The sequence below is a fragment of the Pseudoalteromonas sp. C8 genome (assembly GCF_011378685.1).
GTDB lineage: Bacteria > Pseudomonadota > Gammaproteobacteria > Enterobacterales > Alteromonadaceae > Pseudoalteromonas > Pseudoalteromonas arctica.
In genome coordinates this window covers 57,672-173,014 of sequence record NZ_WTKT01000003.1, presented here as the reverse complement: position 1 = coordinate 173,014, position 115,343 = coordinate 57,672, and the positions used below count along the sequence as shown (strand labels likewise).

At 39.0% G+C, this 115,343-nt stretch carries 92 protein-coding genes (2 of these 92 cut by a window edge); 55 read left to right on the top strand and 37 right to left on the bottom strand.

The genetic code is table 11. From position 1 onward, the window contains the following. Window positions 1-326, bottom strand: the beginning of a protein-coding gene (locus GQR39_RS04465) for a GH1 family beta-glucosidase (protein ID WP_165734905.1). The gene continues 1,003 nt to the left of window position 1, outside the view; the window shows 326 of its 1,329 coding nt (coding positions 1-326); it begins with the start codon at window positions 324-326; its stop codon lies off the left edge, out of view. A 258-nt stretch (window positions 327-584) separates the two neighbouring features. Here GQR39_RS04465 and GQR39_RS04460 point away from each other — a divergent pair, with 258 nt between their 5' ends. Together GQR39_RS04460 and GQR39_RS04455 are read left to right on the top strand one after the other, a co-directional pair. Continuing rightward, on the top strand, window positions 585-1,859 hold the full coding sequence (locus GQR39_RS04460) for a sugar MFS transporter (protein ID WP_121955198.1): 1,275 nt from the start codon (window positions 585-587) through the stop codon (window positions 1,857-1,859). Continuing rightward, a complete protein-coding gene (locus GQR39_RS04455; RefSeq protein ID WP_165734904.1) occupies window positions 1,859-4,411 on the top strand; it encodes a glycoside hydrolase family 3 N-terminal domain-containing protein in 2,553 nt (850 codons plus the stop codon). The genes GQR39_RS04460 and GQR39_RS04455 overlap by 1 nt, the downstream gene beginning before the upstream one ends. A 189-nt stretch (window positions 4,412-4,600) precedes the next feature. Here GQR39_RS04455 and GQR39_RS04450 read toward each other — a convergent pair whose 3' ends face one another. Further along, the gene (locus GQR39_RS04450) at window positions 4,601-5,554 is read right to left on the bottom strand and encodes a GGDEF domain-containing protein (RefSeq protein WP_206007763.1); all 954 of its coding nucleotides are present in this window, start codon (window positions 5,552-5,554) and stop codon (window positions 4,601-4,603) included. Window positions 5,555-5,908: 354 nt separating this feature from the next. After that, complete coding sequence (locus tag GQR39_RS04445) at window positions 5,909-6,799, bottom strand: TIGR01777 family oxidoreductase (protein ID WP_165734902.1); 891 nt, start codon at window positions 6,797-6,799, stop codon at window positions 5,909-5,911. Between the two features lie 170 nt (window positions 6,800-6,969). Here GQR39_RS04445 and GQR39_RS04440 point away from each other — a divergent pair, with 170 nt between their 5' ends. Then, entirely contained in the window at window positions 6,970-8,007 is a 1,038-nt protein-coding gene (locus tag GQR39_RS04440; protein ID WP_007585280.1) for an AI-2E family transporter, read from the top strand. Window positions 8,008-8,076: 69 nt separating this feature from the next. Here GQR39_RS04440 and GQR39_RS04435 read toward each other — a convergent pair whose 3' ends face one another. The 6 genes from GQR39_RS04435 to GQR39_RS04410 form a co-directional block, all read right to left on the bottom strand. Next, window positions 8,077-9,156 (bottom strand): FAD-dependent oxidoreductase, encoded by a 1,080-nt coding sequence (locus GQR39_RS04435; RefSeq protein WP_165734901.1) that lies wholly within the window; start codon window positions 9,154-9,156, stop codon window positions 8,077-8,079. Between the two features lie 286 nt (window positions 9,157-9,442). Then, on the bottom strand, window positions 9,443-9,853 hold the full coding sequence (locus tag GQR39_RS04430) for a hypothetical protein (RefSeq protein WP_007585278.1): 411 nt from the start codon (window positions 9,851-9,853) through the stop codon (window positions 9,443-9,445). Beyond that, a complete protein-coding gene (locus tag GQR39_RS04425; RefSeq protein ID WP_010552535.1) occupies window positions 9,840-11,177 on the bottom strand; it encodes an ATP-binding protein in 1,338 nt (445 codons plus the stop codon). Before GQR39_RS04425 ends, GQR39_RS04430 begins: the two co-directional genes overlap by 14 nt. After that, window positions 11,171-11,845 (bottom strand): response regulator transcription factor, encoded by a 675-nt coding sequence (locus tag GQR39_RS04420; RefSeq protein WP_007375447.1) that lies wholly within the window; start codon window positions 11,843-11,845, stop codon window positions 11,171-11,173. Before GQR39_RS04420 ends, GQR39_RS04425 begins: the two co-directional genes overlap by 7 nt. Before the next feature lie 3 nt (window positions 11,846-11,848). Further along, window positions 11,849-12,106 (bottom strand): PepSY domain-containing protein, encoded by a 258-nt coding sequence (locus GQR39_RS04415; RefSeq protein WP_002959808.1) that lies wholly within the window; start codon window positions 12,104-12,106, stop codon window positions 11,849-11,851. A gap of 162 nt (window positions 12,107-12,268) precedes the next feature. Continuing rightward, entirely contained in the window at window positions 12,269-12,571 is a 303-nt protein-coding gene (locus tag GQR39_RS04410) for a YciI family protein (RefSeq protein WP_010552536.1), read from the bottom strand. Window positions 12,572-12,760: 189 nt separating this feature from the next. Between GQR39_RS04410 and GQR39_RS04405 the strand changes: the two genes are divergently transcribed. Together GQR39_RS04405 and GQR39_RS04400 are read left to right on the top strand one after the other, a co-directional pair. Beyond that, complete coding sequence (locus GQR39_RS04405; protein WP_010552537.1) at window positions 12,761-14,185, top strand: sodium-dependent transporter; 1,425 nt, start codon at window positions 12,761-12,763, stop codon at window positions 14,183-14,185. A 275-nt stretch (window positions 14,186-14,460) separates the two neighbouring features. Further along, window positions 14,461-14,913, top strand: coding sequence for a DUF1311 domain-containing protein (locus tag GQR39_RS04400; RefSeq protein WP_165726361.1), 453 nt, complete (start codon window positions 14,461-14,463; stop codon window positions 14,911-14,913). Between the two features lie 53 nt (window positions 14,914-14,966). On the opposite strand, the gene glp is transcribed toward GQR39_RS04400, so the two are convergent. After that, window positions 14,967-16,184, bottom strand: coding sequence for a gephyrin-like molybdotransferase Glp (gene glp, locus GQR39_RS04395; protein ID WP_010552539.1), 1,218 nt, complete (start codon window positions 16,182-16,184; stop codon window positions 14,967-14,969). 45 nt (window positions 16,185-16,229) lie between these two features. On the opposite strand from glp, the gene modA reads away from it, so the two are divergent. The 3 genes from modA to GQR39_RS04380 are packed head-to-tail and all read left to right on the top strand — an operon-like array spanning window position 16,230 to window position 18,676. Continuing rightward, the gene (gene modA / locus GQR39_RS04390; RefSeq protein ID WP_206007762.1) at window positions 16,230-16,982 is read left to right on the top strand and encodes a molybdate ABC transporter substrate-binding protein; all 753 of its coding nucleotides are present in this window, start codon (window positions 16,230-16,232) and stop codon (window positions 16,980-16,982) included. Next, window positions 16,969-17,646, top strand: a complete 678-nt coding sequence (modB, locus tag GQR39_RS04385) for a molybdate ABC transporter permease subunit (protein WP_002959821.1) — start codon at window positions 16,969-16,971, stop codon at window positions 17,644-17,646. The genes modA and modB overlap by 14 nt, the downstream gene beginning before the upstream one ends. A 1-nt stretch (window position 17,647) precedes the next feature. Beyond that, window positions 17,648-18,676 (top strand): ATP-binding cassette domain-containing protein, encoded by a 1,029-nt coding sequence (locus GQR39_RS04380; protein WP_165734900.1) that lies wholly within the window; start codon window positions 17,648-17,650, stop codon window positions 18,674-18,676. Here the strand turns inward: GQR39_RS04380 and moeB are convergent, their stop codons facing one another. Beyond that, the gene (moeB, locus tag GQR39_RS04375; RefSeq protein WP_024607902.1) at window positions 18,677-19,435 is read right to left on the bottom strand and encodes a molybdopterin-synthase adenylyltransferase MoeB; all 759 of its coding nucleotides are present in this window, start codon (window positions 19,433-19,435) and stop codon (window positions 18,677-18,679) included. A gap of 288 nt (window positions 19,436-19,723) precedes the next feature. Between moeB and GQR39_RS04370 the strand changes: the two genes are divergently transcribed. The 12 genes from GQR39_RS04370 to GQR39_RS04315 all read left to right on the top strand — a co-directional run bounded on the left by GQR39_RS04370 (window position 19,724) and on the right by GQR39_RS04315 (window position 33,507). Next, complete coding sequence (locus GQR39_RS04370; protein WP_165734899.1) at window positions 19,724-21,193, top strand: NarK family nitrate/nitrite MFS transporter; 1,470 nt, start codon at window positions 19,724-19,726, stop codon at window positions 21,191-21,193. Window positions 21,194-21,206: 13 nt separating this feature from the next. Further along, on the top strand, window positions 21,207-22,949 hold the full coding sequence (locus GQR39_RS04365; RefSeq protein WP_165734898.1) for a bifunctional protein-serine/threonine kinase/phosphatase: 1,743 nt from the start codon (window positions 21,207-21,209) through the stop codon (window positions 22,947-22,949). A gap of 9 nt (window positions 22,950-22,958) precedes the next feature. Beyond that, complete coding sequence (locus GQR39_RS04360; RefSeq protein ID WP_165734897.1) at window positions 22,959-24,152, top strand: alginate export family protein; 1,194 nt, start codon at window positions 22,959-22,961, stop codon at window positions 24,150-24,152. A 227-nt stretch (window positions 24,153-24,379) separates the two neighbouring features. Next, window positions 24,380-25,903, top strand: a complete 1,524-nt coding sequence (locus tag GQR39_RS04355; RefSeq protein ID WP_165734896.1) for an FAD-dependent oxidoreductase — start codon at window positions 24,380-24,382, stop codon at window positions 25,901-25,903. Window positions 25,904-25,929: 26 nt separating this feature from the next. Beyond that, window positions 25,930-28,623 (top strand): nitrate reductase, encoded by a 2,694-nt coding sequence (locus GQR39_RS04350; RefSeq protein WP_165734895.1) that lies wholly within the window; start codon window positions 25,930-25,932, stop codon window positions 28,621-28,623. Between the two features lie 16 nt (window positions 28,624-28,639). Next, a complete protein-coding gene (gene moaA / locus GQR39_RS04345) occupies window positions 28,640-29,611 on the top strand; it encodes a GTP 3',8-cyclase MoaA (protein WP_024590923.1) in 972 nt (323 codons plus the stop codon). 1 nt (window position 29,612) lies between these two features. Continuing rightward, complete coding sequence (locus tag GQR39_RS04340) at window positions 29,613-30,293, top strand: molybdenum cofactor guanylyltransferase (RefSeq protein WP_024590924.1); 681 nt, start codon at window positions 29,613-29,615, stop codon at window positions 30,291-30,293. Further along, complete coding sequence (moaB, locus tag GQR39_RS04335) at window positions 30,290-30,829, top strand: molybdenum cofactor biosynthesis protein B (RefSeq protein ID WP_007585240.1); 540 nt, start codon at window positions 30,290-30,292, stop codon at window positions 30,827-30,829. The genes GQR39_RS04340 and moaB overlap by 4 nt, the downstream gene beginning before the upstream one ends. Before the next feature lies 1 nt (window position 30,830). Further along, window positions 30,831-31,301, top strand: coding sequence for a cyclic pyranopterin monophosphate synthase MoaC (gene moaC, locus GQR39_RS04330; protein ID WP_007585237.1), 471 nt, complete (start codon window positions 30,831-30,833; stop codon window positions 31,299-31,301). After that, window positions 31,279-31,578, top strand: coding sequence for a MoaD/ThiS family protein (locus tag GQR39_RS04325; RefSeq protein ID WP_007585236.1), 300 nt, complete (start codon window positions 31,279-31,281; stop codon window positions 31,576-31,578). Before moaC ends, GQR39_RS04325 begins: the two co-directional genes overlap by 23 nt. After that, window positions 31,578-32,036, top strand: coding sequence for a molybdopterin synthase catalytic subunit MoaE (gene moaE, locus GQR39_RS04320; RefSeq protein WP_165734894.1), 459 nt, complete (start codon window positions 31,578-31,580; stop codon window positions 32,034-32,036). The genes GQR39_RS04325 and moaE overlap by 1 nt, the downstream gene beginning before the upstream one ends. Before the next feature lie 151 nt (window positions 32,037-32,187). Beyond that, entirely contained in the window at window positions 32,188-33,507 is a 1,320-nt protein-coding gene (locus tag GQR39_RS04315) for a hypothetical protein (RefSeq protein WP_165734893.1), read from the top strand. Window positions 33,508-33,650: 143 nt separating this feature from the next. Here the strand turns inward: GQR39_RS04315 and GQR39_RS04310 are convergent, their stop codons facing one another. After that, a complete protein-coding gene (locus GQR39_RS04310) occupies window positions 33,651-34,820 on the bottom strand; it encodes a putative zinc-binding metallopeptidase (protein ID WP_024593779.1) in 1,170 nt (389 codons plus the stop codon). Between the two features lie 69 nt (window positions 34,821-34,889). Next, window positions 34,890-35,663, bottom strand: coding sequence for an SHOCT domain-containing protein (locus tag GQR39_RS04305; protein ID WP_165734892.1), 774 nt, complete (start codon window positions 35,661-35,663; stop codon window positions 34,890-34,892). Window positions 35,664-36,420: 757 nt separating this feature from the next. Here GQR39_RS04305 and GQR39_RS04300 point away from each other — a divergent pair. The 6 genes from GQR39_RS04300 (at window position 36,421) to GQR39_RS04275 (ending at window position 46,451) form a co-directional block, all read left to right on the top strand. Then, window positions 36,421-39,732 (top strand): transglutaminase family protein, encoded by a 3,312-nt coding sequence (locus GQR39_RS04300; RefSeq protein ID WP_024611322.1) that lies wholly within the window; start codon window positions 36,421-36,423, stop codon window positions 39,730-39,732. A 112-nt stretch (window positions 39,733-39,844) separates the two neighbouring features. After that, complete coding sequence (locus GQR39_RS04295) at window positions 39,845-42,364, top strand: circularly permuted type 2 ATP-grasp protein (RefSeq protein WP_165734891.1); 2,520 nt, start codon at window positions 39,845-39,847, stop codon at window positions 42,362-42,364. Beyond that, the gene (locus tag GQR39_RS04290) at window positions 42,361-43,239 is read left to right on the top strand and encodes a transglutaminase family protein (RefSeq protein ID WP_024590933.1); all 879 of its coding nucleotides are present in this window, start codon (window positions 42,361-42,363) and stop codon (window positions 43,237-43,239) included. Before GQR39_RS04295 ends, GQR39_RS04290 begins: the two co-directional genes overlap by 4 nt. 46 nt (window positions 43,240-43,285) lie before the next feature. Beyond that, the gene (locus GQR39_RS04285; protein WP_007585223.1) at window positions 43,286-44,740 is read left to right on the top strand and encodes a circularly permuted type 2 ATP-grasp protein; all 1,455 of its coding nucleotides are present in this window, start codon (window positions 43,286-43,288) and stop codon (window positions 44,738-44,740) included. Between the two features lies 1 nt (window position 44,741). Next, window positions 44,742-45,674, top strand: a complete 933-nt coding sequence (locus tag GQR39_RS04280) for an alpha-E domain-containing protein (RefSeq protein ID WP_007585221.1) — start codon at window positions 44,742-44,744, stop codon at window positions 45,672-45,674. Window positions 45,675-45,797: 123 nt separating this feature from the next. Further along, the gene (locus GQR39_RS04275) at window positions 45,798-46,451 is read left to right on the top strand and encodes an MOSC domain-containing protein (RefSeq protein WP_101163847.1); all 654 of its coding nucleotides are present in this window, start codon (window positions 45,798-45,800) and stop codon (window positions 46,449-46,451) included. Window positions 46,452-46,457: 6 nt separating this feature from the next. Here the strand turns inward: GQR39_RS04275 and GQR39_RS04270 are convergent, their stop codons facing one another. Continuing rightward, on the bottom strand, window positions 46,458-47,366 hold the full coding sequence (locus GQR39_RS04270) for a LysR family transcriptional regulator (RefSeq protein WP_165734890.1): 909 nt from the start codon (window positions 47,364-47,366) through the stop codon (window positions 46,458-46,460). 129 nt (window positions 47,367-47,495) lie between these two features. Here GQR39_RS04270 and GQR39_RS04265 point away from each other — a divergent pair, with 129 nt between their 5' ends. The 3 genes from GQR39_RS04265 to GQR39_RS04255 all read left to right on the top strand — a co-directional run bounded on the left by GQR39_RS04265 (window position 47,496) and on the right by GQR39_RS04255 (window position 50,124). Beyond that, window positions 47,496-47,933: a PACE efflux transporter gene (locus GQR39_RS04265; RefSeq protein ID WP_206007760.1), complete on the top strand. Its 438-nt coding sequence runs from the start codon at window positions 47,496-47,498 to the stop codon at window positions 47,931-47,933. A gap of 290 nt (window positions 47,934-48,223) precedes the next feature. Then, entirely contained in the window at window positions 48,224-49,678 is a 1,455-nt protein-coding gene (locus GQR39_RS04260) for a HAMP domain-containing sensor histidine kinase (protein WP_165734889.1), read from the top strand. Continuing rightward, window positions 49,675-50,124 (top strand): response regulator, encoded by a 450-nt coding sequence (locus GQR39_RS04255; RefSeq protein ID WP_010552557.1) that lies wholly within the window; start codon window positions 49,675-49,677, stop codon window positions 50,122-50,124. Before GQR39_RS04260 ends, GQR39_RS04255 begins: the two co-directional genes overlap by 4 nt. A 152-nt stretch (window positions 50,125-50,276) precedes the next feature. Here the strand turns inward: GQR39_RS04255 and GQR39_RS04250 are convergent, their stop codons facing one another. From GQR39_RS04250 to nirB, 6 genes are all read right to left on the bottom strand, one after another. Next, window positions 50,277-51,995, bottom strand: a complete 1,719-nt coding sequence (locus GQR39_RS04250) for a GGDEF domain-containing response regulator (RefSeq protein ID WP_165734888.1) — start codon at window positions 51,993-51,995, stop codon at window positions 50,277-50,279. Between the two features lie 58 nt (window positions 51,996-52,053). After that, window positions 52,054-53,247, bottom strand: a complete 1,194-nt coding sequence (locus tag GQR39_RS04245; protein ID WP_165734887.1) for an ATP-binding protein — start codon at window positions 53,245-53,247, stop codon at window positions 52,054-52,056. A 279-nt stretch (window positions 53,248-53,526) separates the two neighbouring features. Then, window positions 53,527-54,789: a nitrate regulatory protein gene (locus tag GQR39_RS04240; protein WP_165734886.1), complete on the bottom strand. Its 1,263-nt coding sequence runs from the start codon at window positions 54,787-54,789 to the stop codon at window positions 53,527-53,529. Between the two features lie 260 nt (window positions 54,790-55,049). Then, window positions 55,050-55,913, bottom strand: coding sequence for a uroporphyrinogen-III C-methyltransferase (gene cobA, locus GQR39_RS04235; RefSeq protein WP_165734885.1), 864 nt, complete (start codon window positions 55,911-55,913; stop codon window positions 55,050-55,052). Window positions 55,914-55,924: 11 nt separating this feature from the next. Beyond that, window positions 55,925-56,278, bottom strand: a complete 354-nt coding sequence (gene nirD, locus GQR39_RS04230; protein WP_002959861.1) for a nitrite reductase small subunit NirD — start codon at window positions 56,276-56,278, stop codon at window positions 55,925-55,927. Continuing rightward, window positions 56,265-58,838 carry a nitrite reductase large subunit NirB gene (nirB, locus tag GQR39_RS04225; RefSeq protein WP_165734884.1) on the bottom strand — a complete coding sequence of 858 codons (2,574 nt, stop codon included), beginning with the start codon at window positions 58,836-58,838 and terminating at the stop codon, window positions 56,265-56,267. Before nirB ends, nirD begins: the two co-directional genes overlap by 14 nt. 394 nt (window positions 58,839-59,232) lie before the next feature. On the opposite strand from nirB, the gene GQR39_RS04220 reads away from it, so the two are divergent. Beyond that, window positions 59,233-61,383, top strand: coding sequence for a pyridoxamine 5'-phosphate oxidase family protein (locus GQR39_RS04220; protein ID WP_165734883.1), 2,151 nt, complete (start codon window positions 59,233-59,235; stop codon window positions 61,381-61,383). A 196-nt stretch (window positions 61,384-61,579) separates the two neighbouring features. On the opposite strand, the gene GQR39_RS04215 is transcribed toward GQR39_RS04220, so the two are convergent. Beyond that, window positions 61,580-61,981: a hypothetical protein gene (locus GQR39_RS04215; RefSeq protein ID WP_010552564.1), complete on the bottom strand. Its 402-nt coding sequence runs from the start codon at window positions 61,979-61,981 to the stop codon at window positions 61,580-61,582. Window positions 61,982-62,356: 375 nt separating this feature from the next. After that, window positions 62,357-62,980 (bottom strand): glutathione S-transferase, encoded by a 624-nt coding sequence (locus GQR39_RS04210; protein WP_165734882.1) that lies wholly within the window; start codon window positions 62,978-62,980, stop codon window positions 62,357-62,359. 117 nt (window positions 62,981-63,097) lie between these two features. Between GQR39_RS04210 and GQR39_RS04205 the strand changes: the two genes are divergently transcribed. Then, a complete protein-coding gene (locus GQR39_RS04205; RefSeq protein WP_165734881.1) occupies window positions 63,098-64,006 on the top strand; it encodes a LysR family transcriptional regulator in 909 nt (302 codons plus the stop codon). 80 nt (window positions 64,007-64,086) lie between these two features. Here the strand turns inward: GQR39_RS04205 and GQR39_RS04200 are convergent, their stop codons facing one another. From GQR39_RS04200 to GQR39_RS04190, 3 genes are all read right to left on the bottom strand, one after another. Then, window positions 64,087-64,938, bottom strand: a complete 852-nt coding sequence (locus GQR39_RS04200; RefSeq protein ID WP_024607376.1) for a universal stress protein — start codon at window positions 64,936-64,938, stop codon at window positions 64,087-64,089. Between the two features lie 10 nt (window positions 64,939-64,948). After that, complete coding sequence (locus GQR39_RS04195; protein WP_165734880.1) at window positions 64,949-66,439, bottom strand: SulP family inorganic anion transporter; 1,491 nt, start codon at window positions 66,437-66,439, stop codon at window positions 64,949-64,951. A gap of 271 nt (window positions 66,440-66,710) precedes the next feature. Further along, window positions 66,711-67,439: an NUDIX domain-containing protein gene (locus tag GQR39_RS04190; RefSeq protein ID WP_165734879.1), complete on the bottom strand. Its 729-nt coding sequence runs from the start codon at window positions 67,437-67,439 to the stop codon at window positions 66,711-66,713. Window positions 67,440-67,803: 364 nt separating this feature from the next. On the opposite strand from GQR39_RS04190, the gene GQR39_RS04185 reads away from it, so the two are divergent. The 9 genes from GQR39_RS04185 to GQR39_RS04145 all read left to right on the top strand — a co-directional run bounded on the left by GQR39_RS04185 (window position 67,804) and on the right by GQR39_RS04145 (window position 80,205). Then, complete coding sequence (locus tag GQR39_RS04185) at window positions 67,804-69,159, top strand: MFS transporter (protein WP_165721810.1); 1,356 nt, start codon at window positions 67,804-67,806, stop codon at window positions 69,157-69,159. 62 nt (window positions 69,160-69,221) lie between these two features. Beyond that, entirely contained in the window at window positions 69,222-70,289 is a 1,068-nt protein-coding gene (locus GQR39_RS04180) for a glycoside hydrolase family 43 protein (protein ID WP_165734878.1), read from the top strand. Window positions 70,290-70,677: 388 nt separating this feature from the next. Then, window positions 70,678-73,707 (top strand): TonB-dependent receptor, encoded by a 3,030-nt coding sequence (locus GQR39_RS04175; RefSeq protein WP_165734877.1) that lies wholly within the window; start codon window positions 70,678-70,680, stop codon window positions 73,705-73,707. Between the two features lie 167 nt (window positions 73,708-73,874). After that, window positions 73,875-74,618 carry a SapC family protein gene (locus tag GQR39_RS04170; RefSeq protein WP_165734876.1) on the top strand — a complete coding sequence of 248 codons (744 nt, stop codon included), beginning with the start codon at window positions 73,875-73,877 and terminating at the stop codon, window positions 74,616-74,618. A gap of 10 nt (window positions 74,619-74,628) precedes the next feature. Then, window positions 74,629-75,639 carry a cupin-like domain-containing protein gene (locus GQR39_RS04165; protein WP_165734875.1) on the top strand — a complete coding sequence of 337 codons (1,011 nt, stop codon included), beginning with the start codon at window positions 74,629-74,631 and terminating at the stop codon, window positions 75,637-75,639. A gap of 22 nt (window positions 75,640-75,661) precedes the next feature. Continuing rightward, the gene (locus GQR39_RS04160) at window positions 75,662-77,146 is read left to right on the top strand and encodes a tryptophan halogenase family protein (protein ID WP_165734874.1); all 1,485 of its coding nucleotides are present in this window, start codon (window positions 75,662-75,664) and stop codon (window positions 77,144-77,146) included. A gap of 5 nt (window positions 77,147-77,151) precedes the next feature. Next, on the top strand, window positions 77,152-77,862 hold the full coding sequence (locus GQR39_RS04155; RefSeq protein ID WP_165734873.1) for a DUF6445 family protein: 711 nt from the start codon (window positions 77,152-77,154) through the stop codon (window positions 77,860-77,862). A gap of 7 nt (window positions 77,863-77,869) precedes the next feature. Further along, window positions 77,870-78,691 carry a ThuA domain-containing protein gene (locus GQR39_RS04150; protein WP_165734872.1) on the top strand — a complete coding sequence of 274 codons (822 nt, stop codon included), beginning with the start codon at window positions 77,870-77,872 and terminating at the stop codon, window positions 78,689-78,691. 233 nt (window positions 78,692-78,924) lie between these two features. Continuing rightward, window positions 78,925-80,205: a glycosyl hydrolase family 8 gene (locus tag GQR39_RS04145; RefSeq protein WP_165734871.1), complete on the top strand. Its 1,281-nt coding sequence runs from the start codon at window positions 78,925-78,927 to the stop codon at window positions 80,203-80,205. A gap of 158 nt (window positions 80,206-80,363) precedes the next feature. Here GQR39_RS04145 and GQR39_RS04140 read toward each other — a convergent pair whose 3' ends face one another. Next, the gene (locus GQR39_RS04140) at window positions 80,364-81,338 is read right to left on the bottom strand and encodes an SMP-30/gluconolactonase/LRE family protein (RefSeq protein ID WP_165734870.1); all 975 of its coding nucleotides are present in this window, start codon (window positions 81,336-81,338) and stop codon (window positions 80,364-80,366) included. Window positions 81,339-81,453: 115 nt separating this feature from the next. Between GQR39_RS04140 and GQR39_RS04135 the strand changes: the two genes are divergently transcribed. Together GQR39_RS04135 and GQR39_RS04130 are read left to right on the top strand one after the other, a co-directional pair. Then, window positions 81,454-82,587, top strand: a complete 1,134-nt coding sequence (locus tag GQR39_RS04135; protein WP_165734869.1) for an endo-1,4-beta-xylanase — start codon at window positions 81,454-81,456, stop codon at window positions 82,585-82,587. A 312-nt stretch (window positions 82,588-82,899) separates the two neighbouring features. After that, window positions 82,900-83,757 carry a nucleotide-binding protein gene (locus tag GQR39_RS04130; RefSeq protein WP_165734868.1) on the top strand — a complete coding sequence of 286 codons (858 nt, stop codon included), beginning with the start codon at window positions 82,900-82,902 and terminating at the stop codon, window positions 83,755-83,757. A 115-nt stretch (window positions 83,758-83,872) separates the two neighbouring features. Here GQR39_RS04130 and GQR39_RS04125 read toward each other — a convergent pair whose 3' ends face one another. Beyond that, the gene (locus GQR39_RS04125; protein WP_165734867.1) at window positions 83,873-84,310 is read right to left on the bottom strand and encodes a cupin domain-containing protein; all 438 of its coding nucleotides are present in this window, start codon (window positions 84,308-84,310) and stop codon (window positions 83,873-83,875) included. A gap of 14 nt (window positions 84,311-84,324) precedes the next feature. Then, complete coding sequence (locus tag GQR39_RS04120) at window positions 84,325-86,172, bottom strand: DUF5060 domain-containing protein (RefSeq protein WP_165734866.1); 1,848 nt, start codon at window positions 86,170-86,172, stop codon at window positions 84,325-84,327. Between the two features lie 157 nt (window positions 86,173-86,329). On the opposite strand from GQR39_RS04120, the gene GQR39_RS04115 reads away from it, so the two are divergent. Further along, the gene (locus GQR39_RS04115) at window positions 86,330-87,469 is read left to right on the top strand and encodes an endo-1,4-beta-xylanase (RefSeq protein ID WP_165725331.1); all 1,140 of its coding nucleotides are present in this window, start codon (window positions 86,330-86,332) and stop codon (window positions 87,467-87,469) included. A gap of 68 nt (window positions 87,470-87,537) precedes the next feature. On the opposite strand, the gene GQR39_RS04110 is transcribed toward GQR39_RS04115, so the two are convergent. The 6 genes from GQR39_RS04110 to xylB all read right to left on the bottom strand — a co-directional run bounded on the left by GQR39_RS04110 (window position 87,538) and on the right by xylB (window position 94,897). Further along, entirely contained in the window at window positions 87,538-88,515 is a 978-nt protein-coding gene (locus tag GQR39_RS04110; RefSeq protein ID WP_165734865.1) for an aldose epimerase family protein, read from the bottom strand. Between the two features lie 13 nt (window positions 88,516-88,528). Beyond that, the gene (locus tag GQR39_RS04105) at window positions 88,529-88,924 is read right to left on the bottom strand and encodes a hypothetical protein (RefSeq protein WP_165734864.1); all 396 of its coding nucleotides are present in this window, start codon (window positions 88,922-88,924) and stop codon (window positions 88,529-88,531) included. A 107-nt stretch (window positions 88,925-89,031) separates the two neighbouring features. Continuing rightward, window positions 89,032-91,053 carry a transketolase gene (tkt, locus tag GQR39_RS04100; protein ID WP_165734863.1) on the bottom strand — a complete coding sequence of 674 codons (2,022 nt, stop codon included), beginning with the start codon at window positions 91,051-91,053 and terminating at the stop codon, window positions 89,032-89,034. Window positions 91,054-91,111: 58 nt separating this feature from the next. After that, a complete protein-coding gene (gene tal, locus GQR39_RS04095) occupies window positions 91,112-92,053 on the bottom strand; it encodes a transaldolase (RefSeq protein ID WP_346774489.1) in 942 nt (313 codons plus the stop codon). 36 nt (window positions 92,054-92,089) lie between these two features. Beyond that, window positions 92,090-93,409, bottom strand: a complete 1,320-nt coding sequence (gene xylA / locus GQR39_RS04090) for a xylose isomerase (protein WP_165734861.1) — start codon at window positions 93,407-93,409, stop codon at window positions 92,090-92,092. Window positions 93,410-93,439: 30 nt separating this feature from the next. Next, window positions 93,440-94,897 (bottom strand): xylulokinase, encoded by a 1,458-nt coding sequence (gene xylB, locus GQR39_RS04085; protein WP_165734860.1) that lies wholly within the window; start codon window positions 94,895-94,897, stop codon window positions 93,440-93,442. A gap of 162 nt (window positions 94,898-95,059) precedes the next feature. Between xylB and GQR39_RS04080 the strand changes: the two genes are divergently transcribed. Next, the gene (locus GQR39_RS04080; RefSeq protein WP_165734859.1) at window positions 95,060-96,016 is read left to right on the top strand and encodes a Gfo/Idh/MocA family oxidoreductase; all 957 of its coding nucleotides are present in this window, start codon (window positions 95,060-95,062) and stop codon (window positions 96,014-96,016) included. A gap of 83 nt (window positions 96,017-96,099) precedes the next feature. On the opposite strand, the gene GQR39_RS04075 is transcribed toward GQR39_RS04080, so the two are convergent. Beyond that, the gene (locus GQR39_RS04075; RefSeq protein WP_165734858.1) at window positions 96,100-97,710 is read right to left on the bottom strand and encodes a glycoside hydrolase family 43 protein; all 1,611 of its coding nucleotides are present in this window, start codon (window positions 97,708-97,710) and stop codon (window positions 96,100-96,102) included. 211 nt (window positions 97,711-97,921) lie between these two features. Here GQR39_RS04075 and GQR39_RS04070 point away from each other — a divergent pair, with 211 nt between their 5' ends. From GQR39_RS04070 to GQR39_RS04015, 11 genes are all read left to right on the top strand, one after another. Then, window positions 97,922-98,962 carry a LacI family DNA-binding transcriptional regulator gene (locus GQR39_RS04070; RefSeq protein ID WP_101163905.1) on the top strand — a complete coding sequence of 347 codons (1,041 nt, stop codon included), beginning with the start codon at window positions 97,922-97,924 and terminating at the stop codon, window positions 98,960-98,962. A 53-nt stretch (window positions 98,963-99,015) separates the two neighbouring features. Then, window positions 99,016-100,425, top strand: coding sequence for a sugar porter family MFS transporter (locus GQR39_RS04065; protein WP_346774488.1), 1,410 nt, complete (start codon window positions 99,016-99,018; stop codon window positions 100,423-100,425). 680 nt (window positions 100,426-101,105) lie between these two features. Continuing rightward, complete coding sequence (locus GQR39_RS20200) at window positions 101,106-101,720, top strand: DUF5677 domain-containing protein (protein ID WP_240918172.1); 615 nt, start codon at window positions 101,106-101,108, stop codon at window positions 101,718-101,720. A 351-nt stretch (window positions 101,721-102,071) separates the two neighbouring features. Next, the gene (locus tag GQR39_RS04050; RefSeq protein ID WP_165734856.1) at window positions 102,072-103,700 is read left to right on the top strand and encodes a hypothetical protein; all 1,629 of its coding nucleotides are present in this window, start codon (window positions 102,072-102,074) and stop codon (window positions 103,698-103,700) included. A gap of 1,049 nt (window positions 103,701-104,749) precedes the next feature. Continuing rightward, on the top strand, window positions 104,750-105,130 hold the full coding sequence (locus tag GQR39_RS04045; protein WP_165734855.1) for a VOC family protein: 381 nt from the start codon (window positions 104,750-104,752) through the stop codon (window positions 105,128-105,130). Window positions 105,131-105,649: 519 nt separating this feature from the next. After that, window positions 105,650-106,798, top strand: coding sequence for a N(5)-(carboxyethyl)ornithine synthase (locus GQR39_RS04040; RefSeq protein WP_024607592.1), 1,149 nt, complete (start codon window positions 105,650-105,652; stop codon window positions 106,796-106,798). A 170-nt stretch (window positions 106,799-106,968) separates the two neighbouring features. Then, entirely contained in the window at window positions 106,969-108,333 is a 1,365-nt protein-coding gene (nhaA, locus tag GQR39_RS04035; protein ID WP_165734854.1) for a Na+/H+ antiporter NhaA, read from the top strand. Between the two features lie 776 nt (window positions 108,334-109,109). Beyond that, on the top strand, window positions 109,110-110,051 hold the full coding sequence (hflK, locus tag GQR39_RS04030) for an FtsH protease activity modulator HflK (protein ID WP_002962612.1): 942 nt from the start codon (window positions 109,110-109,112) through the stop codon (window positions 110,049-110,051). After that, complete coding sequence (hflC, locus tag GQR39_RS04025; protein WP_101217825.1) at window positions 110,048-111,031, top strand: protease modulator HflC; 984 nt, start codon at window positions 110,048-110,050, stop codon at window positions 111,029-111,031. Before hflK ends, hflC begins: the two co-directional genes overlap by 4 nt. A gap of 52 nt (window positions 111,032-111,083) precedes the next feature. Then, on the top strand, window positions 111,084-111,542 hold the full coding sequence (locus GQR39_RS04020; RefSeq protein ID WP_165734853.1) for an ATPase: 459 nt from the start codon (window positions 111,084-111,086) through the stop codon (window positions 111,540-111,542). A gap of 456 nt (window positions 111,543-111,998) precedes the next feature. Then, window positions 111,999-114,557, top strand: coding sequence for a bifunctional diguanylate cyclase/phosphodiesterase (locus GQR39_RS04015; RefSeq protein ID WP_165734852.1), 2,559 nt, complete (start codon window positions 111,999-112,001; stop codon window positions 114,555-114,557). A gap of 76 nt (window positions 114,558-114,633) precedes the next feature. Here the strand turns inward: GQR39_RS04015 and GQR39_RS04010 are convergent, their stop codons facing one another. Beyond that, window positions 114,634-114,837 carry a hypothetical protein gene (locus tag GQR39_RS04010; protein ID WP_010552591.1) on the bottom strand — a complete coding sequence of 68 codons (204 nt, stop codon included), beginning with the start codon at window positions 114,835-114,837 and terminating at the stop codon, window positions 114,634-114,636. Window positions 114,838-115,008: 171 nt separating this feature from the next. Further along, window positions 115,009-115,343, bottom strand: partial view of a bifunctional 2-methylcitrate dehydratase/aconitate hydratase gene (locus tag GQR39_RS04005; protein WP_165734851.1) — the 3' portion only. It continues 1,153 nt past the right edge of the window; the window shows 335 of its 1,488 coding nt (coding positions 1,154-1,488); its start codon lies beyond the right edge, outside the window — the gene reads right to left on this strand; it ends in the stop codon at window positions 115,009-115,011.

Here is a 115,343-nt window from a genome sequence, read left to right as displayed (position 1 = left end):
AAAATATCAGTATAAAACTTAACGCCTACAGGATTTAACTTTCCGTCTTGAGTCATAACGCGAGGCCATGAAATAGAAAGCCTGTAAGCATCAACACCTAGAGACTCTATTAAATCTATGTCTTGTTGCCAATTGTTGTAATGATCGCAGGCAATATGACCATGTGAATTGTCAGCAATTTTACCTGCAGTACTACAAAAGGTATCCCAAATACACGGTAAGCGATGCTCATACCCGCCCTCTATCTGAAATGATGCTGTTGCTACACCATAAACAAAGTCTTTTGTTAATAGAGGTGAATTAAATGGTAATGATATTTTTGTCATTGGTTACAAACCTTTTTGAGAACTTAATTGCACGCTTAGCGCCTATTTTTACTGACTTTCAGCGGGTACAAAACATTATTAAAAATAAAAGTTGTTGAAATATGTAACATGTTCGTATTTAATTAGCCGTGAAAGCGCTTACATTTTTAGATTAATGTTAATTAATCTTCAGGTCAACTCTTTAATACTGCGCCTTAGCGGGGTTTGTATTAATTACTTACTGAAGATCAATTTATAATAATAAATTGCGGAGAGCACATGGCTAGTTCAGCACCACTGACATCACACACACAGTCGCAAAACCACCAAGATAAAAACTATGGTTTTGCACTTACATCTTTAACTTCACTGTTTTTTATGTGGGGTTTTATTACCTGCTTAAATGATATTTTGATTCCGCATTTAAAAGCGGTTTTCGATTTAACTTATGTTCAAGCAATGCTTGTGCAGTTTTGCTTTTTTGGCGCTTACTTTTTAATGTCACTCCCTAGTGGATACATTGTTAAAAAGCTTGGTTATAAAAAAGGAATCGTGGTTGGGCTTTTAATTGCGGCAGTAGGGTGTATCTTATTTTACCCAGCAGCGTCTTTACATAGTTATCCTGTATTTTTATTTGCTTTATTTGTACTTGCAAGTGGCATAACGTTATTACAAGTATCTGCAAATCCTTATGTAAGTTTGTTGGGTTCAGCAAAAACTGCGTCGTCTCGTTTAACACTAACCCAAGCTTTTAACGCGTTGGGTACTACGGTTGCGCCATCATTTGGTGCTCTGTTAATTCTGGACTCAGCGTCAGAAGCCTTTTTAACACCTGCACAAAATGCAGAATCAGTACAACTTCCTTACCTCCTTTTAGCTGCAATGCTTATTTTACTAGCCGGTATTTTTGCATGGCTTAAATTACCAGACATTATGAGCGAGCAAAAAGCAGAAGCCGAAAAATCAGAGGCAATTGAAGGCAGTGCTTGGCAGTATCGCCATCTTGTATTAGGTGCTGTGGGTATATTTATGTATGTAGGCGCCGAAGTGGCAATTGGTAGCTTTTTAGTAAGCTTTTTAGCACAAGAAAATATAGCAGGGCTAAAAGAGCATGCTGCAGCTCATTACATCACTTATTATTTTGGTGGTGCTATGGTTGGGCGTTTTATTGGTGCTGCTGTAATGCAAAAATTACCTGCTGGTAAAGTACTTGGCTTTAACGCAACCATGGCTATTATTTTAGTCGTTATTGCCATGAGCACGTCGGGTCAATTAGCAATGTGGTCAATACTATTGGTTGGTTTATTCAATTCTATTATGTTCCCCACTATTTTTAGTTTAGCGTTAAATGGACTTGGCAAACATACAGCTCAAGGCTCTGGCATTTTGTGTTTGGCGATTGTGGGTGGTGCAATAGTGCCACTTTTACAAGGTGCACTTGCTGATACTGTGGGTGTTCAACTTTCGTATGTTTTACCTATTTTATGTTACATATTTATCGTGTTCTATGGTTTAAGCGGTAGCAAACCAGTTCAAGCGCAGGAGACTCTATAATGAAAACCCCTTTTACACTTAATAAAATAGCCTTAGCAACATTAATTGCATCAGTAGGTACTTTATCGGCTTGTTCAAACGACGCAGTGACATCGGTTGAAACTAATGAAACGTTATCTAAAACAGCGCAAATTTGGCCAAAACTTAATATTGCCGTTAAAAAAGATGCCGATATTGAAGCTAAAATAGTTAACTATTTAAAAGCCATGACACTTGAGCAAAAGGTTGCTCAAATGATTCAGCCAGAAATTCGTGATATTACCGTTGAAGACATGCGTAAATATGGCTTCGGTTCATATCTTAATGGTGGTGGCGCATTCCCTAATGGCGACAAACATGCAACACCTATGGACTGGGTAGCCTTAGCAGAGAGCTTTTATCAAGCTTCTGTCGACGACTCAGTTGATGGCAGTAGTATCCCAACTATGTGGGGCACCGATGCAGTACATGGCCATAATAATGTAATTGGTGCGACGTTATTTCCGCACAACATTGGTTTAGGCGCGGCGAATAATCCTGATTTAATCGAGCAAATAGCATCGATTACTGCAGTAGAGGTAATGGCTACGGGTATTGATTGGGTATTTGCACCCACAGTTGCCGTAGTGCGCGACGATCGCTGGGGAAGAACCTACGAAGGTTACTCAGAAGATCCAAAAATTGTACATGATTACTCAGCAGCCATAGTAAATGGCTTACAAGGTAAAGCCGATGACGATTTTTTAAGTGACAAGCGTGTAATTAGTACCGTTAAGCACTTTATTGGCGACGGTGGCACGGTTGATGGTGATGATCAGGGTAATAATATCGACAGTGAACAATCATTATTTGATATTCACGCACAAGGCTATGTAGGCGGTTTATCAGCAGGTAGCCAATCGGTTATGGCTTCTTTTAATAGCTGGAATGGCGTTAAAAATCACGGCAATAAATACTTACTTACAGATGTATTAAAAACACGTATGGGTTTTGATGGTTTTGTAGTGGGTGATTGGAATGGTCATGGGCAAATTAAAGGCTGTACTAACGAAAGCTGTGCACAAGCCGTTAATGCAGGCCTTGATATATTTATGGTGCCAACAGGTGCCTGGAAGCCACTTTATAACAATACAATTGCGCAAGTTAAGTCAGGCGAAATTAGTATGAGCCGTATTGATGACGCAGTGAGCAGAATATTACGCGTAAAACTTCGCGCTGGTTTATTTGATAAACCAAGCCCGGCTAAGCGTCTTTACTCGGGTAAAACAGAACTTATTGGCGCGCAAGAGCATCGCGAAGTCGCACGCCAAGCTGTGCGCGAATCGCTTGTATTACTTAAAAATAAAAATAACCTATTACCTATCGAAGCTAATCAACGCGTACTTGTTGCAGGTGATGGTGCTGATAATATAGGTAAACAGTCGGGTGGTTGGAGTATTACGTGGCAGGGGACTAATAATAAAAATGCTGATTTCCCTGGAGCAACGTCAATTTACAAAGGGCTTGAAGAACAAATATCTGCAGCAGGTGGAAGTGTTACTTTAAGTGCTGATGGTACGTTTGATCAACGTCCTGATGTTGCTATTGTTGTATTTGGTGAAGAACCTTACGCAGAAGGGCACGGCGATAAAGATAACCTTGAGTTTGAGCGCGGAAATAAAAAGTCATTAGCACTTTTAAGCTCGCTAAAAGAGCAAGGCATTCCTGTTGTATCGGTGTTTATATCAGGTCGACCTATGTGGGTTAACAGCGAACTTAACGCATCTGACGCGTTTGTAGCTGCATGGTTGCCAGGTACAGAAGGCGCAGGTATTGCTGATGTTTTACTAAAAGCGGCAGACGGCACCATTCAAAATAACTTTAAAGGTAAACTATCGTTTTCTTGGCCTAAATCAGCGGTAGAAACTGCGGTTAATAAAGGCGATGAAAATTACGACCCATTACTCCCTTATGGTTTTGGTTTAACGTACGGCGATAAAAACGTATTAGCTGACGACCTTGATGAAGACTCTAAACTTGATAACTCAGGGCTTACGAGTATGGATATACTTGTTGGTGCACCTGTAGCACCATGGCGCTTATTGTTAAAATCGGGCGATGAGCTTTTAGATGTATCGAGTAGTACTCATGAATTTGGTGCAATTAAATACCGAACTGAGGACAAAATAGTACAAGAAGACGCGCGCCAATTTAACTTTAGCGGTGCAGAAAAAGCCAGTGCTGAAATAGTAACAAGCTTTGCAGAAGATACCATTGCCTACGTTGAAGCCGATAGTGTGATTAGCTTTGATATTAAATTAAACGAAGCACTAACGAGCGATATAGCATTTGCTATGACTTGCTCGGGTGAATGTGGTGCAAGCATTGATTTAGCAAACGTAGTGGATAAAAGCATTGAGAATAAATGGCAGTCAGTATCAATCGATTTAGGTTGTTTTGCTGATAAGGGTGTTAATTTTGCAAACCTAACAAGCCCATTTAGCTTACGCAGCAATGGTAAAGCATCAATTTCTGTGGCTAATATTCAGTTTGTGCCAAATAAGGCAGGCGAAGCTACACTGTCTTGTAAGTAGTTTATTAACTCTATTGTGTGTATACCAAAGCCCTTCGAATGAAGGGCTTTTTTTATGTAGAGGATTAATACTAACCTGCATAAATACTTGAGCTAATTGATATAACTAAATAGGAGCAAGTCGCTATAAATACAAAGAGTTACCACGTTCTTATAGGAGGAACCTTTTTTATAATAGCTTGTAAAATAATTAGCACTGCATTAAGAGGTTTTTTTCGTCAAAGCTGACTACTTTATCTCTGCCAGTTTCTTTAGCAAGATAAAGGCGCTTATCAGCCAGCGATAGTAAGTCTTTTACACTCATTTTACCATTTACAGAGTGACTCACTCCCGCGCTCACAGATAGTTTTATATGCGCGTTTTGATAATAAAACGGATGCTTAGAAATATTTTCACGTAAGTGCTCTGCATATTCTTTAGCTGCTCGTAGGGAATAGTCTGGTAGTAATATTGCAAATTCTTCACCGCCTATTCTGGCGCAAATACCTTCATCAAAAAATTGCTCTTTTATGTGCTGCGCAATCCATTTAATTGCTTGATCGCCCGTGTCGTGCCCGTACTTATCGTTTACATGCTTAAAAAAGTCGATATCTAGAATAATTATAGATACATTTATATCATTGTTATTAGGTTGTTTAAGGACTGCTTTGGCGTTATTAAAGAAACCTCTGCGATTAAATAACTGTGTAAGAGAGTCGGTATTGGCAAGGTTCGATAGCGTGTATTCACTATTGGAAAATAACAAAAATGGCAGTATAAGAGCACTCAGTGTGGCTAATAGTAAATGACTAATAAGCACAATTTGCAAAGGGGTTGCTACATCTTGAATACTCGAACTAAGTACCGGTATTGATAGAAATATAGCATTTAAAAACATAACTCCACTGTGCACTAAAAAGCAGGTAATTAACGCCTTTTTCTGGGCTTTAGCAACAAAGCTCATGCTTTTGATTAAATACGCTGTGTAAATAAATAATCCGGCAATTACTAAACTCGTTAGCATTTTTGCTGCACCGAAAGGATAAATTGCCAATAACAATAAGCTAGAAAAACCAAATATGCAGTAAAGAGGCATTAAGCTAATATTTTGTACGTTTTTGTATTTATATAGTCCAACAATAATTAAAAGTGGGCTAGTAATCATTGAAACACTAGCTAAATAGTGGGTTATTAAAGGAAGATCTATGAATAAGCGCAAACATGCTAGTATTTCGGCTAATGCGAATGTGGCACAGGCTAAACCAAATAATAAAAAAGATGTTTGTTTTTTATATTTATAAATTGAGAGAAAAAATAAGCTTATGAATAAGTTAAGGATAAAAGAGAAGAAGATCACAGTAGGCAAATGAAACATGATTTATTCTCTTTATTATAAAATGATGAAATATATATTTAACTAACTGTTGTAATTATTATGTATTAATAAGAAAAGGTCAATTCAGTTAAAAGGATTGCTTTTTCAATTTTCATATTTTACCTCAAGAATTATTAACGCCCGCTAAACCAAACTCTCTAAAGCTGATTTAATATCAGGATGATGAAAACGATAATTATGAACGAGTGCCTTTTTAGGGACTACAAATTGCCCGGTTGTTAGTAAGTCTGACATTTCGCCCATTAAGAGTTTAAGCACTGCCGTTGGCATGGGGATAAATGCAGGTCGCGATAACGCCTCGCCTAAGCTTTCACTAAATTGAGCGTTGCTTACCGGATTTGGTGCAGTTGCGTTAACTGGGCCAGATATTTCTGGATGCTTAATAATAAAGAGTATTAGCTGAATCATATCGTCGATGTGTATCCACGACATTCCTTGCTCGCCATTACCAATTGGGCCGCCTAAACACAATTTAAAAGCGGGTAGCATTTTACTTAATGCTCCACCTTTTTTAGCTAAAACAATACCCGTGCGCAAAAGGCACACTCTGGTGTGTTCTGATTGCGCGAGTAGCGCTGCATTTTCCCAGTCTTTACAAAGCTGGTGGCTAAATTCGTCGTGTGGGTTTTCAAAAGTTTCATCAATAGGGTTACTATTTTGTCGACCATAAAATCCAACGGCGCTTCCAGATATATAAGTATGCGGGGCAGTGCTACAAGCTTTAATAGCTTCACTAATTTGTTGTGTAACACCAATACGGCTGTCGCGTATTATTTGCTTTTGTTTGTCGCTCCAGCGTTTATTTACAATAGGTTCGCCAGCTAGATTAATAACAATATCAACAGTGTTAAAATCTACTGCATTGACATTGCTTACGGCTTTAACTTTATGGCCTAATAATACGTTTGCTTTAGTCGGATTTCGGCTAAGCACAGAAACAGTATTATGATGAAGTAAAAAAGGGCATAAGTGCTTACCAATTAATCCCGTCGCGCCAGTAATAAATATATGCATTATTAATCCTTACAATAAAATAGTAGCAAGTGATTAAAAAACATACTCGCTAGCAAACAGCTTTGCAAATTTATACGTAAAACAGGCTTTTATGATCACTTCGTAATTATTTCATTTAATTACCTTTTGCCTTACACTAAAGCCATATCATTAATAAAAGGGTTAATAAATTGGCAAGTTTAACTGGAGTAAATAAAAGCTTAATAGTTTTTGCTTCCTTAGTGGTCGTACTCGCGGGGATAAAAGCGGCAAGTGTAATTATTATTCCGTTTATTTTGGCGGCGTTTATTGCCATTATTTGTAATCCGCTTATCAAGTTTTTTGCGCGCTACCGAATTCCTAAAGGTATTGCTGTTATGTTGGTAGTGCTTATTATAGTTGGCTTAGGTGTAAGCCTTGGCGGGCTTGTAGGGCAATCAATAAACGATTTTTCGCAGCAACTTCCTGAGTATAAAACACAACTCAAAGAAGAATTTGTATGGCTTGTAGATTTAGCATCTCAATACAACATACTGATTAATAAAGAACAGTTAATCAATATGTTCGACCCAGGTAAAATGGTTGATGTAGCCACTAATATGCTCACCGGTTTAGGTGGCGTAATGGCAAACATGTTTTTAATTATTTTAACCGTTGTTTTTATGTTGTTTGAAGGGCCAATGCTGAGCAAAAAAATACACATGGCACTTGAAGATCCCGATAGCAAAATGAAGCAAATTGACCGCTTTTTAGAGTCTATTAATTCATATCTGGCAATTAAAACACTAGTAAGTTTAGGTACGGGTATTATTGCTGCGTTTTACTTATGGATTTTAGACGTTGACTACTTTGTGCTGTGGGGGGTATTGGCATTTATGTTCAATTACATTCCTAATATTGGGTCAATTATTGCGGCTGTACCGGCTGTATTACTTGCGCTTATTACTCAAGGTCCGTTAATTGCGGGATTGGTTGCTGCAGGTTATTTAACAATAAATACGGTGATGGGCAATATTGTAGAGCCTAAGTTTTTGGGCAAAGGGCTGGGTCTTTCAACGCTAGTGGTATTTTTATCATTAATATTTTGGGGCTGGTTATTAGGTACTGTGGGTATGCTTTTATCTGTGCCCTTAACTATGATTGTAAAAATAGGCTTAGAAGCCAGTGCTGAAGGTAAGTGGGTTGCCACTCTACTAGGCAGTGGCGAAGACGTTGCTAAAAATAACTAACATCTATAACTATCAAGGGCTGTAAAATTAAAGCCCTTGATGGTTAAGTTATCAGTAAATACAGGGCTATTAATTAACAAACAATTTAATAGCGTCATCCACCGCGTTTATTGCGCCTTCTAAATATCCTGCTTCTTGTTTTGCAAACTCACTCGCTACAAAATGAATATTGAGGTTACTTATTTCCTCACCTAAGCCTGAAAAATCAAATTCTGGGTGCTGCGAAGGTTGAGTTTGATCGTCTCTATTAGCTACAAACTTATCGTCTGCCCAGTCTTTGATAAAATACCCCGTTGCCTTTTCAGCATCTTTACCATAAAAGTAGCTAAGCTGCTGGGCACAGGCTTGAATTAATTGCTCTTTAGTTACTTGGTTTCGTGATAAGTAGGGCACACCTATAAAGCCAAATAATGCGGCGTAATTGCCATCTTCAGCACTGGCATCGTGAATTTCGACCATTGGGCCTACGCGACTAAAGCATTGCCCTGATAAGTTTTTATCACGCCAAAGTGCATGTTCAAAAGTAGCTATAAATTTGGCTTGTCCTGCCATCCATGTAGGTACACTACTAAGGCGGTTTATGAGCGTTGGAGTAGCCCATAGTTCAGGTGTTAAGTGTGTTGTAACCATACGAGCAGGAATAGCTGAAATTAGTTTTTCAGTAGTAAAGTGCTTTATATTACCTAAGTGATTAACTGTAATTTGCCAGTTATTATCACCTTTTTTAAGCTCAGTGACATTGTGTTCCAATAACACTGAATCAGGATTAAGTTGCTCGTATAAGGCAGTTATTAAGGTATTCATGCCGTGTTTGAGTCTAAATAGTTGCATATCTCCAGCACCTGCAATTTGTTGAGGCTGTTTGGCGTTAGGTGCTTGATATAACACATCACCTTTGTTGTATTGCTCAAATATACTTAAGTGGAGTGACTTTACTAAAGCTTGGATTTTTGGTTGGTGAGGAAATATCCACGTAGGACCCAAATCAAAACTAACATCGTTATTTATTGGTGATTGCGCAGCAAAAATTCGGCCGCCTAATTGCGATTTAGCTTCCAGTAATAAGTACTCAATATTAAGCAGTTGTAATTTATACGCACTGTATAAGCCGGCCAGTCCGCCACCTATAATTATTACTGGTTTAGTCATTTGTTTACCTATTAGCTATTTAGCAATCTACTAGTAGGTAGTTTGTTTTGATATGAATAAATTGTCAAGTAGGCTAAAGGGAACGAGTAGTGAAACGTAATACCAATCTGCTTATATACGAGGTCTATTTAACGTTAAGAAAATTACGCTAGAACTAGGCAAAAATTTTTGTATCTAGTTGTTCTAAATAAAAAATTTTTAACGACGTTATAGTGCAATTTAATTCGTTAAATTGATCAAAGATTTATGCAGGTTGGTATAACTAGTCTAGTGCGCTTAAGTTACGTTAAAATGGGTGTTTTAGTGATTCTGTAAATTGATTTATAAGCTCAATTTCACAGAGTTTATAGCTAATGGCCGCTGTTGTCGCATTAGGAAGTTTTATTAAGTAACGCCATTGGCAGGCACTCTCAAGGTACTTTTCGTTATTTTTAATGCTGCGCATAAATAACGGCAATACTTGCGTATTGCCTGTGCTTTCTTGTGATTTAGTTAGCTCATATTTGCGCTTTTGTATCCAACTGCCTTGTGCTTGCTTTGCTTTATCGATCTGGCTATCTAGGCATTGAATATACCGCTTAGCTTCATCGGTTGTTGCTTTAGCGGCTAAAGTACATGCTTCATCTGCAAAGCTGTACTGGCTTGTAGTTAATAGCACAATGGCAGTTAGTTTTAATAAATAGTTACTTTTTGTCATTGTAATTAAACTCTAAGATAAATTGAGCGCCGGCTAAGTTATCAGCATCGGTAATGGTAAGCGTCCCGTTATACGACTTAACTAAATCAGATACAATCGCCATGCCTACGCCGTGTCCGCTTTCGTATGTATCGAGGCGAGTACCACGTGTAAGTAAAGATTCACGTTTATCCTCTGGCACACCAGGGCCATCATCGCTAATTCCAATACACAGAGTTTTACTTTGGATTACTTGTATTTCTACTTGCGAGCGACACGCTTTACAGGCGTTATCAATTAAGTTACCGAGTAATTCCATTAAATCTGTTTGGTCACCTAAAAAGTAATCTTTTTCGGTTACGGTGCAGGTAAAAATAATATCTTTATCACGGTATACTTTTGCCATAGCACTGAGTATTGAATCAAGTACTGGCTTAATAGGTGTTTGCTTTTTCCACGTGTCTGATGCACCGGTTGCAGCACGCTTTAATTGGTGCTCGATCATCACATTAATTCGGTCGAGTTGTTCTTGTGCATCGGCATCGTTTGCCAATGGACTTGATTTTAGTACTGCAAGCGGTGTTTTAAGTGCATGAGCAAGGTCGCTTAATGAGGCTCTGTAGCGCTCTTTTTGGCGCTGTTGCGACTCAAGTAGTAAGTTTAGGTCTGCTTTTATTGTTTGCAGCTCTACAGGGTAGAGGCCTTTAATTTCTTGAATATCACCCGATTCAATCGCTTTTATTTCTTTATCGAGTCGTTGGAGTGGGCGAGCGCTCCAAATGAAACCAATAGCCATTAGGCCTGCAATTGCAATCCCCATGATAAACATCCAATCTACAAGGGTTTGCTTAAAGCCATCCATTATACGAAGTAGAGCGTCGTTACGTTTGACTAATATAAAGCGAGCTTGTTCTGATTGATCTATGTTGTTTAAAATTACAGTCAGGCTAAGTTGCCAGTACGCGGTATTATTATACTCCACACGCCTGAAGTCGGCGGCACCTGCTTTGGTTTCTATTTGTTGAGGTACATAGTTTAAATTTACAGCCGATTCTGAGTTCCAAACAGGGTCATCATCGCGGTAAATCATTGCGTAGGTATCTGAATTTAATCTGTTTAACTCAGGCGCTAAAATAGTGCTGGGCATAATAATACCATGCTCAGTAAAGTCGACTTCAGATATTAGCGAGTAGAGCTGCGCCTCGAGGGTTTTTTCTGTCGCATCAACAAGCGAAGCGTAATACGCTTTGCCAATTGAATAAAATAAGATAGGGAGTGCGACTAATAAAACAAAGACAAGGATAAATCCTTGCCTTATTTTTAACGATATTTGCGGTATTACCACTGGCTTTTAAGCCTGTAACCACGCCCACGTAGTGTTTCTACTGGGTTTAGTACGCCTTCAGGGTCAAGCTTTTTACGCAAACGTAGTACAAATACTTCAATTACGTTTGAATCAAGGTCGAAGTCTTGGTCGTAAATATGCTCAGTAAGTTCTGATTTAGAAATTACTTTTTGCGGATTTACCATTAAGTATTCAAGTACTTTATATTCGTAAGCTGTAAGGCTAAGCTCTTTATCATCAACCCATACCTGTTGTGAACGTGTATGAATTTTAATTGGACCCGCAGTCATTTCTGGATTTGCTTTACCAGCACTGCGACGAATTAATGCATTACAACGTGCAATAAGTTCTTCAACATGAAATGGTTTAGTAAGGTAGTCATCTGCACCTGCATCTAAACCTTCTACTTTATCCTGCCAGCGATCGCGCGCTGTTAAGATTAAAATAGGGATAGTAATGCCTTGTGCTCGTGCTTTATTGATTAGCTCAATACCGTCTATTTTAGGTAAACCTAAATCAACTACGGCCATATCAAGCGGGTATTCTGTAATGTGGAAAAGACCTGCTTCACCATCGTGACATAAATCCACGCTGTAACGTTCTTTTTCTAAAGCATTACGTAGGTTATCTGCTAAATGTAAATCGTCTTCAATAACTAAAATTCGCATTTGTTAATCCTTTTTCACTTCGCCGGTTTTTTTATTTATATGTAAATCAACGACGTGGCCGTCAGATTTGAGTATTCGTACGGTATAAAAATCTGTTTTTTCGGTAATTTTTAAGGTCTTACCGCCTATTGTTTTCTTTGCAAGTATTACGGCTTTCTTTTTGTCCACCTCAGCATGAGATGCTTGGGTGGCCGTCGCTGCTTGAGCAAAGTTAGCTAAGCTAACACAAGCAATAAAACCGAGGCTTAATAATACGCGCATAATGGAAAACTCCTAGACCAGACCCACTTAGTTTAATTAACTAAGTTACTAAAATTCAAGTAAAAACGCTAAATTCGCTTTTATCTCAGTAATTTTAATTAAAATCTTGTGAACAAACCCTGAATTACAGTGCAACACACGCTCTTAGGGTTTAATACACTTTTAAGCAGGGAACACTTTTTTGAAAGGTTTAACAATTGTATTTTCATAGATGCCAGCGGCAACGTAAGGGTCAGCTGCTGCCCACTCTCGAGCTGCTTCTATTGACTCAAACTCAGCAACAACTAATGAACCGGTAAAACCTGCTTCTTGAGGATCTTCACTATCGACTGCCGGAAACGGACCCGCAGTTAATAAACGGTTTTGTGAATCAAGCTCACTAAGGCGTGCTAAATGTGCCGGGCGTGCTGCTTTTCTAAGCTCTAAGCTGTTTTCAACGTCTGTTGAGTGAATCATGTACAACATAAGGAATCTCATAAAAATTGTTAAATTTGATTAACGCAATACTACCACAGCGTTGAAAATTGGTGAATTAAAAGCGTATTTACACAGGTTTACACTTCGATTTTATTTTTAAGCTGTAATTGCTTGAAAATCTCTGTGTAACACTGGTAGAGTCGCTGAAATATACAAAATAATAAAAAGGTTTTATGCATGAGCGAAAATAGAGAACGATTTAGTTCCCGTCTCGGATTCATAATGGCAGCGGCAGGTTCGGCTGTTGGTATTGGTAATTTAGTTGGTTTTCCGGTTTCTGCTACCAAAAATGGTGGTGGCGCATTCTTATTAATTTACGCTTTATTTGTCGTATTTATTTGTTTACCAGTCATGATGGCTGAAATGGCAATGGGTCGTAACGCTCAAAAAGATCCACTTGGTTCGTACAAGCTATTATCTAATAACGATAAAAAATGGAAGCTAGCAGGTTTTTTAGCGGTGCTTACACCATTTATGATTGCTGTGTTTTATATGGTAATTACGGTTTGGATTTTTGGTTACTTAACGCAAACAGGCCTCGGTAATTTAGATTTACTTGCAGATCCTGGCCACTTTGGTGTTTTTATTAATAGTTACACTGTGTTTGGTTATATGGCCGTTGTGGTTATTATTGTTAACTTAATTTTATTAGGGGGTGTTAAACAAGGCATAGAAAAAGCCGCTAAATTTTTAATGCCAGCCTTACTTTTCATGCTACTTGCTTTAGTTACTTATGTATTAACGCTTGATAACGCAATGGCCGGTGTTAAATACTACATTATTCCTGATTTTTCTAAGATGAGTGCAAGTGTACTTAATGGCGCATTAAGCCAAGCGTTTTTCTCGCTATCGCTGGGTATGGGTATATTAATGACTTACGCGTCGTATATTTCTAAAAAGGATGACATTGTAAGTAGCGCGAAAATGGTCGCTATTACAGACTCACTCGTTGCGTTTGTAGCGGGCCTAATGGTGTTGCCCGCTATATTTAGCTTTGATCCAAACACAGACCCATCAGCACTTTCTGACTCGTCTGTATCAATGATTTTTGTATACCTACCTAAAATATTATTAGCACTGCAAAATGATATTGGTTATGTAGGTGCGTCTATTGTTGCGTTCTCATTCTTCTTATTAGTATTTTTTGCAGCGATTACTTCACTTGTTTCAATAGTAGAAGTACCGACAGCAACACTAAGTGACCGTAAAGGTATTAGCCGTAAAAAAGCATTGGGCATCCTTACACTTTCAACCGGTGTACTTACTATTTTATGTACAATGTCGTTTGGTATGATTGACAGCCTTACTTCGTTCACCAGTTATGGCGGCGTTAATAAGAGCTTTTTTGATATTATTGTTGATGTATTTTACGACACAATTTTACCGCTTAATGGCTTAATGGTGTGTTTGTTTGTAATGTACCGCTGGAAAAAAGCACGCTTAACACAAGAGCTAAGCTTAGGTTCGCCTAATTATGCGGGAAGCTTGATGGAAAAGTACGTTAACTTTTCACTTTCAACGTTTATTCCTGTCATTCTAGCTGTGATATTTATAAATACAGTGGCGACTAAGTTTTTTGATTTAAAAATATTTGGTTTTTAAATAGACCTCTTTAAAAGCTTATTGAATAATATAATGCCGCTCAGCTAAGCTTAGCGGCATTTTTTATAGGCGTTTTTTACAGGTATCTGGTCTAACTATTATACCAACCTGCATAAATCTTTGATCAATTTAACGAATTAAATTGCACTATAACGTCGTTAAAAATTTTTTATTTAGAACAACTAGATACAAAAATTTTTGCCTAGTTCTAGCGTAATTTTCTTAACGTTAAATAGACCCCATATATAAGCAGATTGGTATTAAAGAGATTTAAAATGAATAAAATTATTATTGGGTTTGCTTTTGCTATTTCATCATTTGGCGCATTTGCACAAAGCGCTGATGGTTGGCCAGAAGGCGGTGCAATGCACACGGGCAATACTTATAATTTAGAGGGCAATAGATACAAAACTAAAATCAGTAAAATGATGGATGAAATCTACCCACAACTAAATGACGATTACCAAGTAGATGCAGTTAAAGCACAAATAAAAGCATGGGAGCAGTATATAGATGCTACATGTAACGTTGTTGGCATAGCAACGGGTGCCGGTGGCTCTTGGCCCTCAACGTATAGTGTTAAATGCGAAAGAAGCCTAAGTTATGATAGATACTTTGCGACTAAAAATGCGCTAAAGTGTGTTAATAGATTAAGCAAAGAAGAGTTTGTAGGACATAGCGAAAAGTTAAATTGTTTAATTCAAACATTAAATATAAAAATATTTTAAGACCTACATAGCGCTACAGCTAAATTATACAGTTAGCTGTAGCATTTTAGGCTTTATAGCAACTCAATACTTACTGTTGCGCCTTTTTCGATATTGCCGCTTTGTGCTGGCACTACAATTAAGCAGTTAGCTTTACTAAGCGACGAAAGTACACCCGAGCCCTGTTTATTAAACGGGGCAACCACCAAGTCACCTTGCTCGTTAATTGTTGCTGTACCGCGCTGAAAATCAGCTCTGCCAGGGCGCTTTTTAATAACGGATGTAGTAACAGCGTTAAAACGCATTTTAGGGTTTACTTCACCAAGACCCGACAGCTTTTGCAGTGCCGGCTCTACTAACTGATTAAACGTAACTGCAGCCGACACAGGGTTACCTGGCAAGCCAAAAAAGTAACTGTTACTTAGTTTACCAAAGGCAAAAGGTTTGCCTGGTTTCATGGCTATTTTCCAAAAGTGAATTTCGCCAATTTCGTTGAGCACTTCTTTAGTAAAGTCGGCTTCACCAACCGATACACCGCCTGAGCTTATTACGGCATCGGCAAGTTCGTTCGCTTTTAAAAATGCATTAGTGATGAGTTCTTTGTCATCAGGAATAATTCCTAAATCAATCACGTCTATATTTTTTTGTTGCAGCGCACTAATAATAACAGCGCGGTTGCTTTCAAAAATAGCGCCTTGCTTAAGCGGCTGACCAGGTTCTATTAGCTCATCGCCGGTAGAAAGCACGGCTATTTTTAAGGTTCTTACCACGTCTATATTGGCAATTCCCAAAGATGCAAGTAACCCCACATCAACGGCTTTTAATTTATCGCCTGCTTTTAAAATAACATCGTCAATTGCAATATCTTCACCAGCAAAACGCACGTTTTCATTTAGCTCAGGTTGCGCAGTAAACGTAATTTTATCGCCATCAACCGAGGCGTTTTCTTGCATTACAACGCCGTTAGCGCCTGGTGCAATGGCGGCGCCGGTCATTATTCTTACGCATTGCCCTGGGGTAAGCGTTTCTTCAAAAACTTGCCCCGCAAACACGCTACCTACTTGTGTATAGGTTAAGCTTTTATCTGAAATACATAGCGCATAGCCATCCATTGCAGAGTTGTTATGAGCTGGTACGTTTATAGTTGATTTAACATCGCTTGCTAAAACGCGATCAACGCTTTGCATTATAGTGATGGTTTCAACGTCTTTAACTGGCGTTATTGAGCCAAGTATATTTTGTATTGCAGTTTCAATTGGCAATAAACCGGGTGCATTGCAAACATCGTTCATATATATTGCTTACTTAAATCATTTTATTTTGAAACAATACTTATAATGTCAAAGCTTTACAATACATGGTTGGGTTATTTTTTGCTTATCGCATGCATGCTTTCGTGCGGCGTAAACGCAAAAGAAACGCTGCAAGTAGCCGTAGCGAGTAATTTTAAAACTGTATTGCAAACCCTACTAAAAAAATCCCCATTACCTAATGTTGAAGTGAAAATATCAGCCGCTTCTAGCGGTGTTTTATATTCGCAAATAGTTCATGGTGCGCCATTTGATGTGTTTTTATCGGCCGACGATTTTCGACCGCAATCACTTATTAAAGAAGGCTATGCCGAGCAAAGCAGCTTAATCACTTACGCGTTAGGCGAACTTGCTTTGTGGCAACCCAAAGCTGAAAAAGTAAATGATAAAGTAGCCATTGCTAATCCGCGTTTTTCACCATACGGGCGTGCCTCAGAGCACTACGCGAATAACCATTTTAAAAAGCCAGTAAATTATGTGTACGGTAATAATATTACGCATGCATTTCAGTTTGTTGAAAGTGGTAATGTAGGAATAGGGCTGGTGGCTGTTTCATCACTAAAGGCAGCTTACAGTAACACGCAAGATCAAAAATATTTAGATTACACCGTGCTGCCTACAAATCAATATCCCGATATAATTCAACAAGGCGTTATTATTAGCTCGACTAAAAAGCGTGCTAGCGCTAAGCAACTCATGCAATTTTTAATGACGCAGGCTACGCAGCAGCAGTTAATTGAATTAGGTTACAGAATAAAGGACAACAATGCTTCAAAGTGATTTAACCGCGCTGTGGTTAACTATAAAACTTGCCTTTATAACCGCAGTGCTCCTTCTTGTTTTTTGTATTCCACTGGCTTACAAGCTCGCTGGCTATAACGGTAAATTTAAACCATTTTTAGAGGCATTAATCGCAATGCCTTTAGTGCTGCCGCCTACGTTATTAGGGTTTTACTTACTTGTTTTGTTTTCGCCTGATCACGCTTTTGGGCAGTTTTGGTTTTGGCTAACGGGTACTCAGCTTGCGTTTAGTTTTCAGGGCGTGGTTATTGGCTCGCTTTTTTATTCGCTGCCTTTTGTAATGCAGCCTCTTGTGGCTGGGTTTAAGCATATTAATCAAACCTATAACGAAGCAGCCATTGCGCTTGGGTTAAGCCCGTTTAAACGCTTTGTGCATTTAATTATTCCGCTTTTAAAACCCAGTATTGGTAGCGCATTTGCTTTAGGCTTTGCGCATACATTGGGTGAGTTTGGTTTGGTATTAATGATTGGCGGTAATATTCAGGGGCAAACACAGGTGGTGTCTATTGCGCTTTATGACCATGTTGAATCGTTAAATTATACGGCGGCGCATCAGCTTTCACTTATTTTACTGGCTATTTCGTTTGCCTGTTTAGTGCTGTTATTTAAGTTTAATAAAAGCATTGTAGGGGTTAAGCAATAACATGATTAAGTTAAGCCTTTTTAAAGCACTCAATAATTTTGATTTAGATATAAACCTTGAGCTTGAGTCGTTTAATGTATTGGGTGTTTACGGACCTTCCGGTTCGGGTAAGTCAACATTACTGCGTTGTATTAGCGGTTTAGAGCCTGCAAAAAGTGTTTATGTAAACAATCAGCCAGTGCATGAGTTGCCAAGCGATAAACGCGGTATTACGCTTCAGTTGCAATCTTGCCCGTTGTTTCCTCATTTAGATGTGGCAGGTAATTTAGCGTTTACACAAAAACACTGCGGGAATAAGCAAACAAGCTTAACGCTAGAATACGTTGTTAAAACACTTGAATTACAAGACTTACTAAACCGTGATGTACAAAGCTTATCGGGTGGCGAACGCCAACGTGTAGTATTTGCGCGCACTTTGCTTGCCGGTCAAAAATTTATAATGCTTGATGAGCCTTTTAGCGCGCTTGATTGGTCATTGCGTTTTAAAACACTCACTAAACTTAGCGAGTTTGCAGTTAAGTTTAATATTAAATTTATAATAGTAAGTCACTCATTAAAAGAGCTGCTATTTTGCTGCGATACCCTTATTCAGCTTGATAAAGGTAAGGTGATAAACCAAGGTGCAAGTGCACACGTTGCAAAGGCTATTTATGCAAACGATAGACAAACACCGCTGAGCTTAATTAATTACGACGTGGTTAAATTTGATGAAGACTACGGGCTATATCAACTACAATTACAGCAAAGTGAGCAGCCGCTTTTTGTGCTTCCTGCACTTGTAGATAGCAGTAATAAGCTAATTATAGAAAGTGAGCAAATGTCGTTTAGTGCGTTAAAGCCTGAGCAAACAACGCATAGCAATGTTTTAGAGTCGGTATTAATTCAGGCTGAGCTTATTAATAATAAGTGGCAGTTAACGCTTAATGTAGATGGGCAAACATTGTATTGTTTGGTATCAAGACGAGTGTGGGACAAAAACGACTTTAAAGTGGGCGATGTGCTTTATACAACAATCAGTAATCTAGAATAACTAAATGCTGCACACCGCACATTGACTGTTTTTAGCTATTTTAAAACGATTAAACTCCATGCTTAAACCATCCACCAGCAATAAGTGCTCGCTTAAACCACTTGGCAAACCAGCAAGCATTTTTAGCGCTTCAGTAGCCTGAATGCTGCCTATTAGCCCCACAATAGGGGAAAGTACGCCGGATTCAGAGCAGCTTTGTGTTTGTTCACTAAAAAATTGCGACAAACAACCATAACAATGGCTGTTTTCATCCATAGTAAAACAGGCGACTTGTCCTTCCATACGTATTGCAGAGCCTGACACCAGTGGAACTTTAGCCTTAAAACAGGCGCTATTAAGTGCATTGCGCGTTGTTAGGTTATCTGAGCAATCAATCACTATATCAATGTTATTAAATAGCTGTTCTGTGGAGGTACTTGCATCAAAAAATGCCTCAATAGTGTTTATGTCTATTTCACTATTAAGCGCGTTAAGCTGTTTTTTAGCAGCACTGCATTTTGAACTACCAATATCACTTTCTTTATACAGTATTTGCCTTTGCAGGTTGGTCACGTCTATTTCATCGTTATCAACTAAGGTAAGGGTCCCAACGCCAGATGCCGCTAAGTATTGACCTACCGCACACCCAAGCCCACCCACACCAATAATTAAAGCATGCGATTGCCATAGTCGCTCTTGTCCGTCTATATCAAGCTGCGGGAGCATAATGTGCCGAGAATAGCGCAGTTGCTGCTGGTAAGTTAGCGGTGGCTTTTGCATTTTTAAAATCTCAACCTTTTTTTGAACAATACCAAGTTGTTAAATCCAAGAGCAAGTAGTAACGCTTTTTATTTGCACTCTAACAACCCAGAGCCCTTCACTCATATAGTGCAACTATAACGTATAAAAACAAGTGTTGCATGTAACCATATGAAATTTATGATTTTTAATTAGTGGCTCAGTAATTGCTATATCGGGTTAACTTAAATTTAACAAACATTGGGCTGCTACTCATATAAAAGGGTGGGGCATTAATAAAACAATAATACGTTTACGAGGAAAATAAACATGCAACCGAGTTCTGGGTTTAACCTAATATCGTTTAGCGGAAAAATGAAAGTATTGCATCTAAGTTGGATGGTCTTTTTTGTGTCATTTTTTGTATGGTTTAACCATGCTCCTTTATTAGGTGCCATAGCGGGTTCACTTGGGATCACCATGGCACAAGTTAAAACATTACTAATTTTAAATGTAGCGTTAACTATTCCAGCGCGTGTTGTGGTGGGTATGCTAACCGATAAATTTGGTCCCCGTATTGTTTATGCGGCACTACTTATTAGCTGTAGTATTCCATGTTTTATGTTTGCTATGGCAACCACATTTGAGCAAGCCGCAATAGCGCGTTTTGCTTTAGGCTTTATTGGTGCTGGCTTTGTTGTGGGCATTCGTATGGTGAGTGAATGGTTTCCTGCTAATGAGTTGGGTATAGCTGAAGGTATTTATGGCGGTTGGGGTAACTTTGGTTCAGCAGCAGCGGCTATGTTATTGCCAATTATTGCACTAATGTTTGGCGGCGAAGATGGCTGGCGTTATGCAGTAGGTTTAACCGGTATATTAAGCGTTATATTTGGTGTTATTTGGTACTTAAATGTAACCGATACGCCAAAAGGCGGTACATACTTTAAACCTAAAAAAGTAGGCGCAATGGAAGTTACCAGTAAAGGCGACTTTGTATTACTGCTTATTATGAAAATTCCTATGTACGGCGCATTAGCATTACTTACTTGGAAGCTTTCGCCAACCGGTGCTAACTTAATTTCGGCTAATTTTGTACTTGCTGTGTATGCTTTTTTAGTCCTACTTTATATTTACGAAGTGTATAAAACCTTTGACGTAAATGGTCATATTTTTAAAGAGCCTGTACCTGAGTCGCATCGTTATGAGTTTAAGCAAGTGGCTGTTTTAAATATTTTATATTTTACAACTTTTGGTTCTGAGCTTGCGGTTGTCTCTATGTTGCCGCTGTTTTTTATGGATGTGTTTGCGCTTGATATGGTGTACGCGGGTATTTTAGCCTCTGCTTACGCATTCATGAACTTAGCATCTCGCCCTGGTGGCGGTTGGATTTCAGATAAATTGGGTCGCCGTATAACACTTATTGTACTTACGATGGGTCTTGCTGTTGGTTATTTTGTAATGGGCTTGGTTGATGCATCGTGGCCTTTATGGCTTGCTGTTGTGGCTGCTATGGCATGTTCGTTCTTTGTGCAAGCCGGTGAAGGCGCCGTATTTGCTGCAGTACCGCTAATTAAGCGTCGTTTAACAGGGCAAATTGCAGGTATGACAGGGGCTTATGGTAATGTTGGTGCAGTAGTTTACTTAACGGCATTGTCACTTGTTGATTATCAAACCTTCTTTTTCATTATTGCGGGTAGTGCATTACTTGGCTTAGGCGCACTATTTTTTATGAAAGAACCTGATGGTCATATTACCGAAGTAAATGAAGACGGCACCGTTGAACTTATTTCAGTGACTTAAGGCATTATTGACTATGTTTGATGAAACACACCACGCTAAAGCGCTTGAAAATGAACTCAATGTTTCATTTGGCGGCCACAGCGCTAAAGGGTTAAAAGCAGAAAACCAAGATGCGTTTGCTGCTCTTAATACCAAAGCGCAAGAAAAAGAGTCTAAAGGCGTCATTGCCTGCTTAGCCGATGGGTGTTCATCAGCAAAAAATGCTAAACAAGCGTCTCAACTTTCGGTTACTCATTTTATAAATGAGTATTTAAATACCCCCGAAAGTTGGGCTGTTAAAAAGTCAGTGTCGAAGGTGCTAGCAAGTTTAAATCAGTGGCTGTATTCGCAATCAGTTAATTACAATCACTTAGGTCAGCGCCAAGCTGATTGGATGACGACTTTTACAGCGCTTATTTTAAAGTCGGCAACGGGTTATATATTTCACTTAGGTGATACGCGTATCACCCGCCTACGCGGGACTAAAATAGAGGCGATAACACGGGATCACAAAGTAAACGATACGCTAACGCGTGCACTTGGCGCACAACTTCATCAAGAAATAGATGTTTACGAAGTTGACCTAAAAGCAGACGATATTTATATATTAACCTGCGATGGCGTACACGATGTGCTCCCAAGTAGTGATATAGCTAAATTAATTAATGAGCACACTAATTTAGAAAATGCAGCTAAAGCAATTACCGAACTTGCATTAGCGCGAGGCAGTGACGACAACGTAAGTTGCTTACTGGTAAAAGTAGAAAACATTGCTGAGCAAAAACTAGATGAGCTTTATCATTCGCTAACACGACGAAAAATTCCACCTGCGCTTAATGTTGGACAAAAAATTGATGACTACACGGTTATTCGTAAATTGCATGCTAGTAGTCGCTCGCATATTTATTTAGTGCAACAAGCGCCCGATATACCGCCAGTGGTTTTAAAAGCACCTTCGGTTAATTTTGAAGACGATGTGCACTACCTTCAAGGCTTTATAAGAGAAGGCTGGGTTGGGCAACGCATAAACCATTTAAACGTGATGAAAGTACTGAGTACGCAATCGCAAAGTCGTTTTTTGTATCATATTTGTGAGTACATGGACGGGCAAACACTCAGTGATTGGAAGCACGACGTGCCGCACCCAGAAATAACCCAAGTACGCAGTATTGTTGAACAAATAGTACATGCACTAAGGGCGTTTCAGCGACTCGATATGGTACATCGTGATTTAAAACTCGATAACGTAATGATAGATGCGCACGGCAAAGTAACGCTCATTGATTACGGCACAGTAAGTGTTGCGGCTATGGACGAGTCGGTTAAACAAATTGCGGATGATTGCCCGCAAGGCACTGCCGACTACACCGCGCCCGAAACACTGATTACTATGCACGCCGATTTTAAAAGTGATTTGTTTTCACTTGGCGTTATTGCATACGAGTTATTGTGCTCAAAACTACCTTATAAACCACTGCCACTTAACCACGTAGCGCCAAAAGATTATAGCCATTGGCACTACACAAGTATTCGTAAATACAGAGCCGATATTCCGTTTTGGTTAGATCAAGCCCTTATGAAGGCGCTTGCCCCTAAACCTGAGCTCAGATACCAAGCTTTTTCTGAGTTTATAAACGATATCAATAAACCTAACCCTTATTTAGAAAGTACCGCCAATAAAAGCTCTATACTAAAACGCGATCCAGTGATGGTCTGGAAATGTATTTCGCTGTGTTTATTTATTGCTTTGGTATGTGTATTAATAATTAAAACTTAGAGAACCAAAATGCTTAACTATAAGAACAACTTACCTATTATTTTTATACTGGGTTGCTTCACTGCGCCTTCAATAAGCCAAGCTTCGCAAACTGCTCTTGATTTTAGACTGCGTTTTGAAAGCGTTGATCAAGACAATGTTTTAAAAGATGCAAGTGGCTTGACACTTAGAACCCGCTTAACGCATCAAACAGATGAGGTGAATGGTTTTTCAGCCCTTATTGAAGTAGAAGACATTCGCAGCCTATTGGGCGTAGATGATTACAACAATACGGTGGGGAAAAATACTAATTACTCTGTTATTGCAGACCCAGAAAACACTGAGATTGACCAAGGCTTTGTTAAATATGTACGCGATGGTTTATCGCTAAAAGTAGGGCGCCAAATAATAGCACTTGATGGGCAGCGTTTTGTTGGGCACGTAGGTTGGCGCCAAGACAGACAAACCTTTGATGCAGCAACCGTTAATTACGCATTTAATAACATAGATTTACAGTACAGTTATTTAAATAAGCGTAACCGCATATTTGCTGACGATAAAGACATTAAATCGTCCGATCATCTAATTAATGCAAGCTTTAAAACAGACTTCGGCAAAGTGGTTTTATACAGTTACTTATTAAGTGACGATGCACTACAAGACGACAGTTTAGACACTTATGGCGTTTCTTTTAACGGTAATAAAACCCTAAACGACATAAAGTTTTATTACAAAGCGGAGTATGCAACGCAGTCTGCCTCAACAAGCGTGAGTGATTTTGATGCCGATTACTATGCACTTGAAGGCGCTGTTGATTTAAATGGTTTGGGCAATAAGACAGTAACATTAAAAGTCGGCATAGAGTCACTTGGCTCTGACAATGGCGATTACGGGTTTGCAACACCACTTGCCACGTTACATAAATTTAATGGTTGGGCAGATACGTTTTTAAATACACCCGCACAAGGCTTGGACGACACTTACATAAGTTTAAATGGTAAAGCGTTTGACGGAAAATGGCTGGTGGCTTATCACAGTTTTGATGCTAATGAGCAATCAAATGGGGTTGACGATTTGGGTACTGAACTAAACGTACAATACGTTAAACCTATTAATAAACAATACGCAGTGGGTGTTAAATATGCTGATTACTCAGCGGGCGATACTGCAGCTAATAAAGTCGATACTCAAAAATTGTGGGTATGGATGAGCGCTAAATTTTAACCCTCACTATCTTCTAATATCCTCTTGTAATTTATAGCGACACAAGATGGTGCAATTGCACCATCTTGTGGGGCTTTATGCTTTTTACTTCTGCACCAATGTAGGCAACTTGCTGATTTTAAATGCTTATATATTTGGCTTACATATTGCTATAACAATCCTATAACAAATCATTCGATTTCAATTTTAGTCAATTACTAAAGTAGATATCATTTTAAGGTGAGTAAATGCTAAGCAAGCAGCGTGTTGTAGTGGTAGGAAACGGAATGGTGGGGCACCATTTTGTGCAGCAGCTGGTTTCTCAAAATCAGGCTGATGAGCAATTTGAAATTACCGTATTGAGCGGTGAAGACCGTTTAGCGTATGACCGCGTGCAACTATCCTCTTTTTTTAAAGGCAAAACCGCAGACGACCTCGCACTTACATGCAATAAAACCTATGACGATTGGCAAGTACGCTTTCATACTCATTCTAAAGTGGTTGACATAAATCGTGATGCGCAAACTGTAACAACCGCTAAAGGGGAGTTGTTTGAATACGACAAGCTTGTGCTTGCTACAGGTTCATTCCCATTTGTACCGCCTATACCGGGTAAAGATCGTGAGCATTGCCTTGTTTATCGCACCATTAACGATTTACACGCAATAAAAAACTCAGCCCACGGCAGCAAAGTAGGCGTGGTAATTGGTGGCGGTTTACTGGGTCTTGAGGCTGCAAACGCATTAAAGCAATTGGGTTTAGAGACCCACGTAATAGAATTTGCACCGCAACTTATGGGTGTACAAGTTGATGCGGGGGGCGGTCGGTTACTAAAAAACAAAATTACAGATTTGGGCGTTACTGTACATACGTCAGTGGCGACTGAGGAAATAGTAGAAGGTGAAAGTTGCCGTTACAAAATGTGTTTTAAAGGCGGCAAAACCCTTGAAACCGACATGATTGTATTTTCGGCGGGTATTCGCCCTTATGATAATTTAGCCCGCGAGTTTAATTTAGAGTTAGGCGAGCGCGGCGGTATTGTAATTAATAACCACTGTCAAACGAGCGACAAAAACATATACGCAATTGGTGAATGTGCACTATGGAATAATTTTATTTTTGGCTTAGTGGCACCCGGTTACGCCATGGCTAAAATTGCAGTTGGGCATATTTTACAACAGACCCAGCAAGGTACTTTGCAAAGTACTGGCTTAGACAATAAAGCCGATGAATTTAGCGGTGCCGATATGAGCACCAAGCTTAAATTAATGGGTGTTGAAGTGGGCTCTATTGGCGATGCGCATGCACGCAGCGAAGGCGCAATAAGCTATTATTTTGAAGACCAAGCCAATGGCATTTATAAAAAAGTAGTCACTAATTCACAAAGTAATAAGCTGATTGGCGCGGTACTTGTTGGCGATACCAGCGATTACGATAATTTACTGCAATATCATTTAAACGACATTGAACTTACCACCGCTCCCGAAGCGCTCATTATGCCCCTTGCTGGCGACATAGCAGAGCTAAGCGCCGACGACTTGCCTGATGACGCTATTATTTGCGCTTGTCATAAAGTAACTAAACACACCATTGAACAAACAGTCGCTAAAGGCTGCATAGATTTGGCAAGTGTGCAGCAAAGCACCAAAGCCAGTACAGGCTGTGGAGGTTGTGAAAAACTCGTTCAAAACGTAATAAGCAGCGCACTCGCTAAAGCAAGTAACACTATTAACGTAGTTACCCTTAATGAGCCTGTAAAACAGCCCGCATAAATTAAAGCACACTAAAAGAGAGCAGTATGGCAACCGCAAACACGTCACCAACTATAAATAAAACGAGTTTAAAACAAACAACATGTGCTTACTGTGGTGTAGGGTGTGGTGTTGATATTTCACTTTTTAATAATGTGCCAACCAAGCTTGAAGGCATGCGAGAGCATCCCGCAAACTTTGGTCGTTTATGTGTAAAAGGCACCCATTTGCTCGACACCACAGGCAGTGATAACCGCTTAACGTCACCCCTTATTAATAATCAAGCTGTTACGTGGGATGAAGCAACCGACCACGTTGCCAATAAATTTAACGACATAATACAAAAGCACGGACCCGATGCTGTGGCTTTTTATGTATCAGGGCAGTTACTTACTGAAGATTACTACATCGCGAATAAATTAATGAAAGGCTACATAGGCTCAGGCAATATTGATACAAATTCGCGCCTGTGTATGTCATCTGCTGTGGCAGGTTATAAACGCGCTTTTGGTGAAGACGTAGTGCCGTGCACCTACGAGGATTTAGAGCAAACTGAGCTGCTTATTTTAATTGGCTCTAATGCAGCATGGACTCACCCGGTTTTGTATCAGCGAATGGAACGTGCAAAGCAGCTTAACCCAAATATGAAAGTGGTGGTTATTGATCCGCGTAAAACTGATACCGCTGAGCTTGCCGACACATTTTTAAATATAAAACCAGGCAGTGACGCCGCGCTTTATAACGGCTTACTTAATTATTTAAATGAGTATAACCACCTCGACACGCAATTTATTGCTCAGCACACAAACGGCTTTGAAAGCGCACTGCAAGAGGCACAAAAGTGGAGCTGTGAGGCAGTTAGCGACTTTTGCGATATAGCAATTGAGCAAGTAACTGAGTTTTATGCGCTATTTGCTAAAAGCCCAAGTGCGATTAGCTTTTATTCAATGGGTATAAATCAGTCAAGCTCGGGTGTAGATAAATGCAACGCCATTATTAATGCACATTTAGCCTCAGGTAAATTACTTAAGCCAGGCAGTGGTCCGTTTTCAATTACTGGGCAACCCAATGCGATGGGCGGGCGCGAAGTAGGTGGTTTGGCTAATCAGTTAGCGGCGCATTTAGATATTGAAAACGAAGCGCATCAATCACTTGTGCAACGTTTTTGGCTCTCGCCAACTATTGCTAAAAAAGCAGGCAGCAATGCCATCGATATGTTTGATGAAATAGCCGCAGGTAAAATAAAAGCAGTGTGGATAATGGCAACAAACCCAATGGTGAGCTTGCCCAATAACGCCGCTATTAAAAAAGCATTAGAGACCTGCGAGCTGGTAGTTGTATCTGACTGTATTGCAAAAAGTGATACGTTAAAATTTGCCGATGTTGCTTTTCCATCAACCGGATGGGGTGAAAAAAACGGCACAGTAACTAACTCAGAGCGCAGAATATCAAGGCAACGCCCGTTAGTAGCGCCTTATTCGGGAGCTAAAAACGATTGGCAAATTATGTGCGATGTTGCTAAAAAAATGGGCTTTGAAGGGTTTGATTTTACAGACCCAAGTGGCATTTTTGAAGAATGGGCGCAATTAACCGACTTTGAAAATAACGGCAGCCGATTATTAAACCTCTCTGGTTTAGTTGGGCTCACACAAAATCAGTATGATAATTTAAAACCCATTATGTGGCCTGTTGTTAAAAACGAGCCTTATAAAAATGGTCAGGTTTTTACAGATAACCAATTTAGCACCGCTGATAAAAAAGCGCGTTTTATACCCATAACGCCGAAATTACCTGTGCAAAAAACATCAAGTGATTACCCGTTTGTAATGAACTCGGGTCGTATACGAGACCAATGGCATACTATGAGCCGCACGGGTAAAAGCACTGCGCTTTCATCGCATATTACACGCCCGTATATTGAAATTAATCCGCTTGATGCCAGTAAATTAGCAATTAAACAAAACGATTTAATTAGTGCGATTGCCCAAACAGGGCAGGTTACCGCGCATGCAAAAGTAACCGATGGCGTGCGAAAAGGCGAATGCTTTATGCCTATTCATTGGAACAAGCAATTTGCATCATCAGCTACAGTAAGTGGGTTGTATCAATCGGTAGTTGACCCTCTATCTGGTCAGGCTGAGTGCAAACACGGCGCTGTTGATATAGTTAAAGCACCGTATGCGCAATATATGCAGCTGTTTGCTAAAAACGAACTTGTTATAAACAGTGATTTTTGGCTAAAGGTTAATGCAAGTAATTGCTTTAATTATCAGTTGGCGCTTAATGAACCACAAAGTGATTTACTGTATTACTGCCAAACCTTAACCGGTTTACAAGGGCAGTGGTCGGCTATGAATACGGCAAAAGCTATGCATGTGCAGTGTATTGAAAACAATCAATTAGCGTTTGTTGCTGTTATTTCTAATGAGCAAAAAGAAATATCACTTGAGTGGATAAACCATTTATTTGCAGAGCCACTCCTAACGTTTACACAGTTACAGTCTTTGCTTTATGCAACCCCCGATGAAGAATTTACCCAAGGCATGCAAGTGTGTAGCTGCTTTAAAGTAAGAGAGCAGCCAATTATAAACGCCATTAAAAACGGTGCAAACACAGTAGAGCAATTGGGGTCTGAACTTAAATGTGGAACGAACTGTGGTTCGTGTAAAACACAATTAAGCCAATTAATAAAACAACATTACTCCCTTAAAAACAGCATTGATGTTGCGGTTGTAATGTAAAGAAAAAAGGAAGCATATGCTTAATGATCAATTTGGTCGGCAGTTTAACTATTTGCGCCTCTCAATAACCGACGTATGTAATTTTAGTTGCAGTTATTGTTTACCAAACGGGTATCAGTGCGATACGCCGCGTAATTTTTTAAATAAAAACGAAATTAGCACGCTTGTAAATGCGTTTGCAGAACTAGGTACTAAAAAAGTGCGTATTACAGGTGGCGAACCATGCTTACGAAACGACGTAACCGATATTATAAAGCTCTGTAAAAATACGCCAGGCATAGAAAAAGTAGCTATTACTACCAACGGGTTTAATTTATTAAATAAAATTGATGAATTTGCAGAAGCAGGGCTTGATGCGCTTAATGTCAGCATTGATAGTTTAAATCCGAGTATGTTTAAACTCATAACAGGGCACGACAAACTTACCCTTATTTTAAAAGGGATTGAGCGCGCGGTAGAGCTGGGCATAAAAGACATAAAAATAAATGCAGTGCTTGCCAAGCAGTTTAATAAAAACCAATTGAAGGATTTTTTAGCGTGGGTAAAACACCACAAAGTTACGGTTCGCTTTATAGAATTAATGGAAACAGGTGACGGCGCAACCTTTTTTGAAGAAAACCACTTAAGTGGGCAAACGGTTAAAGCCCAATTACTCGACCAAGGTTGGTTACAAGTAGTTAGGGGGAAACTAAACGGACCCGCTGAGGAATTTTGTCATCCTGATTACGATGGTCGTATTGGTTTAATAATGCCGTACAGTAAAGATTTTTGTAAAAGCTGTAATCGCTTAAGGGTGTCGGCGCTGGGTAAATTACACTTATGCTTGTTTGCCGAGCAAGGTATAGATTTACGCGAACTACTAAACGAGGACGATACTGCAGCGACCGTAAAGGCAATTCGAGCCGCTATGGGCAATAAAGAAATAAGCCATGAGCTAGATAAACGCTTAACAGGTGCGACAACTCACTTAGCTATGTTGGGCGGCTAATATGGAAGTAAAAGCTAATCGAGATTTTACAGGTGTTGTGCTTGCTGGTGGTAAGTCATCAAGAATGGGCACAGACAAAGCCGATTTAGTTTTAAAAAATAAAACGCTATTGCACAATGCGTGTGATTTATTAAAAGACGCAGGCGCTAAAAACATACTGATAAGCCGCAACGTTACAAATCCAATCAAATCATTGAACCATTATTCACCGAGCGATTATCCTTCAGAAAAGTACGTTAAAGATATATACCCAAACAGTGGGCCCCTTGGCGGAATTTACTCAACATTAATAGCCACTGAGCACGATTTACTTATTACTGCGGTAGATATGCCACTGCTTACGAGTAGTTTGTTAAGCACAATAGTGCTGGCTTCTCAGACAAATAACGTACAAAGTGTGAGCAATCAATTAAATCAGTCACAAATACATGCTTGGCACTTTGAAAATGAACCGCTACCGCTGTATATTCGTAATACAAGCAGTGTAAAAAATCATTTAAAACACATACTCACAAACGCAAACAGTCATAAATCAATAAAACAGTTTACCCAAAGCATTGGTGTGCAAACGCTTTTATGTAATAAAGCGCATGCATTAATAAACACCAATACACCGGCGCAATTTAAAGCTGTAAATGAGCATTTTGACCTAAGCATTAACCAATTGAGAAGAACATTATGAGCCACACAAGCGATACACAAATACCTTTAAACATTGCCGTACTTACAGTAAGCGACACGCGCGATGCGATTACCGATACTTCTGGTCATTACTTAATTAAAGCGCTAACTGAGGCGGGTCATCACTTAGCGGATAAAGAAATTGTAAAAGATGATGTGTACCAAATGCGCGCTATTGCATCGCAGTGGATAGCCGACGACACCATTCACGCTATTTTAGTGACTGGTGGTACAGGATTTACCGAACGTGATTCAACACCTGAGGCATTTGCGCCGCTGTTTGATAAAAGCGTAGACGGCTTTGGTGAGCTATTTAGACATATATCGTACGGTGAAATTGGTAACTCAACTATTCAATCTCGTGCACTTGCGGGACTTGCTAACAACACCGTTATTTTTTGTATGCCAGGCTCTACAGGCGCATGTAAAACAGCGTGGACAGGCATTATAAAAGATCAACTTAACTCAATGCATAAACCGTGTAACTTTGTACCGCATATTACCATTGGTAAAAAGTGTGAATCGCGTGAGCAATAGTATGTTAAGCCACGTTGACGAAAACGGCCAAGCTAATATGGTTGATGTATCGCTCAAAGACGTAACCCTGCGCGATGCCTCAGCTGAAGCATTTATTAGCATGAGCAAGCTTGCCTTTGAACAAGTAATGCTTAATCAAAACAAAAAGGGTGATGTGTTAGGCGTGGCACGTATTGCGGGTATTCAAGGCGCTAAAAAGTGCGCCGATTTAATTCCGCTTTGTCATCCGCTTGCACTTACTAAAGTAGCTGTTGATTTTGAACTTGATGAAGCAAACAGCCAAATTAAAATAACCAGCTACTGCAAACTTGCCGGTAAAACTGGCGTAGAAATGGAAGCGTTAACAGCGGTATCTGTGGCTAGCCTTACTTTGTTTGATATGTGTAAAGCAGCCGACCCACTAATGGAAATTAGCGGCATGCGCGTTACTCAAAAAGCTGGGGGCAAAAATGGCAGTTGGCAGCGAGATTAATCCAAACGATGCTATATCTAGCGCCCAAAAAGTAGAGTTATTGTTTTTTGGGCAACTAAAAGAGCGGTTAAAGTGCAGTAAATTAAGCCTTGAGATTACGCAGCCGCTTACTATTTCAGAGCTTAAATTAAGATTAGTTAGCCAATACCCGCATTGGCAACCGTGGCTGGAGGAGCGTGAGCTACTTGCAGCGCTTAACCAAACTATGTCATCAAGCGACGAAATAGTGAAAGCAGGGGATGAGCTTGCCTTTTTCCCGCCGGTTACAGGTGGTTAATGAGCATACATATTCAAGTACAAACCGATGATTTTAATGTAGGTAACGAGCACAATACGCTTTGTAGTAATAATAAAAGCGATGGTGCTGTTGTCACCTTTACAGGTTTGGTAAGAGAGTTCAGCAGTGGCGATAACGTTATTGCACTTGAGCTTGAACACTACCCTGGTATGACCGAGCAACTTCTTCAATCTATTGCAGAGCAAGCACAAACTCGCTGGCAACTGGCGAGAATATGCATTATTCATCGCGTTGGTTACTTAGCACTTGGCGAGCAAATTGTATTTGTAGGCGTGACCAGCCGCCATCGCCAAGCCGCGTTCGAAGGCGCACAATTTATAATGGATTATTTAAAAAACCACGCCACGTTTTGGAAAAAAGAGCACTTTAAAGACTCATCAAATTGGGTTGAGTTTAAACAAAGTGACAAACAAGCGCTGGGCAAGTGGGAAGAGTGATACAGATATTTAATTATTTACGTTCAGTAAAGGCTTTATAGCTCGATAATAAATAACTTATGTAACTCTCAGTTTGCGTGCGAAGTCTGCGTTTTTCGTGTTATAAATCAGCAATATTAGATTGTTAGCTCGACCCAAGTCTGGAAGACATATGCGCACATCAAAAATGTTATATTTTACAATATTATTACTTGTTCTACTTTCAGCTTTTCTTGCTGTATGGGTATATGATTTAAAAGAAGGTAAAGATTTACTAAGCTTTACCATATCAACAGTAAGCTTTTGTATAGCCGTATTAGCTTTATTTATTACTGTTAGAACATATACATCAATTGATAGTGTAAATAATATTAGCAAAATGGAAGGTAACATTTTAGATAATGAAAATTACGTAACCTCACTTCCAGAGTTGATTAACCAGTTTAAGTCCCAAGATGAAAATACACTAGAGAAAGAAATTTTTGACTCTATTGAGCATAAACTAAAAAAAGAGTCAGAAACCGCCGTTCTTTTTGCCGATACCCTGCAATATATAATTGACCTAATTGTTTTATTTCCAGCTGTTTTTAATGCATCAGAAACTAACAAAGTGCTTTATAAAAAGCGTATGGATACAATTTTGTCAGAAGTTGATAGGCGCTGTGAAATATTGCACTCGGTGAGTAAAGGTAATTCAATTCAAATAACGGAAACGATAAAGCTATTTAAAGCTGTTGTGTCTTACCAAAGTTTTGTAGCTGATGATAATTTTAATATTCATGCAGACTTACTTCATGTGAGAGGTCCAATTCTTCGTAATCCAGTTACAAAAACCATTTACCACAATTACCTAGGTTTGTATTACAACAAAAAAGGCATGCATTTATTACGAGAGTCGCTAAATATGAACTCTGTAGATATTTTGTCGATTGATGGTTTAGAGCTGGCTCAAAAAAACATTAATACCATAGAGCCATCAATACTTGAAGAAGTAAGTATGTATCTTAAATCTGCCGCTGAGCAGTTCGATAAAGCACTTAAAGTATCTAGCGAAGATGTTATGTGGCCTGGTTTTATTAATTACAATAAAGCACGTACGGTATACTTTTTATCTTTACTATCAAATACAAAGCTTAATTGGTTAGATATTCTCGACGAAGCAATAGAGTCTCGCAGCAGGTTAAATCGACTAATTGACGAAATTTTAATGATAGACAGATCAAAAGCAGCCAATATTGTTAGCACACATTTAAGAGAATTTTTTCTATATCAAGAAGAGTTAGCACGTACAGTAAAATTGAATATTTTACTGTCGAATAATCTAACCAAACAAAATAATGCACCTATTATATATAAAGGGATTAATATCTCTGATATATCAAACGAAAAACTAACTGACTTATTTGTTTCAATACAAAATTTTTCTACAGTTAGTATTTACCAAGAAAAAATCATAAGTCGACTTAAGAATAACCTCGCTGTGACATACTAACAAAGCTTCAGCGAGAAAGTAGGGGATATACTATTTTTACGGCTTTTTTCTCATCATAAAAAAGCCACCTACCTATGCATGAAAAGTCATAGCAAGAATAAATGGCTCTTTATTAAAATGTTTTTTGGACTGAGCTTATTTTATTACACTTTTCCAATGCTCACATCAGGCATTAAATTGAGCCTGTTATGGATAGCATGATGGATGAAAGATAACTTAGTTCGCACCGCTTGAGTAAGTACAAATGGGTAGGCATCGGCAAGTCCCATGCTGCGATTTAGTGAATTTAGAATGATCGAAAATTCCATCCAAGTATCTAAAATAGCATCAATCGATGTTTGTGAATTAAAGTAATAAGCACTTTGTGGCAATCGAAGCTCGTCTGCTTCATCTAATTCAAACTCATTACCCGTTGTTGAGCCTGTAATTGAAAAGTTTTTGGCTGTTTCTAAAGTATCGATAATATGCATGTAATGCGCCCATGTTTCTGCCCAGTCTTCATAAGGGTGCATAGTAGCGTATTCACTAATAAAGGTTTCATGCCAGTTAGCTGGCGCACCTTGCTTGTAATGAGTATCGAGCGCTTGCTGGTAATCTAATTCGTCATCACCAAAATATTGCTTACATAAAGTATGTTTTTTTGGTGAATTTGCGATTAGTTGATCAAAATAATAATGACCAAGTTCATGGCGAAAATGACCAAGTAAAGTACGGTAACGCTCGCCCATTGCTATTTTAGCTTGAGAGCGTGCTACATCGTCTGCTTCAGCTAGGTTTATAGTGATATGCCCGCAATCGTGTCCTGTAAATACAACGTCTTGACCTATAATAGGGCTTACAAAGTGATCGCTTACGTTACGGTCTGCTATAAAATCGAAGCTTAATCCGCTTTCAGGTTCTTGAATCGTTGTATTTAAAGGGAGTGATAATGATTTTAATGTATACAAAGCGCGACGTTTTGCTGTCTCCATTTTTTTCCATAATGGAATATGTTCAACAATACTTAAATCGGGCACCGTTTCATTAAAGCGGCACGAAAAACACAGCACTTCGTCTTTATCGGCAACAGGTATAAATGTGTCTAAATTAACCATACCATTGCATACGTGATACTGAGCGTTGTTATCACATTTTTTATAAAAAACTTCAGGCGCTTCTGCTTTGTAAAATAACCCCGATTGCTCATCAATTTCATAGGGTTCAACTTGGTCGAACTCATCATCAATACCCACGGTTCTACCGCAAGCCAAACAATGGCTGCTTTCAAAAAATAAAATAAGTTGATCTGTGCAATTACATTTAAATGTTTTCATATGTTACCGAATAAAAAAGAGACCGTATAAACCACTTTTACTTAGCGCTATGCTATTGGAGGATAGTGGTTAAATCCTTTTTAAAAGTTCAGACTTTTTAATATTAAATTCATCATCACTCAACGCATTAGAGTCGCGAAGTTGTGCTAACTTTTCAATAATTTGAAGTGTTTCGTCTACCGAGTATTGCCCCACAGTATTATTAGCCGGTGCTTCAACTTGGTTTGGTGTTAACGGTACAAAATTTGGTTTGACTACTTGCTGCGTAAAGTCTTTTTGTGGTTCTGGAGGTGTTGGCGTTTGCCCGGAAATTAATGGCAGGGTATTTACATTAATTGTCCCCCACTGACTGTTAAATGTAAGAGAGGTATTATTGCCTTGCTGTTGGCTTACACCACCAATATTATGATCTAACGTGTCGTACACGCTCACTTGTCCATTTAATTCAACGGCTAAGCGATTAGGGAATATAGCGTAGCGAATATTATTTTGCGCACCACTGCTAAATGGGCTGCCTAGATTACCTGGCCACCACTGATTGCTGCCAGGCGATCCTGCAGGAATAACCGGAAATATTTGGTTATTGCTCAATATATTAGCAAGTTCGTTGCACAAGTTATCAACGGTTGATTTTAAGCCGTTGTTAAACATGTCGCCAACCATTGTCATTCCGCCGCGCATCCATTGACCAGAACCACCAAGTTCTGGGCAATTAAACTGTGCCATGGAGCAACCGCCGTTATTAACGCTAACTAACATGTGAATTACTGCATCGTGACTGAGGTTATAACGAGATGCTATACCATTAACTAAGTTTTCACCGACATCTGTTAGCTTTTGCATAAGAAAATATCCTATTAGGTAGATTGGGTTGATTTAAAAAATCTGAAAATACGCCAGGGCTGCATTACCTTTAGCATTGATGATAATGAAAAATTAACAGGTTAGTGAGGTGTGCTGGTTTTTCAAATTGGACGTGTTCTGTTTTGTTTGAAATTAAAACACACCACTGCAAAACTAATCTTTAAAACAAGCATCTTTGTATTAAAAGTTACTTGTTTTATCTCATCGATATTGTTAGTTTTGCTGTAACGTAAGCGGTTAAAAATCGATCTAGTATAGCACCGTTACTTACTTTAACAGCAGCTTTATTGTGAACTATTTCTTACTATTTAATGATTATTTTTAATGATTTTTAAACTCTAAATAAATACTTTTAATTATACCCGTTTAGCGTTATAAATAACGGAGTAAGTATTTTGAAAAATTAATTTTATTTGTTTTATTTCAATATTTTAAATTAATTAGCTTTAATTGTAAGTCATTTTAAAGCACTGTTTTGGTGCATTTTCTGCACCATTAAAAATCTAAAATTGATGGTTTAAATTACACTAAGTTTACTATTTATTGAATTGGTGTGTTTTTCCTATTAATTAGGTCAAAACCTTTATGCATAACGTTGCTTTGTGCAAGAGCCGCGAGTGGATGAACAGTACTACTTAAGCAAGTCTTCTGGTATAAAAATTGCAAAGGTGAATTAGTCCAAATAATATTTTCAGCGTTATATTGTGGCCATACATTATTAAAGGGGAATTAATAGATGACAATTACAGTTGGGATTTCGCACCATACTCAGTATAAATACGATCGGTCAGTTAATATGGGGCCGCATATATTCCGATTACGTCCAGCGCCACATAGCCGTACAAAAATTAAAAGTTATTCTTTAAAAATAGTTCCAGAAGATCATTATATAAATTGGCAACAAGACCCTTTTGGTAATTACCAAGCGAGGGTGGTGTTTAACAAGCCAACTACCGAATTTAGTTTTACAGTTGATTTGGTCGCCGAACTAACGGTTATTAATCCTTTTGATTTCTTTTTAGAAGATTACGCCGAAAACTTCCCGTTTGTTTACGATGCTATTTCAAAGTCAGAACTCACTCCTTATTTAAAAAAACGCAAAGCCAGTCCAAAATTTAAAGAATTAATTGAATCTTTAAACCCTAAAGAGCCGCTCAGAAGCGTTGATTTTTTAGTGGCTGTTAATCAAGCTATTTATGAATTAGTAGGTTATGGCATTCGGCTAGAACCAGGTGTGCAAACGGCAAACGAAACAATAAGTAAAAAAACAGGTTCGTGTCGTGATTCTGCTTGGTTGTTAGTACAACTGTTTCGTCATTTAGGGTTGGCATCTCGATTTGTATCGGGCTATCTAGTACAGCTAACGTCTGATCAAAAATCACTAGATGGTCCAAGCGGTCCTGAAGAAGACTTTACCGATTTGCATGCATGGACCGAGGTGTATATTCCGGGTGCAGGTTGGATAGGGCTTGATCCTACCTCGGGTTTATTTGCTGGTGAAGGTCATATTCCATTGGCGTGTACGCCAGAGCCAAGCTCGGCAGCGCCGGTAACCGGCGGTATAGACGACTGTAAATCTGAGTTTAGCTTTTATAATAAAGTAACGCGTGTACACGAAGACCCACGTGTTACTAAGCCTTATTCTGAGGCGCAGTGGGCGGCAATTAACCGCTTAGGTCAGCACGTTGACAATGTTTACAATGAAGAAAACATACATTTAACTATGGGTGGCGAACCTACGTTTATTTCTATTGACGATATGGAACATCCTCAGTGGAATACTGATGCCGATGGTAAAGAAAAAAGAATATTAGCTCAAAATTTATTTGTAGAAATGAATAAAGTATACACAAAAGGTGGCTTTACTCATTACGGACAAGGTAAATGGTATCCGGGTGAGCCATTACCACGTTGGCAATACGCATGTTATTGGCGCAAAGATGGTGAGCCTTTATGGCAAGATGCTGCACTATTAGCCGATCCTAATAAAGATTATAAATTTGATCATACCGATACTAAAAAGTTTGCTGATAAACTGTGTGACTCACTTGGTCTTGAAACCAAGGCACTTACTACGGCTTATGAAGATATTTTATATCACATGTGGCAAGAAGCCTCATTACCTACCGAAATAAAGCCAGATCAACCAGAACTTCTCCATGCAATGAGCCGAAAAGGCTTTTTAGCCAAAATGGATAAAGGCATAGAAAAGCCTGTTGGCTATGTTCTACCTTTAAAATGGAACGATAGTAAAAACTGTTGGCAGTCGTGTACGTGGGAGTTTAAACGGGGTCATTGTTTTTTATTACCGGGTGAATCACCACTTGGTTATCGCCTACCTTTAGACAGCCTTGAGTGGAGCGGCAATATTATTGACCGCGACCCGTTTGATATTCCAGAAAATTTTACCAAAGCTAAAAAGCTTAAAAAGGGCTTTATTGGTAAAGAAATGGTTAAAACTGCGCTTGTAATGGAAGTGAGAGAGGGGCGTTTATATATATTTATGCCACCAACAAGTCATTTTGAACATTACATGGGTTTAATAAGTAGTATAGAGAGTGTGGCTAAAGAACTTAAAATGCCGCTTGTTATTGAAGGCTATAGCCCACCTAAAGATAGCCGCGTAGAAAAATACGCTGTAACGCCAGATCCAGGTGTTATTGAAGTAAACATTCATCCTTCAACATCGTGGGATCAATTAGTCAGTCGAACTACAACGTTATACGGTTTAGCAAAAGAATGCCGATTAGGTACTGATAAGTTTATGGCAGATGGTCGCCATACTGGTACTGGTGGTGGTAACCACGTAACGCTTGGTGGCGAAACACCTGAGCAAAGCCCATTTTTACGCAGACCTGATATTTTAAGAAGTTTTATTACCTATTGGCAGCATCATCCTGGTTTGTCGTATTTATTTTCGGGGCTTTTTATTGGTCCTACAAGCCAAGCGCCGCGAGTGGATGAAGCCCGTGATGAAGTTTTATACGAGCTAGAAATTGCCTTTTCGCATATGCCCGAAGGTGAGGTGCCTGAACCTTGGTTAGTTGATAGGTTACTGCGTAATTTATTAGTGGATTTAACGGGTAATACACACAGAGCAGAATTTTGTATAGATAAGCTCTATTCACCCGACTCAGCCACAGGTCGTTTAGGGATTGTAGAATTTAGAGGCTTTGAAATGCCTCCACATTCACAAATGAGCTTAGTGCAAATGCTACTGTTGCGTACTTTACTTGCTTGGTTTTGGAAAAAACCTTACCACAAGCCATTAATACGTTGGGGTACAGAGTTACACGACAAGTTTTTATTACCACAATATGTAGAAAACGATTTAGCTGAAGTAAGCCGCGATTTACAACAAGCAGGTTTTCAATTTCAGTTAAGTTGGTTAAATCCATTTTTTGAATTTAGGTTTCCGGTATGTGGAACGCGAGAACTTGATAACGTTACACTTGAGCTTAGAACCGCAATCGAGCCTTGGCATGTACTAGGCGAAGAGGCAAGTGCGTCGGGTACGGCGCGCTATGTAGATTCGTCATTAGAAAGAGTGCAAATAAAAGTACAAGGAACAATGAGCGATCGCTATGTTGTAACGTGTAATGGTCGAAGAGTGCCGCTTAAACCGGTTAAAGGTAAAGCAAAAGATGAAATGGTCGCGGGTATACGATACCGAGCTTGGCAACCACCTACAGCGCTTCACCCAACTATTGGCGTACATGCTCCATTAGTTTTTGATTTAATCGATACGTGGGAAGGTCGTTCAGTTGGAGGCTTTGTATATCATGTGAGCCATGCTGGGGGTCGTAATCCTGAAACGCTACCGGTTAATGCATTTGAAGCCGAAGGGCGCAGGGTTGCAAGATTTTGGGAGCATGGGCATACACCATCGTTACTTGCATCAGCAGAACCAAGCTGGAGCCCATCGGCGGTTACGCATAGTTTTCAATCGGCGCAAAGCGCAAGTGAATACGTGGTACCTGATGAAGAAAGTAGTAATCCTGATTATCCAAATACCTTGGATTTACGCAGGCAGCCTAACTTTAAATAATAATTGATAGTTGTGTCATTCCACTTTGAAATTATTTAAAGTGGAATGACTAAATATTTTTAAAGCATCATTATGAACACGGCTATTTACTATAAATTGGAGCGCTTTCAGCTTGTATATTAACAATAACGCGATGCCGGAATTGCCTGAGTGGTTGTCTTTATACCTTGATAAATCACATGGACATGATGAACTAGCAAACCACAGTGGTTTAAACCCAGACCATTGGGATACTTTATTTAAGCGTTTAGCTAGCCTAACAGCAGATGATGTTAGTAGCCGCGCTACAGAAATTAGCCAATTGCTACAAAATGGCAATATTAAAAATGAAAGCAATAAGCAGTGGCACTTCGACCCGTTGCCATTTATGTTATCTAAAGCCGATTGGGCATTGCTCGAAGAGGGAATAAAACAAAGAACCCTTTTATTAAATAAAATTCAGCAAGATATTTACGGTGACCAAACATTATTAGTTGATGGTCATATTCCTGCAAAGCAGCTTTTTCAAGACCCTAATTACTTACGCGAAGGTTTTAGCTTACCTAGTAACGAATTAACACTTTTTTTTACTGCATTAGATGTTTACCGCACGCCAACAGGCGAATTTAAAGTATTAAGCGATCATTGTCAGTGCCCGCTGGGCTTAGGGCTATTAATTAAAAGCCGTATTATTGCAAGGCGTGTAATGGCTGAAGAATTTGCCGAATGTAATGTTCAGCAAATTAAAGAATTTTTAAATTTATTCCAAGAGGGTATTAACGAATATACCCATTATATGGATGACCCACGAATTGTAATTCTTACCCAAGGAATTGATGACCCTAACTACAACGAGCATGCATTCCTATCTACCTATTTTGGCTATACATTAGTACAAAGCGCCGACTTAACCGTACGTGGTGGTGACGTTTGTTTAAAATCGTTACAAGGCTTGGGTAAAATTAATGTCATTTTACGCTGGGTTTCTGATCGTTGTATTGACTCTTTAGAGCAAACTGAATATTCACTTCATGGTATTCCGGGCTTATTACAATCTGTACGACAAGGGTCGGTTAAGGTTTTAAACCCGTTTGGTAGTGGTGTGCTCTCGTCATCTTCAATAAAATGCAACTTAGAAAAGTTATCGCAGCAAATTTTAAAACAACCGCTGTTGTTAGGTGAGCCAAATTACTTAAGTGTAAAAGAAGCGCAAGCCATTGATTGGAATAACCTCGAACTACTATCTGCTATAGACCCTACACTTAAGTTAGATGGAGTGTTAGACGAGCAAGAAATAAAGCTACTTATTAGCAAAGAACCCGATAATTACTTTTTCCAAGAAAAGCCTTCTTTTAGCAGTGCACCATTTTGGCATGACGGGCAATTAATCTCCAAGCCAGTGGTGTTTAGGTGTTATGCATTAACCACAGAAAATGGCGTAGAAGTACTTCCTTCAGCACTGTGTTTTTCGAACGAAAAAAGTAACAACCCGAGAATATCTGGTTGGATCAAAGATACATGGATAAATACAGCCGATAGAGTTGATTTAGGCGAGCATAATCCACCGGTGCCAATTAGAAAAAGAATGGATGTAACGCTACTTGAAGGGGTTATTTCGAGCCGTACGGCTGAGCACCTTTTTTGGTTGGGTCGATACTTAGAACGCTGCGAAAACACCATACGTATATTGCGCATTTTTATAGACAAGTACACCGAATTTTCTGTTTACCCAGATTCAATACGAAAAAGTATAGTTGCACGGCTTTCTAATGCCATTAGGTCGCAATATATTGTTTATCCCTATATAGAACCTGATTTAAAACTAGATGGCATTGATGTAAATCTGTCTAAAGAAACCGCCTTTCAACTCCTTGCAGACGAGCAATGCGCTGGCAGTATTATTAATACATTAAAGTACATTGCAAATGCGTCGGTGCAAATTCAAGAATTACTATCTCATGATAGTCGCCGAATAATTGATGATATTAATGAGCAAATTAAAGTATTTAAAAATGTAAATATTAATATTCCAACGCGTGCAATGCAAAGCAGCCTAGATAGAGTTATAGGCTCAATTATGGCTTTTAATGGCTCGATTACAGATTGTATGCCAAATAGTAACGGCTGGTTTTTACTCGAAATGGGTAGAAGAGTAGAGCGTAGCTTACAAATTACATCACTAAGTGCGGCTTTATTAACCAAAGAGTTAGACGAGCCCGAAGAGCTTGGCTTACTTGAAGCCGTGCTAAGTTGCCAAGTTAGTTTAGTTACGCATAAGCGCCGATACAGAATGTATCAAACCATTGGTACAGGGCTTGAGTTATTACTTTTAGATGCTGAATACCCACGTTCTTTATTATTTCAGTTAGAGGAAATTAATAAGTTGTGTAAGCATTTACCCACAAAACGCAGACAAGGCGTAATTGCGGCACACGAAAAAGCAATTTTACTATCTAAAACAAGTTGTTATGTAACTGAGAAAGATTACCTACAAAAAAGTGAAAATGGACAACGTAACCAGTTAATCGAATTTAACCATAATACGCGTATGAACTTAGATACATTTTGTGATGTATTATTACTACAGTATTTTTCTCATACCCAAACGGCAAATAAATTGAACTGGACTAATATTGAGCAAGCTCAATCGTGAAATATAAAATAAAGCACTCGACTACATACAACTATTCAGACTTTGTTAGTTTGTGTCAAAACCAAGCGCGATTAACGCCAAAAACGAATCGCGGGCAAATATGCCACAGTAGCCGTGTAGAAATTGAACCTACACCGACTTACTTACAAACATTTACTGATTATTTTAATAATCAGGTAACAGCGTTTGAAATAGCAATACAGCATAAAAAACTTAAAGTAACGATGATCAGCGAGGTAGAACTGTTAGTCGGCGCTAATAGCAATTTAGAGAGTGTTGATATTGCTTGGCGAAAAGTACGTGATTTATTGGTTAAACCAAATACAGCGGAATTATTAAAAACGTCTGAATTTGTACTACCTTCACAACTTATTCCAATAGATAAAGGAATTAAGGAATACGCATTAATTTCGTTTGATGCACACAAAAATATAATTTCTGCATGCAAAGATTTAATGGCACGGATTTTTCATGAATTTCATTATGATCCTGGTTTTACAACAATTAGTACGCCTTTGAGCACTGTTTTTGCACAAAAAAGGGGCGTTTGCCAAGACTTTGCACACTTTGCGCTTGCATGCTTACGCAGCGTAGGGTTAGCAGGTCGATACGTAAGTGGGTACATAGAAACCATGCCGCCAGAAGGCGAAGAAAAGCTCGAAGGTGCAGATGCAACTCATGCATGGTTTGCGGTATTTGTGCCAAACTTTGGTTGGGTTGATTTTGATCCAACAAATAATGTTTTACCACGCGATCAGCATATTACTCTAGCCGTAGGGCGAGACTTTTCTGACGTAACTCCTTTAAAAGGAGTGGTATTTGGTGGCGGTAGTCAATTGCTTGATGTAGCGGTTGATATGATTAGAATGGAATAGCAGTTTAACTACGTCATATATGATGATGGATAAGGTGAAAGAGTGTATGAAAATTGATTGGAAAGCGTACCAAACAAAAGGTTTCTTTGATGAATTAATTGATGCACAAGGAAACGTTAGATCGCATGGAACACAATTAGCACAATTTTTTGCTAATTTATCAGCAGAAGAATTAGTAAAAGCCAGAGCGGTTGCTGATTTAGCAATTAAAGAAATGGGTATTACTTTCACGGTTTACAACGAAGGTAATATGATTGATAGAGCCTGGCCGTTTGATATTATTCCTCGAACTATTGGTAAAAAAGAATGGCAAAGCGTAGAGGTTGGTTTAAAGCAACGTGTTGAAGCGCTTAACCTTTTTATAGATGATTTATACCACGACCAAAAAATAATAAAAGATGGTGTTTTTCCAAAAGGGTTACTAGAAAAATCAGTTAACTTTCGCCAGCAATGCGTGGGAATCAACCCGCCAAATAAAATATGGGCGCATATTTGTGGCTCAGATTTAGTACGCGATGGTAGCGGTACAATGTATGTGCTTGAGGATAACCTGCGTGTTCCTTCTGGTGTATCTTATATGCTTGAAAATCGCTCTGTAATGAAGCGTGTATTCCCTGAATTATTTGAGCAAGTGTCGATTTTACCTGTTGATGATTACCCTTCACAATTATTTGATATGTTAGCGGCAATGTCGCCTCGTCCACAAGATAAACCAGAAGTTGTGGTACTTACTCCTGGAGTGTTTAACTCCGCTTATTTTGAGCATTGTTACCTTGCCCAAGAAATGGGTTGCGAACTGGTAGAAGGGCGCGATTTAGTTGTTGAAAAAGATGACTGTGTATACATGAGAACAATCACAGGGCTACAACGAGTTGATGTTATTTATCGTCGTATAGATGATTTATTTTTAGACCCAGAAGCCTTTTTACCAGAATCCCAACTTGGCGTTCCCGGATTAATGCGTGCTTGGTCTAAAGGTAATGTTGCTTTGGTTAATGCACCAGGCGCAGGCGTTGCTGACGATAAAGTAGTTTACGCCTATGTACCTGAGATGATTAAGTACTACTTAGGCGAGGAAGCTAAACTTGCTAATGTCCCAACGTTCAAATGTTTAGATCCGAAAGAATGCGACCATGTGATTAAAAATATCGATAAGCTTGTTGTTAAACCAGCAAATGAATCTGGCGGATATGGATTATTAATTGGTCCTAAATCGACTAAAAAAGAACAAGAAGCGTGTATTGCTCAAATTAAAGCGGACCCACGAAATTGGGTAGCTCAACCAACATTAGATTTATCAACAGTACCAACATTTGATGGTAATAAACCAGATGGTCGACATACCGATTTAAGACCGTTTATTTTATCATCAGGTAAAGATACGCAAGTTACCACTGGTGGATTAACGCGTGTTGCTATGGTTAAAGGCTCTTTGGTGGTTAATTCATCACAAGGTGGTGGCAGTAAAGATACTTGGATTGTTGACGAAGAGGCTAAATAATATGTTATCAAGAGTAGGCGAAACTTTATATTGGGTATCTCGATACATTGAGCGCGCGGAAAATGTAGCTCGTTTAATCAACGTTAACAATTTACTGATGATGGACTTACCCAAAGGCGTATGTACTGGCTGGGAGCCATTAATTGATATTATTGGTGTGCGTAAAGCGTATTCAGAAAACCATACTGATTTTACTGAACAAAAAGCATTAAGGTATTTACTTGTTGGTAGTGATAACAGCTCGTCAATTTTAAACTCTATTACCTCGGCACGAGAAAGCGCACGTACAATCCGCGATGTAATACCTCGAGATGTATGGGAAGAAATTAACTCTCTTTATTATTATGTAAAAGATAATCAAAAAGAAGGGATAACAAAGCGCGGACGTTTTGATTATTTAAAAAAGATTATAGATTCAGCCCATCAAATATTTGGGGCGTTAGATGCCACAATTAATCATGATCAGGGCTATGTTTTTATCCGCTTTGGTTCGATTATAGAGCGCGCAGATATGACATCGCGAATTTTAGATATTCGCTCTGCTACGTTAATTACTAATGAAGAAGAAGTGAAGCCGTTTGATAATATTCAGTGGATCAGTTTATTGCGTTCGTTAAGTGCTTATCAAATGTATCGCCAAGAAATGGGCGTCAGAGTACAGCGTGCTGATGTAATAGAATTTGTGATGCACAGCAAAGTATTCCCACGATCTATTTTATTTTGTATGAATGAATTAAAAGCATTGGTTTTACCTTTGCCAAACTCAACAGAAATTATTAAATCAATTGATGATGCAATTGTTGAGTTAGAAAATAAAGACGTACGAGTACTTAAAAATGGTCTGTTGCATGACTTTATCGATGAAATACAAATAGACTTAGCTGGAATACATAACGGACTGGCCGAAACGTATTTTTTAAAACAAGCAGAATAATAAAAACTGTATATTTTAAAATGACTGCTTAGCTTTAAGCGGTCATTTTTTTGCTTAAATTTATTTATAATAATTTTAAAACCTGCATAATTAATCTTTACTTCCTCATCCGTTGGTATTGCAATGAAAATCATCTCGACTAATATCTCTAAAATTAAAACTCTTATTCATAATGGTAAAGAGGTGAAAACGGGAATATTCAAAACCCCAACTAACGAACCTGTAGTGATTGAAAAGCTAAACATTATAGGTGACGAGCAAGCTGATTTAGTTAATCACGGCGGGGTAGATAAAGCGGTATATGCTTTTTCGCACAATCATTATGAGTATTGGAAACAAACCCTCGAGAATGATGATTTGGCAGTAGGTGCCTTTGGCGAAAACTTCACGATTTCTGACCTTGATGAAGCGAATATACACATAGGTGACCATATTCGAATTGGTACTGCACTGCTTGAAGTAAGCCAGCCTCGTGTACCCTGTTTTAAACTCGCTATCGCCCTTAATAATAAAAACAGTCTTAAACTGTTTACGCAGCATTACTGCACTGGCGTTTATTTTAGGGTACTAGAGCAAGGCGTTGCAAAAACGGGTGATAGTGTTGTTATCGAGAAGAAAGCCTCGCACGACATATCAGTTAAAAAACTGTTCCAGGCATTTTTTGATAAAAAATACGTAGGTTATGAAGACATACTTTTAGAAGCATTAACTTTGCCAGAGCTTGCTGTAGAGTGGCAAGAAAAGCTAAAGAAGAAGCTTGCTATTAAAAGTGAATAAAGCAGTTTAAAACTGTTTTATTCCCGCGCTATCACTCTTTAAAAAGTGTTGCTGCAACCTATTTATTAAACTTTGAAGAACAGGTCCTGTTGATCGGCTTCTTGAAACAACGCATCCCACAGGAGTAAGCCAACCGCCTTGTTCATGAGTAACGGGTAGCGTTACCACTTCAGCTTGGTTTATATACCTCTTAATAGCAAGCTCGGGTACAAGCGCCCAACCAATACCCTGAACTACTAAGTCGATAAGAGTTTGATGTGTATTTGCGTACCAAATTCTAGAGCTAATTGCGTAGCTAAACCATAACTCTTTTTGGCTAAGGCTGCGATGAACACATTGCCTATGGGCTTTTAAATCATTGCTTGTTACAGCCTTTAGCTTTGCAAGCGGGTGTTCTGGTGATGAAATCGTTAAAAATCGAGCTTGGCCCAATAGAAAAAAATCCATATCAACTTTTAGTTCCCCATCACTATAAATGATACCTAGTTGTGCTTTTCCTATTTTTACTAAGTTTTCTACATCGTCAGTTGTTGTCGATATTATTTCAAAATTAGTAATCGGGAACTGATCAGCAAGTGGGGCAATCACTTTTAAAATATCTTGATTATTTAGGCTTTCATCAATAGCTATAATTACCTCATGCTCATAATTTTTTGCTAATGCATCCACTTTTTGGTCAAAATATTTTTGCTGATGAAGTATAGAGTATGCGACAGGTAACAATGCCTTACCGCTAATCGTTAAGCTGGGTATATTTTTATTACGCGTAAACAATGTTTGATTAATCGCTATTTCAAGATTAGAAATAGCTTGGCTAATTCCCGATTGTGCACGGTTAAGTTTTCGGGCTGTTGCCGAAAAAGATCCTGTTTCTACCACGGTTACAAAAATTTTTAGTTGCTCAAAACTATACATATCATTCAACTTAAAGGTGAGTACTTATTTGCTCATCTTATCACTAAAGGTGATGGTTACTAACTTTGCAAATAATTAAATTATGTCACTATTATTTTCTTTAATTATTTGGCGTAAAAGGGGTTAATTATGGATGCAAAAATGGGGTCGCTAGAGAGGATGTTTCAGGCTGTTTTGTTTGAAGTATTAGCGGTAACGCTGTCGATTATTGGTTTGGCTGTATTTACAGAGCATGCAATATCGGCTTTATCGGGCACTATGATTATAATTGCAACGATTGCGATGTGTTGGAATTTTGTTTTTAATTGTTTTTTTGACAAAGTAGCTATCGGTGCAAAAGAGCAACGTTCTGTATTATTCCGTATTTTTCACGTGATTTTATTTCAAGGCGGGTTACTTGTTTTTACTATTCCCGTAATGGCGAGCATTTTAAACGTAGGCTTATGGGAAGCATTAATAATGGATATCGGCGTAACTTTTTTTATAACCCTTTACGCTTTTACTTTTAACCTAGTGTACGACCACACACGAGCCTATATTTTTCATTCAAAAAATGCTGCATGTTAATACACTTTTTAAATATGGGATGACTTAACAAAGTTTTGTATTTAGCTACTGGTGTATTTGCCAATGCACCAGCACTTTTAGAGGCGTAATATTACCCAAGTTTGCTTTATAGTGGCAAAAAACTAATAAAGGATCTTTTTATTAAAAGTGAATAAAGCTAAATATCAACTGTTATTCATAGAGGAGCTAGTAAAAAAGATAAAATCTGCTATACCTAAGGTTATAAATACTATAATTATTATAGTGTTATTTAAAGATTTTTGGGTTAGTAGCTAAAATAGGTGTCGTATATGAATATCTCAAGAAAACTGATGCTTATTGTAATATTAACTGCAGCAGAGATAAGTATTACTGTCTACTCAGCTTTTGAAATAGCTAAAGGGGCTAAGTTTCATCAACTTAACTTTCTTCATTTAAAGTATACACATCAACTTACCAAGTCAGTTAAAAAAATAGAAAATGATATCCCCATAGATATAAATGCCATTGAGTCGGATATATTGTTAATTAGGCAGCAACCTATTGAATGTATTGAACAAATAAACCCGTTAAATTATACTGTTATGAAAGTTATTAACACAGATCATACATTAACAATCTGTGAAAACGATATTGAAATTGCTGATAAAGCCTTATTGTCAGTTAATCAGTATAAAAAGGGGGAACTTAGTAGAGACGCTTTTTTACTAAATCTTAATACTTCGCTAAGTGGCTTTAATAAAAATACGGAGCTGTTTGAGGAACCAATTAGAAAAACAGTATCGTTTATACTAATGACGTTAATTCCACTTGTTATAATCATATCTTTTTTTAATATTCTTTTTATAAGTTATCTTTCTCGCACAATATCGAGCTCTATTCGAAATCTAACTCTACTTTTATCAAGTAAGCCCGAAAACAATATTAATCTGGACGATGAACTTGATATAAAAACGTCGGGTGAATTAAAAGCACTCGTTATCGCGGCCAGACAGCGAATTAAAAATGATCTTTTAAATATTGAAAACAGTATTGAACTCAAAGAGATTATAAACAGCCAAACAGCTTCCCTGCAGCAAGCAAATGATGAGCTTGCCCAGTTTGCTTATCGGGCTTCCCATGACCTGAAGTCACCGCTGTCAGGGGCTAAATCCTTAGCGCATTTTGTTATCGAAGATATAAAAGCGGGAGACACAGAGGAGGCAAGCCGAAATGCACTGGTTATTTATCAACAAATGGAAAAGTTAGAAACACTTGTTGTTGATATTTTATTGTTAGCCAAAGCTGAAATTGGTAATGAAGATAAAGATGTAATTGACTTTAATCAGTTAATTACTGATATGAAAGAACGACTGTCTTGGCTCATGAAAGATAACCCTTGTACGCTCGAAACAACAATTAATTTATCAGTACCTATAAGGTCAGAAAAAGCGCGTTTTGCTCAAATTATTGAAAACTTAATTTCAAACGGGTTGAAGTATTACGACAGAAATAAAGATTCGCCTTATGTCCGCTGTGATATTTTTAATGAGCAAGAGACGTTTTTTATTACTGTTACAGATAACGGAATGGGAATACCACAAAAGCATCAAAGTGAAGTGTTTGATATGTTTAAGCGATTTCATGCACAGACGAGCACAGGCTCTGGTTTAGGGATGGCGCTGGTTAAAAAACATATTGAGTATTTAAATGGTGAAGTATCACTGCAAAGCTCTGATGAAGGTACGACGTTTAAAATAATAATACCAATGGATAAGCTAACATGACAAAAATTAAACCCCCTATATTAATTGTCGATGACAATGAAGTTGACCGGTATATTCTTAAAAGATTAATTAAAGAGGCTGAATTAGATCTTACAATTTTTGAAAAAAAAGATGGCCAGGAAGCATTAGAATTTCTAGAAAATTATGAAGCTAACAGAAAAGAGTACCCTGATGGATTTCCTCCAATACTCATATTTTTGGACATCAATATGCCAAGAGTCAATGGTATTCAGTTTTTAGAAGAGTTTTCTAAACTGAGGAAGATGATAGAAATCAGCTCGTGTGTGGTTATGATGTTTAGCTCATCAGAAAGAGAAGAAGAAAAAAAGATTATAATGTCACACGATTTTGTTAAAGGTTACCTTGTAAAAGGAAGCTTTCAGGCAGCAGAGTTAAAAGAAAAAGTATTGGCTGTCATCGGTCAGCATTTGGAAAAACACAGCTGATTTGCATGTGTTTTAGGTTTTAACCCGCTAGGCTGTGCCAATTGGAGAACCTTTAGTTTGAGTATGTGGCACAAACCAAAGGTTTTAGCTTAATTTTATACAGATGTTTGATTTAAGCTTCAATTTTACAAAGGCTCAAAATAACCTATTTATTAAAGGTTTATTTTTTTACTATAGTCATCGAGCAGCAAATTAATTTCGTTTACAGGCATAGGCTTTGAAAAGAGAAAACCTTGCAAGTAGTCTATATTTAATTTTTTACACAGCTGATGCTGGGTTTCAGTTTCGATTCCCTCAGCTACCACAGAAAAATCTAGTTTCTTCAGCATTAAAGATAAGCTCTCGATTATTTTTAATCGCTTATTATTTTCTCCACCTAACGATTGCATGCTTTTGTCTAATTTTACTATATCAATAGGGTAGGAAATAAGGTGAGATATGGATGAATAACCCATACCAAAATCGTCCAAAGCAATCCTAAACCCTTTATTAGACAAAGAAGTTAATATCTCAATCACTTCTTTACTGTTTTCCATAAAAGCTGTTTCTGTTATTTCCAGAATAATACTACTGGTTTTTAAATTGTATTTTTCGACCGTCTCTAATAGATACGTTTGTAAAACTTCTCTTTGCAGCTGTATCGGTGAAATATTAATAGATAGAGTTAACGGCGTTTGATAGTCTTTCTGCCACAAAGATAACTGCTTTAAAGCGCTCGCAATTATCCATTTTCCAAGGGGGGCTATTAATCGGCACTCTTCAGCAATAGGAATAAACTCATCAGGGGTATAATTAACGGTTGTATCTGGCCAACGGATCAGGGCTTCGACACCTGTCATTATTTGTGTTTTTGAACAATAAACAGGTTGATAAAATAGCCTAAAGTTTTTTTCCTCTATATGCTCTTTTATACTATTTTGAATATCTACCCGACGACTAAATTCATATTGATATTGCTCTTTGTAAAAGCTTATTCTACTTTTACCACTTTGCTTTGAGCGATACATTGCAATATCAGCACATTTTAGCAGTTCATGAGATTCAGTAGCATCATTTGGGTATATGGCGCTTCCAATGCTAACGCTGCAATTTAAAGTTCTGCCTTCATGCAAAAAGGGTTTAGAAACTTCAGCTAAAATTCTATTTGCTATCATACCTATTTGATTAATATTGCAAATTCCACCTATTATAACTGCAAATTCATCGCCTCCTAAGCGTGCAAATCCTTCATTTTGCCTCAGGCAACTATGAATCCTTTCTACTGTTTGTATTAAAATTTCGTCGCCGACACTATGCCCAAGCGTATCATTAATATTTTTGAAGTTATCTAAATCTAAAGCAAGTAATGCCACGCAGTTTTTAGCACGTTTATTGTTAGCTATCATTACTTTTAGTATTTCTTCAAAATGATATCGATTAGACAAACCAGTAAGCTGATCCCGTTCTGCCATATGCTTTACAGCAAGATAACTGTTGTGCATACGTTGTTCTGCCTCGAAGCGTTTTTTGGCATATATAAGCGCTTTATTTAAACTATCCCTCGTTATATCACCTTTTGGTAAAAAGTCTTGAGCGCCTGCTTCTATACACTCAATAGCTAAAGCTGAGTTCTCTGAGGAGCTAACCATGATAATTGCGGTGTTACCGAGTTTAGGCTTTGCACGCATTTCAATTAGCATTTCAATGCCATCTTCTTTAGGCATATTATAATCGAGCAGTATTATATCAAAGTGCGTGTCTTCAATGGCTTTCAAACCCTCGGATACGCACGTTACCTCGGTAATGTCATGATGATGAGAGCCATCAGAAATAAGCATTTTTTTAATTAATTTGCGATCAACTAAGTCATCATCAACAATTAAAATATTCATAAGTTCCTTCTAAGAGCAGCATCTACATGATGCTCGTTTATAATTGATAATTTCATAGTTAAACTTTGGGCCAATAAATAGTGAATGTACTGCCAAGTTTCCCATCGGAGGCTACTTCAATTTTGCCCCCATAATTAATAATGAGCTTATTGGCAATACAGAGTCCAATGCCGCTCCCTTCAACATCATCTCGAGATTGTAATGTCTGAAATAACTTAAATATGAGTGAAAAATATTTAGGGTTAATTCCAGGGCCATTATCTGTTATCTCAATAATGTAATATTGATTAGAGGGGATAAGTGAAATGTCGATAACCGGGTGCTCTTTATTGTTATGTTTTATTGCATTACTAATAAGATTTTGAAAAACAGTTTTAAAAGGGATCAGCGGTATATCGAGTACTTCGTTATTGGCGTGTATATCAACAGTGACAGTTTGTGAAACTTCTAAAATTTGTTCTACATTTTGGTAAATACTTTCTAAAGATATGTTTGAACGAGTTGGATCACAGCTATTTATTCTCGAGTAGCTTAGTAAATCTTCTAGCAGTACTTGCATTCTATTAGCCCGGCTGAGCACAAGCTGAAAGTTTTCTAGGTGCTCTTGAGGGAGTAAATCTTTGCAATCATCATAAATCCACTCTAATAAACGTTTTATAGCATTTAATGGTGACTTGAGATCGTGTGAAGCAATACTGGTAAATTCATCAAGTTCATCGCTCATTTTTTGTAATTTTTTGATTAGGCGATCTTTTTCAGTTTCGTCTTCTTTGTTTTGCTCGCAAATTGTTGAGTTAAACTTAGAACTGTTTATTTTATCTAATAAGTTTTTACGTTGGACTAACTGATTAACAAAGTTTTTTTGTAAACTATTTAAGATTAATTTTTCTTTTTCGGTAAGTAGTGAATCACTTGCTCGCTCGAATACCAACCATCCAAACTTAAGGTTTGAGGGCAAAATAATAGGTGATACCACTCTAAATATTTTAGGAGCATGCTCGATAATCGATTCATTAAAAACGTCATCAGATAGTTGCTCTTTAGCTACTGTTATTTTTGGACCTGATTTATATAGATCGACAGCACGTTGAGGCAGGTTAGCAACAATAGAGGATGAGCTTGCATCAAAAATGTTTAAAATTAGCTCAGCAAAGCTTTCTAAGCTTGTTTGAATGTCATTATCAAGAGAAGTCGTTAATTGCTGCTCATCTATTAATGATACACCTTCTAAATAACTCTCTACATTGGGCATTCAAACTCCTACAACAATATTAAATAAATATGCCTCATTAAAATGAGATGCAACAAATGATTAACTTATTGTAGTTGATTATTTTGAATGTGTTGAATTATTCACTTTATAAATTAACGCCAAATTAAAGCCTTACCTTATTATAGTCAGTAGCTTATGAATCTATTTTCTAATAAGGTAAAACTAAGTCTGATCGTGAAATTTATGACTGAATAAATAAGTATTATGTAGAGTAGTGTTTTTACTAAAGAGCAACATGCCCTAGTAAAAACAGCATATTTAATCGCTCATTTGTACAATTGTTTGCGCTACGTTAAATAAGGTTTTATGTGTATCCATTGCTTGTTTTTGTAGCTGTTTATGGGCTTGCTCTTCAGTGAGCTTTAACTGCTCAATAAGTATGTACTTGGCTTGGTGAATTACCTTTTGCTCACTAATTACTTTTTTAGCGTCAAGTAACGCTTGGTTTATTTGTTTAATATGCTGGCTTTGCTCGATAATTAAATCGTACATACTTTTATTACTATTGAGCTTATCGGCCGCTATGTTTTGGCTCACTTCTGGCTCTGGTTGCTTAACGGCTAATTGGCCAAAAGTAGGGGCTATGTGTTGCTCTACCATATTGTTAAGTACCTGCTTATTTGTATTTAAGCTACGTTGAGCACAGGCTATTTGCATTGCTGCGGTATCAATTAACTGATCTGCTATATTTTGTTCAATTTTATGCATTATATCTATGCGCGTAGTGGTTACCTCGTACCATACTTCGCTCAGTTGTGAGAGCGGTTGAGCGTTCTCATCATCGAGTTTTTGCAGTAAACTTCTAAGTTGTTCTACCTGATTATTAACCTGATGCGTTGTTAGTGTGGCAAAACATTTTAAAAGGTGCGCATCGGCGTACTCATTAAAAAAGTCAAAGCTGTGGTTTTGCTCTTGTACAAAATGCGCGAGTTGTTGTTTTTGTTCTGTGGTAAATTTACTCGCTGCAAATGCTTGTGCACCACAGGCACGCTCTTGTCCTGCGTATTCTTTACCTTGCATAAAATTAAAAAATGCGACTAATAAGCGCGTTATTTTGGGATCGCTTGCGCCATCGGCTGCCTCTAAAATAATATTGAGTAAACTAGCAATTAACTGAGTGAATGACTGAGTAGCATGCACTGCACTAATATTTTGTTGTGCTATTTGGTTTCGCAAGACGGGTAATGCGTCGAGTGCTTGCAAGCTATACGTAATTAAATTGAATAACCGAGTATGGCCAGTATCGGCGTTGTCGTTTATAAATGTTTGCTTAAGTGAATCATAAAAATCAGTTTGTGCGCTGTTGCTTAAAGGGATCTGCTCTTGTAATTGGCTTTTGAATCGCTCGCGATTTGAGGCCAAAAATATATTACTCATCGCGCGCTCTTTTTGTAACTGGTGTACAAAATCGCCTAATTTAGTAAGCGAGGCACAACTGTTTTGTAATTGCTTTAGGGCATGTATTTCTTGATACTTAGCCGCTAATAAAAACTGTTTTGTGAGAGGATTGCTTGTCGCCATTGGTATTATTCCACACTTTTTTGTTTTTAAAGTGCAACCACTGTTCCAATCATTAATAAATTTCATCATTGAATTTAAAATCAAGCTAATACAGTTAGTTGAAATTGAGTTTTTGTTTTTCACTGTGCTTCTATAATTATAATTACCATTACTTTTAACTTATTTGGTGCATTTAAACATGTTATTGCACACAACTTGAACCCAAATTAAAAACAAAAAAAGCGCCTACCCCTGGGGAGGTAGTAAGCGCGAAAGTCGTATTATGCATTAGCGTTTATATTGTTCAGTAATTCAGGATTAATAGCCATTTTATGATTTATTACTTCGCCAATCATAATTAGGGTAGGGCCTTGAAGGTTTTGTTTAGCCTGCTCATCTACTATTTGCTCAAGCGTACTGGTAATTACCTTTTGCTTAGTGGTAGTGGCATTCTCTATTAGTGCAATGGGTGTATTACTTGGCCAGCCCACTGATTGCAAACCGCTGCTTAGCGTTTGGAGACGCGAAAGCCCCATATAAACCACTAAAGTAGGGTTGTTATTGCCTTGCTCAAATGCGTAATTTTGCCAATGAGGTTGCTTGTTAGGATCGGCAAACTGCGCGGTTAAAAATGTAACACTACGCGCTACGTCTCTTGCAGTAAGCGGAATACCCGTATAAGCGGAAGTAGCGCAAGCCGTTGTAACACCTGGAACAATAGCAAAATTTATATTATGTTTGCTAAGCGCATCGGCTTCTTCGTTAATACGTGCAAATATACTCGGATCGCCGCCTTTTAAACGCACTACGTTTAAGCCTTGTTGTGCGTATTTAACCAGTAGTTCGCAAATGTTAGCTTGGGTCATCGAATGCTTACCAGCACGTTTACCTACAAATACTCGCTGTGCTTTTTTAGGAAGCGTTTTTAATAAATCATCGCTTACTAACCAATCGTATAAAACAACATCGGCGGTATTAATTAATCGCTGCGCTTTTACCGTAATTAGCTCTGCGTCTCCTGGACCCGCACCAATTATATAAACATTGCCGCTTTTAGCACTGCGACTATTTGAGCTCGTTAACTTAGCAACAAGCTTATTTAGCCACACGTTTTCAATACCCGAAAAATAAGACAATACACTCATACTATTTTCCCCTAAGCCACAGCTGTTGTAACTTTTGGTTCAGAGCTTATAAATACACTTCCATCTTCAATTTTTGCATTAAAAACCGGTAAGTGTATTGCTTCTGCTTCTAAACATTCGCCTGTTTCTAGGCAAAAGTGTTGCTTATATAAAGGCGATGCGACAACTAATTTATTGTCGATTGAGCCAATAATGCCACGTGATAATACATTAGCTTTGCCAATTGGGTCGTAGTTGCTAATGGCAAACACAGCCGTTGGATTTTGTGGAATGTAAAAAATAGCCACTTGCTGATTATTAACTAATGCGCATACGCCGCTATTAGCCACTAGGTTGTCGATTGTTCCAATATTATGCCAAGACATCAGCTTGCTCCTCTTCAACTTCCATTACTGGAATACGGTTTTGTGTATTACGTTGCTCACGTTTTTCGGCTTCTGTAGCAGGGCGAATTTGGTTACGCTCTTGCACAAACAAAATGTTGTCGTCGGTTTCGGGGCTATTAACAAACTGGCGGAATCGTTTGGCAGCATCTGGGCTTTCAATCGCTTTTTTCCACTCACACGCATAGGTTTGCGTAATTAATTCCATTTGCGCTTCTAGCTCATCGCAAATGCCTAAGCTGTCGTCAATTACGACACTTTTAAGGTAGTCTAAACCGCCTTCAAGATTTTCCATCCATACCGACGTACGTTGTAATTTGTCAGCTGTTTTAATGTAAAACATAATCACGCGGTCAATGTATTTAATCAGTGTTGGCGTGTCTAAATCGGTTGCAAATAAATCAGCATGGCGAGGGCGCATACCGCCATTACCACACACGTATAAGTTCCAGCCGTTTTCGGTAGCTATAATGCCAATATCTTTACTTTGTGCTTCGGCGCATTCGCGGGTACAGCCCGATACCGCCATTTTAAATTTATGCGGTGCACGAAGTCCTTTGTAGCGGTTTTCTATTTCTATTGCGTGTCCAACGCTGTCTTGCACACCATAACGACACCACGTACTACCCACACACGATTTAACGGTTCTAAGAGACTTACCATAAGCATGACCTGTCTCAAATCCGGCTTCAATAAGTCGCTCCCAAATAACAGGAAGCTCTTCTAAGCGCGCACCAAATAAATCAATACGCTGACCGCCAGTGACTTTGCAGTACAGGTTAAAATCTTTTGCTACTTGTCCAATTACAATGAGTTTGTCGGGCGTTATTTCGCCACCCGCAATACGCGGTACTACAGAGTACGAACCATCTTTTTGCATATTTGCTAGGTACGTATCGTTAGTGTCTTGTAAGCCAACATGAGCGGGTTCTAAAATAAAGTCGTTCCATGTTGAGGCTAAAATAGAGCCAATGGCAGGTTTACATATTTCACAACCATGACCGCTGCCGTGTTTAGTTAGTAAGTCATCAAAGCTTTTAATGCTTTCTACTTTTACCATGTGCAGTAGTTCTTGGCGTGAATACGCAAAGTGCTCACATACATGGTTGTTTACTTCAACTCCACGACTTGCTAATTCGTTATCAACAACCGATTTTAATAACGCAGCACAACCGCCACAGCCGCTAGCTGCTTTAGTGCATGATTTTACCGAGGCTAAATCGCATGAGCCGCCATCAATTGCACCTACAATGTCGCCTTTACTCACATTGTGACACGAACAAATAGTAGCGGTGTCGGGTAGGGCGCTGCCCGATAACGACGGTGCGCCACCGCTGTCTGGTAAAATTAAACACTCAGGGTTTTCTGGTAAGTCCATGTCGTTAAGCATGTACTGTAATAAAGTATCGTAATCGCTGGTATCGCCAACAAGTACAGCGCCCAGTAATTTATCGCCTTTTTCACTTAGTATGATTTTTTTATAACAGCCGCGAATAGCATCTTGATATATAAGTTCTTTACAGTCTGGGGTTTTTGCGTGAGCGTCGCCAATTGAGCCTACTTCTACGCCTAACAACTTAAGTTTTGTGCTCATATCAGCACCTAAAAACTCAAGCTCGCCACCACTTAACTGGCTCGCTGCAACGCGCGCCATGTTGTAACCCGGTGCAACTAAACCAAATAGTTTTTTGTCCCACAGGGCACACTCGCCAATGGCTAAAATATCAGGATCTGACGTTTGGCATTGGTTATTAATAATAATACCGCCGCGTTCACCAAGCTCTAAATCAGCAATTTTGCCGAGTTGGTCATACGGGCGAATACCGGCAGAGAATAAAATTAGGTCTGTTTCTAAAAATGACTCGTCCGAAAAATTTAATCTAAAGCGACTCGTTTCGCCTTTTACTATTTCGCTGGTCGCCTTTGATGTATGTACCGTTACGCCAAGTTTTTCTATTTTATTTTTTAGTAGCGTACCGCCTTGCCCGTCGAGTTGAACAGCCATAAGCTGCGGTGCAAATTCAACTACGTGGGTATCAAGCCCTAGTTGCTTAATGGCGTTTGCGGCTTCAAGCCCCAATAAACCACCGCCAATAACAACACCGCTTTTACTTACAGCAGCACTGGCTTTTATTTGTTCTAAATCTTCTAATGTGCGATACACCAAACAATGGGGTTGGTCGTTACCTTTTATAGGTGGCACAAATGGAAATGAGCCTGTCGCGAGTATCAGTTTGTCGTATGGGTATTGCTCACCCGTTAGCGTGGTCACTATTTTTGCTGATCTATCAATGCCTTCAACCCACTGGCTGGTATACACATTAATATTAAGTTGTTTATAGTTGTCGTGAGTGGTAAGTGCTAAATCGGCGGCTGTTTTGCCATCAAATACACTCGATAAGTACACGCGATCGTATGCAAGATTTGCTTCTCCGCAAAGTACAGTAATGTCTGCGTTGGCATCGCTTTGGCGCATTTGCTCAACAAAGTGGTGTCCGACCATACCATTACCAATAATGAGTATTTTTTGCGAGGTTTGCATAGGGCATTCCTTAAAGTGACGGTTTAAATACAATTAACAAAAAAGCCCGCCACAAATACGCATTATGCATAACTGTGTGCGGGCTTCTTTGCCGATGGTTGCTAATAGCTATTGTGCTCACAACCTAAATTTTTGCCGTAAGTAAAACGGGCTTGTTAATAGAATGTTTGCAAAAACACAGCCAGTTTTTTAAGTTATTGTTTAAATAGTATTTAATGTATTTTTAGAGTGAGGATAAAACCTATTTTGTTATATGTTGGTGCGCGCCTGGCACTAAGAGGGTGCAAGTATTGTCATTGTTTTGTGCATTATCAGTCAATAAAACACCCATTATCATTCATTGTGTATTGAGTTAAATTTAACCCATGAAATACGCACACGAATTACGAGCAAAATGATAAATACAAACTCAATAGATGCTTCACCTTTTCACGAAGGCGAGCTGGCAATACAAGACAAACTCGGTAAACGAGAAATAATGGAAACATTTGGTAAACGTGCCGTGCGCTCATTTATGCCAAAGCAACATCAAGCCTTTTTTGAGCACTTACCATTTGTGGTTGCAGGCAGTGTTGATGAAAACGCTAATCCGTGGGTATCTATTGTTTCAGGACAGTCAGGCTTTTTAAGCGCCCCAACTCCTACGTCGTTATTAATGAAGCACGCGGTTGATAAAAACGACCCCTTACATGACACGTTAAATATTGCCTGTTCGCCAATTGGTTTGTTAGGCATTGAGCTAAGCACACGTAGGCGTAACCGTTTAAATGTGCGCGTAGGTGAGGTAATTAGTAATAATAAAGTGAGTTTTAATGTTGATCAATCCTTTGGAAATTGCCCACAGTATATTCAAACGCGCGACTTAACGTTTAATAGAGATCCTTTAGTTAAAAGTAGTGCGGTACAAAAAGTTGAATTTAATACACTTGATAACGCAGCCAGTACGTTAATTAACACGACCGATACATTTTTTGTTTCAAGCTTTATAACCGCTAAAAACAATCCAAAAATTGAAGGTGTTGATGTTTCTCACCGTGGTGGGTTGCCGGGCTTTGTAAAGCGCGAAGGCAACACATTAACGATTCCTGATTACGCAGGTAACAATTTTTTTAATACCTTGGGTAACTTTTTATTAAACCCAAAAGCAGGTTTGTTATTTCCTGATTTTGACACCGGCAATGTATTAATGCTTACCGGCAGCGTTGAAATTTTATGGGACGGGCATCCAGAGCTTGAAGGCTTTATTGGCGCAGACCGAGGCTGGAAATTTACCCTCACTAAAGGGCTATGGCTTAAAAACTTACTCCCGTTTAGTGCTAAATTTGATGCTTATTCCCCTAACACTAAAATGACGGGCACGTGGCTTGAGGCTGATAAAAACAAACAAGCCGAAAAACTAAAACATACTTGGCAGCCTTTTAAAGTAACTAAAATAATTAAAGAAAGTAATGTAATTACCTCCTTTTATTTAGAAGGGCATAACAATATAACCTTGTTACCGTTTAAAGCAGGGCAGCATTTAACCGTACAAATACCAAGTAAAAGTAGTAGTAATAACAGTAACAGCAAACCTGTTATTAGAACCTACACCGTTTCATCAAGCCCTCATGAACTATTTTATCGGTTATCGATTAAAAAAGAGCTCAGTGGTGAGGTGTCTAACTACTTTCATAATAACGTAAAAGTAGGCGACGTTATTTTAGCTAAATACCCACAAGGGCAGTTTTTTATTGACCCAACCAGTACCAAACCTGCGGTACTCATTGGTGGCGGAATAGGTATTACACCTATGATCTCAATGGCTAAACACATTACCAATGAAGGGTTAAGAACCCGCTATACACGCCCGTTGCATATTTTTCATAGTGCTAAAAATAAACAGCAGCGTGCGTTTTATAATGAGCTAAAAACACTTGCAGACACGAGTGGCGGGGCAATTGATTACTACTCACTTTTATCGCAGCCAGAGCTTGATGAAAAGCAAGGCAATGGCTTTAACGTAAAAGATAAGAGCTTTAACTTAAAAGACGAAAGCTTTAATTTAAAAGGGCGCATAAATGCGGATGTGTTTAGGTATTATTTACCACTTGATGATTACGAGTTCTTTTTATGCGGACCTGCTGCGTTTATGCAACACGTATATAACGAGCTGTTATTGCTCGGTGTGCAGGACAAAAACATATTTGCGGAAGCATTTGGACCCTCCAGTATTAAGCGCAAAGTGCTTAACACAAACGAAGCACCTAATAAAAGCAAAGAGATTAGCACTGAGGAAGCCGACAACACCGTAATTAAATTTAGCAAATCGGGCTTTGAACAGCGCTGGAATAAAGGCGATAACACTATACTTAATGTAGCCGAATCCCATGACTTAGAACCTGAGTTTGGCTGTCGAAACGGCAGCTGCGGCAGTTGCGCTGTAAAAATAAACGCAGGCGCTGTGGTGTATCGCAATAACGTAAGTTACCCAGTAGAGACAGGGCAGGCGCTAATTTGCTGCGCCGTACCCGCCAAAGGCGTTGATGAACTTGATATAGAGCTGTAGCGTTTTGAAACAAAGTATTAAACTTTAATTTAGTGTAAACTGAAAAGCTTGAGAGGCAAAAGTATTGGGGCCGCTTAACGTTATTAAGAGATATGTGTGTAAGCTCACTTAACGGTAGTTAAGCCTGAAATTGTTTTTTATTAATAATAGGCACAAAGGTGGAAGGTAAGTTGCCTTCCAACCTGATATGTAAACTTTACCTGAGGTATTTATTTATTAATATGTGAAACAGCGGCACACCTAATGTAAGTATAAGTCCCATGGACATGCCTGCTATGAGACAAGCTGCACTCCAAAATGACCACTTTTTCTGAACAGCTTGAAAGTGTTCAATATTATCCCATCTTTTATTTTGCCATGCCCATTCTCGTCCTTTAAAACCTAAGACAAATGCCATGATAAAACCAAGATAAGGAACAAGAACAAGTGCGCCAATCCATGTCCGGTTATGTATTGCCCACGCCCAATTAAATAAAAAGGCGCCCCAGCTCCATCCTTTTATACCTTCTGGTAGCTTATGGCCCTTTCCCATGCCTGAAGTGTTGGCATCACTCTTTATGTTTTTACCAGATTTGGCGTTTGAACGTTTTTTACTCACTTACTCTCTCCTTGAATATATACAATAGTCCTGTAAATTAAATAGTTTTTAATTTGTTATTAAAAAATAATAACTTGAATCCTATTTGCATTCAATAGTTTACTGTATTTTATGCAGGAAATGATAAAGAGTTTTTCTTTGTCACTATTACTTATTTACACTGTTTCAAAATCGTATTTATGTGTAATTGCTTTACCAGAAAGTATTTTCCTTGTTTTATATAAAAATGTCTGCACATTTTAAGAAACCATTCGCAGGATATATTTTAACTTATTGTAAAATAAAAATATTATTCACTTTTTGCAGATTCCACTTAATCAAGCACAAAAAAAGAGGCTTAATAGCCTCTTATAAAACAGTATTAAAAACTTAAAACTAAGCTAGTAAACCCGCTTCTGTTTCAGGCATTGCTATATAGCCATCAAGTTTACGAACGTTGCTTAACCATCTTAAAATATTTGGGTATTCACTAAGTGATACGCCGCCCTCTGGTGCGTGCGCTATGTAAGAAAAGTTGGCAATGTCGGCAATAGTTGGCTGAGTGCCTACTAAGTACTCGCGATTTTGTAAATACGCATCCATTGTTTTAAATAATGTGTGGGCAATGTTTATCGCGTTTTGATGATCAAGCTCTGCGCCAAATACAGTAACTAAACGCGCCGAACACGGACCTGAAGCCACAAGCCCTGCAGCAACGCTCAACCAGCGCTGAATATGCGCTTGAACAGTTACATCTTCAGGGTACCAGGTTCTGTTAGCATCAAATTTTTGTGCCAAATACAGCAAAATAGCGTTTGAATCGTTAATAATGTCATCGTTATGTTTAAGTACCGGGACTTGCCCAAAAATATTCATTTTTAGAAAGTCAGCTTGCTTTTGTGCGCCGTTTTGCAATGCAACATCAACCATATTTACATCAAGATTTAAAAGCGATGTAAATAGCTCTGCACGATGTGAATGACCAGATAAAGTAAAACGGTATAGCGTTAGGTTGCTCATGGGTTGTCCTGTTTTTTAATTTTGAATAGTGATTTTTAATAAGGCTATTCTTTCACTATTATCAGTTTTGAAAAACCGAGCTAGTAAGGAATTAATGTCAATGCTATATTGACAATCATGGATACTATTATTGGCATTAAAACAATCATAGCGGTTGTTGAAACAGGCTCTTTTACAGCCGCAGGCGACAGACTAGGGCTTTCAAAGGCACTGGTTAGTAAATACGTGGGCATTGTAGAGCAAGACTTAGGGGTTAGATTATTTAACCGCTCCACGCGCAGAATTTCGATTACCGAGGCGGGACAAAGTTATTACGCAAGCGTAGTGCCTGTAATTGAAAGCTACAGCGAAATGCTCGATAACTTATCGGGTCAAACAGCGCTTGCTAGCGGCAAGCTTAGGGTGAGTGCGCCGGTGTCGTTTGGCGAATCAAACCTTGCGCCGTTAATGCCTGAATTACTGAGCCGATACCCTGATTTAAGTATTGATTTAGTGCTTTCAGACAAAACAATTGATCTACTTGAAGAGGGTGTTGATTTAGCAATTAGAATTGGCAGTGTGTCTGACTCTAATTTAATTGCGCGGCAAATTACCAGTTACCCTTTAATTTTATGTGCATCAGCCGATTATATTCAGCGTTTTGGCGCACCAGCGAGTGTTGATGAGCTTGAACAACACGCCACGGTGATTGATAGCAACTTTAAAATAGGTAGCCATTGGCCTCTAGTTTCACCTAGTGGCGAGGCATTAACGGCAAGCGTAAACTCGCGAGTATCAGTTAATAATCCACAAGCGGTAAAAGAGGTGGTTGTAGCGGGTGGAGGTATTGGCTTAATCCCTGAAATAGTAGTGAGAGACGATATTGCATCGGGTAAGCTTGTGCAGGTTATGGGGGACTATAAAACCTTTGAGTTTGGTTTATTTGCTATTTATCCGCATAGAAAGTTTGTGGCTCAAAAGGTCACGTCGTTTATTCAGTTTTTATTTGAAAAGTTTGAAGCTAAGCCAAAAACAAAAAAAGCCTAAAATCAGTTAAGTGATTTTAGGCTTTTTAAAGTGGGTCATTAAAATGCGATTTAAAACAGTTGCTTACTTAAAACAACCACTTACTTTAATATAATAACTGGCACATCGTTGTTTTCGAGCATTTTAATGGTATTACTGCCCACAAAAAACTGCCTTAACTTAGAGTGCCCAAAAGCCCCCATAACAATCAAATCAATATTATTTTGCTCTTTGTATTGCATTAACGAGTCAAAAATATTGCCCTCTAAAAAGCTTGCAGACACTTCAAAACCCATACTACTGAGTTTAAATTGAGCGTTAAGAAACTTCTCTTCTAAGTTCTTCTCATTATTATTAATACTCACTAAATGACAATGAAGCCCATGTAATAAACCGCCATCAATAACTTGTTGCAGTGCTTTGTCGGCTGTTTCGCGACCATCGTACGCAATCATAAATGATTTAGGCTGCTTAAACTTTCTAGAAATAAGCAATATTGGTTGCGAGGCGCTACGCACGAGCGTTTCGATGTGTGAACCAAGTGCATTTAAATCAACACGATGATCAACACCATTTCGACCTATAACGATTAAGCGAGTATCATCTTTAAAATCAATAATAGCGTCGATTACATCACCGTGACGTTTAATTAATTCATAGTTTTGAATATGAGCAATTTTTGCTTGTACAGCAACCGAGTCGAGTAATTCATCTGCTAGTTTTAAAGAAACTTTACTACGGTGTTCATCGAGTTTTGTCATTTCTTCAAGCAAAGCCGATTGGGCACCTAAACCAATTGTACCGGTGTAGTTACCTACATTAGTTTGTTGTATTTTTTCAAGCATATGTATAAAGCTAATTGATTTATCTAGCTTTTTTGAAGCCCAAATAGCAGCTTCGGTTACAGCGTGTGTAATGACAGAGCCATCGATACAGGTAATTATTTTTTCCATTACATTCTCCTTAATGACCGCCAAGTAGTTTATCGACTTCTTTAGGGTCGTTATGTACGCCAAACTTATCAACAACTGTTTCGGTTGCGCTATTCATACCAACAATATTAACTGTTGCACCTTCGCGTCTAAATTTAATAACCACCTTATCGAGTGACGATACACCGGTTATATCCCAAAAATGTGCATGGGTTAAATCTATAACAACATTTGTTACCGCACTTTTAAAATCGAACGACGCTATAAACTGCTCAGCTGAGGCAAAAAATACCTGACCTACAACTTCATAAGTTACTAGGTTTTTAGTTTCATCGTGCTTAGTCGTAACAACCATAAAGCGACCAATTTTGTTCGCAAAAAACAACGTAGCTAACAACACGCCAACTAAAACGCCAATGGCTAGGTTATGCGTCGCAACAACCACAATAACGGTGGAAATCATCACTACGTTTGACGAAAGCGGGTTCTTTTTTAAATCTTTAACGGATGTCCACGAAAACGTACCAATCGATACCATAATCATTACTGCAACTAATGCCGCCATAGGAATTAAACGCAGCCACTCATCTAAAAACACCACCATAATGATTAAAAATAAACCGGCAATAAAGGTTGAAAGTCGTCCACGACCGCCCGATTTAACGTTAATAATTGATTGTCCAATCATGGCGCAACCCGCCATACCACCAAATAAACCTGCGCCAATATTGGCAATACCTTGACCTTTACACTCTTTATTACGATCGCTCGTTGTATCGGTTAAGTCATCAACAATAGTGGCGGTCATCATGGATTCAAGTAAGCCCACAACCGCAAGACCAATCGAATACGGTAAAACAATTTGCAGCGTTTCGAGTGTTAGCGGTACATCGGGCCATAAAAATATAGGTAGGGTGTCTGGCAGTTCGCCCATGTCGCCAACGGTTCTTATATCAAGCCCTAAAAACAGTGCAAGTAAGGTAATAACAACAATACACACTAAAGGGGAGGGAAGGATTTTGCCAATTGTTGGAATATACGGAAATAAGTAAATAATACCCAAACCCGCTGCAGTCATCGCATAAACATGCCAAGTAACATTAGTCAGCTCAGGTAACTGCGCCATAAATATTAAAATTGCCAATGCGTTTACAAACCCCGTAACAACAGAGCGCGATACAAATCGCATTAACTCACCGAGCTTTAAAAAGCCTGCAAATATTTGTAGTACACCGGTGAGTAAGGTAGCAACCAGTAAGTATTCCAGACCATGATCTTTAACCAGCGTCACCATTAACAGCGCCATTGCACCGGTAGCAGCCGATATCATGCCAGGGCGACCGCCTACAAAGGCAATAATAACCGCAATACAAAATGAGGCATATAAACCTACTTTTGGATCAACGCCGGCAATAATAGAAAAGGCAATAGCTTCAGGTATTAGGGCAAGCGCCACAACAATACCAGCAAGCACATCGCCACGAATATTAGAGAGCCAATCTCTTTTTACGTGATCAAACATGTAATAAACCTAATTAGTTAGTTTCCCAAAGTATAGGGGAGTATTTTATTTAAATAACAATGATTCCCGCGCAGATGGCGATTAAGGGTGCACGCAACGTGCTGATGAAAAAGGGAGTGGTTGCCTAGGGCGGCGTAAGTTTCAAGTAAAAAGCTCCTTTTTGATTAGTGTGTATTAATAATGCGGGCGAATTATAAGTAACGCATACACTTTAGCAGTATGCTGTTTGGCCTTAAAGACCAAACTTTAATCCAATAATGTTTTTGAATATTTAAAACTCAAACGTAAAACCAAACTCTCTTAGTTTTTCGTACACGTTTATATCAAAACGGTACAAAGTAGCAGCTCTGTGAGCTACATTTGTTTGTTTTTCTTTGCAGTTTATTAGTAAGTTCATTTTTTGAAACTTACGTCTAAAGTTAGGTTTATCGAGTGATTTATTTAAAATCGACTCGTAAATTCCTTGTAGCTCAAGCAGGGTAAATTTTTCTGGGAGTAGGCTAAAACCAATAGGCTCGTGCCTTACTTTATAGCGTAAGTAATTAAGGCCGCTTTTTAAAATATCGGCGTGGTCAAACATTAGAGCCGGTACACTATTTACATCAAACCATTCACACTCTAAAGCATTGTCGCCACTCACAAGGTTGGTTTCTTCAAAGCGAACGAGCGAATAATAAACAATGGTAATAATACGTCTAGCAGGGTAGCGGTCTACGTTACCAAAAGCACCTAACTGATCTAAGTACAGGTTTTCAACACCGGTTGTACTTTTAACGACACGAAGTGCGGCTGAATCTAGGTTTTCATTTTTTCGAACCCAATGACCAATTAAACCCCACTGGCTTGTTGCAAGGCCGCGGTTATATTTAACCAGCAACACCTTTAACTTACCTTCATGAATAGCAAATACAATATTATCTACGGTTAGATTACTAATGCAGTCATCAGGAATCGATTCTTCGTCGATGTTGTTAGAAATGTTTGATGTTTTATAGTGCATAAATTACTCAGCCAAAGCTATACGAAGATATTGTTATAAAGACTATTAAGGGTATATAAAAGGTGGGTAAAGCGCAAATAAAAAGCTTTTATAATTCCTATTTAAAACAATCACATCTATTTAATTAATCACTTTATACACTGTACCTGTTTTTACGCGTTAACGCCTATATTCGACTTTGGTTTGGTATTGGTTTTTTATTGAACGAACAATACCTTTGTATGTTAGTAAATTTAACGCTTAATTAGCGCCATGTATTAAATAAATTACCGGCTGATTAAAAATGTAACATAAATGTTTACATGCACTAAAAATGCATATAGTATTTTTGACTATATCGATTTGCATTGAAAATTGAGCACACATGAACAACACAAAACACACACTCACAATTAAAGAAAAAATAGGGTACGGCCTTGGTGATACAGCCAGTAATATTGTATTTCAAATGGTCGCTAACTTTATGTTGATATTTTATACCGATGTTTACGGTTTATCTGCAGCCGCTGCGGGTACCTTGTTATTAGCGGTTCGTTTATTTGATGGTATTACCGACCCTATAATGGGCAGCATTGCCGATAGAACGCGCAGCCGTTGGGGCTCTTACCGCCCATATATATTATTTTTAGCCGTGCCTTACGGTGTGTTTGCTTGCTTAGCATTCATAACTCCAGATTTTGATTCTACGGGCAAGCTTATATATGCCTACTTTACTTACGGGCTATTAATGACGTGTTATACCGCCATTAATATACCGTACGGCGCACTTGGCGCAGTAATGACAAACGACCCTAAAGAGCGTGCATCGCTTCAGTCATACCGCTTTGCAATGGCAATGGCTGCACTGCTTGTAATTGTATGGGCACTGCCTAAGCTAGTTGCTTTTTTTGGCGACGGCGACGATGTAGTTGGTTACCCGCTAGCCATGGTGTTTTTAGGCGGACTTGCAGCGGCTTGTTTTTTACTGTGTTTTAAAATGACCAAAGAAACCAAACAAGTTAAACCCGCGCAAAGTAAAAAGAATGCCTTCCTTGAATTTTTAAGCTTATTTAAAAACGATCAATGGGTTGTTATAGCCGTTATAAGCCTAGCAACATTAATATTAATTGGCGTTAGAGCCTCAGTAGCACCGCATTATATTAAGTACTACGTAGGAGAAGCCTCACTTACTTCTAACTTTTTAACACTCTCAGCAATTGGCTCAGTACTAGGCGCTGTGTCTACCAACTTTTTAACCAAATTTATTGAAAAGAAAACACTATTTATAGTCGCTTTAGTGGTCGTAATTATTTCTCACAGCATGTTTTACGTACTTGAGCGCGACGCCATAGTCACCATTTTTATTGTCTACTTTATTGCTAACTTTGCCCACATGATAATTACCCCAATTATGTTTTCGATGGTGGCAGATACGGTTGACTACGGGGCATTAAAAATTGGCCGTAGATTAACCGCTGTTACGTTTTCGGGTCATTTATTGGCAATAAAACTAGGCTTTGCAATTGGCGGTGCTATTGCAGGGTGGATATTATCTGGCTATGCATACGTGCCTAATCAAGAGCAGTCAGAACACACGTTATCAGGCATTTTACTCGCCTTTGCTGGTATTCCAGTAATTTGTACCGTGGCATGCTTAATTTTTATAACACGTTACAAACTTACCGAGCCTGAGGTAAAGCGCATTCAAACGCAGCTGGCTGATAACAAAACCATAAACTAATTTAGCAGCCCACTTTGCACCTTTTAAAAGTACAAAGTGGGCAGGCAATACTAGGAGTAAAAATGCAAAATACAGCGCAAGCAGCACCCCCATCTAATGGATTAAGTGACGCTGAACTTAAACAGTTAAAAGACCTACAACGAGCCAACTCGTTAATACAAAATCATAATGTGTTAGTTGATCACATGTATACCGCCGATCCGTCTGCGCATGTGTTTAACGGCAAAGTGTATATTTATCCATCGCACGACATTGAATCAAAAAATGAAATTAATGATAACGGCGACCACTTTGCAATGCGCGACTACCATGTGTTTTCCCTTGAGGAAAGCTCAGGCAAAGCCATAGATCATGGCGTAGCACTTTGTGTAGATGACGTAAAATGGGCAAGCAAGCAAATGTGGGCACCCGATGCAGCGCATAAACTTGGTCAGTATTACCTTTATTTTCCGGCGCGCGATCAGCAAGGTATTTTCAGAATTGGCGTTGCAAAAAGTGACAGCCCAACAGGTCCATTCAAAGCAGAAGATGATTACATTCAAGGCACGTTTAGTATCGACCCAGCTGTATTTGAAGATGACGACTCAAGCCATTATTTGTATTTTGGTGGCTTGTGGGGCGGGCAATTACAAAATTGGCAAACGAGCGAATTTAACAAAGAAGACGCGTATCCCAAAAATGGTGAACCTGCAATCCCTGCGCGTGTAGCAAAATTATCTGAAGATATGATCAGCCTAAGCGAAGACGTAAAAGAGGTTATTGTATTAGATGAGAGCGGCTCGCCAATTACAGTGTGCGATAATAACCGCCGCTTTTTTGAAGGCCCTTGGGTACACAAACACAATGGTGTTTATTACTTTTCGTATTCAACGGGTGATACGCACAAAATTGTATACGCAACAGGCGATAACCCATACGGACCATTTACCTATCAGGGCGTTATTTTAAACCCAGTACTAGGTTGGACCACGCATCACTCAATTGTTAAACACAATGGTGATTGGTTTTTATTTTATCACGACAGCACGTTGTCGGGCGGGCAAACCCATTTACGCAGTATGAAAATGGCTAAGCTCGAACACGACTCAAACGGAAAAATTCAAACAATAAGCCCATATGAACAGGCTTAATAAAAATAGTTACAAACAATGCAAATTATCTGCGTAAGCACCGCTACGGCTTTTATTTGCATAAAAACGATATAGTCAATATGACCATTAATTTTTTATTGTTAATGGTCAAAATAAGAGGAAGCTGAGGACATATGACAAAATGAAAATATTTTAAAGCAAAAAATTAGCACAAAGAATTAGCATAAACATTCTGTTATTTAACGGTTTTTAGTTAAGTAGCACATGTTTAAAACTGGTTGTGGTCTTTGTAAAACGTTTAAAACATACACACACAATAATTATTTATTGACCGTAAAATGAAACAAATAGTTTACAATTATGTTTCGAGTAATTCTTAAAGTCTTGCAGTACGTCAATAATAATTAAATAAGAAAAAGGCATCATGATGTTTAAGAAAAAGATAATTTCAACAGCCATACTCGCTGCAATGGGTACCGTTACGCTTCCTCACCAAAGCTACGCTGCCGAAACTGTTGCCGATGAAGATGTAGAAATAATACAAGTAACCGGCATTAGAGGTTCATTGCAACGCTCTATGGATGTTAAACGCGACTCTTCTGGTATTGTCGATGCAATTTCGGCTGAGGATATGGGGAAATTTCCTGATACCAATCTTGCTGAATCGCTACAACGTATTACCGGCGTATCAATTGATAGAGCGGGCGGTGAAGGTAGCCGCGTAACAGTACGTGGATTTGGACCTGCTAATAACTTAATTACTATTAATGGCCGCCAACTTCCAAATACAACAGGTGACCGCACATTTGATTTTGCAAATGTCGCATCTGAAAGCGTATCGGGCGTGCAAGTTTATAAAACATCAGACGCAAGTGTTACCTCCGGTGGCATTGGCGCAACTATAAACTTAACAACCAACAGACCCTTAAATAGCCCAGGTATAAAAGCATCGTTTGGCGTAAAAGCTGTAGACGATCAATCAACCGACGAGGGTAGCATTACACCAGAGGTAAGCGGTTTATATTCGCAAACATTTGGGGATGACAAGTTTGGTATTTCGATTTCAGGTAGCTACCAAGACCGTGAAAGCGGTATGCAGCAGTTTATTCAAGATCAAGGTTACAGAGCATCTGATTACACAAATACAGGATGGGGCGGTGTACCTGCAGGCGCAGAAGGCGGAGCAAACAGACCTACATCAGGCATTTACTCAAACCCGCAACAACCACGTTATGTGTTTGAAGAGCGTCAACGTGAACGTGTAAATGGTCAGTTGGTATTTCAATATCAACCTGTTGAAAATATTACAGCAACGCTTGATTACACGGGCTTTAAAACAACCGTTGAAGAGCAGCACACTGACGCCTCAGTTTGGTTTAACTACGCTGGCGACAGAAGTGAATCTGTTTGGGCGGGCGAGCCTAACGCGTACCCACTCATTTACTCAGAAATTTATGACATCCAAAGTGATGCCGATTACCGGGATACGTCGCTTACGGTAGGTTCTTGGGGTCGCGAAGAAAAAACAGATTCATTAGGCTTTAATTTAGAGTGGACAGTGTCTGATCAGCTTAACCTAGAGTTTGATCACCACAGCTCAAAAGCCTCAATGAAAGCAACTGATCCACGCCACGGTACACGTAATAATATTCAGTTACCGTCGTACACACGTTCGCGCTCAGGGCTTGATTTAACAGGCGACTTACCAGGTATTGCAATTGGTAATATTGAAAACTTTAACCCGAGCACCATGCGTTTATCGGGTAGTTGGTTTGCAAACGACAAATACGATTCAGAAATCGATCAAACGCAAATTTCAGGTAAGTACTTTTTTGACGACAGTTTAAGTATTGATTTTGGTGTTGCAGTTAATAAAGTAAACAACCATTATCGTCATACACAAGTGCAGCGCCCAGATTGGGGTGGGGTTGGTGTTGAGGGCGACTTTGCTGATATCGATTGGCGCCAAGATACTATTTTAGATAAGTTTCAAGCTAAAGCGGGTAACTTTGAAGGCACTGCAACACAAGGCGAATACGATTTATTTAATACAATCTTTTTTGCCGATTTTGATGCGATTGTAAATGCAGCAGAGTACGCAGATCCTATTGCCAACGTAGATAACCTTTATGGTGATTGTAAAGCAGCCGACGGCGCAGCGGCAGGACCAAACGGCGAAGGACAATTTTGTGCTTCAACCGATTGGGATGCAGCAACAAACCGCTTTACTGAAGAAAAAACGCAGTCTGCTTTTGCACAAGTAAACTACAAAGGCGAATTGAGCGGCATGTTCTTCGACCTGCAAATTGGCTTACGCTACGAAAAAACAGACGTATTTTCTAAAGCAACCGCACCAGGTTACAGCCGCGTAGAGTGGAACGAAGATACAGCCACATCAGTAACCGGTGTTACCGGTATTGAAACGCTAAGCCAATCGGCAGATTACAGCCAGTTCCTGCCAAATATTAACTTTAATATTGAAGTTGTTGAAGATGTAATGATCCGTGCAGCAGCGAGTAAAACTATTTCAAGAGCGGGCTACGGTCAGCTTCAAGGCGGTACAACTATTAATACCGGTGGTAGTTTAAGTGGTTATTCGGGTGGCTCTGGTAATCCAGGTCTTAAACCGCTTGAATCAATTAACTACGATTTATCAAGTGAATGGTATTACGACGAAGGAAGCTATATTTCGTTTGGTTACTTTAAAAAAGACGTAACAAATTGGATCACTACAGGCACTATCGACTCAAATATATTTAACTTATATGACCCATTAAATGGTGAAAAATTTAGAGCTGCATCAAGTGCACTAGGTGGTAATGCATCTAACGAAGACATCAGAAATTACATTTTTGAAAACTTTGCTGATGATCCAAATGTGCAGCCTAATTTTGATGAAGATGGTGAATTAGACGGTGGCACAATTGTTGGTGACCCAGACTCAGATGATCCAATTAACTTTAGGATAAACGTGCCTGTAAATGGCGACCAAGAATATACTATTGATGGCTTTGAATTTAATATTCAGCATTTATTTGGTGAGTCAGGTTTTGGCGGTATTTTTAACTACACTATGGTTGACTCAGGCCTTGAATACGACAACGACTCACTAGAGGATACAGAAGCACTAGTAGGGTTAAGTGACACGGCAAACGTGGTGTTCTTTTACGATAAAGAAGGCTTACAAGCGCGTATTGCGTATAACTGGCGCGACTCGTTTTTAAATGAGCGTCGTGTAAATGGCGATTTAACCGCACCAATTTACACTGATGAGTATTACCAAATAGACTTTAACGTAAGTTACGAAGTACCCGCAGTAGAGGGACTTACCGTATTTATTGAAGGTATAAACATTACTGACGAGTACGTAACATCGTACGGGCGCAAGCAAGAGCTGATTTATAATATCACTCAAACTGGCTCTCGTTACGGTTTAGGTGTTCGTTATAATTTTTAATAAATTAACACCTATTTAAAGCCGCATTTTGCGGCTTTTTATTTGCCTAAATTAACCTAGTAATAATAATACCCAACTGTTATAGTCAATGTGAATTTAACCTATTTGTTACATTTAACTCGTAGCAGTAGGTAAAGGCACACAACAACAATTGGAGCACACAATCCATGACCAATCATGCATTATTAAATAATGTTGAGCATCAGCATTTAAAAATAAACCCTGCACGCAGCGCACACTTAGGTGACGGGGTTTGGTACAGCGATACATTTGTGAGCGAATTTAGAGTCGCTCAAGCACATTACCCAATATTTTTTACCAAGGACGATACAACAAATACATTTTCGCCGGTGTGTTTGTACGGCATAAATAAAGACGAAAACTTATTTTTAGTAAACCAGCAATGGCAAGCACACTACATTCCGTTAAGTATGCAGCGACTGCCTTTTGCTATCGGGACTCAAAATACAATGCAAAACGGTGTAGCAACGCAAGAGCGCATGCTTAGCATTGATTTAGACTCACCAAAAGTATCAACAAAGCAGGGTATTAACTTATTTTTAGAACACGGCGGGAACAGCGATTACCTCGAAAACGTAATAAATGTGCTCGACAACCTGCATCATGGTTTACAACAAAACCAGCCCTTTATTAAAACCTTAATTAAACATGGTTTGCTTGAATCGGTATCGCTAGAGCTTGATTTAGTAAACGGGCTTAAACATAACTTACTCGGCTTTTACACCATAAACGAAGACACGCTTAACCAACTAAGTAGCGATGCAATTGCGCAGCTGCACTCACAAGGGTATTTAGCGTGTATATACATGGTCATTGCCTCGCAAGTACATGTACGTGATTTAGTCGCGCTTAAAAACGAGCAACTTATGCTACAAAAGCACGTTGTGTAAGTGCTTAACTATGGAAAATTTAGAAAATAAAATTCAAACGCTTAATGGCTTAACTCCCAGCACGTTGCCCAAGGAGCTTTTGAACTCGTCTGTGCCTATTGTACTAAAAGGGTTTGTAAGCGATTGGCCCCTCGTTATTGCCGCTAAAAAATCTGATGCAGCTGCAATTGATTATTTAACACCGTTTTACGAAGGTTTTTTAGTTAACACTTGCACAATACCTGCCAGTCAAAGCGGGGTTGTAGGGTATAACCCCGATATGAGCGGTTTTAACTTTACTAATCAACAAGCGGCATTTATTAGTGCGCTTGAGCAAATAGCGCAAAGTGCAAATAATCCACAAGCCGACACTTTATACATTGGCTCTACTAGCATTGCACAGTGCTTACCTGGTTTGGTTAATCACTGCCACGTTAACGCATTAAACGAAGGCTGTTTATTTAATGTATGGGCAGGCGGAAAGGTTACCGTACCAGCACATTACGACGTAGCGCAAAATTTAGCATGTTGTGTTGCAGGTAAAAGGCGTTTTACTTTATTTGCCCCCGATCAAATAGATAATTTATACATAGGTCCGCTTGATAAAGCACCCGGTGGTCAGCCAATAAGCTTAACCACCACAACTGCGCCCAACTTCACGCAATACCCTAAATTTGAGCAGGCAATAAAAGCGGCAATTACCGTTGATCTTGAAGCAGGCGATGCCCTTATATTACCCAGCATGTGGTGGCACCAAGTAGAGGGGCTTGGCAGTTTAAATATACTGTTTAATTATTGGTTTAAAAATACGCCAGCGGTGTATGGGCAGCCTACTAATGCGTTGCACCTTGCTATTTTAAACATACGTAATTTACCAAAGCATGAGCGCGCAGCATGGCAACGTTTGTTTAATTACTATGTATTTGCTGATAACGAATTTACCCACATACCAGAGCCCGCACAGGCTATTTTAACAAAGCCAATGGATGAGCTTGCAGCGCGTAAATTAAGAGCCGAATTACAAAATAAATTAAGACGCTAAGCGTACTTGTAAGGTTTGAATTATGAATCAAAATGCAATTAAAAAAATCGTAATAGCAGGTGGCGGAACCGCCGGTTGGATGTGCAGCGCTGCAATGGCAAAGCTGCTAGGTAAAAATATTGAAGTGTGCTTAGTTGAATCCGATTTAATTCCTACCGTAGGGGTTGGGGAGTCTACTATTCCTACGCTGCATATATTTCATGATTTGCTAAAAATCAGCGAATCAGAATTTATGGCAGCCACTAACGCCACGTTTAAATTAGGCATATCGTTTGAGGGCTGGAAACAAAACCAGCAAAGCTACTTTCACTCATTTGGTTATGTTGGGCAAGGCTGTTGGGCTGCAGGTTTTCAGCACTTTTGGCTAAAAGGTATGCAACAAGGTGTTGCAGCCGATATTGGCGACTATTGCACAGAGCACGTAGCAAGTCGCTTGGGTAAATTTGCCGTAGTGCCGAATCAAGACCGTAACCATGCTTATCAGTTAGATGCAGGTTTGTACGCTAAATTTTTACGAAATTTTGCACAGCAAAACGGCGCTAAACGTATAGAAGGCATGATAAGCAAAGTTAACTTAGAGCCCACTAATGGCTTTATAAAATCGCTTACTTTAGGTGACGGGCAAATTATTGAGGGTGATTTATTTATAGATTGCACCGGCTTTAAAGGTTTATTAATAGAGCAAGCGCTACACACCGGATACGAAGATTGGAGCCATTGGCTCCCGTGCGACAGCGCAGTAGCAGTACAAACCGAATTAGTAAGCCCAATAGTGCCATATACGCGTGCAATGGCACATAAATGTGGTTGGCAGTGGCAAATACCGCTGCAAAGCCGCCGTGGTAATGGCTTAGTGTTTTGTAGTAAATACATGAGCGATGATGAGGCCAAAACAGCGCTACTCAATAACGTAGAAGGCAAACCTATTAATGAGCCGCGCGTTATTAAATACCGCACCGGTACACGGCGTAAACATTGGAACAAAAACTGTGTTGCTATTGGCTTGGCAAGTGGTTTTATTGAGCCGCTTGAATCAACCAGTATTCATTTAATTCAGCAAAGCATTATAAGATTAATGCAAAACATGCCAACCAAAGCAATCGAGTCGTGCTATCAAGATGACTTTAATAACAAAATGCGCTTTGAGGCCGAAAACATTCGCGACTTTATTGTGCTGCATTACCATGTGACACAGCGCACCGACAGCGACTTTTGGCGTTACTGTAAAAACATGCCAATTCCAGAGTCACTCGCAAAGCGCATTGAGTTATTTAAGCAAAGTGGGCATGTATATAAAGCAGAGCAAGAGCTATTTGGCGAAGCATCGTGGTTACAAGTGATGTTAGGGCAAGGGCTAATGCCGCAAAATTATCACCCAATTGTTGATAGCATGAGCGATGATGAGCTTAAACGATTTTTAGAATCAATAAAAAATCATGTGGCTAAAAAAGCAAATAGCTTACCGAGTCACATTGATTTTATTAATCATTATTGCAAAGCTAAGTAAGTATTATGCTAACACTTGGCAATAACTTACAGCCGCAATATGAGTTTATAGGGCAAGAGCAAACGCCAATTATTATAATTGACGACTACCTAAGTGTGCCGCAAAAACTTATAAACCTAGCGCAAAGTGCTGCTCAAAGTAATGGGGAGTTTAAACCCGACGAACTCACTCAATACCCAGGTTTACGTATGCCGCTGCCAAAGCAATGTGTGGTTGATTACTTAAAGCCTCTTATACAGGGGTTTTATAACGTATTTAATATTGGGCAAACACTTACCCCATACCCAAAAGATAATACCTTATCGTTAATTACTAAAACGCAGCAGCAGCTATCACCAATACAAACCTTGCCACACTTTGATACAAACGATCCTAACTTAATTGCCATTATTCATTACCTTGGCGAAGGCGAGCACGGCGGCACTGGGTTTTTTAGGCATAAAAAAACAGGGTTTGAAACAATAAGCACAAAGCGCAAAAACACGTATTTAACACATGCTCAGCAATACCTTGAATTAGCAAATACAAAGCCTAGTTACTGCACCACGCAGCACAGTGAGTTTGAGTGCTACAAGCACATAGAATATAAGCCAAATAGGCTTATTGTGTTTCCTGGGTATTTGCTGCACACCAGTTTACCTAATACGGCTACCGATATTTCGTCGTGTCCACAAACAGGGCGGCTAACGGCTAATATGTTTGTTCATTTTAAATAGGATTACTATGTCTTTTTCTTTATCTAGATTCGCATATAAGGGTTGGCTATTAAGCTTTGTTGTATTGGCGCTGAGTATGGTAACAGTGCAAAAAAGTCATGCTACAGGGTTTGATACCCTCCCTAAAAAGCAATTTAATGTGCTGCTATTTACAAAAACCGCAGGGTGGCACCATAAGTCGCAAACCGAAGGCGTTAAAGCGCTAGAAGGCTTAGCCGATAAGCACTTTTTTAACTTAATTTGGCACGAAGAAAGCCATTATTTTAACGACGATTACTTAAAAAATGTTGATGTAGTGGTATTTTTATCAACCACGGGCGATATTTTAAACCCAAAAGAGCAAGCCGCGCTTGAGCGATTTGTAAAAGCAGGTAAAGGCTTTGTTGGCATTCATAGCGCATCAGATACCGAATACGACTGGCCGTGGTATCAAAAGTTGGTGGGGCGCACCTTTAACATTCATCCTGTTATTCAAACTGGTGTATTAAGTAAAGTGCCTAATACTAACTTTATTGGCTTAAATCACATGCCGCAGCAGATGCTTTGGACAGACGAGTGGTACGAGTTTGGGCCAGAGCTCACTAAGTTAAACTACTTACTCACCGTTGATGAGCAAAGTTACAACCCAACTGCCGATTGGGGTAATAACAAAACAGGCTCAGGTATGGGGGCGTTTCATCCTATTTCGTGGTATCACAATTACGATGGCGGACGCTCGTTTTATACAGCCCTTGGGCATACTAATGCGGTGTATAAAAGTGAGTTTTTAACCGAGCATATTTATGGCGGAATTTATTGGGCTGCAACGGGTAAAGGATTAAAAAAGTAGTAATTAATAAATAACTAATAAATACGCTTTTTAGCACAATTCATGTCGATTCAGGCTGCTTTTTTAAGCGGCCTTTTATATTTTTTAAGCACTTCTTAAACACTTATTAAGCACCTCACACATTTCACTTAGTTTATAAAACAAACAAATAGTTTTGAGAACCACTTGATCAAATGGTCAAAAAGACTATATTAAATTTGCACGCTGATATAATTCAAATAAAGAGGATAAACATGAAAGTATTTTTTAAAATAACAACTTTATTGTTAACACTAATAAGCTATCAATCACTTGCTGCATTTAATAGTAACCCATCGAGTGTAGGCGCCGACAGTTCAGGAGCATACCGTAACCTCGCACAAGAAATGGGTAAAACAAATATACAGCAAAAAGTGAATAGTACTTTTGACAATATGTTTGGCTATAACAACACACAACAACTTTACTACCCGTACACCGAAAACGGTGTTTATAAAGCACACTACATAAAAGCAATTAACCCAGACGAGGGTGATGATATAAGAACAGAAGGGCAATCGTGGGGAATGACCGCCGCTGTCATGCTTAATAAACAAGAAGAATTTGATAACCTATGGCGCTTTGCAAAAGCGTATCAAAAAAATCCAGACAATCACCCTGATGTAAAAAAACAAGGCGTTTACGCGTGGAAACTAAAGCTTAATCAAAACGGCTTTGTTTATAAAGTGGATGAGGGCCCCGCTCCCGATGGTGAAGAGTACTTTGCGTTTGCACTACTTAATGCCTCTGCTCGCTGGGGGAATTCGGGTGAGTTTAACTACTACAACGATGCCATTACCATGTTAAACACAATTAAAAATAAGCTGATGGAAAACCAAATAATCCGCTTTTCACCTTACATTGATAACCTAACAGACCCTTCTTATCACATACCTGCGTTTTATGACTACTTTGCAAATAACGTAACTAACCAAGCAGACAAAACTTACTGGCGACAAGTAGCCACAAAAAGTAGAACCTTACTTAAAAACCATTTTACAAAAGTAAGTGGTAGCCCGCATTGGAACTTACCTACATTTTTATCGCGCTTAGATGGCAGCCCTGTTATTGGCTACATTTTTAACGACCAAGCAAACCCAGGTCAATGGTATGAATTTGATGCATGGCGCGTAATTATGAATGTGGGTTTAGACGCGCATTTAATGGGTGCTCAAGTGTGGCATAAAAGCGCAGTAAATAAAGCACTGGGCTTTTTAAGTTATGCAAAAACTAACAACAGCAATAACTGTTACGAGCAAGTGTATTCGTACGGTGGAGCGCAAAACAAAGGCTGTGCAGGCGAAGGTCAAAAAGCCGCGAATGCAGTAGCGTTACTTGCTTCAACAAACGCTGGGCAAGCAAATGAGTTTTTTAACGAATTTTGGTCTTTATCGCAACCAACGGGTGACTACCGTTACTATAATGGTTCGTTATATATGTTAGCTATGCTGCATGTATCGGGCAATTTTAAGTTTTATAACAACACGTTTAATTAAAATAACAATACCTAAGCAGCAAAAGTCTAAGTAGCAAAAATCTAAGTAGTAAAAGCTTAGGTAGCAAAACCTAGATAATAAAAAACCGGTGTAACCAAGTTACACCGGTTTTTGTGCTTAACGAGTGAGCTTAACTTTCTCTTTAATACGTTGCTTAATTAGTTAACCAAACCAGCTATTTTTACATCAAGTGTAAATAACCCCTTAGCGGTGGTTATTAATAACGTTTTGCGATTTTTACCACCAAACGCAAGGTTAGTTACATTAGGGCCAAGTTCAATTTTATCGATAAGTGAGCCGTGTGGCGTGTAAATATTAATAACGCCTTTTTTGTGACTGCTTACGTAAATATTGCCAGCAGAGTCTACTTTTATGCCATCGGGCGAGGTTACTTTAATAAAGTCTTCGCGCGGTAAAATATCACCGTTTTCATCAATAGTGTATTTGCTGACGCGGTTACTAAAGTCGCCAACATAAAGGGTACGTTGATCGGGCGAGAGCGCAACACCGTTGGGCTTTTCAAGCGTAGCGTCAATTAAACTAAGTGTGCCTGTATTACTTAATTTATACACACCGGTATAAGGCATTTGTTGAGTTCGCTCGCCGAGTTGCCAGTTAGGATCTGTAAAGTAAATATCGCCATTTCTGTGCATAGTCATATCGTTTGGCGAGCTAAAGCTTAGCCCATCAAACTTATTAACTATTACGGTATTGGTCTTGCTTTTTATATTAATTTTAGAAAGCGACTGCGTACTATGGTTAAGCGTATAGAGGTTCTGCCCTTTGGCATACAAGCCGTTTGTACCACTGTGTTTTAAATAAGTGGTGAGGGTATTGGGCAGCACTAATTTATAAATGGTCGAATCAGGGCCAAGTGCTTGCGAGCTAGCAAAGTTCATTTCTGAAAAATAAAACGCATTATCTTGGCTTGACCACGTTGGGCCTTCTAAAAATAATAAATTGTCACTAACAAGTGTGGGTGTTACGCCCTTTATTAATGGCGACTGCTCATTGCTTTGGCTGTTTACAGTGTTTAACAAAGGTGTATTTTCAGGTTGTTGTGCCAGCGCTGCTTTATTAAAACAGAGCATTAATACAACTAAGCTTAGCGTTTTTTTGTGTGTTTTTAGCATAGACGTTTACTCAGGTTTGTTTAATTTATAATTAATAGTCATTTTGACTATATCATTTATTTTTTTCGTTGTATGATATTTATCGAAAATAATAACGATTCAACGGAGCACACACATGCATAAAAAACACACACTCAGCCTGCTTTTACTTGCAGGATCATTAAGCGTAAACGCTGCACAAGACCAAGGCCTTAAAAACACCTTTGTAGACTCATTCAAAATGGGGGTTGCTGTAAATCAAGATATAGTGACAGGCAAAAACGCAGCCGCGCAGTCAATTATTGCTAAGCAATTTAATACAGTCACCCTAGAAAACGCCATGAAAGCAGAAGTAATTTATCCACAGCAAGGTAAGGTCGATTTTAGTGGTGCAGATGCGTTTATAGATTTTGCCAAGCAAAATAATATGTTTACCGTAGCCCACACCTTAGTGTGGCATAACCAAACGCCCGACTGGTTTTTTACAAATAGCAAAAATGAGCCAAATACCCCAGCACAGCAGCTTGAGCAAATGCGCAAACACATAGAGCTTGTAGCAGGGCGCTATAAAAACAAAGTAGATGCGTGGGATGTAGTTAACGAAGTGATTGCTGATGACGGCTCTTATCGCCCAACTGTGTGGGTTAACCGCGTAGGTGATGGCGATACCATGGTAAAAGCCGCATTTAAATACGCCCAGCAGTATTCACCTAATACCGAGCTTTACTACAACGACTTTAATGCATGGCGACCAGAAAAAAGAGACGGCATTATACGTATGATCAAAATGCTGCAAAAAGAAGGTATTCGAATCGATGGCATTGGCATACAAGCGCATTGGGGGCTTAACTTTCCTAAAATGCAATACATTGAGCAAGCTATCGATGCATACGCCGCACTGGGTATAAAAGTGATGATCACTGAGCTTGATATAGACGTGCTGCCTTTAACAAAAGAAGGGCAGATTACCGGCACCGATATGATGAAACCACAGTTTCAGTTAGAAGAGTTTGAAACCTACCTCGACCCATACAAAAATGGCTTGCCGAGCGACGTAGAAGCGCAACTAAACGCCCGTTATAAAGCCTTGTTTGAACTGTTTTACGCAAAACGCGACAAGATAGACCGCGTAACCTTTTGGGGGTTACACGATGGTATGTCGTGGAAAAACGACTACCCAATCCCAAACAGAACAAACTACCCGTTGTTATGGGATCGTAATTTAAACCCTAAGCCGATTATTAAAACAATTGCTGATGTAGTTCAGTAAACCGCATTGTGTAGTCAAAGCCGAGTATTTAAAAATACTCGGCTTTTTTTTGGGGAATTTTCACAAAGAGAAAAGAATGAGAAGAAAATGAGAAGTGCCCCATGACTTTAAAGCATCATGATAAGAAAAAAGAGCTTAAAGTTTATAACTAGCAATATGTTATGGTATTTGGTACTAATATGGGAAATAAATATCAGAATATACCTATATCATTAAATTAAATAAGTATGTTCTGTATTAACGGCTATACGAATCATCAAACTTAAGTATCTGTATAGTATGGTATAAATTATTTAAAGTGGTTGTATTTGTATGGAAAAACCTCGTCTATTTATTGGTTCATCATCGGAAAGTTATGATGTTGCTAGCGCATGTAATGCTTGTCTTGACCGTAAAGTTGAAGTAACAATTTGGGATAAAATTTTCAACTCAGGTGGGGATACTCTTACATCACTTACCGATAAAGCCAAAAATGTTGATTTCGCACTATTCATATTTCGACCTGAAGATCTAACTGTAATGAGAAATAGTCCTAAGCCTACCGTTCGAGACAATGTAATATTTGAATTAGGGTTGTTTATTGGAGCTTTAGGCAAAGAGCGTTGTTTTATCCTTAAACCTCGCGGCGAAGATCTTCATATGCCGACAGATTTACTGGGGCTTAATATAAATGATTATGATCCTAACCGCAGAGACAACGAGTTAGAGTCTGCAGTAAATGCTGCATGTACAAGATTCTTAAGACAGATAGATAAGTTAGGAAGTTTTGATAGTAAATCAAAAGATGACTTAAACACAGCTGTTGGTCTAGATACAAAGCAAAAGTATGCACCAGAACATGTTGTAACAGATTCTATGATTAGTATTCTTTGCAAGTTACTTTCAACTGTAACAGACAATGACAGTATTTCAGCTTTTAGCTTGTCTAATACTTCAGAGCCATACGGACATAGTATTGCTTTAATAAAACTAGAAAGAATGCGCTTAATTGAGAGAGTACTTGATTCAGACTTTAATGGTAATGAATGGTATGGCTATAAATTAACACAAGATGGGGTTGAATATGTGTTAAAAAATGAATCTAGAATAGACAAGTTTATAACGCCAATTCAACAGCCGCAGTACAGACAGTCAACTCCACAAGTAAAAGATGACGATATTTCGTTTTAATTTAAAAATAGCCTGATCTAATATCAGGCTGTTTTGTTTTCCTCTAAAAGCGAAGCGCCTCTTAACCTCTTTGTGCATAATTCACTTAGTCTATTTCACTAAAAAATCATCAAAACTACTTAGCCTGATACCTCACTACCACAAATTTAAGCGGCACATCGCCGTTGTTATAAATGCCGTGTACGTCATTAGGGGCTGCAAATAAAATATCTCCAGTATGAGCTGGCTGACTTTTGCCATTAAGCGTCCACGTGCCAGAGCCTTCAAGAATCATTAAGTATTCTTCATCAGGATGCTGGTGGGCAGGGTGTATTTCGTTATTAGGTTTAATAACCGCAACGCCCGTAATAGCGCCTTTGGTGAGTGGTGTATCGCCATAAAAGTAAGTATGAAAATCGCCGCCTTCGTAATGAGTAATGTGAGCGTCTTTTTGACTCACAATAGCTGATGTAAGTTGTGTAGGTTTATCTGCTGCGTTTACAGGCAATGCAATGGTGGCTGCGGTTGTAAGTAATACGCCGGTTACACAATGTTTAACTGTTAAATGATTCATGGTTGTTATCCTTATTATTTAGCGCTTAGGTTAATTAAATAAACCCAGTCGTTATTAGGTATGTTGGGTGGTGTTGCCAGTTGTGTACTCGTTGCGGTATTTACACAAAAGCGTTTGCCGTTTATGTAGTTGTTAGTTCGTGGGTTAAACCAGTCGAGTGTATAGCAGGCGTTTGGTAATGTGACTTGTGCTTGGCTTGCGTTACTAAAATAAAATAAGTAAAACGTTGAGTTATCACTTAACGCCCAGCCTGTTTTTGTAAGCTCTGGGGTGGGTTTAAGCTTTGTAAAAGGCACGTATTTTTGAAAAAACGCAACGGCGTTGGTCATCGCTAAATAGTAATCTTTGTATGGCGTTAAATCTTGTTCAACAAGGTCGCCGCCACCGCCTAAATAAAACTCAATACCTGCGCCACCTGCCATAAATGTGGCCCACACATTGCTGTTACGCCACGTATCTACATTGTTTGCATACTCATAAATATAGGCTTCGTCCATGGTGATCACCCACGGGTGAGGATTGTTTTGAGTAAGCTGGCGGTACTTTAAAACATCGCCGTAAGTGGTGTTAGTTTTAAGTTCACCTTGTAAGCTTGCCCCTGTGTAGGCGGGGTAGCCCAAGATGTTGTCGTTTGGTTTATCGTAAATGTGGTAGTCGAGCGACGGGCCATTGTGTACAACAACATGCTCAGGATAGTAGGTGAGTGATTGAAAGTAATCGGCAAATTGCTTTCTTTGTTTTGTGGTATTAGCTTTTTGTTGTTTATCGTCGCCGCTTGGATCTTGCCAGCCGTTTTCTTCGCCTATATTCCACGTGGTTGCTAAATGATAGCCAAAGCGGGCAAATAACTCGCGATAGTAAATTTTACGACTAACAGCAAAGTCGTTTTTAAGCTGGCTTTCGTTCCATTCAAACAGTGATTCGTTTTCGGTTTCGCTCATTACAAAGTGAGTCATTATGCCTTTTTGCTGCATGTGGCTAAATACAATATCCCACTGAGCTAATTTAGATACATCGTAGCGTGTGGTTTGGGTTTTGCTAAGCCATGGCCAAACTTGGTCGCCATCGCCGTAGGCGTTCATGGTTAAAAAGTAATACGCGTTAATGTTAAGCGACGCTAAATAATTTATTAGCCCAATAATGCCTTTAGAAGATTGATGACTACTATTATCAGTCTCTGTATTGGTTGTTTGCCATGTAGGGTCGCTATTTTGCCAATGCTTTATGTGCGCTTGGTAGTTACGCTTTGTGGGAGTGGCATCAAACCCTGAAAAGCCAAGCAGCACTTCGGGGCTGTTAGCACCGGCTTTTAAAAAGTACTCTTTTGAGCCATTAAACTGCAAATAGGGTTTATTAACGTATTCAAGCTTACCTTTGCTTTTAAAGTCTTTACTGCTGGATGATTTAGTGGCGGCGGTAACATTAAACTCGCCTGTTTGTTTATCAAAAAATCCGGCTGATTGCTCATTTGTAACAGTATTTAATGGCACGCTTGCGATATTACTACCTTTAACAAATGAGAGCGTATAGCGCCATTTTCCAAGTTCGTTGGGCGAAAACAAAACCTGCCATTTATTACCTGCTGTTGCATGTGTTTGAGCAGTGTTTGCATCGGCTGCATAATACCCAGGTACTGTATATTGCCTGTTAGTGGGGCTGGTAAATGTAGCGTCTAAGCGGTAGTCGGTAAAGGGGTTAGGCGTGGCAAGCTCGCTGGTGTACGGGCCTTCAAGGGTTAAGCTTAATTTATGCCAAATAGGCAAGTGAGTACTGGTTTGCTCCGCGCGAATTAGGGCGCTGAATATAAATGAGGCGAAAAATGCGCTAATTAACAGAAGCCGTTTTATTATTATTTTTTTCATGTGTGTCCTTGCTAATTTTGTTGCTAGTAAAGTGTGTGATTAAGGAATGTATGCTGTGTTATTTTTGTTCAGTCTATTTTAACAAAACGTTGTTGTCAAAAAGACTATATGGTGTTAAGTTTACGTTGCACACTAAAAAACACACAACAGGTACATCATGCATAAAAATAAATTTACGATTGCTATTTTATTAGGAATGTCGAGCCTTGCACTTGGCTGTAATGGCTCAGCAGAGCAAAGTAAACCAACATTAAAAGCGCCGGAGCAATTAACGCTAAAAGCGCAATTTAAAGACCACTTTAAAATAGGTACAGCGATTAGCCGCGACCAAATATTAGGGGCTTTGCCTGAAGATTTAAATGTGGCTAAAGCGCAATTTAATACCTTTACGCCAGAAAACTCAATGAAGTGGGAGCGTATACACCCAGAGCTAGAAACCTATGATTTTGAAGCCGCTGATGCGTTAGTTCAGTACGCACAAGAGAACAACCAAGAATTAGTCGGGCACACATTAGTGTGGCATTCGCAAACTCCTGACTGGGTTTTTGAAGACGAACAAGGCGAGCCGCTAACCCGCGATGCATTACTTAAGCGCATGCAAAACCATATTAATGCTGTTGCAGGGCGTTATAAAAACCGCATTTTTGCATGGGACGTGGTAAACGAAGCACTTAACGAAGACGGCACACTGCGTGAATCTAAATGGAGCACCATTATTGGTGACGACTTTATAGAATATGCGTTTAAATACGCTAAGCAGGCAGCGCCTAATGCCAAGCTATACTACAACGATTACAACTTATATAAGCCAGAAAAAAGAGCCGGTGCAATTGCGCTTATTAAAAATTTACAAAGCAAAGGCATTGAAATAGATGGTATTGGTATGCAAGCGCATTATTCGCTTGATAACCCGGAGCTTTCGTTAATGGAAGACTCTATTGTGGCATACGCTGCAACGGGTATTGATGTGATGATAACCGAGCTTGATATTTCGGTATTACCATTCCCTGAGGGTGAAGAACAAGGAGCTGATATTTCGTTAGATATTGCGCTGCAAGAGCGATTTAACCCATACCCGAATGGTTTGCCTAGTGAAGTAAACACCCAGTTAGGCGAGCGCTACAAAGCCGTGTTTGACATACTTAAAAAACATGACGATAAAGTAAGCCGTGTTACTTTTTGGGGTATAAGCGATGCACGTACTTGGCGCAACGATTGGCCAATGCAAGGGCGCACCGATTACCCATTATTAATTGACCGTGAGTTAAAACTTAAAAGCTTTGTAAGCGATTTATAATCGCACTAAACATTTAATCTCCCGCAAAGGATCGCTTAATAGCGATCCTTTTTTGGTTTATAAAATAGCTATTTTTTATTGGTTTTAGTTAAGCAGTAACTAATATGCGTTTGCAAAGGCACTTGTGGTGTTAAATAGCTAAATGGGAAGTGTGGGTTATTTGGGCTATCGGGGCAAAATTGCGGTTCTAGGCAAATACCGTCAAATTGGTTAAACGGGCTTTTTAAATGCTGCCCTGTATAAACCTGAATAGCAGGGTAGTTAGAAAGCACACTCAGCATTACTTTTTCATCGGCGCTTGTAAGCTCTGCGTGTTGCTTAATGGTTTGCAGATTAAGTACTTGCTCGGTTACAAAGTTATGATCGAGTTTATCGGTTTTATTAAGCACCCGCGCATTTGTGTAGTCAAAAGTTGTATTTGCTACAGGGGCTATTAAACCTGTGGGAATGGCGTTTGTATCTACGGGGGTATAATGCGCGGCGGCCAGTTTTAATGTATGCCCTTGTGCGCTGTTAGTAATGCCATTTAAATTAAAATATGGGTGCGCTGTTGGCCCTGCAATGGTTTTTTTATTACTGGTAATCGTAAATTTAATATCAAGATTACTTTGGTTTTTACTGTTAGTGGTAAAGGTATACAGCACGTTAAATATAGTTTTACCGGGGTAGCCGTTATAACCATCGGGTAGGGTAATACTTAAACTTAACGCATTTTTTTGATGGTAATCGAGCTGCCAAAACAAGTCGCTTAATGCTTTTTGACCGCCGTGGAGTTGGTTTACGCCTTCGTTTTTATTAAGCGCATAGGCTTTATCATCAATATGTACTTGTGCGTTACTTAACCTGTTTGCATAAGGGCCGGCTACAGCGCCTAAGTAAAACGTGTCGTTTAAATAGTCATTAATATTAGAATAGCCAAGTATAATATTTCGTTTTTTATTATCAACATGGGTAACCCAGCTGGTAAGCCGGGCACCGTAGTTAATAATAGAAATAGTGTCGTTTGTCTCATTACTTAGTGTGTATTGAATAAGTGAAGTTGTCATTGTGGTTACTCTTTTAATTGTTCGTTCTAGCTTTTTTAATTTCTTCTTTTACGATTGGGTACAGATCGTATGTTGGATAAAACTCAGTGCTGTAAGCTTTCCAACCATAACGTTCAATCGATAAGTTTACTTTTGGTAACAGCGCTGCCGGAAAGCGCAAGGTAACTACTTGCCCTATACCCATCATTACTTTCCAAGATTCTACTGTAGCGCCCTCTGGTGGGAAGTGTTTGTAAAAGTTAGCGTTGTTTAGTATTTCTTTTATCTCAGAGAGGTTTTTTGATTGGTCGTGTTTTAAAAAAATCGTTAGCATTAGTTCATCATTTTGCTTGTCATTTTGCTTGTCATTTGCCCATGCGTTAAAACTAGTACCTGCACTAAAAAGCATAATTAATAGTAAATATTTCATAGTTCACCTTTGTTAGTTAATTATAAAAATGCGCCGAGCTTTGAAAGGCTTAGCGCATTAATTGGATAAAGTTTGGATTATTTAGCGCATTACGCGTACTAAATATATTAAGTGTTGGCTTTAATTAACGCCTGTGCGGTGCTCACTACATTTTTGGTGGTAAAGCCAAAATGCTCTAATAACACGTTACCTGGCGCCGACTCACCAAAAGTGCTCATACCAATTACTTTGCCTTGTAAGCCTACATATTTAAGCCAGTAGTCTTGGTGTGATGTTTCAATTGCAATACGGTTTGCTACCGAGTTTGGCAATACACTTTGCTTGTAATCGTCTGATTGTAGATCAAACAATGTGGTGCTTGGCATTGATACCACACGCACTGCAACACCTTGTGCTGTCAGCTCTTTTGCGGCTTGCATTGCTAAATCAACTTCAGAACCCGTTGCAATTAAAATAAGCTCAGGCACTTTATTGCTATCGCTAAGAATATAGCCGCCTTTTTCTATGTCGCTAATTTGCTGAGCGGTACGTGGCTGGTGGTTGAGCCCTTGGCGACTAAAAATAAGCGCAGTAGGTTGCTGCTGATTTTGTATCGCGTTTTTCCACGAAACGGCAGTTTCTACTGCGTCACATGGGCGCCATGTGACTAGGTTTGGCGTCATACGTAAGTTGGCTAGTTGCTCAATAGGTTGGTGAGTTGGACCGTCTTCACCTTGACCAATAGAGTCGTGGGTATACACAAATATATTTTGAATACCCATAAGTGCCGACATTCTTACTGCGTTACGGGCGTATTCCATAAACATTAAAAACGTAGCACCGTAATTAATAAAACCACTGTGCAGTGATATGCCATTCATAATGCCGCTCATACCAAACTCGCGCACGCCATAAAACAGGTAATTACCGCTGGCGTCATCTGCGCTTATGCCTTTAGAGCCAGACCACAGCGTTAAGTTAGAACCGGCTAAATCGGCAGAGCCACCCAGTAACTCTGGTAAATGCGGGGCAAAGGCTTCAATAGTGTTTTGCGAGGCTTTTCGGCTGGCAATATTGGCAGCGTCTTTATCGCACTGTGTAATGTAGTCGTTTGCAATAGCTTCAAAACTTTCAGGCAGGGTGCGTTTAATTACGCGGCGTTCAAATTCTTTGGCAAGCTCTGGGTGGCTTTTGGTGTAGTCGCTAAACAGTTGTTGCCATTGTTTTTGTTTTTTATCACCGCTTTGTTTAGCGTCCCAATGGGTGTAAATATCATCACTGATACTAAATGCTTCATTTGGGAGGTTTAAAAATTTGCGCGCCGCAGTTATTTCGTCATTACCTAATGGCGAGCCATGGCAGTCGTGCGAGCCTGATTTATTTGGCGAGCCAAAACCAATCACGGTTTTACAACAAAGTAGAGTAGGTTTATCGCTCACTTGTTTTGCTTGTGCAATGGCGCTGGCAATTTGTTCTGGGTCGTGACCGTCAATATCTTTTATTACATGCCAGCCGTAAGCATCAAAGCGTTTAGCGGTGTCGTCGGTAAACCAGCCCTCAACGTGTCCGTCGATAGATATGCCGTTATCGTCCCAAAAAGCAATAAGTTTACCCAGGCCTAATGTGCCTGCAAGCGAACATGCTTCGTGCGATATACCTTCCATTAAACAGCCATCGCCCATAAAACAGTAAGTGTAATGATCAACAATATCAAAACTCTCTTTGTTAAATTGTGCTGCTAGGGCTTTTTCGGCAATGGCCATGCCTACGGCATTTGATAAACCTGCGCCAAGCGGACCTGTTGTTGTTTCAACACCTGGGGTGTAACCGTATTCAGGGTGACCTGGGGTTTTTGAATGCATTTGTCTAAATTGTTTAAGCTCGCTTAGTGGTAGTTCGTACCCGCTTAAATGCAATAAAGAATAAATAAGCATAGATCCGTGACCGTTACTAAGTACAAAGCGGTCTCGGTTTGGCCAATTTGGATCGGTTGGATTGTGGTTTAAAAAATCGTTCCACAGTACTTCGGCTATATCGGCCATACCCATAGGTGCGCCCGGATGCCCTGAGTTTGCTTGCTGTACCGCATCCATACTGAGTGCACGAATGGCATTAGCAAAAGGCGCACGAGAAGAAGAAAGTTGAGTCATGTATTACCTCAAATAAAATTAAAAAAGCCCGCACGTTATGTAGCAGGCTTGAGGGAAATTAGTTTAGTAAGTCTTCAACCAATTTAGCCAAAATACGCTGATCTTTGGCAAAGTTACGAATACCTTCACCGAGCTTTTCGCTGGCCATTGGATCTTCGTTGTGCTGCCATAAAAATTGCTCGTGGGTGAGTGGAGTTATGTCGCTTTGCGGTGCTTTGTCAATATTTGCAGCGTCAAGCTTAGTAACCAGAGTACCTTCTTGGCTTTGTAAATCATTGAGTAATGATGGCGAGATAGTCAGTAAATCGCAGCCAGCAAGTTCGATTATTTCCTGAATGTTTCTAAAGCTTGCGCCCATTACCACGGTTTTATAATCGTACTTTTTATAGTACTGATAAATACCTGTAACCGACTGCACACCAGGATCTTCGCTTGGGGTGTATTCTTTGTTTTCAGACGCTTTGTACCAATCAAGAATACGCCCAACAAACGGAGATATAAGCGTTACGTTAGCTTGTGCGCATGCAATGGCTTGAGCCATCGAAAAAAGCAGGGTTAAGTTACACTTAATACCTTCTTTTTCTAACTGTTCGGCGGCTTTAATGCCTTCCCATGTTGAAGCAAGTTTAATAAGTACGCGGTCTTTTGAAATACCCGTTTGCTCGTAAAGCGAAATAAGCTTACGCCCTTTGGCAATACTTGCTTGGGTATCAAACGATAAACGCGCATCTACTTCGCTTGATATACGCCCAGGTATTACCTTTAGTATTTCACAGCCAAAGTTAACAATAAGTTGGTCGCAAATAGCGTCAACGTCGTTGCCAGCTTTGCTTATAGCATCACTAATTAAATGTTTATACTGAGGTAATTTTGCAGCTTGTAAAATTAACGAAGGATTGGTTGTTGCATCAACCGGTTGTAGAGCTTTGATTGACTCTACATCGCCACTGTCGGCAACGACCGTGGTTACTTTTTTGAGTTGTTCTAACAAGTTCATAATGATGTACGCCTCGGCTTTAAAACCGAGGCGATGTCCTTATACGTAGCGGTTAACAATATTCTCAAGCAGTTCTTGGCGACCAGAAACTTGCTTAGGATCGATGTTGTTCTCGTGTACTAAGGCTGAAAGGCTCTCAAGTGATTGCTCACCATTTAGAATGCTTTGACCTAGGTCTTCTTTCCAGCCTGCGTAACGTTTTTCAACAAAGTCAGACAGCTCGCCACCTTCAATCATTGCTGCTGCATTGAGTAACGCTTTAGCCATCGTATCCATACCGCCAATGTGACCGATGAATAAGTCATCGCGTTCACACGATTGACGACGGAGTTTAGTGTCAAAGTTAAAGCCGCCCGTTGTAAAGCCACCCATTTTTAAAATTTCGTAAACAACAAGTGTGCACTCAGCTACATCGTTAGGAAATTGGTCTGTATCCCAACCGTTTTGCATGTCGCCGCGGTTAGCATCAATACTACCCATAATGCCTTCTGCGCAAGCAACTGCAATTTCGTGATGGAAACTATGACCCGCAAGTGTTGCGTGGTTTGCTTCAATGTTTACTTTAATTTCGTCTTGTAAGCCGTGCTTATACAAAAAGCCTGCAACTGTTGCTGTATCGTAATCGTACTGGTGCTTAGTCGGCTCTTGTGGTTTTGGCTCAATTAATAATGTACCTTTAAAACCAATTTTTTTCTTGTGCTCTACAACCATTTTTAAAAAGCGTGCGTACTGTTCGCTTTCTTGCGCAAGGTCTGTATTTAGTAGTGTGTCGTAACCTTCACGACCACCCCACAGTACGTAGTTTTCGCCGCCTAAACGATGCGTAATTTCCATTGCATGTTTAACTTGTGCTGCTGCATATGCATACGTATTAGGGTTAGGGTTTGTTGCACCACCGGCACAAAAACGCTGATTTGAGAATAAGTTAGCAGTACCCCACAGTAGTTTTACACCTGTGCGCTGCATTTCTTTTTCGATAATGTTTGCTATGTGCGTTACGTTATTGTGGCTTTCTTGTAGTGTTTTGCCTTCAGGTGCAATATCAACATCATGAAAACAAAAGTAAGGAACGCCTAATTTTTCATAAAATTCAAAGGCTACTTTTACTTTTTGTTCAGCAAGTTCTAATTGATTGCCTACAGGTTGGATCCAAGGACGGTCAAACGTACCTTCACCAAAAATATCAAACCCTGTAGAACAAAAGTTATGCCAGTAACAAGCTGCAAAACGAAGGTGCTCTTTCATTGTTTTGCCAAGCACTACTTGGTTTTCGTCGTAGTAACGAAATGCAAATGGGTTTTTAGAGTTTTCACCCTCAAATTTAATTTTTTCAACGTTTGTAAAAAATTGCTCGCTCATATTGTGCTCCATTAATTTTATAATAGTGTATTAAAAGTATGTTTTTACACTTTGATAAAGTGCTTTGTATGTTGTGTATTGCTGTGCGTAAAAGTCTTGCATGATTGGGTCTGGCTCAATAGTTTGCGTTACTTTGCGGTTAACACACACTTGTTGTGCAGAGAGTTGTGTTACTGCTATTCGGGCAAGCCTTGCAGCGCCAAATGCGGGACCAACTTCTGAGCCTTCTCGGTAAATTAGGGGGCGGTTAAGTACGCTTGCGATGATTTTTCCCCACAGTGGGCTTTTAGCGCCACCACCAATAACGGTTACATCGTCAATTTGTGCGCCGGCATCAAGCAGTACTTGCTGGCCATCGGCAAAGGCAAAAGCAACGCCCTCGAGTACTGCGCGGCCAAGGGCTGCTGCATCGGTATCACTGTCTAAACCAAAAAACACGCCTTTGGCATCGGGGTTATTATGCGGCGTACGTTCGCCAGTTAAATAAGGCAAAAATATCACTGAGCTTGGTTTGCTAAAGTCGCATTTACTTACTTGTTCAAGCAATGCACCTTCGTTTTCAAAACCAGTTAATTTAGTGACCCAGGTTAAACAGCTTGCTGCGCTTAACACCACTGACATTTGGTGCCAGGTGTTTTCAATGCAATGACAAAAAGTATGTACAGCACCTTCTGGGTTAGGCAGGTATTTTTCGTTGGCAACAAAGTAAACGCCCGAAGTACCTAATGATAAAAACGCTTGTTTTGGCTTTACTACGCCTACACCGGCAGCGCCTGCGGCATTATCGCCACCGCCTGCAACAACAGGTACTTGCTCCATTCCCCATTTAGCAGCAACTTGGGCTGTTAGTTTGCCTGTAATTTGTGTGCCTTCAAAAAGAGTAGGCATGTGTTGCTCTTTTAAGTCGCAAGCACTAAGCATTTTTTGCGACCATGCTCTTTTTTCTACGTCTAGCCATAATGTGCCTGCAGAGTCAGACATATCTGATGCAAAATCGCCGGTCGTTAAAAAGCGTAGGTAGTCTTTTGGTAATAATACTTTGGCTACTTTTGCAAAATTTTCTGGCTCAAACTCTTTTAACCACACCAATTTAGGTGCAGTAAAACCAGGCATTGCAATGTTGCCGGTAATATTACGAGAATTTGGTTCGCGTTTTTCAAGCTCTACACATTGTGCAGCACTACGCCCGTCGTTCCATAAAATGGCTGGGCGAATAATATTATTGTTTTTATCAAGCAGCGTAGCGCCATGCATTTGCCCAGAAAGGCCCACAGCCTTTACCGATTTTAGTAATGCAGGGTGAGTATTTTTAAGATCCTCGATTGCACTACATGTAGCAAGCCACCAGTCTGTAGGGTTTTGCTCAGAAAAAAGTGGTGCAGGGCGTGAAACGCTTAAAGATCCACTTGCTTGAGCAAGCAATTGGTCTTTCTCGTCTAAAATAATTACTTTTACACCTGAAGTGCCTAAATCGATACCAAGGAACATAAATGTGATACTTAATGTTGTTTTAGTGTTAGCGCTAACATTAATGATTTGATATTGTTAAGTCAAGCTAGTTTTAAACTATGTTTAACAATTAATTTGCAAGTTTATTGCTTGGTTGTTGGAGTTCACTTAAATTTCTTTTTAAGATCATAAGGAAACACTATGAAAAAAATAAACTGGGGTATTATTGGTTGTGGCCGAATTGCTGCACAATTTTGTGAAGACTTAGCACATACCAATAATGGTGTTGCGTACGCGGTTGCAGCAAGAAGAGGGGAAGATGCAAGCGCCTTTGCGAGCAAGTATGGCGCGGCAAATGCCTACGAAGGGTATCAAGCATTATTTGACGATAAAAACGTTGATGTAGTTTACATTGCGACCCCGCATAACTTTCACTTTAAAAATGCCAGCGATGCTATTAAAGCAGGCAAACATGTATTGTGCGAAAAGCCTATTACGGTCTCGGCTGAAGAGTGTAAGCAGTTGTCTTTACTGGCTAAAAAGCACGACGTATTTTTAATGGAAGCCATGTGGACGTACTTTTTGCCTGCAATACAAAAAGCAAAAAAATGGGTAGAGCAAGGGCGAATTGGCACTATTAAACATGTTAAAGCTGACTTTGGCTATCCTGTGCCTTTTAACCCCGACGGGCGCGAATACAACCCAGATTTAGCAGGCGGTTGTTTACTTGATATGGGGATTTATCCGCTTGCCATTGCCAATTACTTTTTAAATAACGACCTTGAAAACTTATACGTAAGAGCAAATATTCGCTACAAAGGCGTGGAAGACGATGTACTTATTACTGCTAATTGTGGCGATGTAATGGTGAGCTTAGCAACGTCATTTCAATGCCGGTTAGGGAATGGTGCGTATATTATTGGTGACAAAGGCTATATAAAAATACCCGATGCATTTAGAGCTTATGAGTGCTCTTTGTATGAGCTTGATGATTTAATTGAGCGTTTTGAAGATGGCAGGCAGTCACAAGGTTACAGTTTTGAAGCGCAAGAAGTAGGGCGCTTACTGAGCGAAAATAAACGAGAGAGTGACATTATGAGCCACTCTCAAAGTGTACTTTTACAATCGCAAATGGAGCGTATTAAAGCCCTGTTTTAATAGAACTTTAAAAGAGCTTTTAAAAGCTTTTAAATGGTTTTATATCAGCTCTAAATCAACTAATAGACTTAACTGGCGGCGACTTATTCGCCGCTAGGTTCGTCATAATTAAAAAATGAATAGTGAGCTTCTTTATTTTGTCCCGATAAGTCTTGGCAGGCCATACCAACAAAAGCACCGGTAAAACACGGGCGATACCCTTGTGGTGATTGCTGCACGTAATCATCAGATAAAATACTGCCATCGAGCACTGGACCAAACTTTATCCAGCAGTTTTTTTCGGTGGCGTAGTAAAACTGCAGCTGAGCGCCATTAAAATCAGCTTTTAAGTAAACAGGTTTGTTTGTTTTAAGCAAAAGCGGTGCAACAGGCGTGCTTGTTTGGTATTTATCGCAGCTTATTATATTTAAATAACGTGGTGTGGTTTCATCGCCTACATCGCCGCCGCTTATATGCAAATAGTAGTAATGGGCGGTGTTGTAATAGCATACTAGCCCCGCCATTTGCTGAAAACTGCTCGGCGCAAAATCAACGCATGTGCTGCTAACAGTATGATGAGCTTGTACACGCCTGGCAATAAAACTTTGCTGATGCAATGAGCTTAAAGACTCTTTTCCCACTAGGGTGAGCGATGCTTTTTGAGTATTTTTATAGACCCAATTTTTGCACATAGGTATACGCAATGACTGAAAATCAATAGTCAGATCATCGTTACTAAAATCAATATGTGTTGTGGGTTGCGGCTGTGGATTTGGCGTTAAGCCCTCAACGGGTACGTGTATTCTCGGGGCTTTATTTGTGTGTTTTGCATAAGGCCAGCCATCGTCTTTCCAGATTATTTGCTCAATCCCTGTTTCACGCCCTGTAATGCAGCGGCCACGCTCAGATAGTGGTCTTGATGTTAAAAATACCGTGTACCAATCACCGGTTTGTGTTTGAAAAAAATCTCCATGGCCACATTTTTGTAGCGCATTACTCGGCTCGTGGGCTGCTGTAATAACGGGGTTGTACGGGTGTACTTGGTAAGGGCCAAATACGTTTTTAGAGCGCGCAATACTAATGCAGTGTTCATACCCTGTGCCACCTTCAGCGGTAATTAAATAGTAGTATTCGCCGCGTTTTAAAATATGCGGGCCTTCAGTGCAACCAAGCTCTGTGCCTGCAAATATAGGTTTAACATCGCCTATTAACTTACTGGTTTTTAGGCAAAGCTCTTGCATTACTATGCCACCAAAGAGTGTGTTGTTGCGGTGATCAACCAGCATGTTTAGCAAATAACTTTTACCGTCATCATCGTGAAAAATAGACGGATCAAAACCGCTAGAGTTTAAGTAAGTCGCTTGTGACCAGTTGCCGGTAATATCAGTGGTTGATACAAAATAATTTGGCGTGTCTTTCCATGGGCCATCAAAGCTTTTTACATTGGTATACACCAAATAAAAACGCCCATTGTTGTAGCTAAGTTGCGGTGCCCATACACCGCAAGAGTCGGGCACTCCTCGCATATCAAGTTGCTCTACGGTATTAAGCGCTTGACCTATAACTCGCCAATTAACTAAATCGGTAGAGTGGTGAATTTGCACACCGCCAAACCATTCAAAAGTTGAGGTGGCTATGTAGTAGTCGTTATTAACTCTGACAATGTTTGGGTCTGGGTTAAAGCCTCTTAGAATTGGGTTTTGCAGCATGCTCATAATATAGGCCTTTTTAAGTTTTTTATATTATTGGGTGTGAATACTATAAATTTGTTGTTAGCGCTAACATTTTCGGTGTAGTATAAGACTTTGTCAATAAGTAATCATTTAAAACGCGCTGTAAACAATATCAAGCTTTACAATTATGTATAATGAAAATTAAGAAAGTTAATTATAACAATCCACTGATTGTGAGTAGGTAATAACAGTAATGGCCGATCCTAAAAGAGCAAGAATACAAGATGTAGCCGAGCAGGCTGGTGTATCAATGATGACAGTTTCGCGCGTGCTCAACCAAGACAAAAAAGTAAGCGACAAAACCCGCGAAAAAGTAATGGCGGTTGTTGAGCAGTTAAATTACAGACCAAATGTGTCGGCTAGGCGCCTTGCTAGCACTAAGTCATTCTTTTTAGGACTTTTGTACGATAACCCAAGTGACTCTTACATAAGCCAGTTTTTATTGGCTGCGCTTAAAAAATGCCGCGCATTGGGCTACCACCTTGTTGTTGACGAAGCGCATAGCGATATTGACAAAACAATTGAATCGGTAAAGCAACTTATTGATGTTACACAGGTTGATGGCATGATTTTACTGCCTCCTATGTGCGACAACGAACAGGTTTTAGATGTGCTTACTAAAGCACAAGTACCATTTGTAAGAATAACGCCAGATACAAAATTAAATCGATCCCCTTATATATGCATGGACGATTACCAAGCAGCGTTTGATGTTACAGAGCATTTAATAAATCAAGGGCATAGCAAAATTGCACATATTATTGGCGACACTAAACAAGGTGTTAGCCGTTTGCGTTACCAAGGTTATTTAGATGCACTGCGCTCTAATAAAATAATAACGCCACCTGAGTATATAGAGCAGGGCAGTTTTACTTATCAATCGGGCATGGAAGCGGCAATAAAATTACTTTCACTTGATGATAAGCCTACAGCTATTTTTGCAGCTAACGATGACATGGCAGCCGCTGTAATCTCAATAGCTCAAAAACAAGGTATTAATATTCCAAGCGAACTGTCGGTTGTTGGCTTTGATGACACGCAACTTGCAACCATAGTGTGGCCAAATATTTCTACGGTAAAACAGCCCATTAATGAAATGGCTGAGCTTGCCATTACTTTACTTGCATCGGGTCAGTATAACGATTTAAGCAATGTAAAAAGCTTAGACTTAAGACATATTTTAGATTTTGAATTAATAGAAAGAGAATCAAGCTCAACCAATAAAAACAACTAAATAAGCACACCCTTTTGAGCTTCAAAATCTATATAAAATAACAACAACACACAATATGGATACTTATGAACGAGAAAGAAAATGTACTTTTAATAGTACTGGTTTGCTTTGTTGCGACCATTGGCGGTTTTTTATTTGGGTTTGACAGCGGCGTAATTAACGGCACTGTTGATGGACTCCAAACGGCATTTGGCTCCAGTAGTGCAGGTACGGGGTTTAACGTATCGAGTATGCTAATTGGTTGTGCCATTGGTGCGTTTGGCGCAGGCCGATTAGCTGATAAATTTGGACGACGTCCAATTTTACTTTTTGCCGCTGCCTTATTTATTATAAGTGCTTGGGGCTCGGGTGTGTCAGTCACATCGTTTGAATTTGTGATTTATCGCATTTTAGGTGGCTTAGCGGTAGGGGCTGCATCGGTTATGACCCCCGCATATATTAGCGAAATTGCCCCCGCACGATACAGAGGCACGCTCTCTACACTGCAACAAGTGGCTATTATTTTTGGTTTGTTTAGCGCATTTGTGAGTAACTACTTTTTAGCAAATACGGCTGGCGGTTCTACGGCTATATTTTGGCTCGACTTTGAAACATGGCGTTGGATGTTTTGGGTTGAATTATTACCTGCATGCTTGTTTTTAATCGCTTTATTTTTTATCCCCGAAAGCCCTCGATACTTAATTATGGCTGGTAAAAAAGAGGCCGCCGCGCGTGTTTTATCGTCATTATATGGCGATGAAACTGCCGCTCTTAAATTAAATGAAATAGCAGAGTCTCTTGCTGGCGATAAACACCAACCTAAATTATCTGATCTTATTGATAAACCTAAAAAACGTTTACGCCCCATTGTTTGGATAGGAATTGGCCTAGCTACATTTCAACAATTAGTAGGCATTAACGTTGTTTTTTACTACGGCGCGGTACTTTGGCAAGCAGCTGGTTTTACTGAATCTGACGCGTTACTTATTAATATAATAAGCGGCTTTGTAAGTATTTTAGCGGTGTTTATTACCATGTATTTTATAGACAAAATTGGCAGAAAACCTTTTTTGTTAACCGGCTCAATTGGTATGACGGTGACACTTTCGGTTATTGTTTATGCCTTTTTAAATGCAGATATTGGCTCAACAGGCAACTTAGAATTAGGAGAGCAGGGCATAGTTGCTTTAATAGCCGCTAATGCGTATGTGTTCTTTTTTAACTTATCGTGGGGCCCTGTAATGTGGGTTATGTTAGGCGAAATGTTCCCTAACCAAATTCGCGGTTCAGGCCTTGCAGTGACCGGCTTTGCCCAGTGGATAGCTAACTTTTTAATTACCTGGTCGTTCCCTGTTATGCTCACCGGTATAGGTTTAGCAGGTGCGTATGGTTTTTACGCATTTTGCGCGTTTGTTTCAGTCATATTTGTATTTAAGTTTTTACACGAAACCAAAGGCAAAGAGCTTGAACAAATGAAAGGGTAAATATTATTCCTTTAATAAGCGCCAAAACTAAAGCAATAGAACTAAAATAATAGAACTAAAGCAATAGTTTTGGCGTTGTTAGACTGCTTCACTCGTTAAGCTTTCTTTTTACTAAACCCAAACACTTTATAAACTCGCAGCAACTATCTCATTTCTCAATAGTTAAATTATTAATGCATTTAAGTAAAGTGTAAGTCGCTTGTTCAATATCACGATTTGCAATAGCGTTTAACATCATTTTTTAAACTTTTATTATTTCGATTTAAGCTGCCTCGATCGCCGTTTTCCCTTAGTTGTTAACTGGGTCATCAACCTTCGGCCATGTTTAAAAATGAATAATATTAGACGTGACGTAGCTTTTTTAACAAGACGTAGTTGCGTAGTTTGTGTAATAAGCAACTAAAAAGCAAATACAGCTGATAGTCTGCAGTGAGCGATAACCGGTCACTGAAAAAGTTAAATTTATCCCACGTCTTTGAGTAGGAGCCTAATTTTGTAAGATAACATTATTAAACGCTGTTATGTCGCAAAACAACATGCTTAATTTCACCAATAATTACCTGTTTACAAAGGTAATTATTGGTGAAATTATCAGAGTATGTAATGTACTCAGTTTTTGTGTGTGATAAACCGTTATAATGGGACTGAATATGATGTTATGCGAATAGTCAGAGGTTCATTTGAATAGTCGAGTTTGGGATGAAATCAATGCGATTAGGTTTGATGCATTTTCAAAAATTCATTATAAAAATAAGCAAGAGAAATATGCCGCACTATTGATGACTAGGGTGTCTGAGCTATGCCAAGATTCTCATTTATTATTAAAAGAAAATCGGATTGCTTCTGCTCCAATTATTCTCCGCAGTGCTTTAGAGTCATATGTAGATCTCATGTGTGTGATTAAGGATATTGACTATATAGATGAAATGAATAAATCTTTTGATTTTTATAAGAAAAAAGTTAAAGGTGAACAAGTAAACCTTAGAGAGCTATTATCTATCAAAAAGAAATTTGAACTTGCTGATGAGCTTGGTATTTATAATGGGTTTTATGCCCATTTGTGTCGTAATTCACATGGGAATGTGGAAATGCTAGTTAACTACCATGCTGTTGGTGAAAATATTTCAATTGGGCACACACCAGACCTTAACGAGGTTAAAACACTCGAAAACCAAGCAATTGCATTGACAGCATCAGCATTAATTTCAGGCCTCAAACTTTTAGGTAAATTTGATAGTCAAATTAATCTACTTGAGCACATTCAAAAACGTGCTGGTAGTGGTAAATATGTGTAACAAAGCATCAAACGAAAACGCTTTATGCAACTATAATTTTCCGCTGATAGTGACGCTACCACTGACCGCTTATGGCACTTTTGCGAAGTTCGGCTGTGAGCGAGAAGCCGACGGTCAGATAAACTCGTTTTTGGACAGTAATGAGTTAGAGTCAAAGGACGGTTCTATGCCATAAGCTGCCTTTTAAAAGCTATTTATAATCAATGACTATTACACATTGATTTGTATCAAGAGAATAACGTTGGACGCTTTCCCTAAAGTAATACATGTATATACAAAGAGCTATGTGTTAATTTAATTTTACTTAGAAACAGAGATATAAATAAGTCGTACCAATAAGGATATTGAATAATGTCACTACAAATCATCCAACAACACATATTAGAATTTTTAAGTTCCAGTAAGCCAGAAGTTCTTGCCATAAGTGGGGCTTGGGGAGTTGGAAAAACTTTTGCTTGGAATCAAGAGTTAGTCAACTGTAGGGATGATAAAGCGTTAGAATTTGATAAGTATTCATACGTCAGTTTATTTGGAGTCAACTCTTTAGAAGTATTGAAGGCAACCCTATTCGAAAACCTTATTGATAGCACTTTGATAGGCTCAGATCCAAGCTTGAAATCGTTAAAAGATAATACTGTAAGTATGAGTAAATCCCTCGGACAAAAAAGCCTGAATCAAATCAAAAACTTGCCATTTTTAAAAAATGCTTCTTCAGTACTCGATGCAATGTCTTATATGTACGTGTCCAACAGCTTAATCTGTATTGACGATCTTGAAAGGAAAGGTAATGCACTCAGTTCTAAAGATATTCTTGGCATAGTCTCTCAATTGAAAGAGCAAAAGAAATGCAAGGTTGTTCTCTTGCTAAATGAAGCGAGTATTTCTGATAGCCCTGACTACAAAGAATTTAAGGAGAAAGTTATAGATAAGGAGATAACTTTTAATCCTACTCCGTCAGAATGTATCGATCTAATTATCCCTAACGATTTTGCGTTGATCGAAACAGTTCGTGAGTGTGCAGAAACCCTTAGCCTCACAAATATGCGTGTGATTTCTAAAGCATACTCTTTAATGTCAAAGTGCTTACAACATTGTAGCGACTTAGATCCAGAGATATCTAGACAAATTTGTCACACTATCACCTTGTTCACTACAAGCTATTACTGCTCCAGTTCAAATAAACGTATTCCGCCCATCGATTTTCTTACAGCCAATTCATTTAGTAGATTGTCTACGGAAGAAAGCAATGACCATAAAAGGTGGAGAGGTTTATTGGTTGCATACCAGTTCAACTATGTAGACGACTTAGATAAAGCACTCTTTCAGATAGTTGAGTCTGGATTTATCGATATTGAACCTTTTAAAGCCACAGCCGAAAAAACCAATAAAAAGTTAATTGAATCTATTCAGGAAAATGCTTATCGTGAAATCTGGAAAGAGTTTTACAACTCTTTTTGTGAGGAAGCGGACTTTGTTGAGCGTTTCATGCTAATTACAAAAAGTGCAATTAGCTCAATAAGTGCTGCTAACTTAAGTAGTTCTGTTCGACTACTGCGAGAGCTAGGGCAACAAAGTAAAGCTTCAGATCTGATAGAGTTTTTTGTATCAAAAAACCTAGAGCTCGCACGTTTAAATTATCTCGATAAGTATGATGACTTTGGTCATGAAATTGATAGTGAACTAATCGAAAGTGCTACAGCGGCACTAAATAATTCCCCTAACTTGGAACCCACCAGAGAATTCCTGATTAGAGTATGTACAAGCTATGACACTAGTGAAGAAGATAAGGCGAGAATGTCTCAAATCACTGAATCAGAGTTCTATGATTTCTTAAAAAAAGAAAGCGGAGAACCCTGGAGAAAATTATTAAAACAGTCATCTGGTGAACATGCTGAAGCAAATGCCAAATCGGCTTTGAAGAAGATCGCGCAGGAGTCCAAGCTAAACGAAATACGACTAAAAAGACTTGGATTAGATTAGGTAAGCACTACCAAGATTAGCAAGAGAGTAGATGTCCGTTGTTCGTTCTTTTGACGTATTCGTTTTAACACGTTTTGGGGCAGAAACGAGTTTGGATTTCCAAGCTTTCACTAGACACCGGCTTATAATCTTAAAGTACAAAACGGAAGTAGGCTTCCGATTTTAAGCCTGTATTGCCATATATCGGAAGTAAACTTCCGTTTCTAGGGCTTCAAAGGTAGTTATCGGAAATATACTTCTGTTTTTTGATCGCGGTGTTAGCCTAGATAGCTATATGAGCTACTTTTCAGGGTCTTACTTGAGCGATAACCGGTCGTTCAGGTGAGTCGTCATTAACTTAGTCAGAATAAGAGGAAACTTTCCTCTTTTTTACATGTTTATATATGCCACAGAAAGCATGATATTTATAACTAGTAATAACTTACACTATTTGTTATTAATATACGTTCATAAAATAAGGATGTTTTCGCGCTAAAATAGGAAAAGTGTCCTCTGATAAAGTTGTTATACATTTAGAAGGAGGTGTAGTGATCCGCGCTCTTAAAATTTTAATCTTTGGACTATTTAGTGGACCAATTCTAGCCGAATTAATCGGTTTCATATCCCCTTTTGTCATGTTACGAAATGAAGAATTAGGTTATCAATTCCAAGATTCAGCTTATTACATCGGAGCATTTTCAAGTGTGTTTTTTTCAGTAGCATTGCTGTTCGCTGCTTTTAACACGTCAAAGATTTCCTATAAAATTGGGAGCTCTGTTATAGCTTTACTTTACATAATTTCCTCGTGTTATGTTTTTCTCGACAGTGAGAGCCGAATGGAAACGATAATCTATGGCTTAAATTATTTGTGCAGTGTGGCTAGTTTAACTTTAGGGGCCTTTATCGCCTTACATTGTTTTAAAAACACAACTCACTCTGTATATAAACATGCATAACAACTCAATAAACTCGCTCACTACGTTCGCTGGGACGCATACACGCAGGGCGGCTTCGCTATTATGCTTACGTTCCTGCGCCCGTTTTTGAAAAGTTATACGCTAGGAGTTTAAATGGAACTTAACCAGGTTACTTTACCAGTAAAAGATATGGATGTTGCTGTTAACTTTTATCTAAAACTCGGCTTCACTCAAATTGTCGATACGCCCCATTACACAAGGTTTTCTTGCCCAGATGGGAATTCTACTTTTTCCTTATCACTCGAATCCAGTGAATTTCAAAACAGTTCTGTGATTTACTTCGAGCATGAAAAACTTGATGAACTGTGTGCTGAGTTGGCTAAAAAAGGTTTTCAGTTTGAACAACAGCCGATAGAGCAACGGTACTTGTGGAAAGAAGCAATACTTAAAGATCCGTCTGGTAATAAAATCAAACTTTACTGGGCAGGTGAAAACCGCTTAAATCCTCCTTGGAAAGTTGAGAAACGCGTATAACAAGTGACTAAGGTTATGAGCGTCCGCTCATGGCACTCTCCAGCCACTCGACAACATAAAATGTTGATAATAATTGGCAAGGTATTTTACTGTGTCGGATGGCGCTTCGCTTATCCAACCTACACTGGCACATAGCCGAAGTTGGTGTTAAAGCCAAACGTTCAGCTAACCCAATACAAAGCGGGTTAAATCTGCTCTACAAAGTAAATCACTAAGGTAAAACTTCAGTAATTAGCGAGTACTCCCTTTATTTCAGTGTGAGATACCCAAGTTAGTAATACTTATTTCTGATATACTCAGTCAGCACTTTTACTCAAAAGGTAATAGTCTTCAGCTTGCAACTCAATGCAAGTTAACTCACTGCTCTTCATTATTTATTGTCAAAATTACACCTTTGTAAATTAGAGTTGGTTCATCCGAGCCACAAACGTACAGAAAAAACACCGCCTAAGTTTATTGGCGAAGTATGATGATTCGTTGATGAACTCAAGCGTACTTACTTTATAAACAGGACTTAGCATGAGTGAATTAACTATCGGCGTTATCGGAACATCCCGCAAGACAGATGAAAGACGGTATCCTATTCACCCAGAGCACTTATTACGAATTCCCGAAAATCTTAGAAAACAAATGGTGTTTGAACAAGGCTATGGCACCGCTTTTAATGTTAGCGATGAATATATTGCAACGTTAACGGGTGGCATTGCATCGCGCAGCGAAATACTTACCCATATTGGCACTGCCATTATTGCAAAGCCTGTACTTGCTGACTTAGAAGAAATGCGCGAAGGAGGCACTATTTGGGGTTATGCCCACTGCGTTCAACAGCATGAAATAACACAAGCGGCGATAGAACGTAAACTTACCTTAATTGCTTTTGAAGATATGTATGTGTGGTCACCACAAGGAAATGTAGGGCGCCATACTTTTTATAAAAACAATGAAATGGCAGGGTATTGCGCTGTAATACATGCTTTGCAACTTAAGGGTATTGATGGTCATTATGGCGATCAACGTAAAACGATTATATTTAGTTTTGGTGCAGTGAGTAGAGGCGCTATTTACGCTCTTAAAGCGCATGGCTTTAGAGATATTACAATTTGTATTCAGCGTCCTGATCACGAAGTGCGTGAAGAAATATTAGATTGTCACTATGTTAAGGTACGAGAAGGTCTTGAAGGAGAGGCTCGCATGATGGTTGTTGAGCATGACGGGACTAATCGACCACTTAGTGATCTTATTAGCGAAGCCGATATTATCGTGAACGGGACTTATCAAGAAACAGCTCATCCGGTTAACTTTGTAATTGAATCAGAAGCCGACTGCTTAAAACCAAACAGCTTAATTATTGATGTTAGCTGTGATGAGGGGATGGGATTCTTTTTTGCAAAGCCGACAACGTTTAAAAATCCTTTATTTCGATATAACAACACGGATTATTATGGCGTTGATCATACACCGAGTTATTTATGGGAAAGCGCGACGCGTTCAATCTCTGCGGCGCTCATTGTATATTTACAAACGATACTCAAAGGCGCTTTACAGTGGCAAAAAGATGAAACCATTCGCCGTGCAATAAACATTGAGCAAGGGATAATTAAAAATACGGCTATTTTGGCATTCCAAAACCGCGAAAATATTTACCCTTATAACGTAATAACACAATGATTATATCTATCTCTAATCTAATTTTACATTAGATTAATTAGGGGTGTGCACTTCGTCTTAATACTAGTAATTTTAAGGCGAAGTGTTTGTTGACTGATAGTAAAACTGGAGAACTTAAATCTTAAAAGTTTTGATAAAACGAACACCCACAATTTATAAGGCTACCTGATATGCCTAACGATTCTAAAAACATACTAAATCGTGGTTTAGACTATATGCACGACCCATTTTCTAATTTTATGCGTGCTCAAACCACCTCTAGTTTGTTTCTTCTGGTATCTACAATCATTGCACTATGGTGGGCAAATTCAGCTTATTCAGCTACCTATCTAAACTTAGTGCATACGCCTATTGGAATCTCTCTAGGTGACTTTGAGCTAAAAACCTCGCTTAAACACATTATTAATGATGGTTTGATGGTGATATTTTTCTTATTGCTTGGGCTTGAAATAAAACGAGAGGTACTTGCTGGAGATTTAGCTGAGCCCAAAAATAGACACATGCTCATTTTTTGCGCTATAGGCGGAATGGTCGTGCCTGCTGGTATTTATTCGCTGTTTAACTGGGGGCAAGATTCACTGATTGGTTGGGGTATACCCATGGCAACCGATACTGCGTTTGCATTAGGTGTGCTTACAATTGTAAGAAAACATATACCCACAAGCTTGTTGGCTTTTATTGTAGGTCTTGCGATTGTTGACGATGTGGGGGCAATACTCGTTATTGCCGTGTTTTATACCCAAGAAATATCGGTGATGTATTTGTCATGCGCCGTTGTTCTATTTGCTTTTTTAGTAGCCGCCAATTATGCCGGAATAAGGCAGCCGCTTTTTTACATTATCATTGGTCTTGCCACCTGGTGGATGATGTTACAGTCAGGTGTGCATCCTACTGTAGCAGGTGTTGCTATTGCTTTAACGGCTCCTGCACGCTCAATGTTGGGCTCAGGAAGGTCGCTTGAAAAGGCAAAAACAACCATTACCTCTATGCAAAAAGAAATAGAGAAAGTAGATGTTCTGGCTAGCAGACAGGATCATAAACATGTACTCGAAATTCGTGATTTAGCCGAAAATGCGGGTACACCTTTGCGTCGATGGGAAGATGTGCTGCACCTGCCTGTCGCACTGTTTATTTTACCGCTATTTGCTTTAGTTAATGCGGGTGTGGTTTTTAACTTTAGTTCATTTGTTGAGAGTCTCAGTGATCCCGTTGGCTTAGGTATTATTAGTGGTCTTGTTGTTGGTAAGTTTATTGGTATTTCGGGTGCGTGTTGGCTTGCTTTACGCTACAAAATAGGTTGCTTGCCTGAGGGCATTAATCTTCAGCATGTTATTGGTGCTTCACTTATCGCTGGGATTGGATTCACCATGTCTACCTTTATTGCTACGTTGGGGTTTGATGGGCAAGCCGAGCATCTTCATAACGCAAAAACATCGGTTTTAGTGGCTTCGGTTCTTTCTGCAATACTTGGGGTTTTATATATTCGAGTGGTTGCCTCAAAAAAGAGCAATAAACCAATTAATTCAACGCCATAATAGGGCGTGAAGGGGCTAATGGGTATTCAATAATGTGTACTCATTAGTTGTACTTAACCCTTTATTTATCAATTAAACATATTGTTTAAAACACGCTATGTGTTGTAGCGAACAGACCAATTAAAATAAATACGCTAATGTCTTACTAAGGTTTTTTGGCTTTAAATTAATGCTTAAGTATATGAATTTAAATCTTAAAACGATTCCTTAAATCATTACCCCTAAATTATTACCCTTAAATTATACAGAGGAAGTTATCACCTAGATTGCGAAGCACGTTGGCGCTTTAGGCTAGGGTCTGTTGATCTTTGCGGGTTAAAATTTGTTCAAACTAGGGGCTATTTAATCGCGGCGCGAGGTTTGTAACCTAGTGGGCTAAGTAAAAACCGAGCAACAAAGAGTAAATAGCCCCTAGAAAGAACCCTTTGGGCAGCGCCTGTTTGGCATTAATGCTACGTTATCGCCCATTTATGGGGAATAACCACACTACATAGGCTCTGCCTTGCCTAAATACCAAACAGACTGCTGCAAATTTAACCTTGAAAGATCAACAGGCCCTAGGGCTTATGACAATCTAAAGTAGTAATAAGGCTCCATATTTTTGGTTTCTTAAAAAGGAGAATATTATTTCTACACAAAACGAAAATAGTCCAAATTCTAAAAGTAAAAGCGGTCCGCCAGATATCGATAAAGTGATGAGCGGTGCGTTTAAAAAGTATAAGAAGTTGCTGAGTGGAAAATTTAGCACAAGTTTAACCATAGTACTGTTTTTGGGATTGATTGCTACAGGCTATAGCGCAGTCTATACCGTTCCCAGTGATTCAGTTGCTTTGGTATTAAGGTTTGGTAAGTTTCAAGAAATTCTACCTGCGGGCTTACATGTAAAAATCCCATTAGGTGTTGATCACGTCACAATAGTGCCTACTAAGCGGCAATTAAAGCAGGAGTTTGGTTTTTCTACTCCTGGAGCCTCCGACCCAGATCAAAATATTAATCCTGAAAATAATATTCGCTCATTTGCGCCAAAAATTTCACCTGCAACAAATCAACGCGAAGAAACCCAAATGGTAACTGGCGATTTAAACACTGCGCTGATTGAATGGGTAATTCAATATCGGATAGCCGATCCCCAAAAGTACTTATTTGAGGTGCGCGACCCGGCAGGCACTTTACGATATGTGTCTGAATCAGTTATGCGTGAAGTTGTAGGCGATAGAACTGTAGATGAAGTAATTACCATTGGCAGGCAAGGGATTGAAATTGAGGCATTACAAAAAATGCAGGCATTGGCAACCAAATATGTAATGGGGATTAGTATTGATCAGGTTCAACTAAAAAATATTAACCCACCCGTACCAGTACAAGGGTCGTTCAATGAAGTTAATCAGGCTCAACAAGAGAAAGAAAAGTTGATTAACGAAGCGCGTCGCGAATATAACCGCGTTATTCCGCTTGCTGAGGGGGAGCGCGATCAACGAATAAGAGAGGCTGACGGTTATCGGCTTAAGCGAGTTAATGAAGCTGAAGGCGACGCTCTGCGTTTTAATGCGCTGTTTGCACAGTACCAACTGGCACCTGAGGTAACACGCAGACGAATATATATAGAAACAATGACAGATGTTATGCCAACGATAAAAAATAAAATTATTATCGATAGCGAAGCACGCGGTGTATTACCTTTACTCAATTTAACTTCACTAAAAGGACAGCAGCCATGAAATCTTATTTAATCGTTGGCAGCAGTATTTTAGCTGCACTTGTAGGGGTTACTTTGTATAGCGCTTTATATACGGTTAACGAAGTAGAGCAGGTGGTTATTACTCAGTTTGGTAAACCGGTTGGAGAGCCAATTAGAGAGGCGGGTATTCAACTCAAAATGCCTTTTGTTCAGCAAGTTAATTTTATTGATAAGCGCGTGCTGGAATGGGAAGGAACACCTTCTGATATGCCGACCAAAGATAAGCTTTATATTTCTGTAAGTCTTTATGCGCGGTGGCAGGTTACCGATCCGTTGCAGTATTTTTTACGTTTAGGTGATGAGCGAAGCGCACAGTCTAGGCTCGATGATATTTTTGGTAGTGAAACGCGTAATGCAGTAGCCACACACGAATTAATCGAAATTATTCGTACAACGAAAGGTCGCCAACCTTTGCGTGACTCGTCACTCACCGAGGCTGAAAAAGAGCAGAATATTGGTAGTTTAGTGCCTATAAGCATGGGACGTTTAGTTGTCGAGCAAGATATATTTAATGAGGCGGCAAAAAAAGTGCGCGTATTTGGTATTGAGCTTATGGATATTCGTTTTAAACGTATTAATTATAATGAAAGTGTACGCCCTAAAATCTATGAACGTATGATCAGCGAACGTCGTCAAATAGCAGAACGCTTTTTGTCAGAAGGAAAAGGCGAAGCTGCCCGTATACAAGGTAACAGAGAGCGAGACTTAGATAAAATTCAATCTGAAGCCTACCGAGCAGTAACAGAAATTAGAGGTAAAGCTGATGCTAAAGCAGCCGCTATTTACGCCTCAGCCTATAACAAAAATGATCAAGCAGTCGCATTTTATGCATTTACCCGTTCGTTGCAGGCGCTTGAACTTGCCCTTAGCCAAAACACAACATTGGTATTATCGACCGACAGTGAGCTATTTCAGTATTTACAACACACTCAGGCGAGTGAGCCTAATCCTAAAAATTAGCATGCTTCATATTAAAATATTGTATAGATATCATTAAACTTAGGAGCAATAAATGCAAATTGAAACAATTAGAGATGTACTCAATTGGACCGTTTTATTTCACAAAAACTTAAAAGATAGCCTAAACCAGAGCTCTGAACAAAATAAGGATGAGGGAGCACGAATGATGCTTCGCTACCTATCTGAGCATGAGGAGAGTTTAGAGAATATTGTACAAGGATTTGAAAATACGGCAGACGTAAAAGCGCTAAACACCTGGTGTTTTGATTACATCGAAAAGCACTCAATTATTGAGCGCGTTGATTGCAACTCACTCTTTGAAGAGCTAGATATCTCGGACATTATGGAGAAAATAGTAAACCATCATGAACAAGTTATTGAGTTATACATTCATATATATTCTCGTGTAGATATCGAAAGCGCAAAAACGTTGCTTGATACAATAAAAGATATTGAAGAAAATGAGATAAAAAGAATTGTGCAATCGGCTAACCGGTTTTCAGATATGTAATCGACTGATTGAACTGGCAATATTAGTGTATTACTAAGGTGTCAGTTCAATCAAATGTATGTGATATCAATTTATATCAAGGATCTTTTCTTTTAATCGAGTTAAGTAAAATAGTTTGGTGTGCTCAATATATCCGGACAGTCAATCTTAGTTACTAAGTTATACCAATCTGCTTATATACGGGGTCTATTTAGCAACGTTATAGAGTGATTTAATTTGTTTTAATTGTTCAAATATTTATGCAGGTTGGTATTAAAATGAGAAGCAGATGATATTGCATGACTATGAATCTACTTATTTTTCGTTAGATTATTCCCTCAATTTAATATATAACCATAAAGGCTGTATCTTTTTATTTAATATAATACAAAACAATTAAATTTGACTGTACTAATACGGCAGTTGCTTTACAGTTTAAGATCTTGGCGACTCAAATTAGAAGGTTACAACAGACTCATGCGGTTATCTCTAACTCAATCAGCAGCAAGTATTTTATATTTAGGCTTTATTCAGTTTTTTGTTGTCGTAGTAATTTTGGGTGGGTTGGAGAGTATTTTACTTGAAGCACCTCTGATGCCTATAATTTCTATTAGTACCGCTTTAATATCGCTAGTTTTAGGCTCAATCTTAACTTTATTATTTAATTTTAAATTTACAAAAAAAGTTAAATATGTGACTCCTGTATTTGGCATTTTAGGGTGTGCTTTTTTCTTAAATTTTCAATTGAGCTTATGGGGAGTCGTTGACGAAAAGTTTTTTTTAATTAGTGATAATCCATTTATTACTGCTTTAAATGCCGTTATGGTTTTTTCTTTTTTCTCAGCGCTCATTATTAAAATTTTATGTTCTGCAACGATAACTAAAGGGGCTAAGTTTACCAAAGCAGTCATGTTTTTAGTTATCTTTACGGGTGTGTCTTTATGGTACGCTAGTGCAGTAAAAACAGTGAGTAGTGAAGAAGAAAAAGCACGAGAAAAAATAAGCTTAGTGGGGACAATGCTTAATAAAAACCTTGATGAGCATAAAAAGTCATTATCTCGGATTAAGTCGAGATTAGAAAAAGTGAGTCATGATAATTTTTTAAAGCTTGCCGCTGTTGATATGAAAAATTATGCGAGGGATTATAAAATCATCAAAGGGATGCTTATTCTTGATGAAAATCTTACGTTAGTTGAAGGTGACATATTTTCTAAGCAATTTATTTCCAGTGGATTTCTATCAAGTGATTCTGTAGTGAACTGGTTAAATACAACTACGGATGAAGTTAGATTTGCAGCTAATTCATTAACGTTGAAAACGAGTACGCCGACTATTATGTTTTCGATACCTATAAATTCAGTTACTGGCAGTAAGTATCAAGTTTTAGCTTTACTAGACATGAATTTATTAATTGAGAACAGATACATAGATTATCTAAATACGTTTGATGTATTTATTGAATTGACGCCTCAAGTTTACTTTTCTGTTAATGCTAAAAAGCAAAATGTATACGATTTAAATATACTATTGAGTTTATACAGTGACTATATTGTAGAAAAAGTCGATGTAATGGGCATTTTAAAGCACAATGTATATAGTTTTATTAATAACTACTCTGCATTAAAAGAAAGGGCAAAAGTCGAACAAATTATAATTTGGCTTACTTTCATCTTTATCTATATTTTTATACTCGCTTCAGACTCTTCATACCTACTAAAACAACAATCAAAAAAGCTGTTTAAAATGGCTAAATATGATGAGTTAACAGGGCTAATTCGCCGAGATGCGCTAGATGATGAAATAAACGCTAAACAGTCTAAGCAGGCCAAAGCGTTAAACTCACCGTGTGCAATGGTTTTTATAAACCTAGATGGCTTTAGTTCTATAAATAATAGTTTAGGGCATGCCATAGGCGATAAAGTTCTCAAGCTAGTTGCAAGAAGACTTAAAAATAACGCGCTGACAGCCGACTCAATAGCACGCTTTGGTAATGATGAGTTTATTCTTTATTACAGTAATATAAGTAAAGATAAACTAAGAGAAGAAATATCAGTATTAATAAGCTCTTTAGCAAACGTTTATTATTTAGAGGACGTTGATATTTATCTTACAGCCAGCGCTGGTATATCGATGTCTAAAGAAAGAGTAGGAAATTCAAAAGTACTATTACAGCATGCAGATATTGCTATGGACAGTGCGAAAACCCTTGGAGGGAATCAGCTTTGTTTTTATCATAAGCTAATGGATGATAAGCATAAAGAAATAGTCCACATTAGAGGAGAGCTTCAAAAAGCGCTTAAAGATGGTGACTTAGAAGTGTATTACCAACCAATCCATAGTTTATCTGATAACAAAGTGATTAGTGTTGAGAGTTTGGTGCGATGGAAAAGTAATGGTGCGTATATTTCCCCGGCTATTTTTATACCTATAGCAGAGCAAACGGGGCAAATATTAGAAGTTGGCAAACAAGTACTAGCACAGGTACTTAAAGATATGAGTAATACTGCGCAGTTAAAAAATATTACTGTGGCTGTTAATTTTTCACCCCAGCAATTACAGCTGCAAGGGTTTGTTGCAAATATTTGCCAATTAGTCTCTGATAAATGTATAGAGCCACATCGGCTCACCGTTGAAGTGACTGAAACAGTCATGTCAGAAAAAGGGGTTATCGAAGGCGTTCTTAGAAAGCTGATGGCTAAGGGCTTTAACGTTGCGATTGATGACTTTGGCGCTGGATATTCTAGCCTTTCTTACTTGTCGAGGCAGCCTGCTAATATTATAAAAATAGATCGGGAGTTCACGATTGGTGCTGAGCATGAGGGCCAAGAACGCGCTTTATTAGAAGGTATCATCAAGATTTGTACAGAGCTTAAAAAAATAGTGGTCATTGAAGGTGTTGAAAATGCTGAGCTGATCGCCTATTTATCTCAATTCAGCAGTATAAGGGTTCAAGGCTATTATTTTTCCAAACCAATACCTTTAAATAATCTTATTGATTATATTAATAGCCTAAATAAAACAAGTCATCATAAGTAAAACGAGAACAATCAATTATTACCTTACAACATGGATTAACTCGCCAGCTATGGAGTAATAACATAGCCACGAGCGTCTATCTTTTTACGGGGATATCATTTAATAGCTTTATGATAGCGCTGTTATTACCGAGTTTAGCTAAGTCTAACAGGTAGCTTTTTTCTAGCTCTTGCATTGACTGATCTGCTAATAATTCTTTTACCGATTGTTCTTCCCCATTTGCTATTGAAGTTTCTAAGGCTGCAAAGTTTGCAATTGAGTGTTTAATTTCATTAGTCATAATAAGTCCCGTTTGCTGTGTTTTGTTAAAGCTTCGTTTTAAAAAATATTTATATAAAACAATTGTATATTATAAGCTCGCTTTGTTAGTGAGCTATTTTATTACCTAAAAATAGCTCACTTAATTAAGCGAATTGGTATTACAGTATCACCGTACATACTGCAATTTAACTTATTGAATAACAAATAAGTCCATAAAGCTGTTTACTGGCGTATTTTCAAGCTTGGCTTGATCTTTACAAAGGGTAAATATGGTTTGGCATTGTTGGGTTGCAAGGCGTGTTGCTAAATTAGATTTGAATTTAAGCTCTAATAATGGAATGCCTTCCTCACGACGACGGCGATGACCCAAAGGGTACTGAACAACCACTTCTTCTGTTTTACTACCATCGTTAAAGAAAACTTTAATTGCATTGGCAATAGAGCGTTTGTCCGCCTCTAAGTATTCAGCTGTAAAGCGTTTATCTTCTAACACCTCCATTTTGTCGCGTAGTTTATCGATGATAG

Bases quoted from the DNA above. Each gene is read 5' to 3' on its own strand.
- GQR39_RS04460 (WP_121955198.1), top strand. From the start codon at position 585: ATGGCTAGTTCAGCACCACTGACATCACACACACAGTCGCAAAACCAC.
- GQR39_RS04240 (WP_165734886.1), bottom strand. From the start codon at position 54,789: ATGGCGACAAGCAATCCTCTCACAAAACAGTTTTTATTAGCGGCTAAG.
- GQR39_RS04125 (WP_165734867.1), bottom strand. From the start codon at position 84,310: ATGAATCATTTAACAGTTAAACATTGTGTAACCGGCGTATTACTTACA.
- GQR39_RS04165 (WP_165734875.1), top strand. From the start codon at position 74,629: ATGGAAAATTTAGAAAATAAAATTCAAACGCTTAATGGCTTAACTCCC.
- GQR39_RS04435 (WP_165734901.1), bottom strand. From the start codon at position 9,156: ATGACTAAACCAGTAATAATTATAGGTGGCGGACTGGCCGGCTTATAC.
- GQR39_RS04445 (WP_165734902.1), bottom strand. From the start codon at position 6,799: ATGCATATATTTATTACTGGCGCGACGGGATTAATTGGTAAGCACTTA.
- GQR39_RS04310 (WP_024593779.1), bottom strand. From the start codon at position 34,820: ATGAAAACATTTAAATGTAATTGCACAGATCAACTTATTTTATTTTTT.
- tkt (WP_165734863.1), bottom strand. From the start codon at position 91,053: ATGACTCAACTTTCTTCTTCTCGTGCGCCTTTTGCTAATGCCATTCGT.
- GQR39_RS04130 (WP_165734868.1), top strand. From the start codon at position 82,900: ATGGAAAAACCTCGTCTATTTATTGGTTCATCATCGGAAAGTTATGAT.
- GQR39_RS04250 (WP_165734888.1), bottom strand. From the start codon at position 51,995: ATGAATATTTTAATTGTTGATGATGACTTAGTTGATCGCAAATTAATT.
- GQR39_RS04360 (WP_165734897.1), top strand. From the start codon at position 22,959: ATGCTTAACTATAAGAACAACTTACCTATTATTTTTATACTGGGTTGC.
- GQR39_RS04300 (WP_024611322.1), top strand. From the start codon at position 36,421: ATGACAATTACAGTTGGGATTTCGCACCATACTCAGTATAAATACGAT.
- GQR39_RS04450 (WP_206007763.1), bottom strand. From the start codon at position 5,554: ATGATTACTAGCCCACTTTTAATTATTGTTGGACTATATAAATACAAA.
- moaA (WP_024590923.1), top strand. From the start codon at position 28,640: ATGCTTAATGATCAATTTGGTCGGCAGTTTAACTATTTGCGCCTCTCA.
- moaB (WP_007585240.1), top strand. From the start codon at position 30,290: ATGAGCCACACAAGCGATACACAAATACCTTTAAACATTGCCGTACTT.
- GQR39_RS04160 (WP_165734874.1), top strand. From the start codon at position 75,662: ATGAATCAAAATGCAATTAAAAAAATCGTAATAGCAGGTGGCGGAACC.
- GQR39_RS04050 (WP_165734856.1), top strand. From the start codon at position 102,072: ATGTCACTACAAATCATCCAACAACACATATTAGAATTTTTAAGTTCC.
- cobA (WP_165734885.1), bottom strand. From the start codon at position 55,913: ATGAGTGTATTGTCTTATTTTTCGGGTATTGAAAACGTGTGGCTAAAT.
- GQR39_RS04265 (WP_206007760.1), top strand. From the start codon at position 47,496: ATGGATGCAAAAATGGGGTCGCTAGAGAGGATGTTTCAGGCTGTTTTG.
- GQR39_RS04260 (WP_165734889.1), top strand. From the start codon at position 48,224: ATGAATATCTCAAGAAAACTGATGCTTATTGTAATATTAACTGCAGCA.
- GQR39_RS04430 (WP_007585278.1), bottom strand. From the start codon at position 9,853: ATGACAAAAAGTAACTATTTATTAAAACTAACTGCCATTGTGCTATTA.
- GQR39_RS04325 (WP_007585236.1), top strand. From the start codon at position 31,279: ATGGCAGTTGGCAGCGAGATTAATCCAAACGATGCTATATCTAGCGCC.
- GQR39_RS04105 (WP_165734864.1), bottom strand. From the start codon at position 88,924: ATGAAATATTTACTATTAATTATGCTTTTTAGTGCAGGTACTAGTTTT.
- moaC (WP_007585237.1), top strand. From the start codon at position 30,831: ATGTTAAGCCACGTTGACGAAAACGGCCAAGCTAATATGGTTGATGTA.
- GQR39_RS04145 (WP_165734871.1), top strand. From the start codon at position 78,925: ATGAAAGTATTTTTTAAAATAACAACTTTATTGTTAACACTAATAAGC.
- GQR39_RS04220 (WP_165734883.1), top strand. From the start codon at position 59,233: ATGATAAATACAAACTCAATAGATGCTTCACCTTTTCACGAAGGCGAG.
- GQR39_RS04205 (WP_165734881.1), top strand. From the start codon at position 63,098: ATGGATACTATTATTGGCATTAAAACAATCATAGCGGTTGTTGAAACA.
- GQR39_RS04070 (WP_101163905.1), top strand. From the start codon at position 97,922: ATGGCCGATCCTAAAAGAGCAAGAATACAAGATGTAGCCGAGCAGGCT.
- GQR39_RS04370 (WP_165734899.1), top strand. From the start codon at position 19,724: ATGCAACCGAGTTCTGGGTTTAACCTAATATCGTTTAGCGGAAAAATG.
- GQR39_RS04150 (WP_165734872.1), top strand. From the start codon at position 77,870: ATGTCTTTTTCTTTATCTAGATTCGCATATAAGGGTTGGCTATTAAGC.
- GQR39_RS04270 (WP_165734890.1), bottom strand. From the start codon at position 47,366: ATGTATAGTTTTGAGCAACTAAAAATTTTTGTAACCGTGGTAGAAACA.
- GQR39_RS04185 (WP_165721810.1), top strand. From the start codon at position 67,804: ATGAACAACACAAAACACACACTCACAATTAAAGAAAAAATAGGGTAC.
- GQR39_RS04045 (WP_165734855.1), top strand. From the start codon at position 104,750: ATGGAACTTAACCAGGTTACTTTACCAGTAAAAGATATGGATGTTGCT.
- GQR39_RS04255 (WP_010552557.1), top strand. From the start codon at position 49,675: ATGACAAAAATTAAACCCCCTATATTAATTGTCGATGACAATGAAGTT.
- GQR39_RS04015 (WP_165734852.1), top strand. From the start codon at position 111,999: ATGCGGTTATCTCTAACTCAATCAGCAGCAAGTATTTTATATTTAGGC.
- nhaA (WP_165734854.1), top strand. From the start codon at position 106,969: ATGCCTAACGATTCTAAAAACATACTAAATCGTGGTTTAGACTATATG.
- GQR39_RS04040 (WP_024607592.1), top strand. From the start codon at position 105,650: ATGAGTGAATTAACTATCGGCGTTATCGGAACATCCCGCAAGACAGAT.
- GQR39_RS04010 (WP_010552591.1), bottom strand. From the start codon at position 114,837: ATGACTAATGAAATTAAACACTCAATTGCAAACTTTGCAGCCTTAGAA.
- GQR39_RS04075 (WP_165734858.1), bottom strand. From the start codon at position 97,710: ATGAGCATGCTGCAAAACCCAATTCTAAGAGGCTTTAACCCAGACCCA.
- nirB (WP_165734884.1), bottom strand. From the start codon at position 58,838: ATGCAAACCTCGCAAAAAATACTCATTATTGGTAATGGTATGGTCGGA.
- modB (WP_002959821.1), top strand. From the start codon at position 16,969: ATGCTTCAAAGTGATTTAACCGCGCTGTGGTTAACTATAAAACTTGCC.
- GQR39_RS04315 (WP_165734893.1), top strand. From the start codon at position 32,188: ATGCGCACATCAAAAATGTTATATTTTACAATATTATTACTTGTTCTA.
- GQR39_RS04405 (WP_010552537.1), top strand. From the start codon at position 12,761: ATGAGCGAAAATAGAGAACGATTTAGTTCCCGTCTCGGATTCATAATG.
- GQR39_RS04245 (WP_165734887.1), bottom strand. From the start codon at position 53,247: ATGCCCAATGTAGAGAGTTATTTAGAAGGTGTATCATTAATAGATGAG.
- glp (WP_010552539.1), bottom strand. From the start codon at position 16,184: ATGAACGATGTTTGCAATGCACCCGGTTTATTGCCAATTGAAACTGCA.
- GQR39_RS04175 (WP_165734877.1), top strand. From the start codon at position 70,678: ATGTTTAAGAAAAAGATAATTTCAACAGCCATACTCGCTGCAATGGGT.
- GQR39_RS04080 (WP_165734859.1), top strand. From the start codon at position 95,060: ATGAAAAAAATAAACTGGGGTATTATTGGTTGTGGCCGAATTGCTGCA.
- GQR39_RS04210 (WP_165734882.1), bottom strand. From the start codon at position 62,980: ATGAGCAACCTAACGCTATACCGTTTTACTTTATCTGGTCATTCACAT.
- GQR39_RS04020 (WP_165734853.1), top strand. From the start codon at position 111,084: ATGCAAATTGAAACAATTAGAGATGTACTCAATTGGACCGTTTTATTT.
- xylA (WP_165734861.1), bottom strand. From the start codon at position 93,409: ATGAGCGAGCAATTTTTTACAAACGTTGAAAAAATTAAATTTGAGGGT.
- GQR39_RS04200 (WP_024607376.1), bottom strand. From the start codon at position 64,938: ATGGAAAAAATAATTACCTGTATCGATGGCTCTGTCATTACACACGCT.
- modA (WP_206007762.1), top strand. From the start codon at position 16,230: ATGTCAAAGCTTTACAATACATGGTTGGGTTATTTTTTGCTTATCGCA.
- GQR39_RS04170 (WP_165734876.1), top strand. From the start codon at position 73,875: ATGACCAATCATGCATTATTAAATAATGTTGAGCATCAGCATTTAAAA.
- GQR39_RS04190 (WP_165734879.1), bottom strand. From the start codon at position 67,439: ATGCACTATAAAACATCAAACATTTCTAACAACATCGACGAAGAATCG.
- GQR39_RS04355 (WP_165734896.1), top strand. From the start codon at position 24,380: ATGCTAAGCAAGCAGCGTGTTGTAGTGGTAGGAAACGGAATGGTGGGG.
- hflC (WP_101217825.1), top strand. From the start codon at position 110,048: ATGAAATCTTATTTAATCGTTGGCAGCAGTATTTTAGCTGCACTTGTA.
- GQR39_RS04115 (WP_165725331.1), top strand. From the start codon at position 86,330: ATGCATAAAAATAAATTTACGATTGCTATTTTATTAGGAATGTCGAGC.
- GQR39_RS04365 (WP_165734898.1), top strand. From the start codon at position 21,207: ATGTTTGATGAAACACACCACGCTAAAGCGCTTGAAAATGAACTCAAT.
- GQR39_RS04350 (WP_165734895.1), top strand. From the start codon at position 25,930: ATGGCAACCGCAAACACGTCACCAACTATAAATAAAACGAGTTTAAAA.
- GQR39_RS04195 (WP_165734880.1), bottom strand. From the start codon at position 66,439: ATGTTTGATCACGTAAAAAGAGATTGGCTCTCTAATATTCGTGGCGAT.
- GQR39_RS04180 (WP_165734878.1), top strand. From the start codon at position 69,222: ATGCAAAATACAGCGCAAGCAGCACCCCCATCTAATGGATTAAGTGAC.
- nirD (WP_002959861.1), bottom strand. From the start codon at position 56,278: ATGTCTTGGCATAATATTGGAACAATCGACAACCTAGTGGCTAATAGC.
- GQR39_RS04415 (WP_002959808.1), bottom strand. From the start codon at position 12,106: ATGCGCGTATTATTAAGCCTCGGTTTTATTGCTTGTGTTAGCTTAGCT.
- GQR39_RS04110 (WP_165734865.1), bottom strand. From the start codon at position 88,515: ATGACAACTTCACTTATTCAATACACACTAAGTAATGAGACAAACGAC.
- GQR39_RS04285 (WP_007585223.1), top strand. From the start codon at position 43,286: ATGAAAATTGATTGGAAAGCGTACCAAACAAAAGGTTTCTTTGATGAA.
- GQR39_RS04120 (WP_165734866.1), bottom strand. From the start codon at position 86,172: ATGAAAAAAATAATAATAAAACGGCTTCTGTTAATTAGCGCATTTTTC.
- GQR39_RS04155 (WP_165734873.1), top strand. From the start codon at position 77,152: ATGCTAACACTTGGCAATAACTTACAGCCGCAATATGAGTTTATAGGG.
- GQR39_RS04400 (WP_165726361.1), top strand. From the start codon at position 14,461: ATGAATAAAATTATTATTGGGTTTGCTTTTGCTATTTCATCATTTGGC.
- GQR39_RS04280 (WP_007585221.1), top strand. From the start codon at position 44,742: ATGTTATCAAGAGTAGGCGAAACTTTATATTGGGTATCTCGATACATT.
- moaE (WP_165734894.1), top strand. From the start codon at position 31,578: ATGAGCATACATATTCAAGTACAAACCGATGATTTTAATGTAGGTAAC.
- GQR39_RS04380 (WP_165734900.1), top strand. From the start codon at position 17,648: ATGATTAAGTTAAGCCTTTTTAAAGCACTCAATAATTTTGATTTAGAT.
- GQR39_RS04410 (WP_010552536.1), bottom strand. From the start codon at position 12,571: ATGTTGTACATGATTCACTCAACAGACGTTGAAAACAGCTTAGAGCTT.
- GQR39_RS04140 (WP_165734870.1), bottom strand. From the start codon at position 81,338: ATGCTAAAAACACACAAAAAAACGCTAAGCTTAGTTGTATTAATGCTC.
- GQR39_RS04420 (WP_007375447.1), bottom strand. From the start codon at position 11,845: ATGCGAATTTTAGTTATTGAAGACGATTTACATTTAGCAGATAACCTA.
- GQR39_RS04305 (WP_165734892.1), bottom strand. From the start codon at position 35,663: ATGCAAAAGCTAACAGATGTCGGTGAAAACTTAGTTAATGGTATAGCA.
- GQR39_RS04455 (WP_165734904.1), top strand. From the start codon at position 1,859: ATGAAAACCCCTTTTACACTTAATAAAATAGCCTTAGCAACATTAATT.
- GQR39_RS04275 (WP_101163847.1), top strand. From the start codon at position 45,798: ATGAAAATCATCTCGACTAATATCTCTAAAATTAAAACTCTTATTCAT.
- GQR39_RS04135 (WP_165734869.1), top strand. From the start codon at position 81,454: ATGCATAAAAAACACACACTCAGCCTGCTTTTACTTGCAGGATCATTA.
- GQR39_RS04340 (WP_024590924.1), top strand. From the start codon at position 29,613: ATGGAAGTAAAAGCTAATCGAGATTTTACAGGTGTTGTGCTTGCTGGT.
- moeB (WP_024607902.1), bottom strand. From the start codon at position 19,435: ATGCAAAAGCCACCGCTAACTTACCAGCAGCAACTGCGCTATTCTCGG.
- xylB (WP_165734860.1), bottom strand. From the start codon at position 94,897: ATGTTCCTTGGTATCGATTTAGGCACTTCAGGTGTAAAAGTAATTATT.